This is a genomic window from Salinivibrio sharmensis, from assembly GCF_001995985.1.
GTDB lineage: Bacteria > Pseudomonadota > Gammaproteobacteria > Enterobacterales > Vibrionaceae > Salinivibrio > Salinivibrio sharmensis.
This window is the reverse complement of sequence record NZ_MUFC01000004.1, coordinates 57,672-173,014: the sequence shown is the minus strand read 5'-3', so window position 1 is coordinate 173,014 and position 115,343 is coordinate 57,672. Positions and strand designations below refer to the sequence as shown.

Genomic DNA, 115,343 nt, shown 5'->3' with positions numbered 1-115,343 from the left:
GCGCGATCGACAATGTCTGCCCGAGCCATCAATTAGCGGTCGCTATTGGCGTCGCAAAGAGCCTCGATTTGGATGACAATGTCATCAGGAATCATCGTCAGTTTGCCAATCAACTGTTAAACAACGCGGATCTTGCGCTGATGAAAGCCAAACGAGCGCCTGTGACGCAAGACAGTGTTGATATATTTAAGGCGGAGTACGAGCAAGAAGCGAAGCAACGTCGTCAATTACGCGATGAGCTCAAGGCTCACCTTGACGATCCATACCAAGAGACACTCTATGTATTGTTCCAACCCATGGTATCACCAGCGTCAAAACGCCTTGGATGTGAGTGTCTGATTCGCTGGGACCATGCTGAGTTTGGTGCCATTGATCCAGCACTCATCGTCAGTATCGCCGAAGAATCAGGGCTGGGGCGAACATTAGGCGCTTGGCTTTTGCATCAAGTTTATCTGGCTTTAAACACCGAGTGGCAAACCGTTAATGAACGTATTGATATTGCGATTAACCTCTCTGATTCGTTTTTCAACGAGTCCTTGATTGCCGATGTAATCACTGTGTTTGCCGATCACCCAGAACAACGTAAACAACTGATTTTTGAGGTAACAGAGACGATGACCATCGACGATATTGGTCGCTTCAATCTGTTGATGAATCAACTGCGCGACGTCGGTATTCGGATAGCGCTAGATGATTTCGGTACCGGTTGGTCATCCATGTCGGTACTCAGCCACCTTAGTTTTGATAAAGTCAAAATTGATCGTTCATTTGTCACCGGCATGGCCAATACACCGCGCCAGCACGTGCTGGTAGATACCATTTGCCATATGGCACACCAGCTCGATATTCGCGTAGTTGCCGAAGGCGTCGAAACACAAGAACAACTCACCAGCCTAAAACAGATGGGCGTTGACGAATTCCAAGGCTACTTCTTCGCCAAACCGCTATCCGCACTGGACTTTTATGCTTTCTACATCGATCACTTAAATCATAAAGGCAAGTTATTGATGAATGATTAATCAAACACTTCTTCTATATCGACCACTTTTGAGCGGTTAACCGTAATTTTCCAGCGCTGATACACCATCGGCTGCCCTTTTAGCCGCTGACAACTAATAAGGTTAAATTGATGCCGCTTTTCAACCGAATCTTTGAGTACTTGGCCTTCATTAAGCCGATATAAGCGCTGACTACCGCGGTCCATAAGGCGAGAAAAAGAGCGGAAGTCAAATTTCCACACGTCACGAGTGGTGTCATAACCCGACAAAAAACGGGTTGTCTCTAGCTGTGTTTTCACTTTAAGGCGCACGACCGCTTCTTCCCGTTGACGAAGTTTGCCACGACGCAATTTCTTCACTTCATCGGGTAGGGCAGCAAAATCAATATAATCTAGCCACTCTAACTGCCGACCTATTTGTCGATTGGATGTGGGGTCAATAAAACGTTTTCGCCACTTGGGACGCCCTTTACGAATCCATCGCCACAACGCATCACGAAGATCATCTTTAAAGATCTCTCGCAATGCATACACACCCGCCATGGCCAACACGAACGATAAGGTGATTTCGCCTAAATATTGACGTGCACGGACAATAACAGTGGTGACAAACAACATCACAAACGCCGTCGCAGAAGCTTTAGCCAGTTTGTTAAGGTTTTTACCTAGCGCCTGCGGCACTTGGCGAATCGTCACGGGAAACTCAATCAAGCGGCGCGCAAGGCGCATTTTATTGACCATACGAGTGGGATCGCGCCGTGCTTTATCCGAGTTATAACGGTTGACGAGACGATGTGCCTCTTCAGCTTGGCACAATTCAATCAATTGCTGGCGTATCCTCTTGTAGACGTTTCCACGCGGCATATGAGCCAGTAACGACAGAAAGCGTTGCTCGGTCAACCAAGACAAATAGTTATCTATATTATGGTAATACTTGAGTAGCTTGGTGTTTTGCGGTTTATAGCGCCGGAGTCGCCGTAAAATCTCCACCGCCATCTCTATCGTATCTTCTAACTGCTCTAACGCTTGTTCATCCTCTAGCCCAGAAACGGATTCAAAAAAATCGTGCGTCGCTTTTTCGAGCGATAACGCATACTGGTACGCATAGAGACTCAAGCTCACTCGATATTGTTCGGTTGGCAGTTTTTCACGACTGGCCAGGCGAGCATGCACCAAGGGCAGATGATAACGAGACGTAAAATACGTCCGACTATTAGCGAGGACACGGTAGTAAAACTCATCTTCAGAGAGCACATGCTTACCAAACTTAAGCTCACCAGGGACGAAGAGATAAAACTCGACCTCTTGGGCACTGACTTCCTCGTTGAGCACAGCCACCCTGACTGATAAACCCTCATGTTTGTCTACTGTGATCACGACTGCTCTCCTGTGAACGCCAATAAATTTGCTACCAAGCCGATCCCCCATAATACGCGTACGACCAAGGTGTTACGAGTATCGCACATTTACCGCAACACGAGTGAAAAACCGCCATATAGCGCCAATCAAACTGGTCGTTTTTTGCGCAATCGATCGTCTTGGGGTTGCTCTCCACGACTCACGCGTACTGCCGCCATTACTTACAAAGAAATTAACGGGGTTATCCACAGGTACAGTAGATAACTTTACAATCAAAGCGCTAAATATAGTTCAGAGCGCACCATATTTAGTATGCATATGACAGCACCCTGTTCCATAGATTACACTAACCTCGAAGTCGCTTAGGCCAATCAAGAAAGCAAAGCTGTGCATGTGTATTCGCGATCTCTGTCCAGTGCTCGACGGGATACTGCACCACCGCCACACCTGAGGTCGGCAAGTTATCCTTGGTCATTCCCACGCCATACAAGTAATTGTTTAGTGCAGGGTTGTGGCCGATAATCATCGCCACATCTTGTTCTAACTCGAGTGCTTGGATGGTATGAATGATTGCCGATGCATGCTCACTGTATAACTTTTCTTCTAACACAATGGGCGGCTTATCGGTCAGCGTTTGTGCCACGAGTACCGCTGTATCTTTTGCGCGTTGCGCTGTACTGGTCACAATCGTTTGAGGCTGATGCAACCAAGCGTTCAAGCGCTCCGCCATTTGTGGCGCTTGTCGAAACCCTCTCGGGTTGAGCGGACGATCGTGATCATCGAGGCTCGGATCATCCCAACTCGATTTTGCATGGCGCATGAGAAATACCGTTTTCATCGTCCCCTCCTCATTGTTCAATAAAAAAAGCGAGCCACGGCCCGCTTTCGCTTTTTGCTCTCACCAGTGCCTAGGCTGTTTAACTCGCCACTACTTGGCGCAAACGCTCCTGCACCACATTGACCAAAAGATCGGGCTGGAATTTAGAGATAAACTGATTACAGCCTACTTTTTCAACCATTGCCTCGTTGAAGCTACCGCTTAGTGAGGTGTTCAGTGCAATGTACAAATCACTCATCCGGCTATCAGAGCGCACTTCGTGCGTCAATTTATAACCGTCCATTTCCGGCATTTCCGCATCAGTGATCATAAGCAAAATTTCGTCACTCACGTTTTTGCCTTCATCGCACCAACTCTTGAGCAAATTCAGTGCTTCCGCACCATTTTTCTTGATGATGCACTCAACGCCAAACTGCGACAAGGTTTCACTGACCTGCGCGCGCGCCGTGGATGAGTCATCGACAACCAGTACTCGCTGCCCCGTCATATAAGGGGTCAGTTGCGGGTCGAGGACATCTTCAGAAACACCCACTTCATACGCAACGATCTCAGCCAGCACTTTTTCCACATCGACAATTTCCACTAGACGCGTTTGCCCGTCAAAGTCTTGGCGAGTAATGGCCGTTAAGTAATTATTGCGCCCAGAGCTGGAAGGCGGCTCCATGATCTCATCCCAGCCCATGTTTTTGATATTGATCACCTGCCCAACGAGGAACGCTTGGATAGTGCGGTTATATTCAGTCACGATAACGTTACATTCATCCGACATGCCTATCGAGCCCATGCCAATGGACTGACGTAGGTCAATCACCGGAATAGATTTGCCACGAATCATGGCAACGCCACGGATGTTCGGATGGGAGCCAGGCATTTGGTTGAGCTTGGGCACTTTAATGACTTCACGTACTTTAAACACGTTGATGGCAAAAGGTTGGGTAGAGCCAAGGTAAAACATTAAAAGCTCGAGGCGGTTTTCACCCACCAATCGTGTCCGCGAATCTACCGAATCTAAAATATTGGTCATAGTCTACTCAACCGTCGTGTTACTGCTCATTCGCATTTATCCGGACACGTAAATCCTTGCTAACGTGCCTCAATGTTGGGGGCTTTTGTGTCGCGTTGCACTGAGACTTTCAAGTACCGAGACAAAAAGCGTGTTCTTTCTTATTTTAGGTAAGATACAGTCACAGGCAACCTCTTTGCATAAGGTGGTGCCTAAATGACTGGCTCACTTAGCCTATATCTTTCGCTATCTTAGCAAAAACTATGTCCTAAAAGCGTGGTATACACCACGTTTAAATGAGACTATCAATAAGTTTCAAATATGAGACAATAGCAGGCAAAAGTTTTATCTTTACGCCTATTAGCCCTATCCTTGGGTTAAGAATAGGTGATCAAAGACAACACTGTTACCATACTCAAAAGACTGACGATAACACGCAGAGTGATGCTATGAAGAGCAAAGCGAATCAAGCACAAGGCATGTTGATGTTCCGCCTCACCGCCACCCAATCCTTCGCGATTGGAACGCTGAAGGTACGAGAAATCATCCCCTTTCAGCCGCTCACGGATTTGCCGGGATCTCACCCAACCGTGATCGGAACCACTAGCTTCCGTGGCATCGCGACCCCTGTCATTGATATGGCAAAAGCGATTGGTTACAAACCGGTGGCCAAGTCAGAATGGGAGTCTTGCTACATTATCGTGACCGATTGTCAGCGCCGGGTAATGGGTTTTTTGGTCCGTGGAATCGACAAGATCAGCGAGTGCGATTGGCGTTCGATTTCAGAACCTCCGGAAACCTTGGGCACACGCGCGTTTCTTACTGGGGTGATGAACATTGACGACAAATTGGTGCAACTGCTTGATGTTGAGTACATTATGGAGCACATTTTCCCCTCCGATCCAGACAAGCTGCACCCCATCTTAGCCGACGTCGATCGTGAGAAACTCAAACCCATGAATATACTCTTGGTCGATGACTCATTAACGGCGAGGCGGCAATTATCAGAGGCGCTAGACAGCATAAACATCCCCTATTTTGTCACCAACAATGGCCTAGAAGCGCTGCAAATGATGAAGAATGCCGCCTCAGCTGGCAAGCCATTTGATATTATTGTCAGCGATATCGAAATGCCTGGGATTGATGGCTATGAGCTCGCCTTTGAGATCCGCAGCGACGATAAACTGGCGGAAGCTTACTTGATATTGCACACCTCGCTATCAAGTGACATCAGTGTCGACCGTGCCAAACAAGTCGGGGCGCACGAAGCGCTGACGAAATTCGATGCCACTGAGCTAGTGCAAGCTATGTTGCGTGGCGCGATGATGAAAACATCCGGTTCATCGGTCAAGTTAGAAGGCAGTCCAACCGATTACTGAGCGTGTTTACCACGTTATGGGTGAGCCTTGATATGTGTCATGACACTGTCAATGCTCACCTGTTATCGTTGCCACCATCAATAAGCGAAGAAGGTAGGGTGACGGTTTAGCCAGCTAAATGAGGTTGTTGATAGACTGGCCTCACAATGTCTTTTCTTCACCCGCCTGTTTAACTCAAGTGTTTAAAAACTCCCCACTTCAAGCGCGAAAAGACTGGGTTTGCGGCAGCGCTTGTGGTTTAATTTTTTCATACTTCAAAAGATAGAAGGCGACTACTATGACCAGCGTATACGAGATCGTTAAGCACTCACGACAAAAGAACAAACTGAAGCGCGAAATCCAGGACAACGACAAGAAGATCCGCGACAACCAAAAGCGGGTGGTGCTGTTAGAAAACTTGCTCGATTACATCCAGCCAGAGATGTCCTATGAAGAGATCGTGGAGATCATCAAAAACATGAAAGGCGATTATGAAGATCGCGTTGATGACCACATCATCAAAAATGCGGAAATTTCTAAGCAGCGCCGTGAAATCAGCCGCACTATCAAAGAGCTAACGAAACAAAGCAAGGGCGGCAAATAACCCCTTTACTTGATCGACCTAAAAGCCCGCCAAAAAGGCGGGTTTTTTATATGGCAAGAGGGTTGGCGATAGGTTCACCAAACATCGGCAACGGCCGCTCGTTACTATCGTCGTAGCCAATATTAAATCTAACCCGGTTGATACACACCTTCTCTTTCGTCTGACTCAACACATCAAATAACCTAAATCGCTCACTAAGTTCTGGATGTGCCTGTTGGTAGCGACGAAGGGTGTCACCCAACTGACGATAAAACTCAGCCTCGCTCACCCCAAGAGACACAAACCACGACGAAATAAAACGCAGTGTGGTAACAAAGTGTCCCGTATATAAATCATGCACCAAATAGTGTGGCGGTAAGTGTTTGATCGCCGCTCGCACGCTTTTATCTAAGCTATCCAACTCTGGAAACGGTTGATCAACAAAGCGTAAGTCACCATGAAAATCTTTGATCATGCAACCCACGGGAATATCGCCTTCCAGCACCACGGTAATGTTTTGCCCATGCGCAACTAACCCAATCCCGTATTGGCACAGCAAGTGATAAAGGGGGATAACAACGTGATCAAACAAACGCTGCAACCATTCGCTGGGCGTTAGCACGGTCCGCGCAATCAGCGCTTCGACACAGCTGACCCCATCACCACCGGCTTGCATCAATGTCGCCATACTCATAGGTCGCAGATGAGACGGTAACAGGCTTTCAGCACGTTCACGCCAGACACACCCCAACATTTCGTGATATTTGTAACAGCTGTCTACTTGCGCCTGATAAGGCTGCGGACAGTACACGCCGGCGACTTCCTGCTGCACATGCATACCAAGACGCGACAATAACGCATCCTGGCGCACACAGGTTGACAGCCATTTTGACAGCTCTGGGCCATGCGCAATAAAGCTTCCCGGTACGCCGCGATAGCAGGAGGTATTGAGAATCGTTAACGCTGTTTTTACGTCGTATGCGCCTTGCCCATCCGCTCGGCTCAAGGTACGAATCGACTGCTGTGGACGCCACTGTTCTGTACTCGCACCCAGGTCAATGATGTCACCTGAAGCGAATAAAGACGCATATTGGCTGTAGATATAACGCTGCATCTGCCACGGATGTACCGCCATTATCAGGTAATCATCCCGTTCATCGACCGCCAAGCGTGTCATGAGCCCGTCATAAGCGGCCGGTGATAGGGTCGCAGTGAGTAAAGAGGCCTGATCTAGTCCATCACTAAAACCATAGCGAGCACACTCTCGATGCACAGCGAGATAGTGCAACGCAAACGTATTGCCATACTCAGGCGCATACTGATGACTATCTTGCTGGCCCCAGCCTAATCGCCCTTTATTGGCAAGTGCCTTTGGGTGAGCATCCAAGTATGGCTGACGATCGGTTTCTGATAGTGTCACGAGTTTATCTGCTGATAGGGTGCTGAGCATCGCAAGATGCTGTTGTTCTGCAATGAGTGTTTCTTGATACTCCTCGATAAATCCGCCGAGGTGCAAAGGCGCCATCTCGAGAACAGGCTGCAAGTCCATCACCAATGCAATCAGCTCCGGATGGTGGTTATCGCCCCGTGACACGCTGCCACTGTCTATTATCACCATTCCCCAAATGCTCATGGTGCCCGTAAACCGCCACTCTGCATCGGGCAGCGCTAACCTAAATCGATGCTCTTCAAGGTGGTCAACGGTAATCGCATTTTCAAAATGAAGCTCACTGATCGCTTTTGCGAGCAGTTTCTGATTGGCCGCTYGCCAATAATTCCCCTGCATTTTTTACGTCCTTTATGCGTTATTTTTCACCAATTTAGGTGAAATGTGGCAATTCGGTTATCAATGTATTGACATTAGGATTAAATATCAATAATCATAATGATATCCATTATCATTTTGATTTTGGGATTAAGGTAGTGACGAAGATGTACTGCAGGGACGCAGCCTCACCATGCCCTGCAGCGTTGTGAAGTATAAGGATAATTATGAACACCATAAAAGCAGTCGGCTTTTCGCTCTCGCCGCTGGCGTTAGTGATCAGTGCCCATCTCGCCCATGCCGCCCCTTCTGCGGCCAATACCGAAACTATCATTGTGACCGGTAGTAAGATTCAAACCACGATCGCCGATTCCGCCAGCACCAACTGGGTGATCACCAATGAAGAATTAACCCGTGAAATTCAAGGCGGTGAGTCATTAAAAGGCGCGCTCGGGAAGCTGATCCCAAGCTTTGACTTTGGCAGCACCAACGCACGTACCAATGCGAAACAGAATTTACGTGGTCGCAGCGCGCAAATCATGATTGATGGCGTGGCATTGAATGCTGCTCGAACCATCAGCCGCCAACTGGATAGTATCGACCCCTTTAATGTCGCGCGTGTTGAGGTACTGTCAGGCGCAACCTCCATTTATGGCGCAGGCGCAACCGGCGGTATTATCAATATCATCACCAAACGCGGTGAAGCGGGTGATGCGCAACTTGAGGTTCACACCGGCGTCACCACTGGGTTTAACAACAGCGACGACCTGACCAAGAAAGCCGCGGTCGCAGTATCCGGCGGCAGTGATACCTTGCAAGGGCGCTTATCCGTGGCGTATGAAGGCAAAGGCGCGGCCTACGACGGCAATGGCGATCCTATCCTGCCCGATGTGACCCAAACCGATACCCAATTCAATGACAGCATTGATGTAATGGGTAGCCTCGATTACCGCCCAGATGACGAACAGCACCTTTCCCTAACCGCGCAATACTATGACAGTCAGCAGGATACGGATTATGGGATCTGGTTTGAAGATACGACCGATCTAAAAAGTGACGTTGAGCGTCGTAAAGGGCTCAAACTTGATGAGCAACCCTTCACTGAACGTTTGATGCTCAACACCCAATATAGCCATACCAATGTGCTAAATCATGCCTTGCTCGCGCAAGCCTATTATCGAGAAGAAACCTTCGGCTATTTCCCGTTTCCGCGTAACGGTCTATTTAGCGGCTCAGAGCAAAGCAACGATGTTTACGGCCTAAAAGTCTTACTGGAGAAAAACTGGGATAACGTCACGCTGAACTATGGGTTGGATTACAGTAAGGAAGAGTTTCGCGCCAAGCAATACGTCTATGATTCAACAACCAGTGCAACAAGTCATGGTTTAGAGTTTGAGAAAAAGGGCACCATCGGTCGTTATCCTGACTTTGATACCCAAAATGCCGGTGTGTTTGCTCAAGCAGACTGGGCCGTTAACGATAAGTTAAATGCCTTTGCCGGATTGCGCTACCAGTACACCAAATACAAAGGCAGTGATTTTGTGGGCTTACTCGAGCAAGCCTACGTACTGCTCGGATATCTATCCGATGCTGACGCTATCCCGGGCGGGACCACAGACAAGGACATTTGGCTTGCGAATGCGGGGCTTAAGTATGACCTGACCGACAACCAACAAGTGTGGGCCAACTTTAGTCAGGGCTTTAATATGCCTGACCCTAGTAAATTTTATGGTAAAGGTAAGTATGACAAAGCAGGCTCGATGAGCACTGGCGAGCTCTCGAGCAGTGTAAATGTCAATAACACACCTCTTGACGGTGCAAAAACCAACTCCTTTGAGCTCGGTTGGCGTACCCAGCAACAAGACTACAATGCGCAGCTTGCAGCGTATTACTCCCTATCTGATAAAACCTATAAATATAAAGGCGCTGATTTGGAATTAAATAGCAATAAACAGCGTATTTATGGTTTGGAAGGGCAGATTAAATACTTTCTTACTGATGCCTGGTATAGCCGCGCGCAGGGTCACTTAGTGCAAAGCGAAACCAAGAACAATGGTAGCTGGGATGAGCTGAGTATCTACAATGCCAGCCCTTCTACTGCGATGGCGGCAGTGGGTTACGATAACTTCGATTGGGGCACCGAGCTCAACCTCCAACACGTTGGTGATTTGTCGGACGAGACAGGATATAGACTAGAAGGTTACGAGCTAGTCGGCCTTAATGGTTACTATACCTTACCAGTAGGCCAGATTAATTTTGGTATCCAAAACCTACTTGATAAGCAATATCAAACCATTTGGAGCCGCAAAGCACAAAATGCTTACAGTGAGACCCCACCAGCCTCTAAGCGTGCTGCTCCAGCATTGTTTGACTACGCCGGCGTTGGCCGCACCTTTAGCTTGAGCTACAGCGCCACGTTCTAATGGTATTCCTTTTCGCGCCCAGCCCTCGCTGGGCGCGTTTTCTCCTAATGTGTTTAACCCGTCTTTGCACAAGAACATTGCCCCAGTAAGCCCGTGTCTGTAAGGAGTTGTCATGACACACCCTCTGAGTTTGAATGCGTTTTTCAATGCGTTGTTTGTCGAGCACCCACACACGCGTGTGATAAAAGCTCAGCCTGACCAAGTCAGTTTCCCGTGTGAACAGGGCGAATTATTATTACCGCTCACCTACACCTCAGCAGCCGGCCGTCATCGTTATCAAGGTGACATAATGTGGCGCGGTAGCGACGGTGAAACTGTCCCTACTACCTTTGCCGATGCGGTTTGCCGAATCGCGCAATCGGTGCCTGAGGTCAGTGGCGAGCGTCTCGACCGCTTTGCATCACGTGTTAGCCAGTCTGACGCCTATGTGCAGCGGGCAGAGGCACATTGGCAACACAGGTTCGCTGACCGCTGGCCACAGCGTTTTATCGAATCGGAGCAGTCTCTGACCGGCGGTCATAGCATGCACCCAGCCCCCAAGAGCAATGAACCACTGGCGCCCGAACAGCAAGAGGCGTATTTACCCGAATTTGCCCAGTCATTTGCGATTGAATGGTTTGCGGTTACGCCGGGGCAGTGGACAGGTGAAGGGGTTAACCATGATGTGCTCGACACCTTGCAATCCTTGTTTGTCGATAGCGTAGGCTTAACCCATGCGGCCAATTTGCCGCAAGGCTGGCTTCCCATACCCATGCACCCGTTACAAGCGCAAGCATGGCGTGACAGTGATGACGCACGTGCACTCAAAAACAGCGTGATTGATTTAGCCTTGACCAGTAGCGGCTGGCTGGCCACCTCATCGTCACGCGCCATCTATCATCCCGACCATCCGTGGATGTTAAAAGTCTCTCTGCCTGTCAAGCTTACTAACTCGGTGCGGCTATTAACCGCCACCGAAGCCAAGCGTGGTACCTTACTGAGTAAAATGCTCAACGCAGCCCCCGGACAAACGCTGCAGCAGCGAACCCCCACGACGACCTTTATCGAAGAGCCGGTCTGGTGCACTATTTTGTCCGTGCAAGGTGAGCCTTTATCACTGCCTTTGGTGAGCTTGCGCGACAATATTTTCGCTCATCAAGCCGATCAAGATGTCCACCTGCTCGCCAGTATCAACCAGCCGCATGGGCAAGGCAGTCAAATTAGCGCACTGATCGCGCAAGCCGCACAACACCATCAATGGACACAGCACGACGCGGCACATCATTGGTTAGCCGCCTTCTTAGACCATATTCTGTACCCCCTTTGTTTGGCGCGCAGCGATTATGGCATCTTGTTACTGGCCCACCAGCAAAATATCTTGCTGCGTACCGCGCATGGTTTGCCTAACGCCATGATGTACAGAGACTGCCAAGGTATTTGGGTCACCGACCCTGCCCCTGCGCTGTTCCCTGATGCATTCAGTGAAGGGTTACCAAGCTGTTACGTCCCAGCCGATAAGGTTGACCCGTATCTGAGTTACTATCTGATTGGTAATACGCTAATCAATACACTTTCGGCGATCAGCGAAGCCACCGGTGTCACCGAGCAGCGTTTGTGGCAGGTCTGCCGTCAAGCTTTCGCAACTTGGCGAGAGAGTCATCCTGTGGATAGCCGCCTGTATGACTATCTTCTCGACTCGCCGACCCTACACTGGAAACGGAACTTTAACACCTTCCTCGCCGATCACAATGAAGCGACACTGGCCGATCCCAGTCAAATTTACACCGATATCGATAACCCATTTTATGGTGATAACTCACTGGGCTCATGGGTATTTAAACCGGTCAATCTTGATCGCACCGTGGGACTTCGCAGCCACTCGCTCGACACGTCTTATCACCTCATCGACGTGATGGAGCATGGTCAAGCCAAAGCGACCTTCGTGCTGCACCAGCCGGACAAGGACACCGCGACGCTAACCACGCGCTATTGCAATGATGAATCACTCTGGTGGTCGGCCATTGAGCACGCCTTTTATCAGCATCAGTGCCAAGCACTGCATGCTAGTGATTACCCTCACGCACTGCAATCCGTCATCGCCCCCGGCACACCACTGACACTGTCGCAGTTTAAACAGCACTGTCCGATTTGGCACCAAGCTCAGGCCCCCGCCAATGAGGGATACCAAACAGCAGACAATGGCTTAACCCACCCAACGCGGCCTGAAAAACCACGCGGTGTGTTCTATCGTCGCTACTTTTATCATCTCAAACGCACCCTGACGCTACGTCCGGTGGCAATAGAACGCGATCTCGCATGCTTTCACGCCTGGCATAACCATCCGGATATAGCCCCGATTTGGGAATTAGAGGGCTCGCTCGCCTTTCACCGCCAATACCTGCAAAAGGCGCACCATGACGCACACCTTATCCCCGTGATTGGCGAGTTTGATGGCCAGCCTTTCGGCTATTTTGAAATTTATTGGGTCGCCGAAGACCGGCTTGGACCTTACTACGATGTCGATGCCTTTGATCGTGGGGTTCACATGCTAGTGGGTAACCCTAACTTTATGGGCCGCCAATACTTTAAAGCGTGGGCACAATCGATCATCCACTACTGCTTTGTAACCGAATCTCGCACCTTAAATGTGATGGGAGAGCCGAACGCGGCAAATTGGCGTGTGGTACGTATTAGCCGTGGCGTAGGCATGAAGAAACAAAAAGAATTCGATTTCCCGCATAAGCGCGCCGCACTGTTGCAATGTGAGCGTAACGACTTTTTCGCACATTATGCGCAATAAGGATGTAGTGATGACAAGGCATTACTCTGTTTTAGGTGTCGGGCTTGGCCCCTTTAATCTCAGTGCGGCGGCACTGCTGGCTCCCCACACTCAAACGATTTCAAGTTTGTTTGTTGAGCAAAAGCCACGCTTTGCGTGGCATCCTGGTTTATTGCTCGATGATGCAAAAATGCAAACCTCGTACCTGAAAGACATGGTGACGGCGGTTGATCCAACAAGCCCTTATACGTTTATTAATTATCTAGTTAAAACCAAGAAATTCTATCCTTTTACGGCGCGGGGCGAACAAACGGTTTCGCGGTTAGAGTTTTCAGATTATATGGCTTGGGTGGCTCACCAGCTTCCCAATACCCAATTCGACACACCCGTCGTTGACATTACGCCACACGGCTCAGGCTTCGCGGTGAATACGCCACACGGACAATTGACCTGTGATCATTTGATCATTGGTACCGGTACTCAGCCGTTTATGCCTGACTGTGCTGAACCATTTGTGGGTGAGCAGGTCTTTCACGCCAGCGAATTGGCACTTCGACAACCGGACCTAAGGGGCAAAAAAGTCGCCATTGTTGGTGGTGGCCAAACCGGTGCCGATGTCTTCCAGCACCTCTTTGATGATGAATTAGGCAAAGTCGCGCATATTGATTGGATATCTCGCCGCCCTAACCTACAAGGGCTGGATGAGAACCCATTTACTGATCAGTACTTTATGCCTGACTATGCAGAGCAGTTTCACGGTCTCGACCCCAAAGTCAAACACACTCAACTTGCACAACAAAAGCTGGCCAGTGATGGGATCACCGAGAATTGCTTACAAGGGCTATACCAACGCCTCTATCATGATAAATATGTACGCCGGTCACCGTCATGGTGGCGACTGCTTCCGGGACAAACACTCACGGGTATGCAATCGCACCCATCCGGTTACCAGTTAACCACAACAGCAACGTTGACCGGTGACTCAGCGACAGTCGATGCAGACGTGGTTATCTTGTGTACCGGATTTTCTCGTGCCCTGCCTCAGTGTCTCGATACCCTGCGCGATTGTCTCGAACTTGATGACAAAGGTCGGCCAAGTGTGAATGCGCACTACCGAGTAAAGATGCGTGAAGGCTACTCACAGGCGTTATATATGATGAATGTCGGCACGCATTGTCACGGCATTATTGAGCCGCAACTGAGCCTTGCGGCATGGCGAGCCGCCACCATTATCAATGCGATTAACGGTACACCATTGTACGATATTGCCCATCACCACGGTCTGCTTGATTGGGCACTGACGGCATCCTCCCCTGCCACGCCTAAAATGCAAAAAGTAGCAGGTTGGTAATGGCCCACGCACACACACAAGCGGCGAGACAAACCGCCAGATGGCAACCGCTCACCTTGACCTTGATTGCTGCCTTGATGGGCATCGGTCAGAATGGACTCTTGGTCTCGCTCCCCCTGCTGGTAGCACAAGGTGGCTTTTCACTGTCGACATGGGCAGTGATTATTGCCGTGGGGAGCGTGTTATTTCTCCCCGCCGCGCCATTTTGGGGACGAATGAGCGACCAACAGGGTCCCAAGTTTGTGGTCCTGCAAGCGCTAATCGGCATGGCGATTAGCTTTGCGTTATTGCTCGCTGCAACATTGGGTGCGCAAAGCAGCGCTATCCAATGGCCTTGGTTAGCGCTCGCAGTACTGGCACGGGTGATCTACGGCTTAACGGTTGCAGGGATGGTGCCTGCCAATCAGCATTGGGCCGTGTTACTCGCCGGTGAGGCGCGTCGTATGCAAGCAATTACCTCCATCAGTATTGGCTTAAGCCTCGGCCGATTAGCTGGCCCGTTGATTGCCTCGGCAGTACTAGTGATCAGCCCCTACGCGTCACTGACGTTGATGCTATTACTACCACTATTAGGCGCAATCGCTGTCAGTATGATGCCTCACTGCGCCGGTAAAAAGGACGAACCTCATTCATCCGCCCGTCTATGGCTAGCACCCAAAGCGATTTGGCCCTACATGGGTTACGGCCTTGCCGTATGTGCAGCGATTGCCCTGTTACAATACAATCTCACCCCCATGCTCAATCAGCTCACCGAATGGTCCGCCGATCATGTCAGCCAAGCCATCGGCTATTTGCTGACGTTAAGCGGTATCGCCACCTTAACCGTACAAGTGTTAGTGGTAAAAAGACAGCGTCTTAGCACCGAGCGTATGCTAAGCCTCGGCGCAATCAGTATGGTGACCGGCTACGCCCTGCTATTAGTGCCACATTTTGCTGTGTTAGTGATGGCAATGCTGGTGATATCAGCTGCCTGTGCACTTCTTATCCCCGCCTATACCAGCCAAGCGATGCAACGGCTCGACCATGAACCGGGGAAAGTCAGTGGTTATATCGCGATGGCCCATACGCTGGGTTATGGATTCGCGTCCCTGTTAGCAACGCTCACGTTAAATTATCCGCCCCTGCCTACGTTAACCTGCCTGCTGCTTTCCTGCGCCGTTGTCATTGGGGTACTGGTAATCAAACCTGCGGCTTCGCCTCGTTAACTCACTCATAGAGCAGAGACACTGCCACTGCGCACACCTCCTGCCACTTTTCTCGCCCTCGGACGTGAACATCAGCTTATCACCGAGGGCGAACAATGCTCTGAGATTAGAAAGAAGACAATAGTTCTCAGGTTACAACCTGATTTCATTGAGTTAATCACACGGGATGGCGTGGCAAGGATAGATGCAGCTAACTATACTGTCTAATAGATCGTCAGCTACTGGGTGAGAGATGCGCAAATGAAAGGAATCTTGTTGTCACTGATACTGGGCATTGCCTTTACCAGCCATGCACACGCGAAAGACATTACCTTTGGTATCGTGCCACAGCAATCTGCGATTACATTGGCTAATAACTGGGGTCCGATTTTAGAATACGTCTCTCAACAATCGGGGTACAACCTTGTCTTTCGTACTGCCAAAGACATTCCCGAATTCGAAGGACGTGTGCTCACCGGTGAATACGATGTCGCTTACATGAATCCTTATCACTACACCGTTTTCCACCAAAAGCCTGGCTACCAAGCATTTGCGAAACAAAAAGATAAACGGATTCACGGTATTTTAGTCGTCAAAAAAGAGGCGTCCATTTCCTCCCTTGACGAGCTTGATGGCAAGCGCTTAGCGTTTCCCTCCCCCGCCGCGTTTGCCGCCAGTGTGGTGCCACGTGCCGCGCTGAAGAATCAAGGTATCAGCATTACGCCACAATATGTCTCGTCCCATGACTCGGTGTATTTGAACGTTGCACGAGATTTCTTTATTGCCGGCGGCGGCATTGAGCGCACCTTTAACAATACCAGTGCTGAAGTGAGCGAGCAGTTACGCGTGTTATGGAAAACGCCCGGCTATACGCCTCATGCATTCGCGTTTCATCCCGACCTTGACCCTCAAGTCGCCGACGCGATTAAAGCGGCCTTTCTCTCCCTCAATGACAGTGAAAAAGGCCGAACGCTGCTGGGTAACATCAGCTTCAAAGGGATAGAATCCGCGCAAGATGAGGATTGGGACGATGTGAGAGCGTTAAACATTACGCTGTTGCAACACTTGCTGAGTGAATAACCCATGTCCTTGCGATTAAAGACCATCTTAGGTGTCGCCCTGATTGAGGCGATCCTGTTGGCGATTCTGCTGACATTAACTCTCAATTATTTGGAAACCACCAACTATCAAGGGCTCAATCAACGCGCGAGTTCCACCACGCAGTTGTTCGCCTCCACGGTAAAAAATGCGGTGTTATCGTTCGATCTCGCCACCGTCGATTCTTTTACTCAAGAGCTACTCCATAACAGCGATATTATGTATGTCGCGGTTTTAGGCGATAACGGGAGAGTCTTATCATCGGCCGGTAACCTTCCTGAATCTTTCAATACAGCCATTCTTGAGATGAATGCCCAGTCCGTCACGGATGGGCTGTATGATGTACGCGCGACCATTTCTGAGTCTGGCATTGAGTTTGGGTCGGTCTGGATTGGCTTTGATCTGACTGGCCTGCTTGGCCAGATTAAAGACGCAAAAAATTGGAGCATGCTGATTGTACTGGGCGAGATGCTATTAGTAGCGTTGTTTTCTTACCTATTGGGAAGCTATCTGACCCAGCGCTTATCAGAACTTAAAAATGCTGCCGATACCATCGCCAGTGGCGAGCGAGACGTACACATTTCAACCCACGGGAAGGATGAACTGGCCAGCGTGGCCGCCGCGTTTAGCAATATGATTCAAGCATTACGTGACTCCGAGAACAAAACTGCGACCTACCAAAAACGACTAGAAGAAGCCAACCAGACACTGGAAAGTAAAGTGGCGCGACGCACGGCCGACTTAGTGCGGTCCAATGATCAACTCCGTGAGATAAATCATCAACTCAAGCAAACGCAGGAAAAGCTAGTCGAAAGCGAGAAAATGGCCTCTATTGGGACCATGGCGGCAGGGGTTGCCCATGAAATCAATAACCCCATCGGCGCAGTGAAAAGTAACCTAAAAATGTGTCAAGAATATCTCGACACCTACCAAAAGTGGACAGACATTGCCGAGCGCGTCATTCACCAATCAGAGCCGCTCGAAACCCTCACGCACTGGAAAAAGCGTCACTATGCCGATGACCTTTATGATGATTTTAGTGATAGCCTTGTCGATGCCAACGACTGTGTGCAACGCGTGATCAATATTGTTTCCGCCTTACAGCAGTACTCCAGCTACAGCCAACAAACACGACAACACTTTCAAAGCATTGAGATCTTTACGGTGATTGATGAGGCGCTGAATACTCTCTCACCACCGACGAGTCTCAAGATATCGATCGCCGCTAACGTATATCAACTTCCCCCAGTCAAGGGACGCTATGAGGAGCTGGTGATGCTGTTTAAAGAAGTGCTCAAAAATGCGTTGCAAGCCTGTGAGCGGGGCAATCCAGACGTTGCACACCGTATTGATGTGGAGGGGGAAAACAAGGGGGACTCGTGCACCATCACCGTGAAAGACTCTGGACCAGGATTACCGCGTGATCAGGGTCATCGTGTCTACGACCCCTTCTTTACCACCTTGCCGGTTGGACAAGGCATGGGGCTCGGGTTGACGTATGTTTATGATATTGTTCGTCATCACCAAGGAGAAATACAGCTTACCTCCTCAGCCCACGGCACTACAGCCGCTATCACCTTACTCTGTCAGATAGATGACGCCGCTGCGAATTATGCCTCATAACTGCCATCCGATTTAGGAAGGTGTGTCAGGTGTTTTAAAATTCGCTAAAAATTCGAAAATATTATCTAGACTCAACGGTGCGCCAATGCCAAAACCTTGAACTCGCGTACACCCTTTTTCTCTCAAAAAGTCGATTTGGTTTTGATTCTCGACCCACTCAGCCACCACCTCGACGTTCATCAGCCGCGCACTCTGACCCACTGAAGTCAGGATCACTTCATCCATCTCACTCTGACCAATATTACGAACAAAGCGGCCATCTATTTTTATCACATCAAAGGGGAGGTCGCACATGGACTCAAACCCCGCAAAACCAGTCCCAAAGTCATCTAGCGCACAGGAGATCCCGAGGGATTTCAAACGTTCCATTTGCTGGCGCGTTAATGAAAAGTCATCGATCCGGTCAGTTTCTACCAACTCGACTTCAAGGTGTGCAATCTCATCGGGGTAGTGCGGCGAAAGGTGCTGGATAACATCAACCACAAACCCAGTCTCTAATTGTTTTGCAGTGACATTAACACTCACCGTTTTAGCGTAACCCGCCTGACGTAGTCGCCCAATCGCTTCCAGTGCTTGCTCAAACATCGAGGTGGTTAGTACATTTTCAAGTCGATATTGACTCAATAATGGCAAAAACTCCGCAGGGCTTTGGTAGTGTCCCGATGCGAGTCGACGCCTCACTAGCGCTTCAAAACCATCAATTTCATTGGTTACAATATTTAGCTGAGGCTGGAAGAAAGCCTCAAAGTGTTTGGCCTCAATATCATGAATCAAGGCGCGTAACGATGCATCGTCTTGATGATCCTCAGGGCAAGGTAGCCAATAGAGCGCATCGTAAAGCGGTATTTTTTCTGCTTTACGCGCCTGAATGGCCTCGAAAGACAATTCTTGCCAAGAGCGGAGCGCACTAATCATGAATTGCATTGAAAGATCTTTTTCCTCTTTTGCAGCATGCAAATGTTCAATCAGTTCGCTTAACAACCGGTGGCCTTCTGATGAATACTCAAACAGAGCAATAAATTTGTCGGCGATCCGATACCATTCGAATACCTCCAACTCATGCAAGTGTTCACTCACCCTTTGCAGACGTTGATTCCCCAGCATCACCGACTCGGTTTCATTAAGATTGATCGTGCCTTGGTTATCAATGATCGCCACAAGCCACGGTGTTTTTGCATTCACCGCCATACCTTGAATCTTCTGGTTAAGCGCCTCTTTTGAAAAGCAAGCGGTCAGTGTGTCGTGCGGCAAAGACGCGTGTTTATGGGTCAAAATGGTTTTCACCGTATCGCACAACACATCGCGGTCCCATGGTTTGCTCACATACTGGCTCAACGCACCAGCATTAATCGCTCGAGACACACCCGGTAGATCGGCTTGGCCGGACAACATAATGGTGGCGATATCGGGATAACGCTGATGGATGTTAATCAGTAACTCTGCACCGTCCATATTCGGCATACGGTAATCGGAAATCACAAGGCCAATGTGATGTTTGGATAAAATATCTAGCGCCTGCTGGCCCGACTCTGCGGTATGAATATAGGCTACAAAACGACGTAACTCTCGCTTTAACGCACGCAAAATATGTGGCTCATCATCAACCAATAGAATTTCCGTGTACGCCATCATGCGTTTTGGCCTCCTCTTATCGCTTGTTCATCAAACGAGGCAATCTCGTCGGCGTAGTTATCTGAACAATGCAACACAATGGTAAACGTGGTCCCTTTTCCCAGCTCACTTTTAACCGTAATCTGGCCACCATGAGCAGCGATAATATCGCGTGAGACAGACAACCCAAGCCCCGTTCCCTGCCCCACAGGCTTGGTGGTATAAAACGGTTCGAAAATCGTCGTCAGCGCCTCATCAGGGATCCCCTGCCCGTTATCTTTAATTTTTATCATTAAGTGCTCATCATCAAGAGGCGCAACAAGGATGTTAATTTTTCCCTCGCCCTCGATCGCTTGGGCTGCATTAATCAACAGATTGAGAAAAACCTGATTGAGTTGCATGGGCTGACAAATAATGTCGGGCGTCTGTGGCGAATAGTTTCTCTCGATCTCAATGGCATACTTAATTTCGTTGTGGATAATCTTCAGTGTCGAGTCGATACCGCAACGAACATCGGTTGACACCCATTCGCCATTATCAGCACGGGAAAACTCTTTGAGATCTTTGACAATCATCATCACTCTCGAGATACCCTCTAACGACTCTTCAATGAGATCGCTGGCATCTTCGAGTAAATAATCTAACTGAATCTTATCTTTTAGCGCCTGCCTATCAGCGCTCAACACCTTGTTCGCCGTAGCATCAATCTTTTCATCCAACTGATGGACATAAGCGGAATATTTCTCTAAGTAGTCATACAAGGTGCGGATGTTAGACGAGATAAAAGCGATAGGGTTATTGATTTCATGGGCAATCCCCGCCGATATTTGCCCAATCGACGCCATTTTCTCAGACTGAAGCAATTGGCTTTGCAGCTGCTTAAGCTCTGAAACCACTTCTTGATAGGCATCCGAGCTTCGTTTGAGTCGCTGACTATCCGACATTGTGGTGACTGAGTCTTGCTTCGGGGCCGCCAACATTGTGGGTCGGTAAAAACAAATCGCAACCTGTGTTACCACACCACACGCTGACGGGATGGGAAGAAACTCAATGTCTTGCCACTTATGTGCGGCGTCGCTCCCCACTTCCAAAGATGTATCAACGATGACAGAGCCGGAGGACAGTAATGACGTTTGCGTCGAGAAAACCGAATCGATGTTTTGCTGTAAAAATTGACGATGGACTGGAAAGCATGCCAATAGTGAGCGTCCAACCACTGTACTTTGGTTTGCTGCTAAGCGGTTTAAAAAACACCCATTTGTACGCGTAATCGTGTACGCATTATCTACGATGCATATCGCTATTGATAGTTGATTGAACAATGCTACTGACATGTCGCTATTCTTCACGTTTTCCCTCCCTACTCACCGGACAGGAAAAGCAGACAACGACGTCGTATATTATCCGCCAACACACTCAGATCGTCTCCTGGTACGATTGAGTAAAAAAAGCGCCAATATTCGCCGACCAAGACTGTAAAAGTTTGGCTTTCTCGATATCGTTCGCCCGAATCCACTGACGGCAGTAATGTAGGAGTGCACCATCACTGCCCTTCTCACTGTCAGACAGCAAAGACGCCTCACCGCTGGCTAAAACAATTTTTGCCAATTCAAAATCATAGCCCCACAAAATAATGATATAGCTCGAGACCACGAGCGCGGTATCAAAGCGAGAGGGTAAATCGCAAATGGGGTTGTTGCCAGTTTTACGACAGCCAAGCTCTCGCACCATCAGTTCCCCTAACGAGGACAACACTGATGCGAGATACAAACGCTCAGCATGTGCTTTGTCATGCCCTAAAAAGACACCCAGTGATTTGCTTAAATTAGCCAGTTCGATATGTTCATCGACCACCGCATAGTGCTCTTTGGTCGACAGGTGCTGAAACGCATTGTGCCCAACCATAGTGGCCGCAATGGATTCCACTGATTGAATACCCAATCGATTGATCGCCGTTTCTATGGACCAAGTTCGGTTGCGAAAGCCCAAATAGGCGGAATTAGCCAGCTGTAAAAGTCGGGCAACTAAGGGAGGCTCTTCACTGACCACTCGTGCAATTTGCTCCATGTCTGAATGAGGATCATTAATCGTGGCACGTAAACGGCGCACGCAGTCAGGCAGGACGGGGAAGTCCTCAATACCGACTAACCGATTACGCGTTTCATCATCAATCGGCAACTTATAGAGGCGCTCAACACTATTAAGCACATTATTAAAGTCGTCTTCAGAAAACGGCTTGGGCAAGACAAAATGCACGCTAGGGGTTGCCAGTTCAGTGATCTTTTGCCGTGTATCTCCGGTGATCAGCGCTCGCACCGTCCCCGGATAGTGCTGACGAACCTGTTCTAGAAGCGCATCCCCCTTCAGTTTTGGCATCAGTAAGTCACTGATAACTAACGATAGCGATTGATTATTTAATACCCCTTTCTCCCACTGGGTAGGATTTTTTACCAGACTAATCGTCCAGTCAGGTTTCAAGCGACGAATAACCCGACCAATTGCCTTCAATGTGAGTTCGTCATCATCAACATAAATGATGTGGAAACGCGGCTTATCCATTTTCCCTCGCACTTATCCTCAAACTGCTTATTGTGACAGTCAGGCGGCAAATGGAAGCATCACCAACGCCGCAATTCTGCTCCTCGGAAGACTATCCAAGGCCAGGAGCAATATCGAATCCTCTATTAAGCGTAGCGCATAACGCCAAATTTTCTTGGCACACAAAGAGAAAGCAATTGTGTAAAGGAGAACAAGTGGCAAGGTGACGTGGGCTCAATATGATTGAGCCCTATATGGCGGTGAATTACCGAGAGTCTATTTATTCAAATTCAAACTGTGCCATTACCGGGTAATGGTCAGAGAGCTCGTTGTAATAACCATCATGGTAGGTTTGTCCGGCTTCTTCTGGCCATTCACCTTCAAGATAGTCCCAATACCAGTTTTCATTGGCGGTTAATTGCACCACCTTCATCTCAGGTTGATTGGCAGGCACGGCATGATCACGGCTCCACAAAATATAATCTAACGTGGTGTTGTAGTTAAGATCATAGTCAAAGTGATACGCGTTCGCTTTCGTAAACCAATTGTGTTTGGCAGAAAAAGACGTTACTTCCGGCTCGGTGAAGCGTAATGCGCCATTTAAGGCCGCTTTCATGTCTTTAATTTCATCTTGGCGGCTCCACTCCACATTCATGTCCCCACCAATGATCACAGGCTCGTCAGCTGGGATCGCCGCCTTGTCGATAAAGTGTTTGATTTCACCAAGCTGGCCCAGACGAACTTGATGCTCTTCATCGGACATCCCATCATGCGTTGCCTGTAAATGAGTACCAATTAGATGATAAATCTCACCATTTTTGTCAATTTTGGCATATGCAAAACCTTTGTTGGCTTGATAGTCCCAGCTACCTTTCAAGCTATGATGATAAACATGTGCTTTTTGAGCCAAAATAGGATGTTTGGAGAGGATAGTCACGCCGCCACGCACGACAAATAACGAATTGGAACAGTCCCCTGTAAGACCATCCCATCCTTCACCGCTGCAGTCTTGCCCGACGTTTGGTGTTTGGTAAGGGTACAAGCTAGCAAGTTGGTTCATTGCTTGCTCGGCTTCAGCGTTAAAGGCCTCACTGATCAAAATCACATCAGGCTGCGTGTCCATATCGGCAATCGCTTGCGGTAGGCGGGCGGCACGCTCAGCTTGATCCCAGTCTTGTAGGTTACTGAGTTGCATAATGTTATACGCCATGACGTTAAGCTGGCCCGCTTGCGCGCCAAGGCTTAGCAGCAACGCCGCTGCTGTTGAGAGCAGTTTATTGATTTTCATGTTTCCTCTTTTCGTTTTGCTTTCTAATAGTTATCGGTGTTTCGCCCACCAAAAGATTAGAAGCCTAACGAAAATGACGTAAACCGCCCCAGGATTTGTTTACTTTTTCTGATTTTTTTGTAACTAAGCTCACGTTCCTTGTATTACGTCATTGATGCGTCACCAAGTAAGTTTGCGAGGTAAAGGTATGTTTTCTCAACATGGTCGCAAGCTCATGCTGCCTGACCGGTTTGGCAATATAATCATCCATACCCGCAGCTAAACACGCTTCCTTGTCTTCCGTTGTCGCATTCGCCGTCAGTGCAATAATGGGGGTTCGATTAAAGCGCGATTCTTGTGCCCGAATGTGTTCAGCAGCTTGGTAACCGTCCATCACAGGCATCTGACAATCCATGAAAATCGCATCAAAGGGTTGGCTTTTCCACAACGCCAACGCCTGCTCACCATCGGCAGCCGAACGAACATGGATTCCTAGTTGGGTCAACATCGCCTCAGTCACTCGTTGATTGACTTTGGAATCTTCCACGACCAAAACATGCAACCCAGCCAGCGATGTGCATTTTCCGGTAGATCGTACGACCCCCAGAGTCGGTTGGCGCTGTTGTAAAATGCGCACCAAATGCGCTTTTAAGTCATTAAATTGGTAGGGGCGACCTAAATAACCCTCTATGCCTGAGCGTTCAATCCGTGGCTTATCCAATGCATCGGGCGCTGCGGTTAACATCATGATCGCAGGGCTTTTATCTCCAAACGTGGTAATGATCTGTTCAGCCAAGCGAAAACCGTCCATTTTGGGCATCACTTTATCCAGTAAAATCACTTTAAATGGATAGTGGCTATCAAGATGTTCGCGAATTAAAGGAATCACGTCATCCGGATGCATGCAGCATGTGACTTGGCAGCCAAGATTGCTCAACTGTGCCGTGGTGATGCGCATGTTTAAACGACTATCGTCTACCAATAACATCGGGGCGCCCGCGAAAAGATAAGCCTCTACTGGCGTGGCTAAAGGAATATCGGCGCAATCAAAACGCGCGGTGAAGGTAAATACACTGCCCACATTCACTTCGCTATTGAGGGTAATTCGCCCCCCCATTAAATTGACAATTTGCTGTGAGATGGCGAGCCCAAGCCCAGTCCCACGGGCGGTTGCTGTTAAGGAGTCACCTTGTTCAAACTTACCAAAAATACGGCTTTGTTCTTCAACGGGAATGCCAGGCCCGGTATCACTCACTTCAAAACGAAGCACACTGGCCGTATCCTCGTCACTCACCTGCTTGATAGAGACAACCACTTCCCCACGCTCAGTAAACTTGATTGCATTCCCCACCAAATTAATCATCACTTGGCGTAAACGTGGTGCATCACCTATCAACAAAGGAGAAATATCAGCATCTATCTCGCAGCGAAAAGCGAGCTGCTTTTCCTTCGCTCGAAGAATGAACAGATTCTCAAGATCTTTTCCCAACTCAAATACATTGATCTCTAATGGTTCTAACTCTAACTTACCAGCTTCGATTTTAGAGAAGTCGAGGATGTCGTTAATGATATCTAATAACGACATCGACGATGTTTCCAACATCTCGACAAACTCTTGTTGCTCGTTGTTTAAGCGAGTGCTTTTTAACAGCGAGGCCATCCCAATAATGCCGTTCATTGGAGTACGGATCTCATGGCTCATGTTAGCCAAAAACTCACTTTTCTTTTGGCTAGCCTTTTCTGCGTCGTGCTTAGCGTCCTCCAACTGCACTAGTTGTTGCCCTAACGCCGTAATCATGGCGTTATAACGCGTTTCAAAACCTCGCCAATGATGGAATTGGGGGGGAACCTGAATCGGTGTCGGCATGCCATTATCCCACTGGTTGACCTGCTGGTGTAGCGCCACTAGCGGCCTTTCTAAGTGGCGACGTACAATCCATATAGAGCTTATGATCCCCAATCCTGAAACAGCCAACCACCCAAGAAAAACCCACTGGGCACTATCACCAAAATAGGCATTTAACGCCGTATAATTTGACGCCACCTCAAGTTGCCCAAGGGTATACTCGTTCCCCTCGTCTCTTGCAATTAACGACCAACGCTTTTGCAACGATTGTGCAGCAGGCTCCACGCCACGTTCAATTAACGAGCCATCGGCATCATACACATGGATATAGTCAATCTCAGGTTGGGCGATGAGCCGCTCTATCCGTTGCTCAAAAGCTTGCGTTTCCACACGCCATAAATGTCCTGTAATCGCACTGAGATCTCTGTTGCCCACCTCTTGCAAGGCGCGCTCAACATCAGCTTTATGCGTTTGGTAATCGCTCAGCAGAAGAAGCGCCGCAAATAACGCAGTCAGTACAGTCCAGCTTAATGCTAGCTTGGTAATGATTCCCGCAGAAAGAGAGGGGCGAGTCAGGGGGCTGCCTACCTTCATAATCACCTTTTTATTGAAAAAGCTTCTCTGCTAATCATAGAGTCTAATCTTATTTTGGGCGAGAAATGTCCTAATTAGTAGGCGAAAAGGAACAAAAAAGGCGCTCCTAAGGGAACGCCTGCAACATAGTGTGTCTACAACTATTGACACCTTATCGACTTGAGTCAGTTTATCCGGATAGCCCGCATCGCTGTCCTAAGCGAGTTTGTTATGTGCCGTTTAGGTTAGTCCAATACACCACGACGCATTTGATCCAACTCGATAGACTCAAACAACGCTTTAAAGTTACCTTCGCCAAAGCCTTGGTTACCCTTACGTTGGATGATTTCAAAGAAAACCGGTCCAATAACTGTATTGGTAAAGATTTGCAGTAAGATACCGTTGTCGACGTCACCATCAATCAATACACGGGTATCACGCAACTCATCGATGCTTTCTTCATGGCCATTGACACGCTCGTTGATTTTCTCATAGTAGGTGTCCGGTGTATCCATAAATGCCATGCCTCGTTGACGTAACGTCCGCACGGTTTGGTAGATGTTGTCGGTGGTCATGGCGATATGCTGGATCCCCTCACCGTTATACTCTTTCAAGTATTCTGCAATTTGTGACTTGTCATCACTTGATTCATTGATAGGAATACGGATTTTTCCGCAAGGTGCGGTCAGCGCTCGTGACTTTAGCCCGGTCTTTTTGCCTTCAATGTCAAAAAATCGGATCTCTTTGAAGTTGGCAATACGTTCGTAAAAATCAGCCCATACATCCATGTTGCCAATGTCGACATTGTGGGTAAGATGATCGATAACCTTCAATCCAGCATCCGCTTCTTTCAGGCGCGATTGCCAGTCTGGATAAAAGTCAAAATCGACTTCATAAATGCTTTGGTCGCCATAGCGATCGACAAAGTAAAGCAATGAATCACCAATGCCGTATACCGCAGGAATACTAAGCTCCATCGGACCAATGTTTGGCTCAACCACTTTGGCACCTTGTTTGGCCGCATAGGCAATCGCGTGTACCGCATCTTTCACTCGAAACGCCATGGCGTTGACACTCGCGCCGTGCTGCTTGGCAAAGCCTTGCGCTTGTGATTCAGGCTCACCGTTTACGATAAAGTTGGTGTCTCCCTGACGATACAGCCAAACATCTTTGTGCTTGTGTTTGGCAATTTCCGCAAAACCCATCAACGAGAACAAATTTTTAAGCGCATCGATACCCGCTTGATCGGGCGCTGTGTATTCGACGAACTCAAACCCATCTGTGCCCAATGGATTAATCGTTTTGACAGGTGCTTGCATGGTTGACGTCATAATCGCTTCCTCCTTGTGTGTAATATTAGAGATAGCATTAGACAGTGACTGGGACTAGAGAGGACAAGCGAACAACTGGTTAACCAAATGTTAACCAATAGTGTCAGTTGTGTTGAACAGTGAGAGAAAAGCGTTGCTAACTGCGTTTTATTAAGGGGTTAAGCCAATCAAAAGTGTAAAGAATAGCGACCAAAACGTCATTTTATTTTACATTTTTGCAACGCGAGATAAGAACCATACAGCAAAAACACAAACGCCGCCCAAAGGCGGCGACCAAAAAGCAGGCAAACAAGCGTGTTAAACCTTGAGGCTGTAACTGTTTTGCTGGCCGTTAGGTGTAATGGTTTTTTGCACCTGATCCATCAGTGCTTGTTGCTGTTGGTTGTAGGCATCAGCTCGCGTTTTCTGCGCTTCTTGTTCCGCCACACGATCAATGAGGGCTTGATAATCACGCTTATCCTCACGCTGCTCGCCCGATGCTGCGGCTTCTTTTTGCTCTTCTCGCTCTTTACGGATCAGCTCGGCACGCTCTTGCACGCTCATCGAGTTATTGAGACCGCCATTGACCTGGTCATCTTGACGATCGCGCTGACGCTGCATGTATTGCTGCGCTAAAGGTTGCGAATTGATTGACGTCGGCATAGGTCCTCTCTCGAACAAGGTGACAACTTGATTAAATTTTAGCCCATACGCCCACAAATTGATATCTCAATTTACTATAGAGAATGTCACCACTGGCCTATTTGTTGCACGTTATCTGATGTTGGCCGCGAGATACCAACGTAGAAGCAAGGGCTTAGGTGACCCAACGCCCAAGAAAAGCACGATGAATATAATGAGGAGAAACACCATGCTGACCGGTAAACACTGTGTCATTACAGGTGCCGCACAAGGGATCGGCCGCGCCATCGTTGAAACCTTTGTCGAACAAGGCGCCACCAAGGTTTATGCATTAGATAGGAATATTGACAACATGCAAGACTGGCAGGCACATAGGGTTATCGTTCCCGTTGCGCTGGATGTCTGCGATCAAGACGCTGTCGCGAATTGGGTGCAGACCTTGCACCAACAACACGCAGTTATCGATGTCCTAGTGAACAATGCTGGCATCACTCGTGACAACCTACTAACCAAAATGAGCGAAAGTGACTGGGACGCGGTCATTGACGTCAACCTAAAGGGCGTTTTCACCATGACACAAGCCATCGCGCCACTGATGATTGCGCAAGAGCAAGGCGCAATTGTCAGCCTGTCTTCGGTCGTCGGTACCGACGGCAATATTGGTCAAACCAACTATGCCGCCTCAAAAGGTGGCGTGATTGCAATGACGAAGACCTGGTCAAAAGAACTCGCTCGTCACGGTGCACAAATACGCGCCAACTGTGTCGCTCCCGGTTTTATTGAAACCCCGATGACGGCAAACTTACCCGATAAAGTCATTGATATGATGAAAGGGAAAACACCCTTGGGCCGCATGGGTACCGCGCAGGATATTGCCAACGCGATTAGTTTTCTTGCCAGTGATAACGCGAGCTTTATCACAGGTCAAACGCTTAAAGTCGATGGAGGGTTAGTCATATAATGGAAGGACACTTCCGGCCATTATGAGGCAACAATGACTCCAACACTTCTTATCACAGGCGCGAACCGTGGGATTGGCCTGGCGCTCACAGAACTGTATCTCGAACATGGTTGGCAGGTGATTGCTTGCTGCCGCTTCCCCGGCTCTGCGCCTCACTTGATGACACTAAAAAACCGTTACTCAACACTGACCACCTACGGATTAGAGGTGACGGATCATTCGGCAATACAGCAACTTGCATCACAGCTTATCGACACGCCTATCCATTTACTGATCAACAATGCAGGTCTATATGGCCCTAAAGGGTATCAATTCGGTGAAGTGGATACAGCGGCATGGCGCGAGGTGCTGGAAGTCAATACCATCGCCCCCCTGGTTATCGCTGAACATTTCACCTCACACTTAGAAAAGGCAAGCCAAAGTGGCCATACACCCATTTTTGCTTTCCTATCCTCGAAAGTCGGGAGCATGAGTGATAACCAATCAGGCGGCGGTTATATTTATCGAAGTTCAAAAGCCGCGCTAAACGCTGTGATCAAAAGTCTATCGATTGACCTGCTTAAAAAAGGGATCCGCTCCGTGGCGCTGCATCCGGGCTGGGTGCAAACGCAAATGGGTGGACCCAATGCCCTGATCAATACTGCCACATCGGCGCAAGGATTAAAGCATGTGCTCGATACCCTGACGGACAGTCAAAACGGCAACTTTATCGATTATCAAGGCCAAGAAATTGGCTGGTAAGGGATGAGGCGGTGATTCCACCGCCTCGTTAATTAGATAGGGAAGAACGTCATCGACGCCATACTGTGCACAACCTGATTGATATTGCGGTTGGTGCTGTCTGCCACCATCACCGCCATCATATCTTGAATAATGATCATCTGACTTAATAGGCGCTCGTAGCTGTAATTGGGTACCCCGTTTTTACCGATACCATTACTCAGTAACAACAGCTCGCCGTTGTCGTCTTTTTGGTTGTTTAGCAACCACGCAATTTTTTCTAGATTTCGGGCACTGTTATAGAGTTTTTGTTGGTCAATATCATCGAGCAAAAAAAACTCGAGCTGGTGATTATAGCTCGCGCTGATCATACCCGTTATACCCGCCATGAGCGCAAACACGCGGTCGCCCTTAAATTCGCTTGAAAAGGCTAACGGCAGCAGCGCGATGCCATCCATTCCACCAAGCTCTCGAAAGCCGTTTTCGGGTCGCTCTACTGTCATCAGCTGAGCAACCCGTTTGTCGATCGTCATACCCGGCGCTTTTTTGAGCTCTCGAGGATTGCGCTTATACAATTTCACAATAAGCTGTTCGGTCAGCGCGCGAACTTCGGCGATGTGAATATCGGTAATCAGATCCATGTCTGACTTGGCCAAATTTTTAATATCAAATGGCCGGCCAAGCTTCTGCGCACAACCTGTAAGGCTGAGCAATAAAACACTTACCCATACCCAGCGCATCATAAAAACATCCTGCGTCCCTAAGTCCGGCGCTAGAATAACGATTTAATCGTGTACGGTGCACTCAGAGAAAAAATCTTGTATGGGGTATCACACTTTTCGCGTCTTATTGGCGCGACAATAACCAGCAAACGTGCAACCGTGTAGGCAAACATGAAGATGCCACTCGCTTATCACATTGATAATGAGCTAAAAATTAAAGCAGCGCTAAACAATCAGCAGCAATCACGGCTTCTTCATCGGTCGGAATAACCCAGACACCAACATTGCTATCCGGCGCTGATATGCAGGTTTGATTGGCCTGATTCGCCGATGGATCCAACCGCATACCCAACCAGCTGCACTGCGCCACAACACGCTCTCGCACGGGGGCTGCATGCTCGCCGATCCCCGCTGTAAACACTAGATGGTCAACACCACCTAACGCTGCACTCAAACTACCGATCTCTCGAGTTATGCGATAGCAATAATGCGCGACCGCCTGTTCGGCTCTGGATTTATCACTGCGTAATAGCGTGCGCATATCACTACTAATCCCCGACAAGCCCAGCAGCCCAGACTCTTTATATAAGAGCGTGCTGACGTCGTCTGCTGTCATACCCTCTTGCGCAATCAAGTGAAGGACCAGTCCAGCGTCTATCGCCCCACTCCGTGTGCCCATCGGTAAACCTTCAAGCGCAGTGAACCCCATGGTGGAAGCCACACTTTGTCCAGCTTGGATGGCACACAGACTCGCACCATTACCCAGGTGTGCCACCAGCACCTTAGACTCAGGCTCAAAGTCAGGGATCACCGACGGTAAACAGCGACTAATAAAGTCATAGGACAAACCATGGAATCCATAACGTTGAAAGCCCCTATCATACATCGCGTAAGGAAGGGCAAATTGTCGTGCTTCCAACGGCTGATGCGTGTGAAAAGCAGTATCAAAACATGCAATCTGGCGCATAGCAGGTAGCCGCGCTTGTAATACTTTGATCGGAGCCAGGCTGTACGGCTGATGAAGGGGAGCCAGCGACGTTAATGCTTCTAACAATTTAACAGTGCGCTCATCAAGGTCAGTGGACTGCTTAAAATGCGTGCCACCGTGAACCACACGGTGGCCAACCGCAACGAGGTTATCAAGCAGGCTTTGTTGTTCAAGCCAGGTCAACAGTGAGATCATTGCCGCTTGGTGGTCATGCGCTTCTGCTGGAGGCGGTGTGTGAGCTTGCGCCATCCCCTCAATAAACACCGCACATCGCTCAGTACCCAGACCGGAGAACTGGCCACGAAGTTGCGGGCTAAGCGCTTGGGCTTGGCTAACAACCGGTTTCTCTGTGCACGCTGCCTTGACGCCGAAAAGCGCAAATTTCAGACTCGACGAGCCACTGTTAAGTACCAGAATATTCGCCATCATCCCCTACTTGTTGTACTTATTATCTAGCGCTTTGCGTTGGTGATCGGCAAGCAATAGTGCAAGCGCGCTTGAGGCGATACGGGTCAGTGCATCATCAGCACGACTCGTCAGCATAATGGGGACTCGCGCCCCAACCACTACACCCGCGCCACTGGCATCGGCGAGGTAGCTCAGCTGTTTCATTAACATATTGGCCGCCTCGAGATCCGGCGCCACTAGAATATCTGCGCACCCTGCCACGGGCGACTCAATACCTTTGGTTGAACGCGAATCTTCGGACACGGCGCTGTCAAATGCCAGTGGGCCATCAAGAATCCCCCCTGTAATTTGACCACGTTCGGCCATTTTACACAGTGCCGCCGCATCCAAGGTCGCGTTGAGTTTAGGGTTAATGGTTTCCACCGCCGACAATATCGCTACCCGTGGATTAGTATTGCCAATCGCGTGAGACAGTTCGATGGCATTTTGAATAATGTCGCGTTTTTGCGCTAACCCTGGATAAATATTGATAGCTGCATCCGTGATGAACAGCGGGCGTGGATAGGTGGGTACATCAAAGGCCATCACGTGACTTAAGCAACGCTCTGTACGCAATCCCCCTTCCCGTTTGACCACTTCATGTAGCAATTCGTCGGTATGCAGTGCGCCTTTCATCAGCGCTTCTATCTCCCCCGCCCGCGCCATGGCCACCGCTTTTTCTGCCGCAGCATGACTATGTGGTACGTCGATAATGTCAAATTCACTGATGTCCAGCTCGGCTTTATCCGCCGCCGCCATTATTTTGTCACGAGGCCCGACGAGGGTAGGAATAATGAGCTTTTGTTTTGCCGACTCCACCGCGCCGCGGATCGAGCTGTCGTCAACAGGGTGCACCACCGCGGTGTGCATAGGATCAGGGTGATCGGCCGCAGTTAAAATCGCATGCAATTGCCCGCGTTCAGATAAACGTATTTCTGGTAGTACCGTGCGTTGACGCCGGACTTTTTTGGTAGGCGCGAGTACGCGTGCTTCCCCTTCAATCACGGTATCACCGCGTTGGTTTTCACAGCGGCACGCAAACACAATGTGGTGACGCTTTTCGTCCATTTTATCGACACGAACGGTGACGCGCAGCACATCGCCTAGCATGACGGGGGCTTTGAACGCGAGTGTTTGTCCGAGGTAGACAGTGCCAGGACCGGGTAGCTTTGTACCCAATACGGTAGAAATCAATGCCCCACCCCACATGCCATGGGCAATCACTTCTTGAAAACGACTGCTCTTAGCAAAATCATCATCCACGTGGGCGGGGTTGACGTCGCCCGACATGATCGCAAATAGCTTAATGTCTTCCATGGTAAGGCGCTTTTCTAAAAAGGCCTCATCCCCTAATGAAATCTCATCGTACGTCTTATTCTCGATGACTTCCTCGTTATTCGTCCCTGACATAGTGGGCTCCTCAATAATCGATCAAGTCAAAAAAGTGTGTGTTAGCCTCGTTACGCTTAAAACCTAAGATGATGACCAGCATCAACGTAGTGGGTTAGCCCCGTCAACACTTGGCCAGCATCGGCGCTAAGGTAAACCACGGCATTTCCCACATCTTGCACCGTGGCTAAACGCCTAAGTGGCGAGCGGGTTTCTCCATCCACGGCCAAGGCTTCAAATTCTTTTAACCCTGACGCAGCACGGGTTCTGATAGGTCCAGGCGAAATTGCATGCACCCGTATCCCTTTTGGTCCTAATTCTGCTGCCAAGTAACGGGTGGTCGACTCAAGCGCCGCTTTAACAGGCCCCATAAGGTTATAATTATCGACGGCTTTTTCCGCCCCATAGTAGGACATGTTAAACAGCGTGCCGCCATCAGACATCAGTGGCTCCGCGCGTTTCGCCATGCGGATAAACGAGTGACAAGAGATATCCATCGCCAGCGAGAACCCCTCTCGCGAGCAATCAACCACGCGACCGTGTAAATCCTCCAAAGGCGCGAAGGCAATTGAATGCACAACAAAATCAACCCGTCCCCATTTCTCCTTGGCGCGAGCGAATAGTGCGTCGAGTTGTTGATCGTCCTGTACATCACAAAGCATGAGTTCTGGATCGCCCATGGCCGCTTTAAGCGGGGTCACAAACCGCTCTGCCTTAGGTGTGCCATAGGTGACCAGCACATCGGCGCCCGCTTGGCTTAGCGCTTGAGCACACCCAAACGCAATGCTGTTTTCATTGGCCAATCCGGCGACAATACCGACTTTACCAGCAAGTGAAAAAGGATGTTCCACAATACTCTCCCTTACATTGGATAGCGAAAGTGTTAATCGCTCATAATGCTGAGTGATTACACTAAAAAAGACATCATCCACTTTAGAGCAACCGCAAACCCTTAACGTAGACTTAAATCAGCGTTAAGTGCAAAAGTATAGAAGAAAAAAGGCCTAGTGATGTGCTAGATCAAAAGACAATTGTGACAATTTTTTATGACAGTCTCGCCTTGAGCCTCGGCGGTAAGAGCTTTCACTCTAATTAGTATTCCTTCTCACGAACCAAAAACGCCACCGCTGATCACGGTGGCGTTTTGCGCAAGAGGCGTGGGACTACGCCAACTCGGCCATCACACACTTGGCAAGGTCCGCAGGACGGTAGTAAACCGATTTCATCACCTTGCCTTCACGGATAAGCTTGCCGTCGACACTGACATCGGCGGCACATTTGGCAATGATGCCATCCTCTTTGGGACTGGCGACAACATCAATCCCTTTTTGAGCGTAAAACGCTTGGGTGTCGGCAAACTCTTGTTGATTGCGACAGACTTTACTCATATTGCTGCTATGCACCTCGTCCCAACAGGTCACAAAATCAACACTCAGGCGCGTGGCGATTTGAAGCAAAATATCAATCATATAGCTCACTTCGAGTTGTTCACGATATCCACGCGATCCCATTTGAACAGCGCGCCCCATCAGCACATAGACACTATCAACAATAGCGTCCACTTGCTCAACCAGCGAGTCGGCTTCCGCAAGCTCCGTCATTTCCTCAACCGCCAACGCTGTGTGCAGATCATCGGCCTTGTCATCGAGAGAGTCAGGATCATTACAGGGCAAATCAAAGGTGGTGCGAAAGGCTTCAATGTCACGGTAAAGGTGGTCGTAGATCGCTTGATCGAGAACAGCAAATTTCATTTATAGGGCCCTTTGAGAAACAAACACGCATGCGTTCATGCTTAAATACAAGGGGCATTACAATAGCACCGCTCACTCAGACTTAAAATCGATCATGATGATTCTTTGTCACCAGACAGCATTGAAGCACAAATATCGCTCAAGCTTGGTGTACGATCGCCGCTAACTTCTTATACTGAATCTATGACGTCATTTGCACGCTCGGCCAAAAGGATAGTTACTATGACCAAACGTTTATCGCTCGCCACTCTGTGTGCTGGCATGTTGCTGGCCACAACCGCACAGGCTCAAACCTCTCCGCTCAGTATCGGTGCCAGCGCAAGTGTCACCGACGTGAAGTACGGCTCTCAAACGGAGACAGGCCACACTTGGGAAGTCAATGGCACCTTACGAGTGACAGATTATACGAGCCTATACACTGGATATGGCGAAACCAGCGCTGACTTCGACAATGAGAATGGCACTGAAACCAAGCTCACTTCATCCTATATTCCGGTTGGATTACAAGTGAACTTCCCCATGACCATGGGGAGTGTCTACCTCCGCGGCGGTGGCAATTACTATCAGACTGAGTTCGGCACAGATAAAGACATAGGCTGGGGTGCCACAGGGACGGTGGGTTTTGAACTGCAGCCTACCGTCGGCCCTAAAATGGCGTTTGAATTAACCTATGCCGATAGAGGCGACGCAGAAACCAGCTCAGTAAGTGTCGGAACCAGTATTGGCTTTTAATGGCACAGCATGATCACCTTCGAGGGGTAAGTGGGCCACTAATGGCCTGCTGACCCGACACGGTGCGCCATCGTAGTAATACATACTGGTGGTATCCGCGTTAACGCAGATATGTGTCAAGCTCACTGTACTGGCGTCTTCACGGTGCATACACACTGACAAACTCCCCAATAATGGCTCGTGGCTGCGATGATAATTGAGTAACGCGTGCGTGGAGGAAGGTGTATCACGCAATTTTTCGGCGAGGAGCGTAGAGCGCGTGCGACGGACGTCATCTGGTACCACTGCAGACGACACGACAGGCGGCACACACTCAACAGCCTGTATGGCTTGCCCGTCCCAGTGCCACGCTTTCGGGGACGGGGGCGTTGCTTGTCCCCTCATTGGCGTAACGGGGCTGAACACAAGCAAGGTAAACGGAGAGAAATCCGTCATCGTTTCCTCAGAAACGATGCATCCAGCTTGAGTTAGATCACGTGCTCTGGCCACCGATTTAACCAGCTGACCCCGACTGCGCTTGGGCACAACAGGCGGTTGACCTTGATAATCATTTAACAGACAGACCAATAGTCCATGTTCATTCGCCGCTATCCAGGTTCCCATCCCATCAGGATCAATCGGCATGAGTACGCTTGTCCCCGCTATTTGATAGACGTTCGGCGGTATTGCACGGCTTCTACCTCGTGCCTCATCACGGTTAAAACACAGCTCAAACCCTTGCTCTGAGGTCAACCATGTCAGCGTGCACATGGGTGCTGCTCTCGCTGATAACTTGCCGTCGCGGCGGCGATGCCGATCTCTTTATCCAACACTTCCCCCAGATCGTATGCGGCTGTGCGCATCATAGCAAAGTGATGAGTGGCATGACTGGACACGGCAATCAATTCTCGCATTATGGTTGAGGGAGTGGTCACTGTATTGGAGGCATACAAGGTGACCTGTGTCGATACTTGTATCGACTGCTTGAGTTGTTGACTAGATAGCGTGTGTAACCAGCTGGCTATGGCCTGCCACTCAGCTTGGGCAAGAGACTTGTCGGTTTCTACACGATGGCCTCGCCGGCGTCCATCTGCATTCATCACGCCACTTCCCTCTCCTTGGTGTAAGGCCCAATACATATCAAGCGCATGGCGCATATGTTGGCCAATGGTGCTGGTAAATCGATCGGCCCGCATACGACCATAAGCCGCGCCCGTGACACTCGTCAGTAGCTGCTGTGCCTGATAAGCCACATCCAGGTTACCACTAATAATCGCGCTATCTGCTTTGGTTAGACTCGAATGCATACCCTCACCTTAGTACATGTTGCGGCAATTTGGCGCCATCGTCTTCATTCAAGCAGATGTCATGCCGCTTTAGTCCGTTTCTGGGTATTGCTTCATCCAGCGCTTTTCTTGGTACCACGCGCGGAGTAAAGCAAACACAGAGGGCGGTTTGTGTCCCTGCAATCGCAAGCGCGCACCAATATGGTACAAATGCCGATATTGATGCAAAAGTGCTCTGATGGCTTGTAAATAACCCCCCTCACTGTCCCAAATATGCGCCGGCTCACTACTCGCACCGTTGATCTCAACAATACAAAGCGCCTCTCCTTTCTTTAACGACGCCATATCGCGAAACTTGATGTCAAAGCGACCGAAGTAAAAACCATTAATGTCTTTCGCGATCGTATCCATTTTTGCCGTCAACGCTGGCGTTATCCAAGCCGCCCCATCTTTAAAGATGGCACCGCGGCAGTGGCTACCCGAGAAGGCTAACGGAATACGTACGCCCGCTGGTATCACCTCATCAAGCTGATGATGGTGGCGCTGATGATAAAGGTGTCCGCGCACAGAGGCGGCATCATGGTGCTGGATAAGCGCGGCTAAGGTATGCTTGCCATCACCGATCACGGCGGGCAGATATTTCAACCCGAGGGAAAATATGTGCCCACTTTCCTCGCCGGGATAGCGAATATAGAAAACCCCCGCTTCCGCGTCGTAAGGTGCCAATGCTTGAAAAATAATGTCTCTGTCGGGAGGAAATGTGCTGATATAAGCAAAGAGCTTTTTTTCCGTATCGATGCGCTGAACGCCAGCCCCTCGACAGCCTTTGTCCGGCTTAGCCACCAGCGGCATAGCAATACCTGCCCTCGCAAGCTCGGCAAGTAGCGTTTTTTTAATGCTGGGGGTGATTGCGTTGGGCCGTGTCCAGCGCCAATAGGCAGCGATGTATCGTTGCGCCGTGTCGCCCGCTTGGGCAAACACCTCTGATTTCGCCTCACCGACCATCCCTGAGAGACGGATCCCCGGGTTAGCAATCAACGGCAACGTCAAACTGCGATAGTAGAGGCCAAGCCCTATTGATTGAACCACGACGGGCGTGTAGAAACACCACGTAGGCAGAAACTCAAACCAGCCCAATTGCCGTGACACAGGGTAGTGGGGCATGCCTGCTTGGCCAACGAGCGTCACCGAGGGCTTTATCATACCGATCCTTTTGGTGGCGTTGGCAAGGCGCGGCGACGGAGAAAACGATTGATCAGCACCAGCAAAATAATCGAGAACGCAAACGCCCACCCCGTCAGTTGTTTCTCTGCCAGCCAATCGCTGTGCTCAATGGTAAATGCACCCCAAAAAATCAGTCCTGTCCAACAGGCAGTGGCAATTCCAACGGAGAATAAAAAGGTGCTGAGTGGAATCGCAAGAAAACCGCTGAGGCTGTAAGTGATTGTTCTTAAACCAGGGATAAAACGGATAAGGAACAGATTAAAAAAAGCGTGACGTCGTAAAAGGTGGCGTGCGTCTCGCACCCCTTTCATCAACAGTAAACGGGCACGTAAACGTCGATAACGACGCGCATAACGGCCCAGTAAAAACAGGGCAATATCACCGCTTGCGATACCCAGGAAAATCGCCAGCAAAGCCGTGTGCCACGCCAGTACCGACTCAACCGCTACAAAAGCGGCCAGCGCAATCGCACCATCCTCAAAAACATACGAGGCAAATATGATGACAAAAAATAAACCCAGTGACGGTAATGTCGCCAAACTGGGTATCATGCTCTCAACCATTGGCTTTCTCCTCCTTATTAATCATAGACAGGAGAAAGCCCAAGTTACTTACAAATTGATGAAAAAATAAGGCTACATGCCGCCCGCCACATCAAATAAGCTTCCTGTCGAGTACGAGGCATTATCAGATAATAACCAGGCAATCATTTCTGCCACCTCTAGGGTAGAGCCGCCACGACCCAGTGGAATGTTATCCGCTACGCGGGCGACGCGATCAGGCTCTCCGCCTGCGGCATGCATATCCGTATCGATTGGTCCTGGCCGCACCGCATTCACACGAATGCCTTCGCGCCCGACTTCTTTAGCCAACCCCATGGTAAGCGTATCAAGCGCTGCTTTGGTGGCTGCATAGTCAACATATTCATTGGGCGACCCGGTTTTTACCGCTGCGGAAGACACGTTGACAATCGCGCCACCGTTGCCACCGCGGGACTGCGCCATGCGGTGTACGGCTTCGCGGCAGCACAAAAAGGCACTGGTGACATTCGCTTGGAACATCGCGTTGATCCGCTCTGCATCCATACTGCTCACCGTCGACTGTGGCAACATGATGCCTGCGTTGTTAACCAGTGCAGTGATATTTCCCAGACGGTTGTCTGCTTCGCTAAATAAGCGCTTCACGCCCTCTTCGCTCGATACATCCGCCTGAACTGCAATTGCATTGACACCAATTGCTTGAAGCTCATCAACAAGCGCAAAAGCAGATTCACTGTTGCTAAGATAATTGATGCAAATGGCATAGCCACGCTGTGCCAATAGTTTTGCCGTCTCACGGCCAATGCCGCCACTTGCCCCGGTTACAATCGCAACTGGATTCATTGCTACTCCTTTTCGCTTAATCCGCCGATACCGGTGGATAGTACCCCATTCTCACTGCGCCCCAATGTTGACCTGCAACAAAAAGAGGGACAGAGAGATCATGCATTACCTCACCCGTATCGCGCTTGTAGGTCTGCAACAACATGGTATCAGTATGTTGACCGCAACGCCTACCTGTTCGGTCATCAAATAAGCGTTTAGTCCGGTTTCCGGTGATATCTTGCGCATAATCGCCGGTGAGAGGCTGGCAAAAGCGCTGATTATGCGTGGGGACGTAACCATGGTTGTCATTGGCAATCACATAAACAATGTTCTCATCAGTCTCAAGAATGGGCTCTTGAATAGGCGGTAAGATCCGATCACACAAGCTATCAAACCGGGTAGTATATTTTTTAGGATCGGTATTCGCGATCGGCTGGTAGTGGCGATCAAACAAATCGCTTTTACTGATCTCACCCTTTTCAATGGCTTGTGCAAACGCGGCCTCTATGCGATCACGACATAAGCTGGCTGCTTTAAAAAAGCGTTGATGTGGGCTCGCCTCAGACAGCTCGGCAAAAACGGCATTGGTTTTTTCGGTGGTTTCCATCAAGCCTTCCGCTTCTTGGCTCAGCGCAATCACCTGATTATCACTGTCTTCCAATCCGGCACGCACTTGGGTCAATGCTGAAGCAATTTGCTCGAGGCTAGCACTGTTTTGTGACGATCCATCCGCCATTTGTCTCACGGCGGCTTGAACCTGATCGGCTCTGGACGAGAGGTCGGTTAAAATCTCTCCCACCCGCTCAACATTCCAAGTCCCCGACTCAACATCCGATGACAGGGTTTGAATATGGGTCATCACATTACTCGACTCTGTCATGATTTGTTTTATGATCCCCGCGACTTCACTGGTGCTTTGTGACGTACGCTGCGCAAGCTGACGCACCTCATCAGCAACCACCGCAAAGCCACGCCCTTGCTCTCCCGCTCGTGCTGCTTCAATGGCGGCATTCAACGCCAATAGGTTCGTTTGCTCTGCAATCGCATCAATGACCTGTGCGACATCACTCACTTTATTGACGTTAGCGTCTAGCGCTTCAATACGTGCTACGGTTTCAGCCGTCTTTTGGTTAATATCACGCATTTCCACGATTGACGCCGTGAGCTTATCAGCCCCCTCCAAACTAAGGTCTCGCATACGCGTCACTTGCTCAACGGACGCCGCCTGCGCTTGGCAGGTGTCAGACAACGTCTGCTCGATATGCTGTGCAGTCTCGGTGACCTCGACCACAGAAGAAAACTGTTCGGTTAATCGCGTTTTTAGTATATCCGAGCGATGCGAGACTTCCGCCGCATTCATGGCATTCATGGTGGCGCGTGTTGCCAGCCGTCTGACTGTCTCCATCGGCAGCGTTTGGGTGTCTTCCTCGGTATCTTGCTCCGGTACCACCTTGGGTGGTGACGAGAGCACCTTCATCGCCAACACGGTCACGAGCGCTTGGCAGGTGAGGAGTCCCGCTACCGTATAAAACTGCTCAGAAAAAAATCGCCAACTCACCAACACTAAAAGTGTCAACGTGGTGCCTATTACAACCCAAATCCATGATTGTTTGTTCGCTGCGTTCCCTTTCATCGAGCCACCTTTGTTCCTCACTGAACCCATTTTATCCAATGTCATGACATGCGATCGTATCACGACACACAGGACTGCCACGTTTTGATTACTAATGCCATGCTTCACACTCAATAGCGGTGAAAGTGATCAAATTTCGACTAAAGCACTAGATCTGTAGGGCTTGTCACCAAACCATTTGTAGGGCCCAGACCCTACTGTCTCTCCATACAGCGGTAGGTAAATCGGCATCGTTAAAGATAGCGGAAAGGCAATAAAGGTCGTTAATTCTAAGACAAAATGCGCTAAGCTACAGCTAGGTCATTGTAATTAATGAGAGAGCCATGCCCACCCATCAACGAGTGCGTCAGGCGATTCACGCCTTTTTGGTATTGATGACAATTAGTTTCTCGCTGGTGTGCTTTTCGTTGGCCGTCATTCCCGAGAGTGAAGAATTTGCCGTCATTTGGTATGCCTCCGCCGTGGGCGCTTTTTCACTGGCCAACCTTCCTCACCGCGCACGTGCCCTAGCCACCCTCGGTTTTTTTATCGGCGTATTTGCAGCAGACAGTGTCATGGGGCTCTCATCCCTACTGAGTCTTAAGCTGGCGGCCATCAATACATTAACCGCGTTCACGGGCTGTACGTTATACCTTATGATGCGCCGGCGTTATGGCAATCCTTTGCAAAGTGTGTGGCCATTTATCCGCGGATTGATGCCAACAACCGTTGTTAGCCCGCTTGTCGGTGCCCTCCTCGGGGGCTATGTTTTATCTGCCTTCAATGATCATGGGTTCAACTACTATTTAATACGCTGGTTTTTTAGTGAGTTTATCGGATTTGTCGCTCTGTTCCCGCTGTTATTGACACTTAAGGAGCGGTTATACGCCGACACCCACGATAGACTGTACCGCCCCATGCCGGCTCCCGCGACCATGATAATCGGCAGTCTCGTGCTTTTTGGCCTGATCAGCTTGCTTTTTTATGCCTTCCCCTATCCGTTCATCGCGCTGACAGGCTTGTTTTTCATTGCTGCCACACTGCAAAGCAGAATATTAGGTCTTGCCACTATCGCCTTGTCAGTGGTCAGCTTTGATCTCCTTTCTGCGATGGGTGTCTTTGCTTTCCATATCGACAGCGAACACCAAGTATCCCTATCGCGCCTAGTCACGGCGGCCGCGACATTAGTGATCGGGGTCGGGATGACACAGCTAGCGTATAGTTATCGACGTCATCAACGACATCACATTGAGCAGCACTCGCTACTTACGCAAGCCATGCATAACTCATTGATTGGGATGGCGATACTTGATCCGCGGGGGATTGTTCAAGATGCAAACGCCAGTTTGGCGCAATTTTTTGGCTGTGAGCGCCGCGTGCTTATCGGATCGCATGTCTCTTTGTTCACACGAGCACAAGACCAATCTTCGCTGAGGGATTATTTTAACGATCTGATCATTGGTCATTCTGATAATAAACGATTGGAAAAGCGCTTTATACGCGCCGATGGCGAGACAGTATGGGGACGGCTCTCGCTCACCGCTGTCCGGGATAAACACGCTGGTCATGTCACTCACTTAATCAGCCAAATCGAGGATATCAACGCACTCAAAGCGGCACAACGTGAACAAAAACGCTGGCTTGAACGTTGGCGTTTTGCCCTCGATATCAACAAACTTGCCGTCTTTGAACTCAATATTCATACGGGGGCGTTGCTGTTTTCTGGGTGGTCCGCGCCTTTGCTCGGCATCAATGCCAAACAGATACGCACCTACCAAGACTGGGTCAGTCGCATACATCCAGACGATCGCGCCGCATGGGAACAATCTATGCGCCTGCTCGTCGACAAACACACCGATCGGATGGTGGAGGTATTCCGGTTTAATAATGACGCAAACGCCTATCGCTATCTACGCCAGTCATCGGCCCGGCAAACGGGGGAAGAAACCGAAACCGTCTTGAGTACCGTGATTGACATCACTGAGCAGTATCTAACTAACCGGCAAACAGACACCTTACGCCGCCGCCTAGAAGCGGCGACAAAAGCGGCCAATATTGGTATTTGGGAGTATCACGTTAACGAAGACAGGCTAGAGTGGGACGCACAAATGTACCGCCTCTACGATGTCCCCGAGGCCGAAGGCAGTGAAAAACTCGCCACCTGGCAGCAACGTCTTCATCCAGATGATGCAGAGACGATCAACCAAACACTCCAGGACGCGCTTACGCATCATCAACGACTCGATACCCAGTTTCGGATCATTGATAGTCAAGGGCGTATTCGCTACATCCGTGCTCTCGCCAGCTTACAAATAGACGATAATGGCAACACGGTACGGATGATCGGTGCCAATTGGGACAATACCGAAATCAACGAGCTTAACCACGCACTGGCCCAGGAGCGTGAACAGCTTGATGTGGTGATGAATTCCATCAACGATGCGGTGATCACCATCGACGATCAGGGCAATTTGGCCTACCTCAACAACACCGCGCAGTGGCTTGTTGCCAATGATAGCGTGCTGCCACTCGGCCAACCTGTGGACGCGGTTTTCGAGCTTTACAACAACCAGCAACGGGTGTTGCTTTCCAGTTTTAGCAGTCAACAAACAGAGACCTTTTTTGAAACCCAAATACAAGACGCCTACCAACTGGTTATCGCGGGCGGCAAACGCCTGTATGTATCGGTGGCTATGTCTCCACTGACTAGTAACCAATACGGTCAACACGGGTATGTGTTTGTGTTGCGAGACGTGTCGGATGAGCATGCGCTGATGGCACAGTTAGACTATAACGCCAATCATGATTCGCTCACACAGCTACCCAATCGCCGCGCCTTTGAAGCCCTCATGGAAAATCACCTGTCCAGCGAGAACCAGTCGCCCTCCGTGTTAGCCTTTATCGATTTAGACCTTTTCAAAATCATCAATGACTCGGTCGGCCATCACGCCGGTGACGAAGTTCTATGCCAAGTATCACAAGCCTTATCTGATAACATACGCAGTGATGATGTGGTGGCGCGTTTAGGCGGCGATGAATTTGCGTTGCTGCTCACGCACTGCAATATGCGCGATGCGAAGCATACGATCGCCGACTTAATCAAACAGCTTGAACACTTGTCTTTCTCCTATGGCGAGCGCATTTTTGCCATCAGTGCCAGTGTGGGGTTAGTGGATGTGAACGATGCAACGTTAACCCTCTCGGATTTGATGAGCCGCGCCGATATGGCCATGTATGAGGCCAAGTCGGCAGGACGCGGGCAGATCGTGGATTACAACGATATCTCAGGAACCGCGCAGGGACGCCACAGTGACATGCAAATGGTGGGAAAAATCACACGGGCACTGACTGAAAACCGCTTTGCGCTCTATGGTCAACAGGTGGCACCCGCACAAGGGTCAGCGGTTGAACACTGGTATGAGCTGTTAATACGCATGATAGATACCGACGGTAATATTATGAGCCCGGGGGAATTTATTCCCGCTGCCGAGGCCTTTGGTTACATTCGCGATATCGATGGCTGGGTAGTGAACTATGTGCTCAATACGCGCGCGACTGAGTTGGCAGAGTCAGGGCTCAGGTTCAACATCAACCTTTCAGCAAACTCAATCAGTGACCCTAAATTTCAGGCACAACTCAAACAGCTATTAAGCGCGTCCGTACTCCCGGCCGAACGACTGTGTTTTGAGATCACTGAATCAGCACTTATTAGTCATTTAAACACAGCCGTCTCTTTTATCGACGAACTACGCCACTATGGCGCGCATGTCGCGCTGGATGATTTTGGTGCCGGCCTCTGCTCGTTTCATTACTTAAAGCTGTTCAATGTGGATGTGGTCAAAGTTGATGGTCAATTTGTGGCTAACCTCACCGACCGAGAAAACAAAATCGATCGCGTCATACTGGAATCCATTGTCAGCATTTGTGACACCATGGGTTACAAAACGGTCGCGGAATGGGTCTCCGACGAAGAAAAACTTGCCTGCGTACAAGAAATTGGCATCAATTACGTGCAAGGGTTTCTTATCGACTACCCAACACCGCTTGATACACTGCTTGCCACGCATACCCTCACACCGCCGAGTCACTGACGGTGCCCGACGACTACTGTTTTACTCACGCACCTAATACGCAGTGGCGATGGTGGTTGCACACGCCCAATAAAAAAGGCAATTTAAAGGTTTTGCTTGGACGGCTACCTCATGAACCGATATACGCTGGCCGGATGCGGCGCCATCATGCTTTGGAGCAGCAATGTCGCTTTTATTCGTCATGTCACCGAATTGCTGGGGCCACTCGGTGGCGCAGCGGCGATTTATACGCTTGCCTCTCTTTGTTTGATTGTCGTCGTCGGCCTCCCCAAACTCAACACTTTCCCGCGCCAATATTTGCTGATTGGTGGCGTTTTATTCGTGGTGTATGAACTGTGCTTGGCCTTATCACTGGCTTGGGCGAATACCCGCACTCAAGCAATCGAAATGGGGGTGATCAACTACCTCTGGCCGTGCTTAACCGTCTTGTTTTCGGTTATTTTGACCCGTCAGAAAGTGAGCCTTTGGCTCTATCCTGCGTTAGCGGTCGCCTTTATGGGTGTGGTGTGGACAGTAGGAGGGAAACAAGGCGTCTCTTGGTCTCACCTCGTGGCAAATATTCAATCAAATCCGGTTAGTTATATATTGGCGTTTAGCGGTGCGATTATTTGGGCGATATACTGCAATCTCACCAAGATGCGCGCACAGGGTAAGAACGGGATAACCTGGTTTTTCTGTGCCACCGCGGTGACGTTATGGGTGGGCTACCTCGTCTCTGACGCACCCGCCATCAGTCTATCATGGCAAACCAGCGGCTATGTGCTGCTCGCTGGACTCGCCATGGGAGGCGGTTACGGGCTTTGGAATATTGGCATTCTCAAGGGCAATTTGATGGTCTTGGCCACCTTGTCCTATTTCATTCCTATCTTATCGACCTTATTGTCGGCCGTGTTACTTTCGACTTCGTTGACGCTCACCTTTTGGCAAGGCGTGGCCATGGTCACATTTGGCTCACTGGCCAGCTGGTGGCTAACGCGTGAGCCCGTAAAAGCCGCCAGTAGACGTCAACAAGTGAGCGCTCAATGACGCCTGAACGCCCTCATTATATGAGGCGTGGCGTCGAGATGACACAGGCGACTAGCCTCGAGTGGCGGCTAGTCGCCGAGAAAGTTAGGACTCGATGGCGGCCATCGACGGGGACGGTGTCGCGACGCCATAATACAGACAAATGCGCTGCCCGTTTATCTCCTCCACTTCAAAATCAATCTCGTAAATCTGCTCCATGATGGGTTTAGTCACCACATCTTTTACTCGACCACTGGCAACAACCTCACCCGCTTTCATCGCAATCATGTTATCGGCATAACACGCACTAAAATTAATATCGTGCATCACGACCACGACCGCCTTATTGTATCGGTGTGCCAACTCTCGTACCGTTTTCATGATCGCCACAGAATGACGAATATCGAGATTGTTGAGTGGCTCGTCGAGGAAAACATAGTCAGTGTTTTGCGCCACTACCATGGCAATGAATGCCATTTGCCGTTGGCCACCACTGAGCTGATCAATAAAGCGCTCTTGCAACTCTGTGAGCCCAAGTTGCGCTAACGCGTCATCAATCACCGCGTTGTCTTGTTCGGTTAGCCGCCCTTTGGAATGCGGAAAGCGCCCAAATGCAACCAACTCACGCACCCGAAAACGCATATTGACATTGTTCGCTTGACGCAACACGGCCAAGCGCTGCGCCAACGCTTGGTTACTCCACTCATTCAGTGGTTTATCACCAAGCAACACCTCACCGGCATCACTGTCTGTCAGTCGGCTCGCCATCGATAGCAGCGTACTTTTCCCGGCCCCGTTGGGGCCGATGATAGCGGTCACTTTACCGAGTGGGAACAGTGCGCTGGCCTGATTGACCACCTGTGTTTGGCCGTAAGCTTTCGATAATCCAATTAATTCAATCATAATGTTAAAATTTATTTTTCGTCAGTAGATATAAAAAGTAACCGCCACCGACAARGTTAATGATCACACTCACCGTGGTCTCAAACCCAAACCATTGCTCGACAACATATTGGCCACTTAACAGCAAAAAGGCGGCCAACACGCTGGTGGCCACAATCAAAAAACGATGCTGATAACTGACAAACATTTGTCGTGCGAGGCTCACCACAATCAAACCAAAAAAGAGCACCGGTCCAACCAAAGCAGTTGATAAGGCAATCATCACCGCAATCACCATCATCACTTTCAGTGTGAGTCGGCGCGTATCGATGCCAAGGCTGGTTGCGTTATCCTCACCCAACAAGCACACATCAAGCTGATTGCTAAATCGATATAGCACCAGCAAACAGGCCGCTAATACCGGTACACTGACATAGACCAGCTCACGATTCGCATTATTGAAGCTGGCAAACATCGCATCTTGCAGGATGGCGAACTCACTCGGATCGACCAACAAGGTAAAAAACTGACTGATACTGCCAAACACGCTACCTAACACAATACCAATTAACAGCAGCGTATAGATGTTGGCGCGATGTCGACGAAAGTAAAGCGTGAACAACACAGTCGCACTGACCGTCATTAACACCACACTGGCGGTAAAGTTCGCGTAAGCATTGATCAGCAATACGCTACTTGAGCCGAAGACCACCAATAAAACGGTTTGCAAAAGGACGTATAAACTATCGAAGCCCAGAATCGAAGGCGTCAAAATCCGATTGTTGGTGATGGTTTGAAACACCAGCGAAGAAGCCGAGATCGCCACGGCAGCGAGCGTAATAGCTAAGACCTTAGGGGTTCGTCGTGAAAGAAAATACGCGTAATTATCCGCCGTTAATCCATGCCCTAAAAAGTACCCTGCTACGAGCACCACACCCATTGCGACAAGAGAGAGCTTGATACCATCACGCATTGGCTTTGTCCCTCATCACCAGATAGATAAACACCGCACCGCCTAAGATAGAAATAATCATCGCGATAGGGACTTCATAGGGGAAGATAATGACGCGGCCCAGAATGTCGCAGCTCAGCACCAACACCACGCCCCAAAAGGCTGTCCAAGGTAGGTTGCGTTTAATGTTATCGCCCATAAAAAGCGAGACAACATTGGGCACAATTAAGCCAAGAAAGGGGATAACACCAACAATCATCACCACAGTGGACGACAGCAACGCGACCACCATGACACCAAAGAGCACCACCTTTTGATAATCAAGGCCAATGTTTTTGGCAAAGCTTTCGCCAATACTGGCGGCGCTGAATTGGCTGGCATACGCATAGGCGATACCACATACCGGAATAGCCACAAAGAGTACTTCATAATTTCCCGCAAGCACCGACGAAAAGTTGGCGACCGTCCACGCTTGCAAGGTTTGAATCAGATCGTACTTATAAGCTAAAAACTGGGTCAGCGAAGACACCACATTGCCGTACATAATGCCAATCAAGGGAACCAGTACAGTATTTTTAAACTTCAATCGTTGGAGAAAATGGACGAAGAGCCAAGTGCCTGCCATCGCCATCCCCACAATAACAGACAGGTCCAGCCATTGGCTGGCGCCCCCGAACGCAACCAGAGTCAGTACATAACCCAGCAGCGCACAATCAATGGTGCCGGTGGTGTCGGGCGCGGCAAAGCGGTTTTGACAGATCTGCTGCATGATGAGTCCAGCCACACTTAAGCCCGCACCAGCCAAACAGATAGCCAATAACCGAGGAATACGACTGGTGGTAAAAATTGTCCACGCTTCTGGATCGCCTGCCCACAAGCTTGCGAGGGACACGTGCGCCACACCAATGGATATCGACAAGATCGCCAACACCACAAGGACAGGAATAGAAAGATACTTCACAGAATCACTACCGTTGAGGTCTAGAACCACAAAGACCCAGGGCCAGCCTGGGTCTATTTGTTTCTCGTATGATGATTAAAGCACGCGGTTTACATCATCGATCATCTTATCCATCGCCGTCATGCCAGCCATGGTAATGTACCAAGCGGTCGGGTCGAGATAGCTGATACGTTGCTGTTGGTGAGCCTGCGTTTTGTTGACCAAAGGATTATCAAAACGCGCTTTCGCCTTGCCTTCACCTTCCCCAATCGCCTGCTCACGATCCAGCACGAGTAAGACATCAGGATTAGCGTCGGCAATGTATTCGAACGAAATCAAGTTACCGTGTGAACCGGCCACTTCCACATCGTCGCTTTTCGCAGGTTTCAAGCCTAGCTCATCAAACACCATGCCAAAGCGGCTATTCTCGCCGAACATCGCCACTTTACTGCCGTTGCTCATAACCATCAGCGCATTGAAGTTGTCCGCCACCGCTTTCTCATGCGTCTGGGCAATCTTGCTACTCATTTGTTCAATGATCGTGTCGACTTTATCTTGCTTGTTGAACACCTCGCCAAGCATGCGCCAATTGGCTTGCACACTTTGCCAATAGTTCTCATAGTCGGCTTTGAACATGATAGTCGGCGCGATTTCCTCTAACTCGCTCATGAGCGATGCCATACGCGCTTCCGCAATGATCAAATCAGGCTTAGCGGTGAAAATGGCCTCATAATCAGGTTCTTTCACCGTCCCGACCGCGACATATTTATCGTCTTGATAGGTTTTGGCGAGATAATCCGGCATTAAAGACTTGACCACGCCAACAGGCTCAACACCGAGACGATCCAGCACATCTAAACTGCCCTGTCCCAACACAACCACGCGTTGTGGTACGCCGTCGATTTCAACGGTGCCCATCGCATGGGTGATCGTTTTTGCCGCCGCGTGACTGCTCAACAACAAAGAAACAGTGAGAAAAATAAATGGAAAAAATGAACGAAAAGCTTGCATAGCCCTTTCCTCGCAAAAATCAGTGGGGCAATGCTAACGCAGTTGAATAAGCAAGTCACGAATAGAAGTGAGAATTATTCATATTTATAATATTGTTGATCAGGCGCATGGCGTTAAAACGATGCGTTTTGCACTCCGCAGCGAGCATGAGGTCTTTTATTCAGGCATGCCAATCACGCTTACCAAAACTGTTTTGATCTTGCGCAAAAAAACCGCAATTGCATCGGCTATCTGCTGTTGCTTCGTCACCATCAAGCATTTGAGAGACGAAAAACCGCGTCATTTGACTAAAACGCAAGCGATTGCATAGACACTATCAACACATTTAGTAATCATTATGGCCATTACGCGCTAATATGGGGATAGTTGTGATCAAGATCGCGCGTAAATGCGCACGGGTTACATACACTAGACTCATCTCATGCGGCACCACTTAAAAGACAATAAAGACAGCTATGACTGTCGCAAATTGGGTACCGATTTGAGCTGGACTGCACCTAACTAGATGTTTGAGGGTTATAATGAACGAAATTTTACTTGCGGTCGTCGCTGGCGCCATCGTTGGCTTTTTCTTCAGCGCGATCAAGTTACCACTGCCTGCTCCCCCGGTGATTTCTGGGATCATGGGCATTGTTGGTATCTACCTTGGCGGCATGGCTTACCAAGCTGTGATCGAACGCTTTTTCTCTTAACTAAAGATAATTGGAGCACACTATGGCTACCCCACATATCAATGCTGTAGACGGCGCATTTGCTGAAACTGTCCTCATGCCTGGTGATCCGCTGCGTGCGCAGTACATTGCCGAAAACTTTCTCGAGAACGCGGAGCGCGTGACCGACGTGCGTAACATGTTCGGCTACACCGGCACCTACAAAGGCAAAAAAGTGTCTGTCATGGGCCACGGCATGGGGATCCCATCTTGCTCAATCTATGTGCATGAGCTAATCAAAGATTACGGTGTTAAGAACGTGATCCGCGTCGGCAGCTGCGGTGCGGTTAAAGACGATGTCAAACTGATGGATGTCATTATCGCACAAGGCGCATCCACGGATGCGAAAGTCAACCGTACACGCTTTGCTGGCCACGACTTTGCGGCTATTTCAGACTATCACCTGCTTGAAACGGCCGTGGGCGAAGCACGTAAGCAGAATGTGTCTGTGCGTGTCGGTAATGTCTTCTCTGCCGACCTGTTCTACAGCCCAGAGGCTGATTTGTTCAACAAAATGGATAACCTAGGTATCCTGGCTGTGGATATGGAAGCGGCAGGTATCTACGGTGTTGCGGCTGAACTGGGTGCGCGTGCACTCACCATCTTGACCGTGTCTGACCATATCATCCGTGGCGAAGCTCTAAGCTCTGACGAGCGTCAAAAGTCATTTAACGAGATGATGACGGTCTCGCTCGAAACCGCGATCAACCTGTAAGTGTTGGTCGGAGGGAACGTGTCTAGCGGTAAACTGCCTCTCGCGGCCGGTGATTTACAGCTGAATTTTTGTAAGACCCTCACCTGCCCTAATTTTGGGTCAAAGGATGAGCACGATTACTTAGTTCAGCACACCAATCCAGCACGACCAACCCTGGTGTGTCGCGAGTGTGGCGCGTTTCCTCCTCTGCTAAATAACCATGAAGTGCAAGCTGAGCGCATTGCGCAACGCCAACTTCATGCCGATGGCCTATGTGCCTGCACCAACCCGGACTGTGAGCATTTAGGCAAACCAGTTCTCACGCATCGGCATTGTTATCATGCCTTTGGCTATAGTGGCGATCGGCAACGTTATCGTTGCAAAGGTTGCCAAAGCACCTTTGTCGACCGTTGGTCTGGCGTCAACAAAAAAAGTGAATTACAGCAAAAGCTGTTGGCCTTTCTTTTTACTGGCCACACAGTGCGTGACATCTGCCGGCGGCTGTCGCTGAATCCGAAAACCTTTTACGACCACCTTAACCAAATTGCGGCAAGATGCCGACAGAAGCTCGCGGCTTACGATAGTCGGTTTTTAGCTGATACCTCAACGGGCCACCTAGCCAGTGTCCACACCGCCTTGCAGCCCAAGAGCGACAATGGCGTGCAATGGCTAGCAACGGGTGAGGCGCATAGCGGCTACGTGCTGCAGCAAGATGTGAATTATCATGCTGATGACCATCACCACTTGCCCACACATCATGACCCTTACCAACCTGACTGTCGCTTTATGTCGACGCACAGTGCGGGTCAACAGCAAGACTCAGTGGCACGCCCAGAAGGATTACTCGGTCGGGTTGATGCCAAGTACCGAGAAGTTTTTTCTCGCTCAAATGTCGAAGATCCCTATACGCAGCCGCTACACTTTATTTATCCTAATCGCGGCACGCTGATCCGCCCTCAATACACCACGTACGCGCATTACCTCAACCTCAAGCCGTTAATCGAGCATTGGCAGCAAATTGTGGTGTTTTCGCCGCAAGAGCCCTTGTTGCGCTCCGCTTGTCTGTCCGTTTTTGAAGCTGATATTCGAGATAAACGCGTCAGCCATGTATACGTCGAGCAGGATGCCGGTTGGCAGCCCGGATCAGAGCCAGAAAAAATTGATATCGTTTTGCTAAGCTGGTGGCGTGACCGTTGGGCCTTTACTCGCAGTGGCGACGGCGCTAAAGCAATCTGCGATCATGGCCAAAACAAAGGTCAAGAGGCCTATTGGTTAACCCATGCAAGCTGTGATGCGTTGAAAAAATATCAACAGCACTTCCACCAGCAGTTTTCACTATTGGTCAATGAGCCGAGACGCCGACTGCGCCCTGGTGGGCTACTGCCCCTGCTGGATATCTATCGCGCATGGCATAACTTGTGTTGGCAAGACCGCGCGCATCTCACCCCAGCCCAACGGCTTGGCTTGACCGAACGCCCTTTGACCCTGGCAGATCTGATGCTCTGATCCACACCGTGCGCATTCACTTGACGTACATCGACGTTTTTTGCCTAAATGCCCGGTATCGCCGAGAAGGAAAACGCCATTGGACATTCAACTACTGCGCACGTTTATTGAAGTTAGCAAGACGCGTCACTTCGGCCGTGCGGCGGAGAACCTTTACCTGACCCAATCCGCTGTGAGCTTTCGCATTCGACAACTCGAAACGCAGTTGGATACATCGCTGTTTGTGCGTCAGCGCAATAATGTTCGTCTGACCGATGCGGGTGAGCGCTTACTTCCTTATGCCGAAACCATGCTGCAAACATGGCAGCGTGCCCAACAGGACGTGAGTGCAATGCAGCACGCGAGCGCACAACTCACGCTTGCCGCCTCCCCGATGCTGTGGGAACTCGATGGCGTCAGCGCATGGGTCAACCGCGTGTGTGCGGCGCACCCAGACTGGTTGATCCGTGCCGAGTCGACGCCCGCCCAGTTGCTAGCACGCCATTTGATTGAAAAACGTATTGATGCCGGATTGACCTCAGAGCTGCCTAAGCTTGAAGGGTTACAATCGCACCACCTAGGCGATTATCAACTTCAGTTAGTCAGCCATTTACCGGCGCTCACACTGGACACGAGCGACACGCTACCACTGGTTTATCTTGATTGGGGGACTCGCTTTTCGCTTGAGCAGAGCCAAATTGCGCCACTACAACGCTCACCCGTGTTACATACCCAGTCATGCCAACTGGCATTAAACTATTTACTCGTGCACGGCGGCGTCGCGTTTCTACCGTCACTGGCGGTTCACCCTTATCTGAACAACGGACAACTCCATCTTATTGATCACGGCCATATTCTTACCCACCCCCTTTACCTTACCTGGCTAACTAACAGCGATAAAAAACCGCTAATCAATGAGTTAGTATCATCTGCCGGTCAGTTATAAGTGCTCAGAAAAAATCGGTAAATTCACGCCTATTTCACTAGTCGACGTTCAATTTTTAGGCTATCTTAGAATCGTTAGGCAAACATTATGTGTCTAACACTCCGGCTACACATAGCACTGATAATCAACAAGCGTTAGGAAAACACCACCATGGCACAGTGGGATCAATGGTTAAAACACGGCTCGCAACATAAAGAGAAGTTTAAATCTCGCCACCACGACGATTTTGATGACGATATGCCACGCGGCAAAAAAGACAAGAAGCGCAACAATAAGCGCGCTTCCCGATCGCAACACGACGACAGTTATTTCGGAGAAGGCCGCTAATCGCGAGGCAAGACTCGCGGTAAAAAGCGCTCGTCATTAATAGGACAAAGGCAACGTGATGACGTTGCCTTTTTTGTTGTGGCTTTTCGACACTGGTGCACTCGCTCAGGCTTGTTGCGCCTGCCACTCTTCTGCATGTCGTTTAATCTCACGCTGTGCCGACTGCCAACGCAGATCTTGCTGTAAGCGTTGCCACTCCACGGGTTGGCGCACCCGCAATGTATCCGCAGCAGGGACCGACTGAATGGGCAAAGCGTCGAGCACCGACATCGCACTGTGGCGGTCATTGCATATCAAGGCCATGTCACACCCAGCGTCCAGCGCCGCTTTGGCACGCGCGGGGGCATCGCCGAACAAATGTGCACCGCCCATATTTAAATCATCAGAAAAAATAATCCCTTTAAACCCAAGTTGTTGGCGCAAAATCTGGGTAAGCCAGTACGGCGAACCACTGGCTGGCAAGGCATCATGTTGCGGGTAGATCACATGGGCAGGCATCATCGCATCCACGAGCCCTCGCGCAATAAACGATTGGAAAATCGCAAAGTCGTCCGAGTGTAAAATATCGCGCGTGTCCTCAGGTGTTACTAAGTGCGAGTCTTCTGTCACCCCACCGTGCCCCGGAAAATGTTTGCCCGTGGTGGCCATTCCGGCCACGCGCATACCCTTAGCAAACGCGCCAGCATAGTCGTTGATAGTCTGATGTGTCGCACCAAAGGCACGGTCTTTGATTGCCACACACCCAAACCCTAAATCCAGCACAGGCGCAAAACTGAGGTCAATCCCATGAGCTATCAGCTCCATTGCCATCACCCAACCCGCTTGCTCCGCGAGCGCTGGACTTGCACTCAACGCACCATAAGACTGCGCAGCGGGTATAGGGGTAAACGCGTCGCGAAACCGTTGAACACGGCCCCCCTCTTGGTCAACGCCAATGAGGATGTCACGCCCAGCCGCTGTGCGTATTGACTGGGTTAATGCGCGCAGCTGCGCGGAGTCAAAATAATTGCGAGCAAATAGAATGACGCCTCCCACAGAGGGATGTGCCAAGATTTCTTTCTCTTCGTTATCAAGTTGCTCGGTGCGCACATCTAGCCAAACCGGTCCCATCGTTTCTCCTTCATACTCTTGTCAACCCACTGACAACCGCTTTGATTATATTCGTCCAATCAAACTATTCACTATTGCAAGGCGCCAGTACCCCAAAGAGATCATCAAGCACTTTGCCACTTATCGCAATCTGTTTATACTCAGTACCTTGGTTATTGTCGTCATTTTATCGCTGGACTACTGTAAGGAAGCACCCGATGCCACAACCCGCCGCCGATATCTACATAGGTGTTATGTCAGGGACGAGCTTAGACAACATTGATGTCGTCGCTGTCCGGTTCACTCAGGCCGGCCACGTGGAGTCAATTGCTCGCCATAGTGACCCGCTACCGCAAGATATTAAAGCCACTGTGATCACCTTGAGCCGAGGTCATCCGATGTCGGTCAAAGCCTTGGGCGAACTCGATCGTCGTTTAGGGGAGTGTTACGCCAATGCTATCAATACCCTACTTGAACAAGCGGCGCTACTGCCTAAGCATGTCGCGGCGGTCGGTTGTCATGGTCAAACCGTCTATCACCAACCTAGCGGCGATTATCCATTCACCATGCAGCTTGGCGACGCCAATGTGATTGCGGCGCGAACCGGCATTACCACTATCGCTGATTTTAGGCGCAAAGACATGGCGTATGGTGGTCAAGGCGCCCCTTTGGTGCCCGCCTTTCACAATGATTACTTTGCCGATAGCGAACAAGCCACCGCGGTGGTGAATATCGGCGGTATTGCCAACGTATCAATGATTTGCCCCGACCGCCCTTTGTATGGCTATGATACGGGGCCAGGGAATATGTTAATGGATGCCTGGACGCAGCGTCACCGCCACCAAGCCTATGACAAAGATGGCGAGTGGGCAGCCACCAGCTGCGCGTATCGACCCTTACTCAACCGCCTGCTATCCGACGCGTACTTCTCACGCCCTGCACCTAAAAGTACCGGGCGGGAATACTTTAATCTCGATTGGCTCGATCGTCACCTGCTCGCGTTTTCACTCTCTCCAGACCAAGTGCAAGCCACCTTGCTGGCATTAACCGCCGAAAGTATTGCGTTAGCTATCCGTCCATTAGAGCGTGGCCGAGTGTTCGTGTGTGGCGGTGGCGCGCACAACCAGGCATTGATGCATGCGTTACAACAGGCACTTCCGCAATGGTCGATTGCACAAACTGACGATGCCGGGATCAGTTGCGACGATATGGAAGCCATTGCCTTTGCTTGGCTGGCCAGACAAACCCTTAATCACCAACCGGGCAATGTGCCCGCCGTGACAGGCGCGACGCAAGCCTGTTGCCTTGGTGCCATTTATCTACCCTACTGAGGAACGATTATGTCAGCCCCCAGCGTCGACCAGCTAAAAGGCTTACTCTCAGAAACACGCAACCCGCATACACTGACACTCGACCAACAAGACACACTTGGCTTAGTGGCAATGATTAACGAAGAGGACAAGGGGGTAGCCTCCGCCGTGCAGACGCAACTCCCCGCGATTGCAAAAGCGGTCGATGCGATTGCGGCAAGTTTTAACCAAGGCGGTCGTCTTATCTACATCGGTGCGGGTACCAGTGGTCGACTTGGTGTGCTTGACGCGGTCGAATGCCCGCCCACCTTTGGGGTGGATAACCAACAAGTCATCGGATTGATTGCCGGTGGCGAGCCTGCTATGTTCGTCGCTCAAGAAGGCGCTGAAGACAACCCAGATGCCGGTAAAGCGGATTTGGTCGCACAACACCTCACCGCGCAGGATGTGGTGGTCGGCATCGCCGCCAGTGGTCGCACCCCTTATGTTATCGGTGCACTCGAATACGCCAAGCAAGCCGGCGCTGTGACGGTCGCGTTGTCATGCAACCCCAATGCGGCCATTAGCGCCCACGCTCAGATTACCATTACGCCCGAAGTTGGCCCTGAAGCGCTCACCGGTTCAACCCGAATGAAGTCAGGTACCGCGCAAAAACTGGTATTAAATATGCTGAGTACCGCAGCGATGATAAAGACAGGCAAGTGCTATCAAAACCTGATGGTCGATGTAAAAGCCAGCAACGATAAATTGCTTACCCGCTCAAAGCTTATCGTGATGGAGGCCACCGGTTGTGATGAGCCTGCTGCTACAAACGCTTTATCGCAAGCCAATGGGGAGGTCAAGGTGGCCATTTTTATGATTTTAGCGGAGCAAGACCCAACGGCTGCACGGCAGCGGCTCCAGCAGGCCAATGGGCACCTACGTGATGCATTGCAACTAGGTTAATGCAATGCACCCGCTCTCATCCACTTGAGGATGAGCGTATATTGTGTTCTCTTAGCACCGTGGTCGGTTGCACGCTGTCCATGCGCTCAACGTACGCTTGGTATTGTTGGAAAGGAAGCGGGCGCGAGTAGAAGTAACCTTGTGACACATCGACCCCATACCGCCTTAATAGGGCCTCCGCTTCCTCCGATTCGACCCCCTCAGCGACCACCATTACCCCCAGTGACCGTGCCATATCTGTGGTGGCACGAACAATGCTTTGGTGACGGCCACTCTTGTGCAGATCTCGCACAAAACTGCGATCAATTTTAAGCTCCGTGAAGGGAAGCTGAGAAAGAAAATAGAGCGACGAATAACCCGTACCATAATCATCAATGGAGACTTCAATGCCACTGGCTGACAATTCTGAAATCAATTGTTTCAGCCAATTGTAGTCCTCAACCATCACCGACTCAGTCAGCTCTAGCGAGATCAAGTTTGTTGGTATGTCATATTGGCGCGCCAGCTCAACCACACGATTGGCTAAGTCGGGGATATAAATATCAGACGCACTGATGTTGATGGAAAGGCGGCGACAATGGCCGTTACTAATAAGCTGCGCTTGTTGCTGGAAGGCACGACGAATCACCCATAACGTGAGGTTATTAATGATCCCAACATCTTCGGCCATTCGCACAAAGACTTCAGGCGATATTTGCCCGTACTCAGGGTGCGTCCAACGCGCTAAGACTTCCGAGCCATGGACAGAGCCAGTACGTAAATCAATTTGCGGTTGGTGATACAGCTCTAATTGATCATTCTCGATAGCATCCCTCAGGTCGGTCACGAGAGAAACATGCAATTGATGGTGTCGTTGCTCGTAAGAATTAAAATGTGCATAGCGGCTGGCAAGCGATCGATGTTGATCAATGGCGCTGAGGGCGCGGCTGATTAAGAGGCTTGGGTGGTCACCGTCAGTGGGATAGTGGCAAACACCAATGCGCGCATTCACTTGCGTCACAAATGAGCCAACACATAAGTCACCATTTAATCCTTTAATGACCGAATCGAGAATCGTATCGCACGCCGAACGGTCAACATCATCAATCAAAAACGCAAAAACACCCTCTTTTAAACACCCCAAACGATAATCCGGCATATCACTGTCGGTTTTCACCCCCAACACAGGTTGCATCATCAACACATCATTAATACGGCCAGCAATCGCGTTAATGTATTCCTCTCGGGCGCGCTCATCTAAGTAGGGAAGCAGGCTGTTGTAATTATCCACTGATAAACAGCACAAATTGAACCGCGCATTTCGGCTGATCAAATCATTGATCACCATATGTAACACATTGTTATTCGGTAGATAACTTAGCGTGTCATGCGTCAGCGCCTGCATTTCCTGTAATCGCTGGTACCGGAAGCGTTCAGCGAGGGCCAATGAAAAGAAAATCATGGTCATTCCCAGCGACATCATCAGTGCGTAACGTGCTAGCAGACTGTAATCAATAACGTTGAGCATCAGAGCGTAGAAAATCACCCCGCCCACCATGGCCGGGATCCAACAGAGGGTAAAGAGCGAGAGCCAAAATTTATTTGGTTGCCATTGGTGCCATACATAATAGGCCACCAAGCCATAGACCGGTAATTGCGCGATAAACACAAATGAAAGCGACACATACGTGGGGGTGATAAAGCTTAACAAGGCCAAGCCAAACAGCCCCCCGGTGGCCATAAGAAAGAGTGAACGCGCGCGCTGATAAAGCCGACTTCGCTCAAAGTCTAGAAAATAGTAGGTGAACCATAATCCCGCCATAAGTAGGCAAACGGCCAAAGCCACCAAGTGATTACTGATAAATATCTGCACCGGGTCCGGCAAAAAGTAGCGACTGAAACCATGATTAACACTCACAAGCAAGGTACTCATTAGGGCGACAAGCACAAAAATGAGATAGACGCGCTGACGACTGTAGACATACACCCCTGCGCTATACAGCGCGACCAAAAAGGTAAAGGTGATGAAGCCGCCCCAAACCAAATGCAAAGACTGAGATAACTGATCAAACGCTTGGTGCGACATCACGCTTAACGGCATGATCGGCACATCATTCGATGTCACCTTAAGCAGTAATTGGTTACCGCGCTCCGGCAGTAAGTTGACCGGAATGGAATCGGGCATTGGTAAGCGGTTCAGACGCGCAGATGTTTTATCCCCTGCTTTTATCTGTGAGCGCACCTGCTCGCCATCCAAAATATGGTACGCGTCAAGATAGTCAATCAGTGGGTTATCGGTGAGCACATGAATGTCGCGCTCAGTCAGGCCTCGGTAATTGAAATCAAGCTTGATCCAATAGGTTTGATAAGCCAGCTTCCAGGGGATCTCACGGGCGTTCTCGGCTGCCGTAAAGGGGGCATGATCCAACACATAGTTAAGAGAGAGCTCGTTGGTCTCGTCAATGAAATAGCTATATTCAGTATCCACCAGTGATAGTGCGGGCGGCGTGGTGCGACTCAAACTCGTCATCCAAAATCCGACAGCGAACATAACCACCACTATGAATAAGGTCGTCACCCAAATCAGGGGCTGCCGAGACTGCAATGCGTGCATAAAAATACACTCCTTAGCCAAAAACGAGTCTGCCGCCCGAGGTTTACTCCCCTTACTTTGTACATCTTTCGAGTTAATCTATTCGGAAACCTGAGTGGGACATAATAAAACTAGATAGTAATGGCTATTTTTTCAAACAAGGCGTCTTTAAAAGTCCTGTCCGATCCATCAATCCGATACTCCCGCGGCTTGTAGCTGAGCCTATAGCAATGAACAACCGTTTTTAATCATAACATTTGTTCAGCTATCACAAGCTCGATATACTGATCACCGTTGCAGTGAGCCGTACTGTGTGCGGTGAGTTTGATTCGATCAATGAGCGAGACCAACATACATGAGTACGCAGACGCCCCCAGATAACATTCACGAAGACACTGATTTGCTGACCGAAATCGCCATTCTGTATTACCAACAAAGCGCAACCCAAGAAGAGATCGCGCGAAAATACAAAATAAGTCGCCCCAAAGTCAGCCGTCTGCTCCGAAAAGCACGTGAGGAAGGAATTGTCGAAATAACGGTGAAATTTCACCCTGTGCACAGTGCGCAGTTGGAGCAAAGGCTCATGGCGCGATTTAATCTTAAACGTGCATTGATTTCTCTCGACCAACCCAGCCCCGCAGAGCAACGTACTCAAGTCGCGACCCTGGTTTCCACTTACTTGGATGGTAACCTCAATGACGGCATGGTGGTCGCGGTGGGACAAGGCCAAAACGTCGCGGCGGTTGCTGATCACCCCGGCGTCGTCTCTCATCGCCAAGCACGATTTGTCTGTGCTATCGGCGGCACTCACCGCAGTGGCGATGCCTTTAATGCGGATCATATCTGCCGGCGTCTCGCCAAAAAATTTGGCGGTAGCAGTGAAACTCTATATGCCCCAGCCTACGTCGATAACGAATCAATCCAACAAGTGTTTGTCTCTCACCCCAATATCAGCGAAACCTTGAACCAGGCAAGAAAGGCAGAGTTTGCACTGGTAGGGATTGGCGACATGGACGAAAATAGCCATATGGTGAAATTAGGCTGCTTTACCGCGCGCGAATTTGTTGAAGCACGTGTCAACCATGGTATTGTCGGAGACATCGGTGGCTTTGATTTTTTCCGTCTCGACGGGCAACCCACCGATAATTTGATGCGAGGGCGAGTCGTTGGGCTAGCCATGCCTGATTTGGCGCGTATACCCAGTGTGATAGCTATGGCCAGTGAGAGTCGTAAAGCTTTGTCCATTCTTGGCGCTTTGCGTACGGGCGTGATTGATGTGCTGGCCACCAGCGCAAGTTGTGCGATGGCACTACTCAACATGTCTGAGCCCGCACCTGATGAAACCGCGTTCATGTTTCAACAGGATGAGTAAATTCGAGACGAAAGAGTGAGACTTAACTCTCTTTATGTCGCAATACAATTGACAAGTGACGTAAAAAACTCAAAGATCGTCACATCATTTGCTCAGGCGCGTTGCATCTGTTCATACTTCAGAGCAAGCGTTAGCACGTAACTCGGCGTCTGGGCCTACCACGTAAAGAAGGTGAGTGAAGATGAGCAACAAACTGGACCAACTCCGTGCCCTAACCACAGTGGTCGCTGACACAGGCGACATCGAAGCGATTAAAAAATACCAACCGCAAGATGCCACAACCAACCCTTCTCTGATCCTCAAAGCCGCGCAAATCAAAGAATATGCGCCGCTGATCGATGAAGCGATTGCCTATGCAAAATCACACAGCAGCGACGCAGACCAGCAAGTTGCTGACACCTGTGACCGTCTGGCCGTCAACATTGGTAAAGAAATCCTTAATGTGATCCCTGGCCGTATCTCTACCGAGGTAGACGCACGTTTGTCTTACGACACAGAAGCCAGTGTTGCCAAAGCGCGCAAGCTTATCAGCATGTATAACGAAGCTGGGATCAGCAACGAGCGTATTCTGATCAAACTGGCGTCAACTTGGGAAGGCATTCGTGCGGCAGAAATCCTGGAAAAAGAAGGGATCAACTGTAACCTGACACTCTTGTTCTCATTCGCACAAGCACGTGCTTGTGCCGAAGCGGGCGCTTACCTGATTTCACCGTTTGTGGGTCGTATCATGGATTGGTACAAAGCCAAAGAAGGCCGTGATTTCGAGGCCGCAGAAGACCCAGGTGTTAAATCTGTCACCACCATCTACAACTACTACAAAGCTCACGGCTACGACACCGTTGTGATGGGCGCAAGCTTCCGTAATACAGGCGAAATTCTTGAGCTTGCTGGCTGCGACCGTCTCACCATCAGCCCACAGCTTCTACAAGAGCTGAGCGATGCCGACGGTGACGTGCCGGTTAAGCTAAAAGACGCGGGGGCCACCGAGCAGCGCCCAACCCGTATGACCCACGCTGAATTCTTATGGGAACACAACCAAGACGCGATGGCGGTTGAGAAGCTTGCGGAAGGCATTCGCAATTTTGCGGTTGACCAAGGCAAGCTTGAAGACATGATTCGCGAACAATTGTGATCCAACACAAAGCGTGATTTAACACAATAAAAGCGGCTCAGCCCGCTTTTATGATACTGTTTGACTCTATTTCACCTGTTCAACCTGTAGGTAAACACATGGAACGCAAAATGCTAGCTAACGCCATCCGCGCCCTTGCGATGGACGGTGTTCAAAAAGCCAAATCTGGTCACCCAGGCGCCCCAATGGGTATGGCTGATATTGCCGAAGTCTTGTGGCGCGACCACATGAATCACAACCCACAAAACCCAGATTGGGCCAACCGTGACCGTTTCGTACTGTCAAACGGCCACGGCTCTATGCTGATTTATTCGCTACTACACCTGACCGGTTATGGCGTTTCTATTGACGATCTTAAACAGTTCCGTCAGTTGCACTCGAATACCCCAGGCCACCCTGAATATGGCTACGCACCGGGCATTGAAACCACGACAGGTCCCCTCGGCCAGGGCATTACCAACGCCGTGGGTATGGCGGTAGCAGAGAAGTCACTTGCGGCGCAATTTAACCGCGACGGCCACGACATCGTCGACCACCACACCTACGCATTCTTGGGTGATGGCTGCTTGATGGAAGGTATCTCGCACGAAGCATGCTCACTCGCCGGCACCCTAGGCCTGGGCAAGCTGATCGCCTTCTGGGATGACAACGGCATTTCTATCGACGGTCATGTAGAAGGTTGGTTCTCTGACGATACCGCGAAACGCTTCGAGTCATATGGCTGGCACGTGATCCCTGCCGTCGACGGCCATGATTCGGCGGCGATTCAAGCGGCCATTGAAGCGGCAAAGGCAGAAACCGGCAAGCCGACACTGATTTGTACCAAGACCACCATCGGTTATGGCTCACCCAACAAAGCAGGCAGCCACGACTGTCACGGTGCGCCACTGGGTGATGACGAAGTACAAGCTGCACGTGAATTCCTCGGTTGGGAGCACGCCCCATTTGAGATCCCACAAGATATTTACGCACAGTGGGACGCCAAAGAAGCCGGTGCGGCCAAAGAAGCCGCTTGGAACGAGAAATTCGCTGCGTATCAAGCACAATATCCTGAGCTAGCCGCTGAATTTACTCGTCGCATGAAGGGTGAACTGCCTAGCAACTGGGACAGCGAAACACAAAAGCTGATTGCCGATCTGCAAGCTAACCCAGCCAAAATTGCATCACGTAAAGCATCACAAAACGTGCTAGAAGCGTTCGGTAAGCTACTACCAGAACTGCTGGGTGGCTCTGCTGACTTAGCCCCATCTAACTTGACCATGTGGTCAGGCTCGAAAGCGATCAGCGCAGACGATGCCAGCGGCAACTACCTGCACTACGGTGTGCGCGAATTTGGTATGACCGCCATTATCAACGGTATTGCCCTGCACGGCGGTTTTGTACCTTACGGGGCAACCTTCCTGATCTTTATGGAGTACGCCCGTAACGCGATGCGTATGGCCGCGTTGATGAAGGTGCAGAATATTCAAGTGTATACCCACGACTCGATTGGTCTGGGTGAAGACGGGCCAACTCACCAACCGGTTGAGCAACTGGCTACTTTGCGTCAAACACCCAACATGAGCATGTGGCGCCCGTGTGACCAAGTTGAATCCGCGGTCGCGTGGAAAGCAGCGGTTGAGCGTAAAGACGGCCCAAGCGCCCTGGTGTTCTCTCGCCAAGGCCTGGCTCAGCAAGAGCGTGATGACGCACAGTTGGCTAACATTGCCAAAGGTGGCTACATCCTAAAAGATTCAGCGGGTAAGCCTGATCTGATCTTGATTGCGACCGGCTCTGAAGTCGAGTTAGCGATGGAGTCAGCCGCGAAACTGAGCGAAGCCGGCAAGCAAGTGCGTGTGGTCTCTATGCCAAGCACTGACTTGTTCGATAAACAAGATGCCACTTACCGCGAATCCGTACTGCCATCAGACGTGACAGCACGTATTGCTATTGAAGCGGGTATCGCCGACTACTGGTACAAGTATGTAGGTCTAGACGGCCGCGTTGTCGGTATGACCACCTTCGGTGAGTCAGCACCGGCTGACGAGCTGTTCAAAATGTTCGGCTTCACCGTTGAAAACGTGGTTAACACCGCCGAAGAACTGCTCGCTTAATTGCACCTCACGGCACGTTAATTCTGCTAAGGCCAGTCTGCGATGACTGGCCTTTTTTCTATCTTACCCTCTAGCATCCTGCAACCCATGCTGTAACAGCAACAGATGCAGCGCGCTTATAGAAAGCGATGTGCCGAAGGGTGCGTATTCGCATCCAGAGTATCCACCCCTAAGTCATGTTGAAGTCGGGCTGGCATCGATGCGATTGACACTGCTTTCGGTTTACGGCTCATACCAACTCGCCATTGAACACCTTGGATAATCGCCAATAACATTGAAGTAACGCCCTCTTTCATTTCTTTCATCGTGATTCCCCTCTCATTGTGTTGTTAAGATGCTAGTCAGGATAAAACCTCAAGTTATATTGAGGTAAACAAGGAGTGGCAGAAAAAGGCGAAAAAAGATGGAAATGAGCGTTGGGCAAGTGGCAAAACGGGCGGGTGTAAAGGTGTCTACCCTGCATTTTTACGAGCAAAAAGGCTTGATCACCAGTTGGCGTAATGCGGGCAATCAACGCCGTTACGACCGCGCTGTTCTACGTCGTCTTGCGGTGATTAAAGCTGCACAACATGTGGGGCTCTCACTTGAAGAGATAGGTAGAGCATTAAGTAAACTGCCCTCTCACCGCGCTCCCACCAAAGAGCAGTGGCGTAATATGGCAGAGCGCTGGGATGCCACCCTCAATGAGCAAATCGCACGCTTACAGCAATTACAGGCCAATTTAAGTGGCTGCATTGGCTGTGGCTGCCTATCAATGAAAACCTGCTCGCTCTATAACCCCAATGATGTGGTCGGTGAAGTCACCCAAGATGACAACGTGTTGAATCATCCGGAATTGGGAGTAACCCAACTTTTGAAAGAGTGGGGAAGGAGGCGATGAGTAGCCCAATCGCAACGCTCCACCAAAGGATTAAATAAAAATACTCACAACGCTTTACAAGTGAGTGAATTGCTGTATGGTAAACACAGCTCTGGAACATGGAGCATCAATGATACATCAAGTAAAAGTCAACATAAGCTACGCTATTATCAATATTATAGAGTTTCTAACGTTACCCGCTTTCGCTTTTAGACATTTCATCGACTCCGTTCAAAGCTATCCTATTTTTTGTAATTTAAGAGAGAATGATTATGTCTAATCAAGCAACTGGTATCGTAAAGTGGTTTAACGAAGAGAAAGGTTTCGGTTTCATCACTCGTGACAACGGCGAAAAAGACGTGTTTGTACACTTCCGCGCGATCGTTGGCGAAGGTTTCAAAACCCTAACTGAAGGCCAGCGTGTGAACTTCACCGTTGAGCAAGGCCAAAAAGGCCCACAGGCATCTGACGTTTCTGTAGCATAAGAAACCAGACCTGATTGATAGAGGGCGCTCAGGCGCCCTTTTTTTGTGCCTATCATTTGGTGAACGTGGTCAACACGGCGGATAGCAAGCGATAGACACAAAACATTTAAACAAAAAAGCCCCAGCTATCTGGTGTCTCATCAGGCTGGGGCTTTTTTATATCAGAGCAACGACCAAGGTCACTCGCTACCTATGGCTTAATCAGCCTCGCTGCTGCATTTGCTGACGCTTTTTCAAAAACGTTAACCAGCTTTCTACCGCCTCATCAGGGGCAATCTTTTTAGCAATGCGTGCTTGCTTGAGCGCCTGGTCAAACTGCTTTAGTTTGTAGTAGGCGCGCACTTTTGTCAGCGCGATCTCTTTGGCAGACGCCCCTTTATCCGCCTTATCAAGCGATGTAAGTGCTTGCTGATAATCGCCTTGCTGAATTTGCATTAACGCCAATTGCCAATGGTACTGACTGTCTTTTTGTGCCGCCAATTGCCAAGCTGAAACCGCTTGAGGCCATTCTCGCGCTTGCTGCCATAAACTTGCTTGCTGCGCGAGCGTTTGCGCATCTTGTTCGTTCTCAGGCAAGCGTTTGAGCCACGTCGCCGCCCGCTCGGGGACGCCCACATTGGCATACAACTGCGCCACCGTACGCTGCTCACTCGGTTCAAGCGCTATCCCTTTGCGCTTGGCGAGTAAATACGTGCTGATCGCCTCTTTCGGCTGCTCCAAGCGCACATAGTTGGCCGCCAATTGGCGCCACCATTGCTTATTGTCAGGCTCGCGCTTCAACAATGCTTTAAGCGTCGGTGTCGCACCGCGCCATTGCTCGAGTTGTAGCTGCGCCCCCAACTTCAACGATAGCGCCGACACGCTGGCCCTATTTTTTACCACGCCCTGATACGCCGGATAGGCGCTTAATACCTTACTCCACTGCTCACGCTGGTAGTGCGCCTGCATAATCCGCAGCCACACGTCTTCGGCTTGATCCGTCTTTTTTTTGGGGACCGAGCGTGCAAGCGGATAGTAGTATTGAAGCGCAGCGGTATATTGCCCATCAATCAACAATAAATCAGCGAGCATACGCTTGGTTTGCCAGGCTTGCGCATCTTGCAACTGTTCACTATCGACCGCGCGTTGAATATGGACGATCGCCTTATCATTATTGCCATATTGCCAATAGAACACTCCCAGCGCCCGGTTTACAAAGGCTTTGTCGTAGGCGCGTTCAGCAGACAGCGCTTCAAGCACGGCAATCGCCTCCCCCAGTTTTGCGTCTTGCTCTAACGTTTGTGCTTTTTCAATCGAGCGTGCCACCGATGGCGAAAGCTGGGCAGCGACTGGCAGCGCAGTGAATAATACCAAGGTAACAATGAGTCGTTTAAACATTAGCGTAAGTTAAACTCCAGTTTCACCTGTTGACCGGGTTGGGCCACGGCTTCTCCGTTAACCACTTTCGGCTCATATTTCCATTTTCGAAGCGCGCGTAACGCCTCTCGCTCAAAAACACGTGGCGGGTTCGCATCGACCACAGTCAAATCTTGTGGACGTCCCGAGGGGCTAATGGTAAAGCTCACTACCACAAACCCCTCTAGGCCGCGTCGCATGGCGCGTGGCGGATAATTCGGCTCGACCCGAAATAGCGGCATCGCCTGCTGATTGTTCGGCCCAGTGCTGACATTTAAATCGCCTAGCGACGGCGCTTGCACCATCACGCCTTGAATATTGCTTTGTACATTCAAGTTAGGCATATCCGGCTGTGGTGCAGCACTGGATTGTGTCTGCGTTTGCGTGACCGGCGTCGGTGGTTTAGGCACCTCTGGCGGTGTCGGGCGCTCCGGGACACTGCGTTGGCGACGTTGTACCTCGGTATCCGGCTCTTGCATGAAAATATCAATGCTTACCGACTCAGCCGTGTCCTGAGGCCGCTGAGACGATTGTCCGACCATCAACGCCATCAACATAAACAGGCCAAGCGTAACCATCAACGCCGCCGGCAATGAGATTAGCCATCGCTTCATTACGGCGACTCCGTGGCCAACGCAATGCTGCCAATGCCGGCCCCTTTCGCCGCATCCATAACTTCAACTACCGTTCCGTTGTAGGCCAACTCATCGGCTTGAATCACCAGCGAGGCGTCCGGCTTATCGAGCAATAGGTGTTCAAGCGTCGCTTCGACACGTTCCACATCGACAAGACGCTTATCAATGTACACCTCATTCGAGGCGGTGACCGCGACAAAAATACCCGCCTCTTTCTGACTGGTTGAGTGGCTGGCTTCCGGGCGGTTTACTTCCACGCCAGACTCGCGCACAAACGAGCTGGTAACAATAAAAAAGATCAGCATGATGAACACAATGTCCAACATGGAGGTTAAATCAACCTGCGCTTCTTCGCGCTGTTTTTGGGCTCGAATCAATCGCATTACTGACTCCGAAGCGCCTGCTGCAGCGCGACTTCTCGGCGCTGACAGGCTTTAACTAAACGGGCATGGGCAAACATACCGGCTAAAGCAGCCACCATACCTGCCATGGTGGGTAAGGTGGCCATTGAAATACCTGAGGCCATTAAACGGGGCTCACTGGTGCCTTGACTGGCCATCACATCAAACACAGAGATCATCCCCGTGACTGTGCCTAACAGCCCCAACATCGGACAAATTGCCACCAAGGCTTTAATAAAGCCAAGATAACGACCGAGATCCTGTTGGGCTTGAAACAACCAGCCTTCGCGAATGGCGCGTGCATGCCAAGAATGGTGATCGGTACGCGCCTGCCACGCTGCAACCCACGCGCGACGTTGTGCGGGGAACCGTGAATAAAGATATAGCAGGCGTTCAATCACCAACACCCAGCACACCATTACTACCACACCTAACCACCAAAGCACGGGCCCACCTTGCGCCATAAAATGACGCAAGGTGCTCCAAATGTCTTGCTGGCCAAGCTGTGAGAATAACTCGACGTCTATCATGCCGCTTGTCCGGTTTCCGCTCGCTGATCACAGTTTTCAGCTTGTTCCGCCACCAGGCTAATGCTTTGTTTTTCCAGCATGCCACGAATGTGATCGGCTTGCCCACTGAGGATGTTATGCGCCAGCAGCAACGGAATAGCCGCAATCAAGCCGAGCACTGTGGTTACCAACGCCATCGAGATACCATCTGCCATCACTTTGGGGTCGCCATTGCCAAACTGGGTGATCACCTGGAAGGTTTCTATCATCCCGGTTACCGTCCCCAGCAAGCCGAGCATCGGCGCTAACGCAGCAAGCAATTTCAACATCGAGAGGCCTTTTTCACAGCCTTGCTGTTCATCCACCACCGCTTCTAATAAACGCAGCTCCAGTGATTCAACATCACGCTTTGGCGCATCATGATAGACCTTCAGCACACGGCCAAGCGGGTTATCTTCTGGTGATTCTGGGTGTTTAAGCTGGCGATGCATTTTGGCGTGAATCGAGAGCAAGACTGCCCCACGGTAGAGCGCAATTAACAAACCGACAGCCAGTAAGGTCGCGATCACTTTGGCAACAAAGCCACCTTGCGCAAAGCGTTCGCTTAAGCTTGGCGCGTTTTCTAGCTGCCCAAGTAACGCGCCACGTGACGGATCGACAAGCACGGTCTCACCCACGTTAGCGACGGCTTGCTCAAGCTTTGCGGATGTTAACGTGTCATCAGGCTGCGCGCGGTAAGGGACAGCCACTTGTCGTTCAGCTTGCCAGTTTAAATACCCTTGCTCATTCACCAACCCAAGGTTACCCAATCGCACCACCGACTGTTCTGCTGACACGCCTTGCGCATTCACCACAGGTAAAGAAAGGGTTTGCAGCTGACCGCTGGTTTGCATTTGCGTGAGCATGCCCTGCCACAGGCTATTAAGCTGCTTGAGCGAGGGTAAGGTATCGGCAGCCACAATATCTGCCACCGTTTGATTAAACGCAGGCTGAGTGATTGCCACATAACTCGACGCGCCGTCAGTCTGGATGGTTTTACTTGCTTGGCGCACCACACCAAACAGCTCACCCAAACTGCCCGACTCCAAACGTAGCTTATCTTCTAACGACGCCAGTTTTTGCTCGTTATCGCTGAAGGTGTCACTCAGTTTCTCTGTTTCCGCCTCTAACGCGTTGCGCGTGGCTTTGAGCTGATTGAGCTTCTCACGTAGCTCACGCTCGGTCAGCGCGAATTGTGCTTCTCGCGCTTGGTTATGCTCACTCGCCTGTTGATGCGCCTGTTGGGTTTGCCCAACAAGATCATCGGCGTGGGTAAAAGGCGCAATCGCGATAAAACAGGTTGCGGTAATCAGGGTTTTCCAGCTCATGATTTCACCCCTTGGTTGGCACTTAATGGCAGAGATAACAATGACGGTGCCATTTGCTTTTGCGCCACCGCAAAAGCCTTATCCACCGCGTCTGCGACACTCGCATCCAACTCAACCCACTGATCATCGCGGGCACTCCAAAGCCAATACTGCTTACCATCTAAGCTACGCGCCACCAGCGACATACGGCCAAGATGGAGGACATCGACCTGGTGATCTCGACCATTGAGTACAACGGTATCTTGGTAGGCATCAAGCTTGCTGCCATAGTCTCGCTCTATCTGGTACGCCTCGAGAATACGACGGAATTTCTCCGAGTCCGCCACATCGGCACGCCCCATCATCGCCTGCAGTTTTTGCAAACGAGCTTGGCGTTGATCGGCTTTAAGAGGAATATCCTGCGCAAGCCACTGCTCGAGCCCACCCAACATGCGATACATCAACGGCACAATACCTTGGCGAGTGTCTTTAATCTCGTCGATTTGATTCCGCAGGCTGGTCGCCTCTTTATCCTGATTGACCACCAAGTTTTGCAAGTGATCGCGATAGATTTCCAGGTTACTGATCTGCGCTTGTAGCTGCTCAATTTCTTGGCGCATGACCAAGCTGCTATCAGAATGCCGATTAATGCGTGACTGTGACTGCGCGGCCTCTTGGGTGGTGTTTCCCTCGATGGCTTGCGCTTTTTCGAGTTGATCCGCACTCACTGTTGGGGCCAGCGCCAAACAGGACGCAACGCCTAGCGCGAGTCGAAATGAAGACAATTTTATCATGGTGATATCTGCAAACATGCTTTGATGGTGTGGCTTTGCCACAAATAAAAGTGAGAATAGTTTCTATTTGCGTGCAATGTACCGAGTTTAGCGGTAAAAATCTAGCCTAGCAGGTCCAGAGATGCGGGAATATTATTCATATCAAGTCACGATAAGATGACAATACTATAAAGCGGGATAGGGCATTTCATTACTCGTTCCCACGCTCCTGCGTGGGAATGCCTACCTCGCTACCACTCACGACAAACCTCCAGTAACCCCGACATGCCCATGTAATCTCTGGCATTCGAATAACGCCAGTGATCTGCTTCATCGACATAGCCCCGCTTCACCGGATTTTGATGAATGTACTCGATCTTCTGCCGCATCATGGCATCGCTTTGTATCAATTCAGGATGCACCCCCTCCTGCCAAAACTGATAAGCGCGGTCACCTTTGTGGGCTTTTTTATAAAACGCCAATTGATCCAGAATTTGCTTAACGTTGCGTTCAGCAAGGTATTGAATCAGATTTCTCGCCGTCCATGATTTAAGTCGAGCAATATCATGATCCAATGCCTTACCTTGCAGCACCAAATGACAGTGGTTTTCTAGTACTACCCAAGCGTAAACCTTTAGGCCATCTTTGTTTAAAAAACGCAAAGCATCAAGCAAGATATTGACGGTGTCCGGGCGCGTGAATACCGGGATCCAGTGTAGGACAGTCAACGTAACGAAGTGCGGTAAGTGAGGCTCGGTGATTTTGTAGCGGCTTCTCCCCATAGTTAAAACTCCATATGCATTCCCACGCAGGAGCGTGGGAACGAGGTATTGGCTATACAGGCTGCTTTAACACTGTTTGAGTGTCTCATTTCTAGACTATGGATATGTAGCGGCATTCCCGATAAAAGCCCACACAATTTGCGCATACTCAGCATAGGCTTGGTGGGCGTATTGAGAACATTGCAACCATGCCATCTCACGACGTCAATGCAGTATAGTGGCAAGTTTCTATGTATTACTGTACTTGAATCTATCTTTACACTCCGCCAAATACTTGAAAGGAAAAGGTTTTACTGTCGCTAACTTATTACGGATGAAATAGCTTTGAGTCAGTGTTAAACAAACTTGTTTTAAGTCTTCTGGGCCTTCTAGATATCTCAAGTGGTTGAACTGACCTCGATGAAATTTGAACCCTCCTTTTTCAATGCCCACAAAATAAGCAGAATGGTCAGCGTCATAGAAGTGTCCGGTTAAAGCTTCTAGGTATTCGTTGTGTTCACCTTTTATCGAATAATTGAGCATGATGCCTGTTTGCTCAAAGTAACCGTCAACCAATGCTTTCTCTGCGGTTGATCGGTATCCAATCTTGGCAATTTTAAGCTCTTGTTTGTCAAACTCTTCATGCAAAGGGTGCGTGTTTAGCATTGATACTAGCTTGTCGTAAACGGGATCTTGCTTATAGGCACCATCAGCAAGAAAATGTTCGATAAACACACGACTTATGCCCTGTTGGTTGCTTCTCTTTAGATGTTCCAATACTTCAAAAAGCCGTGCCGCATCGGGAATCGCCGCAATTTCCTCATGCACGATGGTGCAGATGCGAGGGGATTGCTGTCCCATGTCGATCACATAACTGAGCGTTTCAAAATAACGTTTTTTCTCAGGCAGTTCGATACCAAGGTCATCAAAGTAAAACGCATCTTGTTGTTCATACTGAAAACATCCGTTGCGACATTTTAAGATATGAAAGATTGGATCCTTATTGCCGTATGGGGGATCTTCTCTCTCTACAAACCAATAGACCCCTTGCAACTCTTGAATGAAGAACTGCTGCGCTAAGCACTCTTGCTTAATAGCCATTTCTTTGACTAGCGCATCAATGATCGGGCTCAGTGCATTACCTTTCGTTTTGTTTCGTACCGAAGTAATTGTGACGTTGTAGATACTTTGCGTCACTCTATGTTCGGAATAGAAACTTGCTTTGGGATCAGATCGCCCTGCTTTGTCGTAGTCTTCGGGACTGTCTAAAACCACGAGTAAAGGTTTGCTCGCATCAATGCTCGCTTCAGAATCCAAGAATTCAATCTTTACCGGCCATCGCTGCTGTTTCAGTCTCTCAAACCCTTCCTCTTTCAATGATGCATTTACCACTTGTAAACCACCATGATTATCAATCACTTGATAAATGCGTTGATACACGTTTTCCACATCACACTTTTTATAGTGCTTGCGCCAAGTTGCCTTAATAGACTTTAGCTGCATCGACAAGCAGCCAGAGAAATGATGATTCATCAGGTCAACAAAGTGATAAAGAGCCCCCGTTTTTGTTTTTTTCAGTGATATCAGCTCTTTACCAGATATATCGATGGCATTGGTGGTAAATTTGCCTTTTCCTGGGCTGTGAACAATCAGATTTCCTTTCGGATTGCGTCGCAAAAGCCCAGTTTCCATGTCAAATTCAAACTTAGGTAGTTTTTCAATGGTGTTTGCGCGCTTGTGCGCCGTTTCTATTGGCGAGAATGTGGTTCCATCCATGGAGATGAATAACGCGTTAAAACGCACACTTTCTTTAAGATCAAACTTGATACATTTGTACACGGTATGCTCAAAGAACTTCTCCGGCTCTACAAAGAGAAACGTTTCCCCAAGCCCTGAAAAAAACTCACTCGACGCCACTTTCCCAAGGGCTCGCACAAACAGGCGCCCTAACAATAGAGGCGAACAGTCTTCAAACGCCACACGCTCAAAGCCAATATCGGCCGACTCCGGCTTGGTTTTATCGTGTTGATCGCGAAGTATCCAGTAGTAACCTGAGTGTTTAATGAGCGCTTTGGGCTTAGCCACTCGTTCAACAAGACTCAGTTGATGTGCATAACCAGTACTTCCAACCCTCTTATCCAATGAGGCTTTGTAGATTACGTACTTTTGATTCAACGCATCAAAATCAAAGGTTAGGTTAATCAGTGTGGTTAAACTTCGACTCATCGGCTTCACTCCGCAAACTGGTTTAATAATTCGAGTAGTTGATTCATGGGAGGAACATTGTTCGTACCCGACTCTCGGTCAATGATCCCAGGAATTTCAATCACGTCCGCGATATTTGGAATAACATGCTCAACAAATGGTTTATCCTCACTCTCGTATTGGCGCGAATTGATCCCGCCTGCACCACTCCATATAGTATTGATATACAAAGCTTGCAGATGCTTATTTACAAACTCGTCGGGTGGGTTTTTCCTAATTTGCTGCAGCTTGACCTGGCATTTATCTAAAGTGTTGTCGTGAACCAAACATCCGAGCTCTAAGTCCCAATGCTTAACATCAACCAACAAAATTCGATTGCCGAGTGCAATGTAGCTATCGAACCACTCTACGCATCCACTTGGCATGGCATGCAATGGATAACCAAATGCCATCAGGATCGCACTTACCGCTTCTTCGCCAAGTGCTCCCATGTAGAGATCAAACATTGCTGGCGCTAATACAAACTGAGCCTTACCAAAGGTGGTGGCAAAACCATTGGCGTCGAAATGCGCCGACACCAATGAGTTCTTCATCAGCAAAGGAAGCCGAGCTGCCGCCTCCGATACTTCGCGTAACCCAGATTCATCCGCTGGATTAATAAAAATTTCAGTGATGCCTTTCTCTTCAGAATAATCAATTTGATAGTGATACTGGCCGAGTGGGTGCTGAACATCGATGTAGTAACGAACTTCCTCTCCCATTGGCGAAGATGGCAGAGTCGGTTTTGTCAGCATCCATTGACGCAACCTTTCGTACTGGCCAATCGAATTTTCATTCTGGTGTTCATAAACGCTGGTCACAAGCCTTTGTATATGGGCATAGTTTCTTGAGGCCCGGGGGTGATAGGACATTTGCTGCTTTTGGTGCTCTTTGGCTTGATAGTGCAGCTTAATCTCCGTCACCAATGCTTGGTATTCGTGAGAAAGGAAAGAAAGATTGCGATTGTCTTTTGCCAGGGTTTCCACAAAATCAGCAACTGCGTCATACATAATGGTGATTTGATTTTGCTTCCACTCGGTACGACACATACGGCCCAGCGCTTGTTCGATAAAACGATAAACAGCATATCGATAATCTTCGCTCTTTTTATAACTTGAGATCAGAGATCTAATGGCGGAATTATTCACGCGCGCAGAAATGAGAGGTTTGAGCTTCGATTTAGCTTCGTTGGCGGCCATAATGCCCTTTTCATGCAGCATAAAGGTATCGTGAATACTCTTTTTGATGGCTAGATCGCGCTCATCCACCGCCAAGTCGTCGCTAATTAAACGACCAATCAATGTCGTCGGTTGCTCAAGATAAATAGAGTCAATATCGGTTTTATGCTGGAATGGTTTAATGCCCTCAGGGCCTACGTAAGTTAATGTATGATTATCTCTCATCGTGTATGAGGGCGATAATCCCGCCCCCGTCGCCTGGTAGTTAGTGATCACGACGACTTTTTGAGTTGTGGTCTCCAATCGTTTTAAGATCGCTTGGAATTGGTCATTTCTAAATGAAGCGGCATTAATATTTTCAAAAATAGTCACATTGTACTTCTCACCCACCCGCTTCATGAAATCCATGAACTCATGATTCCTATAGCTTTTGTTGATCATGCAAAAATGGTATCGGTTGCTTGGATGCAAAGAGAACTGACGGATTGACTCGACTAGCTTATTGGCTCTCTTAATAGAGTACGGTAAGCCTTGAGTGTCCGTGCTTAAAAGCTTACACAGTTCATTCTCAAGTAGCACTGAATGCAACTTTGTTCTTTTGAATTCTTGATAAAGCGCTTCTACACCGCCCCAATCCACACGCTCGGAAATGCCCTTAACACTAATCAGAATCTGGTTTTCTGCATATCTACGTTTTGCATAGTACTCTGCTTGTATCGCCGCTTTCTGAGCGGAATTGAGACGTACTAAACGGTCAGAAAGCACTTCACTGAGATAGTCGAGATCAAAATTATGAATTGCCGTGCGGCTGGTAGCCGTTGCACTAACACCGAGGACTTTTGCCCCAGCTAGCACCCAATGAGCGAGTAAGCCTGTCGATGTTAATGCCAAATCAAATGTAGACGCCTTGGCGGTATTGTCGGTGTCGCTGTATTTAGCAATATTAGCAATTTCGTAGCCGCTGTCGTGAAAGCTATATGCACGATGCTCATTTTGTACTTTAAAGCTCAATCTGGCCGCAATTAACGACATAATATTTGGCGTCAGATCCACCAGCCCAAGGTGGTTGAGGATTTTCTCTACCAGATTTTCTGTGGTGTAAGTTCTTGAGTCTTCAAATTTCGCCAAGTTCTTTTTCAGCTGAAGAATGGCACTGAGCATGCCATTGCAAAAGCTCCGAACAAGCCGGGCACTATTGTTAACGAATTGTATTGCACTTTCGCTACCTTCCGAACCAATCTCATGACTGCCTAACTCATGATTAATCTTTGACTTTAACGCTTCGTGCTCAAAGTTAATGGTATGAATAGACATACGGTCGGAAAGGAGTGTGAATACTCGGTTTTGGTTTTCGCTGCCCTGTTGAATCGTTGCAGTGGTGATAAACGGTCGGTAGTTGATATGCCATTTATCTTTATGATCAGCGAGCGCATGCCGGAAACGATTAAAACACTGATCGACATTCCTAAATTCTGGCGAGCCGTGAATTTTGAAGCTGTCAAAACTCGCGTAAATTTTTCGGGTTAAGTCGATAATGTCGTAATCAGTGACGGTATTGATTAAGTGGTTTAGAAATTCACTTTGCTGACGGTCAAACTCATCTAGGATCAATAGTGAGTTATCAAGAAAATCGCTAACTCTGTAGCTTTTATTAAGGCTATGCCAAGGGTAGAGCAACTTGGATGTGGTTAAAAAGAGTACCTGTGTTTTTTCCTGGTCAACCCTTCGTGCCGGGAATATTCGGTCAAGAACATCATTCAATTCGACATCTTTGGTCGCTTTACCTTGCAAATATGTCTTGAGCATAGAGAAGATTTTGCTGTGTTGAGCACGCAGCTCCTCATCAAATACCAACGTGTTACTGCTGCTTTTTGCCTGTTCTAATAGAGTGACCTTATCGCGTATCTTTTGGATCGCTTTTCGTTGTTGTACGTCGAGCTGCCCGAATATCGTTGCCCAATCCTGCTCTGATAACGCGGCAATGGCTGTATCTTGAGATGGGATCCAAATGATGTTGCGTTTCAGCTCTAGTTTTTGTTTATCACTTAATTCCGCCTTATCGTCAACACGCTCAAGTAACGCGTCATACGCTTCTTTCACGTTAACTCTTAAGTTGGTCGCATAAATGAGTGTTAGCTTCGAATCCGCAATAAGGTGCGCTAGCTGAAGCTCGGTGGCTTGATAGGTCTTCCCTAGGCCGGTCTGGGCATCGATAATTGCCAAAAAGCCGTCTTTTGACTGACAGGTTTCGGGTCCTGCCATTTCGAGGTAAGTTTCAAACAATGCACTCATTATCTTAGCTCCGATATTATTTCAACCCTGCCAGCAGCCTGCTCAGTTGACGAAAAAACGCCCAAAAAATACTATGTCGTCAGTAAAGACAGGTAAATACTGAATACATAAACATGTCGAGTAACTGGACAGGAGTTAAGTAATGAAGAAATGGCCAATCCGGTGGGATTTACTCTTGCGATACCGGATGATTGAGATCGTTGCACTCTGGGAGGGAAGGTTAACCACCAATCACTTGATACAAAGTTTTGGTATCGGGCGACAACAAGCGTCCAAAGATATTAATTCCTATCTAGCCGATATCGCACCGGGTAACCTTGTTTACGATAAGCATTTAAAGGGTTATAAACCCAATGAGAGCTTTACTCCCAAGTTGACTTCCGGTCATGCCGACGAGTATCTTCACATCCTTTCCCGCCGCGACGACATCACCGTGACATTTGATGACCTTGACATGGGGTTTGAACATACAGCAATGATCCGTCCGGTAACACGTAATATTGCTCCTGAAGTATTGCGGCCTCTCGTTCAAGCCATTAGGGATAAAAAACGTGTCGATATTTGCTACACATCCTTAAAAGATGGTGAATTCGTCGAAAGGATTATTTCGCCTCATACGCTGGTTTGTACCCCGTTACGCTGGCATGTTCGCGCCTATTGTGAGTATGCAAGAGACTATCGTGATTTTGTATTGAGTCGCATCCATGGCATCCCAGACATCAATGATAATGCTGCCCAGGGCAAACAAGAGGATACGCTTTGGAATACGAACGCAGTTATCGAACTGACCCCGGACACGCGTCTTAGCGATAAGCAAAAAGCGGTGATAGAAAAAGATTACGGCATGGTCAACGGCACCCTGAGAATCCCCACTAATGCCTCTCTCGTTCATTACCTTTTAATTGCGTATAACATCGATATACACATGCAAAAATACAACCCCCAAGGGCAGCAGATTGTGGTGGGCAATATGGATGAATTGATGCCGTATCTGGCTTATTAAACAAGCCAGATATCGCGCTAATAAGAATGACTGAGATAACTCATAGTTGGGTCGGTCAATCCAGTAAGTCAAAAACTCAATAGTCTATTACCCAGTCCACGCTTCCGCGTGGGAACGAGTGGTGCATCGGCTACAGTATGCATTCCCACGCAGGAGCGTGGGAACGAGTTAAAACCCCTAATCCTCTAACTGCGAAAACTTGATGATCTCGTGAGATTGCTCAAGCGTTTGTGCCAGGTGTCGGATATGGGCGGGGGTGATTTCGCAGCAGCCGCCGACCACCAGGGCACCGTCGGCAATCCATTGTTGTACGCGTTCGGTATGGACTAACGGTGAGAGATCTTCCCGCGCTTGCAGGGCATCGGCTTTGCTGCCTTTGGCCATGTCTTCCACCGATTTAAACGCGTTGGCATAGCCACCGACAATGTCGGCCTGGGTCGCCATTTTTGGCATCGCCGTGGTAAGCACTTCTGGGTCGCAGCAATTAAGCATCACTGCTGTCGGTGCATATTCAGTGACCGCGTGCATAGCTTGCTCTAGCGACTCGCCAGAGCGGAGTGCGCCATTAGGCTCTAACCGAAACGCCACCCCAAACGGTTTGCCTTGTTCACGGGCGGCGGCGCACGCTGCACGCGCTTCAAGGGTGTTGGTCATGGTTTCAATTAAAAACACATCCACGTGAGGCTGTAGGCGGGCGATATGAGAAAACTCGGCTTTCATATCGTCAAAGCTGCGTTGCGGCTGGCCGAGGTAACTGCCCACCAGCGGCGGTAAACAGCCGGCAATATCGACATCGGCACCTGTCTCATCCACGGCTTGCTGCAGCGCCTCAAACGCTTTTTGGTAAATAATGTCTATTTTGTCGCTCAATCCCGCTTTGGCCAGACGCGTGGGGGTCGCTGGGTAGGTATTCAGGGTATGCGTTTTCGCACCGGCCCGAATAAAGTCTTTGTGCACGTCTTTAACAATATTGGCATGTTTTAACATCACCGCGACCGACCAAAGCTTCGAGCTCACATCCGGCCCACGTTGATAAATTTCTTGCCCTAGGCCGCCATCGAGTAACGCTATCGATGTCATGGTAACTTCAGCCTCCTTCGGCCATTTATCCTTAGTTTAGCTTGAGGTTACCATGTGCTTATCGATTTAACACCCCGTTGTTACGCTACCTCTTCACTGCCTTCAATCGCGAGATGTTCAAGCTTATCAATCACCGTCATGCTGGCGCTTTCCATCTCTTTTAATGCAGTGACCATTTGCTCGGGTTGCTGAGCATGAAACGCTGCCACCGCTGCTTTCGCGTGGGTATGCACTTGCTCGTGAGGCGCGGCAATGGCTTTAAAGTTTTGTAACTGGGCGAAGTACTGTCGTCCCTCGCCGCGGTCGTACCACTGACCTAAACGGCACTGGGTATGGTCGGTCACTTCGTTGGCGCTCATGTTATCTTCGCCGAGCACCACGCGATAAATCGCAAATTTAAAGCTAATATGGTCAAGTTTCGCCAGTTCACAAAAAGCACGCAGCGCAGAGGCTTTAATAGTGGTACGGCTATGCTGTGCTTGCTCACTCTGCGTGGCCATCGCATCGGCCACCTGTTGGCCTTGCTCGCTATATTCGATCGCGTCACTGGCAAGCTGATCGGTGAGTGTGCAAGCATGCCCACTCCCAGCACGAATTTTCTCCACCAGCTGGGTAATATCTTGGGTGGCACTGGCTGTGCGTTCCGCCAAGCTACGCACTTCATCGGCGACCACCGCAAACCCTCGACCCTGCTCACCGGCACGTGCCGCTTCAATCGCTGCGTTTAACGCTAAAAGATTGGTTTGATCGGCGACATCGCGAATTAAATTCACAATGCCACTCACCTCTTGGGCATGTTGATCGAGCGAACGAATCGCTTCTGACGATTGCTGACATTGCGCGGATAAGGACTGCACGTGACGCGCAAGATCATTGACTTGCTCGGCACACGACGCCGCCTGATGGCTCACGTCCGTTACCCGTTCTTTTTCACCGTTGATGGTGTCTGCCAAGGTGGCCAGAGAAGATTGTGTCGCATTGATTGAGTCACCGAAGTGGCATAAGTTGGCATCAATCGCTTTCCCCGTTTGGCGTTTTTTCTCTACGGTGGCTAACTCTTCCTGCAATGCCTCTTTCTCTGCATTCAGCGCGTCGATGGTATGGTTAATCTGCTCAATTTTTTGCTGCAGAGCGACTTGTTTTTGCTGCTCTTGTTCAAGTTGACGACGAGATGTAAACACGCTGACTCCCAATCAAGTCATTAAGCTTTTGATAATATTTTAGCGCTTAATATTGGCTTTGTATGACGAGCGGAACGAAATGTGATCCATTTTGCGCCAGTCGTTTGATTTACACTGTAAACCGATAATAATTCCCGCCATACTGGCGTCTCTACAGAAAATGAGCGAAACACTATGACCTTTTGGTTGCTTTTTAAACGTTGGATTATCAGTCACTTTGCCCATTTAAACGGGCGTATTTTGGGATTGGTGGTTCTCGGTTACGGCGTGATTGGCTGGCTGATGTTGCATTGGGCGGGTGAAACCGAGATGACCCAGTCACTCGGTCGCTATATCTATTACTTAATGGTCACAGCGTCCACCGTCGGCTATGGCGATTATTCGCCAGCGACAGAAGCAGGACAGTGGATTACCGCCTTTTGGATTATTCCTGGCGGGCTAGGGCTATTTGCCATTGTGATTGGGCATGTAACCAGTGCGTTGGTCGATTATTGGCGACGTGGATTACAAGGAAAACGGAGTCTTACAGTGAAAAATCATATTCTGGTGTTGGGGTGGAATGGTCAACGCACTATCCAGCTCATTCGCCTACTACAAAGCGGTGTGCATGGCGATCGCCCGATTGTGCTTTGCGTGCGTCCCGAAATGGAAAACCCGCTCCCCGGCGAGGTGGAATTTGTGCGTGTTACCAGCTTTACCGATGCCGAGGGCATTGCCCGTGCAGGTATTGATAGTGCCGCGAGTATTATTATCGATAACCCAGAAGACGATATTACCCTGTCAGCGGCCCTGTTCTGCGCGCACAAAAACCCGTCCGCGCATCTGCTCGCGTATTTTCAAGATGATGCACTCAGCCAAATATTAAAACAGCACTATCCACACGCCGAGTGTGTGCCATCTGTATCGGTGGAAATGCTGGCGAAAGCCGCTGTTGATCCGGGCTCCAGCCAGCTGCATCACGAGCTATTAAGCACCGCACAAGGGATGACACAGTATTGCGCGCGTTACCCCACCGATGCGAGCGCCACGGACGTCGGCACCTTGTTTAATCAATTAAAGCATGAATACGATGCGACCTTAATTGGTCTCGACAAAGGTGAAGGTATTACCCTTAACCCCAACCTTAAAACAGACGTCGCCCCCGGCGATCGCGTGTTCTACATTGCTGCCGAGCGTTTACCGCATTGGTCTGCGGCGTGATTCGGACACCATTTATCACACGCGACACTGGCTGTTAGCCTTTCCCGAGCAGTCCGCCGCTTCACTTTAGCAGCGGCGGACTCGCTTTACGTGCCCTATTCGTGAAAAAACGGCCTATTCGACCGAGGCTTCTTGTGCAATGTGATGACGCGCTTCGACTGGGTAGGCGTAAAAATGATGCACAGGCCCCGCGCCTCTTCCCACCTTTAACTGCTGACTATGCGCCAAGGCCTCGGTGAGATAATGCTTCGCCGCGCGCCCCGCTTCAATGGGCGTCATTCCCTGCGCGTAGTAAGAGGCCATCGCCGCAGACAGTGTACAGCCTGTGCCGTGCGTATTAACCGTTTCAACCCGACGGGCGCTCAAGGTTTGGCAAGTATCTCGGCTAATCCACACATCCACACTTTCAGGAACGTGGTGTAAATGGCCACCTTTTAGCATCACATAAGGACAGCCGAGCCGACGTAGGGCGGGGACTAACGCATGCATTTGCTCAATGGAGGTAGGGACAGGCTGACCGGTTAATCGCGCCGCCTCCGGCAAGTTGGGGGTGAGCACGGTTGCGCGTGGGATCAGCGCTTCAATCAACGCCGTCATGGCCTGCTCGTCGAGCAAAGAATCGCCGCTGGTGGCCACCATCACGGGATCTAAAATCACCGGTAAGTGTGGCGATCGCGCTAACACGGCGGCTACTTCGCGAATAATCGCTTGGTTGGCGAGCATGCCGATTTTAATCGCACGCACCGGCATATCGTACAACACCGCATCTAATTGGGCGCGGACAAAATCGGGCTCAACCGCCGAAACGGCCTCAACGCCACAGGTGTTTTGCGCGGTCAGCGCGGTGATCACCGAGCACGCATAGCCGCCGGTCGCTGAAATCGCTTTAATATCGGCTTGAATGCCCGCGCCGCCACCGCTGTCTGAGCCGGCGATGGTGAGAATAACAGGTGGAGATAGGTTCATATTGGCCCCTTAATCATCAGGGGCGGAAGGAGACAAAGCGAGCTAGAATGCGCCACTTCGTGTGCTGAACGTGTCAGTTCCCTCCGCCAGTGCTAACTGGATCAGGTTCTACGGGTCCTGCTTTCGCAGTCTCAGCAATCACTTGCTCCCCGACTAACTGTGTTCAGGATATTAACCCCACAAGCAAAGCGCAAGCGCATTATTCGCCGCTGGAGCCTTTTTCGAGGTTCGAGTAGGATAAGTAATGCGTAAAATACGCGCGACAAAAAATGTGCAAACAGGAGTCCCTATGAAGCTATCGTTATTGCTTGTGATCACCACCTTATTTGCTGCCGGCTGCTCAAACACCTGGGAAGGAGTAAAAGAAGACTCATCAAAAGTGTGGGAGGACACCAAAGAAACCGTCCATGAAGCCACTGAATGATTCAGAGTGACCTCGGTGCGGGCCAAATCTAGCGCACCGAGGCGTCATTTAATGCGCGGTAGGCGAGATCTCGGCGTTCATCGCGTGTCTACCTTGCGATAAAATGTGCTCAAAGTCGGTTATAGCAAGCGGCTTTGCATATAAAAAGCCCTGTACTTGGTCGCAGCCAATCGTCTGCAGCACCTGCTGCTGGCTGACTTTTTCCACCCCTTCGGCGACCACGCCATGACCAAACCCATGCGCCAAATCAATCACGCTACCCACCAAGTGTTTGTCACTGGCGTTAGTGGCTAGGTCTTGAATAAAACTGCGGTCGAGTTTAACCCAATCAACGGGTAACTGTTTAAGGTAACTCAATGAGCTGTAACCAGTGCCAAAGTCATCCAACGCGATATGCATACCAGCCTCCCGCAATTGTTGTAGCTCTCGCAATGCCACCGAGATTTGCTGGATCAGTGCCGATTCCGTGACTTCCAATTGAATAATGGCCGGCGGGATATTTGTCGCATGGCAGCGAGCCAGCACACTCTCGGCAAAACCATGACGGAGCTGCTGGGCAGACACATTTACCGACAAATGAAAGCACTCGTCAACCAGGGCGCGAGCCCGCCATTGCGCCACCGCCTCCAGTGCCATCATTAACACTTTATCGCCAAGTTGCATCATATCGGCACTGCGCTCAGCGATGGGAATAAATTCGGCGGGGCTTATCGCCCCGAGCGTTGGGTGTTGCCAGCGCAGTAATGCTTCGGCCCCCACCAGCAGCCCCCCATCAAGTCGCCACTTAGGTTGATAGACTAAGGATAGATGGTTACTTTGCAAGGCAGCGCCAAGCTCAGTACGGATCAAATGCTCACGCTGGGCTTTATTATCGAGTTCAGGTTGATACTCAGCCACAGGCTGCTCATTGGTTGGAATGGCTAAAATCGCTTGGCGAAAAAGCTGGGCGACATCCTCGTTTTCAGAATGGGCGCGGCTGATCCCAATATGGCAATGTAAGAACATTAACCGCCCTTCTAACGTGTGGTGCCCATTGATCAATCGGTGAATCCTCGCCGCTTTTTGCGCCGCATCGTCACCCTCGCCTTCAATCAGCATCACTAGTCTCGAGCTATCCCATACTCCCACTCGATGCGAGCGCGCTACCGTACTGTTCGCCAGCAGCTCCGCAATGTGTTTATACAGGGCCTCTGTCATTAAGTGCCCTTGGTGCTGGGTCACCGCCTCCATCCCATCAAGCGCAATCATGAGCACAGTGACGGAGCCTCGCATTAATTGTCGTTCCGCTGCATCTAACAAGGCTCGACGATTGGGGAGCCCTGTCAATGGGTGGGTAAGAGAAAGGGCGCGTAACGTGGAGGTTTGTTTGTTCACCAACATTTGCAAACGCGCAGCTTGGTCACGTTCTTTCAATGTTTTAAGCTGTAGCTGCAGTAGGTTGTGAATACGCTGAAGCACTTCGTCATAATCAAACGGCTTGCTGATGTAATCAATCGCTCCGCGGCACAAGGCTTGGTTACGCAAATTCAGATCGTTATCTGCAGTCAGCACCATAACCGGCGGGCAATGCTCACCGAGGGCATGGTTAAGATCGTCCAATACCATAAGTCCTGAGCGCTGCGGCATACGCATATCAAGCAAGATAAGATCGGGCACCGGCGACAAGTGATCGTGCACCGCACAGGGGTCCGTTAACCCAATCAGGTGCATGTACCCCGCTTGGTCAAGCATCGCGGTAAGTAAGTCAATGTTTTCCCGCCGATCGTCAATGATCAAAATAGTCGCTTGTGATGGTGACTTTATCATTCCTTGTCCTCCAGTAACGATTGAATAGCCGCGGCAAGATCGGATGACGATACGGGCTGATGTAGTCGTATGTGTTGTGTGGCGGCGCTGCTATGCGCTTGCCCTTCCACCTCAAGGATGATCAGCGGTTTATTCTCCACCAAGCACGTCCAGTGTGCGGGCATTCGCGCTAAATCATTGCCATTAATGATAAAAAGTGATGGGGAGAGCGTATGTGTCATCGCCTCAGCCAACGAAAAATCGTGCGCATGGTGCAAGGTCAACAGCGGCCAGTCCTCAAAGCAATCAGAGACTAGCCGTTGCTGGTGACTACCTTGGTCAATATAAAGCACTCGGTGTGGCTGGGTGAGGCGTATATTCGCATCAGACGCTTCTGCAATCTCGGTCTTAGAGGGCTGTGGCTTCGCGCGATAAGGGAAGGTCACCGAGAAAGCACTACCCTTGCCCTGTTGACTCGCGACCCTGATCTCACCTTGCATTTGAGACACCAGTTGATACGTGACGGCCAACCCAACCCCCGCACCTTCTATCAATGAGTCTTCTGCCACTAAACGGTTAAAGGGCTCGAACAGGCCGTCGAGCTGGTCGTCGGCAATGCCAATGCCGGTATCATTCACCGTCATGGTCAGATTGCCGTGATGCGCGTGCGCATCCACCCAAACCCTGCCGTGTGGATGGTTATATTTCACTGCATTGCTGAGTAAGTTAATCAAGATTTGCTTAAACCGCGTTGGATCCACATAAAGGTCACCCTCTTGCTCCGCGGGCAAGCAATTTTTCAAGCTAACGTTCTGTCGCTCCGCCAGCGGAGATAAGGTTTGAATGGCATCATTGATCAATGCGCTAACGGGGTACCAGGTGAGATGAAGTACTGTTTGTCCGGCCTCAATTTTGGCCAGATCGAGCACGTCATTGATCAGTGCCAGCAAATGACGACCACTTTGGTGGATTTGTTCAACATACTGGTGCTGACTGTCTGAAAGGGTTGGATCGGGCGATTTAAGCAATAACTGCGCGTAACCCAACACACTGTTTAAAGGCGTACGTAACTCGTGACTCATGGCTGATAGGAAGTCACTTTTTGCTTGGTTGGCACGCTCGGCCTCTTGCATCGCTCGTAAGAGTGTGGTGGCGTCATAAGCCACAGTGACAATGGCGTAAGGCTCACCGGCGAGGTGGTGGATCAGGGTTTTCGCCAGCTTAAAGGTGCGACCATCGCGCAGTGTCACATCTATGTGGACGGGCTCACCGTCGACCGTTAATTGGTGATCGAGGGCGTTGAGGGTATCACGCATGCCGTCAGGGAGTGCTCGACCAAATGCGTCGGCCAGTTGGCTTACATGATCAACGCCCACCGCTTGTAAACAGGCGCGGTTTGCCAAGGCATACTGACCACCTAATTCTCTGACAAACACCGGATTACCGATGGCATCGATGATCGTTTTTAGCCGATTTCGCTCGTGCTGAACAGTGGCTTGGGCATGAGTGAGTGCGCTTAAATCCGACATAATGCCGATAAACTCTCGTCGTTCATCGATCCACACTTCGCTCACCGCCAAATGGATTGGGATCAGGCGCCCATCACGGTGCCGCGCGCTCACACGCCGCCCTGTGCCAATCACATTGGGTTCGCCGGTGACCAGGTACTTCTTTAAGTACTGGCCATGTTTGCCCTGATGTTCAGGGGGCATTAAACACTCAACATCCTGACCAACTAACTGGTTTTGCGCGTAGCCAAGTAGCGTGTGCGTGAAAGGGTTAGCATCAAGGATGATGCCTTGGTCATCAATGACTAAAATGGCGGCGGCCGCACTGTCAACCAGCGCTTTGTAGTGAGCCTGCGAGCCGCGTGCACACCTACCATCCATGGTTGATTGCTCGTTCATTTTTCCCGCCTCAAACAAAAAACGCCCCATCGATTGGGGCGCTCTACCACGTACCTTGTTCGGTGTTATCGTGGTTACTTTTTGTAATTTTTGACCAAAGCATCCACCTTCTTCAGGAACTGCTCTTTCAGGTTTTCATGCTCATAGTCGAGATCATAGGTATTGTGGAACCCCACACGCAACTGTACCCCATTACCCGCTAAATAAATGGTATAGCCGTCATAATCTGAGAAAGCGTCAATGCCATCTAGGCGGTGTCCATCTTCAATTTCTTCACCATACTCTGTCACTATCTCAAAGGCGCGAAGTAGGTGGGTCGGATTGAGTTCGTTTTTCACGCTTCCCTCCTGGCAGTGTTAGCGAAACTGTGCCCCACCTCCCGGTCGTGATCCACGACCATAAAGTGGGCCGGCCAATACCGGTGGCGTGGTCAACACATGCCCTGACACCTCAATCCGGCTTGGCTTAGAAATAATATTGGGCAAGGTTGCCAATGTATCAAGGGTGGTGTCTGGTCCCGTTTTTTGGATCGCTGTGCCATAATTATAGCCATAATCGACACACACGACAGGAGAGCCCGCCGCCCTTGCCGCATGGACATCATTCACCGCATCGCCAACCACCAGCAATTCTGATGGCGGAACCGCTAAAATCGCCGCCGACTCAAAAATACTATCAGGATCCGGCTTTCCGGCCGCGATTGCATCCGTTCCTAAGATACGGGTAAAAAAGTGGCTGACTCCAAGCGCTCTAAGAAGGCTGTTCGCATGCGCCGTTTGCATGTCCGTGGTACATATCATGGGGAACTGGCGCTGAGAGAGTCCTTCAAGACAAGCAAGCACCCCCGGATAGAGTCGAGTTTTTGGCGGTTTCTTGCCTAGGTATGAGGATAGGAACAACGCACGGGCTTGATTCAACACTGTGGTGGAAACCCGTCCATCGATGTGTCGCGTGAGCACCCGATGGATCAATAAATCCGCACCATCACCAATCCAGTCTCGAATCGCACTGGGCTCTTCCTCCGGCAAATTCAATCCTCGCAACATGCCGAGGACAGCGTCATAAAGATCATCAAAAGGGTCTACGATCGTGCCGTCTAAGTCAAAGCATATCGCAGAGATATTCTCCAATTTTTTCATGGAACGCCTCCACAATCAGTGTGTTATCGCCAGAAAGGAAAGGGAACAGTGGATCGGACTTGCTATCCAACGAGTCTTTGAAAGTTAGCAGAGAACCAGAACGTGTCCTACCAAAACAACAGGCAGAATGTATCGAATCACAGAGACAAAATTGCATAACTGACCGATTGCCCCCAAAGTTCAGAGGCGAATCAAGCCCCTAACCATACCGTGATCAATTTCACATTTATATATCTTCGCACTCACCGATACCGACCTTAACCCTGTATAAAAAACCGTCACATTTTTGACGGGATGACAGAGCCCTGCGATCGAAAACATCGATTTGTAACAAAAATGAAACCTGAATAGGCACAGATTGTCATCGATGCACTCTACCCTGTCTCTCTCGATAGTGAGACTCGATGTATTCTTTATATGCGGTATTTTTCCTCACAGCCTCTATGGCGTTACCTAACGGTTATTATGATTGCGCTGATCGCAGGTTGGTCAGTCTATACCTTGGAAAACCAGCGTCAGCAAAGCCGATTTTCTATCGATGTTGAAAAGCAGCGTCACGCACTCAGTAGAGCGTTTTCTCAGCTCTATGAGCTACAACTATCGGCGCAGCTCTATCTGCAACAAGAAGGCGGCCCGACACGTGATAAATTCCATGCCTTTATTGATAACCATACCCAAAAGCGCTCAGGGCTTGATAGCGTCATGTGGCTACCTCGGGTCAATCGCGCTGAGTTAAAACAGTTTGCCGTGCAACACGGGCCCTATCACCCCTTTCCGCCACTCAACAACCACGCCTGCCAGTGGGTAATGCGGGGTGATACGTTTCCCGCGCTTTATCTATCCCCGAAAGCGGCCGAAGAAGGGTATTTAGGCTGGCGCGCGGATGCGCAGTGCGAGAACACAGTGACCATGGAGCGCGCCTATTTTAAGCGTCAGCCCGTCGCGCGATTAATTCACGACGAGCAAGGCCATGGTGTGCGATGGTTTGCCGCAATCACAGGACGACAAGGGCAGTTAGCAGGCTTTCTCGCCACCACACTTTATTTTGATACCTTTCTACCATCGCTATGGCAAGGTGACACTCCCGCGCCTGATATAGGGCTAATCGCCCGTGAAGCCTTTGGCCATCAGCAAATGTTTGCCACCCACTCTTTATCGGCGTTGAATAGATGGCGAAATACTCATTCGCCCGATATCACTGTTCCGATTGCCGGCAGCGAAGAAGGGTTAGTGGTTAGATTCACCCATCTGCGCGGCTTACACACGGGGCTACTCTATGGAGTGCTGGTTGGACTATTGGTGCTGTCACTCGGCTTATCGGTTCTTGCCAGTTTTTGGTCTTACGCCAATCGACTGTCATTGGCACAACACTTAGTCAACAAGCAGACCCGCCAGCTCACCCACCAAGCACAGCACGACAGTTTAACGGGGCTGGCAAACCGAGCGGCGCTCGACAATGCCTTAGAGGGGGCACTCCAGCAAGTGAGCGCCCAGTACAGCGAGCATTTTACCTTGCTGTTTATCGATCTCGATCGGTTTAAAGTGGTTAACGACTCTCTCGGTCATGTGACGGGAGACAAGCTTCTCAAGCAGGTAGCCAAACGCCTGATCCAATCCGTCAGTGGCGAGCGCGTGTTTCGCTTTGGTGGCGACGAATTCATCGTTTTGCTTAAAGCCGACAGTTCACTGGCATTGGCACAAACCAAAGCCAAGCACCTGCTTCAAGCGCTTAGCACACCTTACAAGGTGGACGAGCATATGATTAACTTGTCCGCCAGCATTGGCATTGCATCGGTTAATAAGGCCAATGCATCGGTGACGGATATTATTCAGCAGGCGGATATTGCCATGTATCACGCCAAGCAAACCCGTGATCGACTCGCGATTTTCCAACCGGCCATGCTTGCCAAAGTTCAGCAGCGCTTTATCGTTGAACAAGACTTAAAGAAAGGGCTGGCTAATCAGCAGTTCCATCTCGTGTTTCAACCTATTTTCGATGGTGAACAAGAAACACTCAGCCACGCAGAAGCACTGCTCCGGTGGCAACACCCGACATTAGGGTGGATCTCTCCCGCAGAGTTCATCCCAATCGCAGAAGAAACAGGCTATATCATTGAGCTGGGCGACTGGGTGCTTGAACAAGTTGCCGACGTACTGGATAGCTGGCATACCCGATTCCCTGCCAATCAATGCCCTTCTATCACCGTGAATGTGTCTGCCAAGCAGTGTCAGTCAGCCACCTTCGCTGATGACGTTGCCTCGCTGATCGCCAGACACCAGTTTGCGCCTCAGTGTTTAGGGTTAGAGATGACGGAGACAGCCTTACTTGAACACTCACAAACAGTGGGAAAGAACTTACGTCAGCTTCACGCACTGGGAATAAAACTGTATCTCGATGACTTTGGCACCGGATATTCATCCCTCTCTCTGCTGCGCCAATACCCCTTTAGCGTGATTAAGATGGATCGCAGTTTTATTATGGATATTGATCAGCCTAACGGTAAAGCGGCGCCCCTTTGTCGAGGAATGATTGCCATGGCACATGCTGTCGGTCTAACCGTGGTAGCAGAAGGCGTCGAGACCAAGCAGCAGCTGTGCTGGCTGCGCCAACACCAATGTGACTACTTGCAAGGATATGTGCTCTCTCGCCCGATTGAGCGGACAGCACTGGAAGATTGGTTGCTGCCGAAATCACACCAGCGAATGGTCTTGGTGCATGGTTGAGGCGACAGCGGCCAGGGTGTCGGCGGACGAGGGACCGTTTTGACGCACTGGCGCCGCTTGCTGCAACCACTCATCACGCAATATCCCATAGCGGAGTGAGTCATAATACTCACCTTGATAGTAGCGGACGGCGCGTAAGCGCCCTTCCTCGCGCATCCCTAGTGCTTTGGCACAGCGCATCATCCCTGGATTACCTGACCAGGTCGTTAAGCCAATTCGGTTTACCTGATGACGAACAAAGAGTTGATCTATCCAATGTGTCAGTGCTTGTCGACCAACCCCTTTCCCCCAATAGCTGGGCTCAAAAATGGTGATCCCCACTTCTAACCACCGAGTGCGCTTGTCTTCCCAATACAAGGTGACATAGCCGACAGGCACATTGTCCACACAAATCACTTGCGCCGTATCACCTGCTATAAACCGCCGGAACAGGCCGAAGCGAAAGGACCAAAACGAAACAGGCTCAATGGGTGTGTAAGGCGCATCATACTGTTTCCAGGCACGAGAGTAGTAAATATTGCGCCAAAAATAGCGGGCTTCGTTTCGTCTAGCTGCTCTCAGACTAACGACTAAGCGTTTAGTTACATCCACGTCCATGTCGGGTTACTGTTCTCTCTTTACCAGATGATGGGTGACGACTCTGTCCCTTCACAGCGACCTCTTGTCGGTGTCACCCACAAAGGCACCCAGTCTAACTCAATTAACCACCACATTAGCGACCTCCGTCAAAGAACCCGTTTTATTGAGTGTAGACGGTTACGCCAAAGACCGACGTCTTGATTGTTGTGAGATGACCACACCGAGCATCACAAATCCACCGCCCAATAAGTGGTACTGAGTGAGTGTTTCCCCCAGTACAATAACGGCGATAACAGCCGTCATCACTGGCAGGAGGTTCATGTACATCGCCGTTCGACTCGCCCCATTGAGCGCGATAGCATGTAGCCAAATCGCAGGCGCCAGCACTGACGCACCTAAGGCGGCAAACCCCACCAACGGATATGCATCATTGGGGATCGTTGGACTGGGCGCCATCCACAGAACGGGCAACAACATCATCACGGCAAATACAGCTTGTACATACACAGAGACCCAATTGGACAGCGTCATCGACCAACGTTTAAGTAAAACGCAATACAGTGCATACGAGGACGCACATACGAGCATTAGCCCGTCTCCTACCGACGCGCCAGCGTGAAAAAGAGAAAGCGGTTTGCCCAGCGTTAGCATATACACCAAGCCAGCGAAGGATAACACGGCCCCTATTACAGCCCGCGTCGTTAGTGGTTGCCCGAGTGTGGGTACACTGATCAACAAACTTAACATCGGCACCAATGACATAATCAGTGCCATATTGGTTGCCGTGGTGGTTTGTGCCGCGAAGTAAGCAACGGATTGATTGGTTACCATCCCTAATAGTGCTAGCACCGCCAAACGCGGCGCTAATCGGCCAACGGCACGTCGTTGACGCCACACGGTGGGTAGACAAAAGGGCGTTAACACTAAAATGGCAAAAAACCAACGATAGAATGCCATTGCACCAGGTGCAATCACAGTCACCGACATCTTGTTGACAATGGTATTGATCGCCCAAATGAACACTGCCGCTAACGGCAATAAAAATGGCATGGCTGCCTCACAAACTCATATAAAGTATCGAAAAAACAACCAGTTTACACTGTAAACCAGCAATTAAAATCTAAGCGAAGCGCCAACCATAACAAACAGAGGGTTAACACGTTAGCGAATGAGGAAAGAAAGAGAGAAAAAAGCGGGCAAAGCCCGCTCGGCAAGAAATTAGCCAAATGATGCCATCAAGGCATCCAATAGGACAAAGGTATCGAGAGACAGTCTACATCGCTGATGCGTGGCGATGTCATTGCCAGGTCAACAACCTGCAAAAACCGATGACTAGCTACCAATGGCAATATCGTCTAGTGCTTTGAGAACTTGTCCATCGAGATGGCCCTCAAACACGCGCTGACAGACTTTACGTCGTACGGCTAGGCCAGATATCAGCTTTTCGATAGAAAGGTGTCTGTCATGCTGTTGTTGATTATAAAACTCGATAGTGCGGCTAAGTGTTTCGTAAGAGACCACTTGCTCACCCACGCGCAACCAATCAAGCTTTTCTAAATATCCCTGACATTCTTCGGTAATCACGGATGAAGGATGGCCTGTCATCGCCGACAGCGCGGTAATGCTGCGTTGCAACGCCTCCTCAGACGTATACTTTGAGAGCACAATGGTCAGTTCATCGGCATTAATCTCAACCAAGTGCTTGCGTTGTTTCACACGACGCCCTAAGCGGCCACTGCTCTTCTCTTTGCGCTGAATCGGTTCAAATTCACCATCAATGATCCCGGAAAGCTGATCAAGGTCTTGACTCGGTAAGATCTCGTTTCGCAATGGGTTGGGCATGGTGGGGGCCAACGAGCGTTTGCCCTCGTTATACATTTTGGCACGAGAGTAGCGGATCACTTCGTCGACGTTACATTTGATATCCATGCGATAGTCAGGATACTTTTTCTCTTCATCTTCGCGCGTTAACGTTAAGTGATACCCCCACAAGTTTACCGCAAAGACAGACTCTGTCACCTTCCCTTCCGCCAGCTTTCTGAGCTCCCGGGTCAAATCACTGGAAAAACGGCGCCATTCGATGTTACGGGCCATTTTCTGGTTGAGCTCGCTAAGCAGCATGGTATCTTCGAGTCGACGCGACATACGGCTTCTGAAGAGCGAGTAGAGTTGAAATACCAAGGTATGCTGACGCAATATTTCTGGTGGAAATAAAAAGAAGTAATCACGCGTCATCAACTCTTCAAAGAACGAAGGCTCCCATACCAAGATGTAAAGGTTGGGCTTGATCCTGACCTCACCGTCTTCACCCTCTTTGGGCGCTTCCTCTGAAGCGGTAATGGTTCTGGCTAAGAACCGGAATCGGTCGCTTTTGAACCCTTCTGGCATGTTTTCACTCAGCCAACGACCTGTCAGTTCATGAAGCTGAAAGTCAGTAAACTCGATTCTATCAATGCTCTCGCGGATGGCATCACGCGCAGGACCACTGTCTTTTTTACCCCGTAACTGCAGGATATCAGTGATATAGATCGGTGTTTTGTTGCCTATAGATTGGGTCTGTAACTCGTAATTGGGTAAATGATGATCATGATACTGCACCGTGAGGGTGAACAGGGCGAACAGTGTCATCAGATCATCAACCGTCATGATCGACTTGGCCGAGCGCGTTTCAATGATCGCCTTAGTGCCACTGATCGCCACCATCGACTTCTGATAACCCTTTTTGGTTCGCGGTGGAGCAAGCGCTTGATCAATGATCCCAGCCCAACTGGTCGGTGAGACCAAAATCTGATCTTTTTCACCAGGCATCATCGGAGGGGTGCCTAGTCCATGCTCACTGAGCAATTGTCGATTAACTTGCGTTTGCGCTAACGCTTTCGACCGTTTTTGCTTTACGGCATCGCGACTTTTTTCTGTCATCAAGCCTGCGCTGCCGAGTGATGAAATCAATCGGCTGGGATTAACAAACTGATGCAGCATGGTTTTGCCTGCGAGTCCTTCTTCAAACCGCACGGGTTGTTGAATGAACAGTCCTAACTGGACAGCGGCACGGAGTCGTTGTTGGATGGCTGCGCGTGTGAGTTGGCCGTCTGTTGCGTCAACCAATTCTGTGGTGGAGACATACCCGTCTTGAGAGGCAAATCCGCGTACTGAAATTAAGTTCAGTAGCTCTAGAATACTTTTGGTGACCCCTTTAAAGTGCTCATACTGTGCAAGCCAATCAATCAACTGATCGTGTACGGCAAACAAATGCCCGTCTTTGTGGGATCGAGGGGCTTTTATCAAGATTTTTTCGGGTTTACTGGCACTCATGTCAGCTTAAATCCTTTGTCACGGGCATACTCAACGCGCATTTTTTCAAAATTGAGGTGACGGAAACCGTAAATCGATCACTCTTCCAGGGAAAGACTAATAAAAAAAGACCCAAAAAGAAAGATCTTTTTTATTGCGCTTTTTAACTGATCTTTATGATTATTCTGATCTAATTTGATGATCTGATCTTATGATCCAAGCGGCTAGATTGTTATAACGCCATGATTTTTATGAAGTATAATTTCAGTCCTCTCGAAAGCATGATCACCAATGTCTTGGAGACATGATCAACATCATGCACCAACGATGATCAAGTGAGGCCTGCATCAATGATCAACACCTTACCGCATTAATGATCAGATAATAACTGAAACGATGATCAAGCGTGATGCACATCTTATCCACAGTTATAGGATGTCGCTGGTGATGACGTTATTGGATTTGGTGTTTAATCGGGCTCATGAGGGTTAGGAACAATGATCAAGACAGTGCTTTTTTTGCCGATCTGATGAAAAAGCGTACACGTTGCCGATAAGGCTAGCGGCTATTTCACTCTCATCCTCCAAATCGAGATGACATTGACAGTATAACTGCCATAGGGTTGTATGTGTCCGGTTATTGGAACAATGATCATGAACGAGATCGTGCTGTTCGATCATCTTAATGTAAACCGTTGTTTAATCCACGTGACACGGATGGAATACTAGGATCCTTCTCGATCCCTTGTTACACCTGACGTTATCCGTAATTTGGCGGTTTAACTATATCGTTCCGAACAACGGCACAGGGTGGCGCCCTTTACAGCCAATCTTGATCATTGTTCCGTAATATACAGAGACACATTGCGCTGATTTGCCGATGATTTAACCCATAATTCCGCTTGATCATGCTTCCTCAACGGCGCTTTTACTCTCGAAAGCATGATCAAGTATTAGTGTCCATTAAGGTCGAACACCTTGATCATCGTTACAGGAAAAATGATCAAAACCGCGGTAAGCCATCGCGTGAGTGGCAAATGGATGAGATTGTTAACCGCTCTCCCCTCTTAAGGGGTAAGGGGCAATAAGTTCGGTTCAACGATCGGATACCGTAAATTAGCCATTCAAAGATAGGCTTCCGACTTTCTCAACTGTTTACATTGTAAATAAGTGACGCTGTGACATTTTAAATGTGAGGAATTTGTCGCATGTTTTGTCGAGGTGAATTTAAACAACTATTGGTCGGTCTTTTCATCAATCATCCATAATAACAATTGTGAGCAGGATCTTTATTTGATTGGCTTTTGTTCACCTTTTTATTGTTTTGAATGGAATGTGCTGTACAATCGGCAATTATTTCTCGTGAAGGCGAAAAAGAATATGGATAGGGAAAAGACGATTGAAAACCTTCGCAATATCGCCGCGCAGACGAAACAGGTTCAGTCTGATCGTGTAGAGATTGTGATGGAAGAACGCCACGACCAGCTCTTTCCACCGATGTCAAAAGCATTAATGGAAACGCGTTCGGGATTAACGCGGCGAAAGCTCGATGAAGCGATCTCTCGCATGGAGCAAGAGGGGCACCAGTTTACTAAAAACAATGCTAACCATTATTCGATTACACTCGATGAGGCGCACCAAATCATGGATGCGGCGAACGTGCCGACTTTCCATGAGCGTAAAGGAAAAACCCATAAGCCTTGGGTGGTAAATATCCAGAACCAGAAGGGCGGTACGGGTAAGTCCATGAGTGCAGTGCACTTAGCGGCCTGTATGGCCCTCAATTTGGAAAAGCGTTATCGCATTTGCTTAATCGACTTGGATCCACAAGGCTCATTGCGACTGTTCCTCAACCCACAAATTAGTTTGACCGAACAAGAGGGGATATACTCCGCTGTTGACGTCATGCTGGATAATACGCCCCAGCCAGCAGACAAAGATTTCATGATGCGTAATGTCCTACTGCCGACACAGTATCCAAACTTAAAAACCATGGCGGCCTTCCCAGAAGATGCGATGTTTAATGCTGAGGCGTGGCAAGCATTAGCGACTAGCCAGTCTCTGAATGTGGTTGAGTTGCTGCAAGAAAAAGTCATCGACCCAATCAGTGATGAGTTTGACATTATCATGATAGATACAGGCCCACATATCGATCCGCTGGTGTGGAATGCGATGTACGCCTCGAACTCGTTAGTGATCCCTTGTGCGGCAAAACGCTTGGACTGGGCCTCGACGGTGAATTTTTTCCAACATCTGCCACAAGTCTATGAGATGTTCCCAGAAGACTGGCATGGCCTTGAATTTGTGCGTTTAATGCCGACTATGTTTGAAGATGACAATAAAAAACAGATTTCGGTCTTGACGGAAATGAATTATCTTTTGGGTGAACAAGTCATGATGGCGACCATTCCAAGAAGTCGCGCGTTTGAGACCTGTGCCGATACCTACAGCACAGTGTTTGATCTTACCTCACAAGATTTTGAAGGCGGTAAGAAGACCTTGTCGACAGCCCAAGAAGCCGTCCATCGTGTCGGTTTAGAACTAGAGCGTGTGCTGCACAGCCACTGGTCCCAGCTCAATCAGGAGTAATCACAAGAAATGGCCATTAAGACCTCTGATTTAAATGCGCGTTTGTTTGCCAAAGCAGACAAGCGACGAGCAACGACAACGCAAGAAGCTCAGAGTGCAGCGAGTGAAAAAGCGGCAGTCATTGAACTTGCGGTCGCCGGTGAACACACGGTTGAATTTGAGCTGGTAAAAGTCCCTGCCAGTGAGATCCGTGATAAAACGACTGTTTTTGATAAGAATGCGCGAGAGCAGTCATTTCTGAATGAACTCGCGTTATCCGATATTTTGGTAACGTTAAAAGCACACGGCCAGCAGTACCCTGCTGTGGGTCGTTGGCTTGACGATGGTCGTATTGAAGTCCTCGACGGCAGCCGACGACGCATGTCGTGTCTGATTGCAGAACAAGATTTCTTAGTATACGTGGCGAAAGGCATTAGTACTCGTCATGCTAAATTCTTGTCCGATGTCGCCAATGCCCACAAACCATTATCCCTTTATGAACGCGGTAAAGAGATGCAGGCAATGTTAGATAGTGGCGAAGTGAGTGATCAAAAAGCATTGGCGAGTGCGTGTCAGTGCAGTGAAGCTTTGGTCAGTGGCGCCTTAAAAGCCGCGGCCCTGCCCTTACCGCTATTGCAGGCCTACCCGAGTGTGTCTGAGTTGGGACGGCCGACCATTGTGAAGTTGCATCGCTTGTATTTTGGCCTTGATGCGTCCCAGCAACAAAAGCTGGTTGCCAAGCTTGGTGACACGCCTTTATGGCAACAGGTAGAGGCGCAAGGGGTGACGCGTATTACGCGAGAAGTCACCCAGTTGATTGAGCAGTTTAAAGATGAACTTGTCGAGCCGACATCCAGTGAAAAAGAGCAAGCGCAAACACTGCTTGAAGGGCGCGCGTCATACCGACGTAAAGGCAACAGTTTGAATATTAACCTTAAGAAAGTCAGTGACGAAGACGCGGAGCGTATTTTAGCGCTGATTAAACAAACACTCGATAGCTAACTTCTTTGCCGAAATCGAGACAGTAAAAACGACATGCCTAGCGTGTCGTTTTTTTTTGCGTGTTATCATCTCCTATCCGCTTGGTAAAAGCCTTATGGAAACATGATGACATTACCCACATTGGAAGACTTTTTTGAGCCGCTGATCTTACGTGCAGTGCATTACTCCCACCGTCAACTGGTTTGTGTCGATCAGGAATTGGCGACTGTATTGGCCGGCTTTGATGAGACTCAGCCCCCGCTGATTGTGGGAAACACTGAATATGGTTTGAGTTGGCGCCAAGCACGTCAAAAGTTGGGACAAGAATGTGGTCATATCGTGGTGGAGGTGAATGCGCAGTTTAATGCGGAAGCCTTTTGCGCCATAGTGGGTTGTTGCCGCGCGGGTGCGCTCATTGTGCTCCGAATTGCCACCCACGATAACGAAATGCCTCCGTCCGTACAACGCCTTCTTCGCTGTTTGAGTGAAGATGATAGCGTCGCATTTAATTGTCATTGGCTGCATCGTTTACCTCAACAACGTCCAGCGAAACATCAAACGCATTCAGTGACTCAGGCAGATGCGATTGCTGCCGTGGAAAAAGTCGTGACTGGACATCGGCGCCGTCCCCTGCTGCTAACCGCTGACCGCGGTCGGGGGAAATCAGCCGCATTAGGGATGGCCGCGGCTAACTTGATGATGAAAAAGCCAAGACGCATCATTGTGTCATCGCCTTCTCCTGCCCATGCATCAACGCTTTTTCATCATCTGAAAGCCACCCTTCAGGTCGATGATGCTGGCCAAAATATCGACTATCAAGGAAGCCAGATACGCTTTATTGCCCCTGATGCGCTGCTGCAAGACACGCCAGCAGCAGACTTGTTATTGGTTGATGAAGCGGCGGCGATCCCACTTCCGATAATCAGCCAATGGCTGAATCAATACAGTCGCGTTGCGATTGCAACAACCGAGCATGGCTATGAAGGGACAGGACGTGCTTTTACGCTCCGACTCAAGCAAATGTTGGATGTTGAGCAGCCGCAATGGCGCACATTAAAGCTCACGGCGCCTATGCGATGGGCTGATGATGATCCGGTTGAGCGCACCTTGAACGCCCTCTTTTTACTGAATAGCGACGACTTGGCCAACGATCAGGCCGATATGCTCGAAGCCGGAAGGGTGAACGATATGGTGATTGAGCCGCTTAGCCGTCAACAGTTGTATCGAGATGAGGCGTGTTTACGGCAGCTATTCACATTACTGATCGCGGCCCATTATCAAACATCGCCTAACGATTTAGGCCGTCTTCTAGACGATGACACCGTCTTAATCTTTGCCGGCTGGCTCAATAATGAATTGGTTGCCGCGTGTGTGGTGAGCCAAGAAGGAGGAATAGATTGGCAAACTTGCCACGCGGTGGTCGCAGGGCAACGCCGGATAAAAGGGCATCTGTTTAGTCAATCGGTTGCCGCACATTTAGGGCTCGCGGAGGTTCTGAACGACAGGATCTGGCGAGTCCAACGCATTGCTGTGTCTGAGCCTTATCGACAACAAGGTGTCGGTCAACGGTTGCTCGCGACCGTGAATAAACACGCGGCTGAAGCGTCAGTGGTCGGGGTCGGGGTTAGCTTCGGTGCAACCGCAGTGCTGACGCCGTTTTGGTTTAAGCAAGGATTTAAGCCGGTTAAATTGGGATTAAAACGCGATCAAGCCAGCGGGTGCTATTCGCTACAAATGCTTAAGCCTATCCAGCCTTTAAGATGGTGTGATCAGGCGTTACGCTTATTTAGGCAAAACCTTCCCATTCAGATGCTCACTAGCCATCAAAGGATGGAAACTGACATCGCTGCCTCTATTATTGCAGGGTTACCAACTGCACCGCTATCGGAGGAAGTAAGACAACAAATTGATGGTTTTGTCGCCGGTGGTGTAGGGGTCGATGCTGCCCTCTCAAGCTTACAGGCTTGGTTATATCATCATATCGGTCACTATGGGGAACAGGGTGAAAATGCCACATTACCCATTTTGGTTAGCCGCATTTTATTAGGATTACCTTGGTCTATTGTTTGCACTAGGTATCGACTGGCAGGAAAGAGAGACGCGGAATCTCGGATAAGAGATTATGTTCAAACGCACATGACGACATGATCTGTTTACACTGTAAACTGAACACGTGCCAGTGGCTTGGTTTACAGTGTAAACCCTGTCGCTTGTTACGCTTATTTACACTGTAAATTGTTCTACTAGCCTCACTATGGTGGTCGTGCAGAGGGCCAATGATTTAATCCTATCCTGGTCACGTTTTTATCAGTGATCCTGCTCCCATGCGAGATAAACCTGTATAATTTATTATAAATGAGACAATTGCGCGCACTTGCATAGGATCTGGGCTAATCTAAGCTAAGCAGTGACGACAGTCGAGTGCAAGGTTCCACAAGATGATGGAATAAGCGCATTACCAAGTGGTTTACCTGGCTAATAAAGCCGCCACAAGGAACAGATAGGCAGGAAGCGAGATGCTAGACGATATCCTCCGCGTCTCTCAGGATGGTCAGCGTGTATATTTATCGGCAGGGAAAGCCGAGCATACAAATGGCCAACCGATAGAGAAAAAACAAATTAAGGACTGGTTGGTGAGCAACCAAGTCGAAGGCTTTTTTTGTTTTGATGATACGATAGAGTCAGCATTAACCAAGTTAAATTCCTCACCGGATGACACTGAGCCGGAAGACTTCATTATTGCTGAACGCCGCGATGCAACCATCGAATCGCGTATCGCTGATGATAAAATGACGGCCTATTTGGTCGTTAACGGCGCGTGTGGTGGACGTGGGTTGAAAGCCGATGACATTCTCTCTACGTTGCGTGAGGCCAATATTGTTCGAGGGATAAAAAAGCCGACCCTACAAAAACTTCTCTCCGCATCAGGAAAGCTCAAACCTGGTGAATACCTTGATGTCCCCGTCGCATTCGGTCGACAGCCTATCGCGGGCGAAGATGCCCACCTTGTCTATCTTATTGAAGATCCTGCCGAGCGTGTTCGCCGTCCCAAACAGCGTGAGGATGGAACCGTTGACATGCGTGATTTGGGTGAAATGGTGATGGTTAAGCAAGGACAGCCTTTAGCTAAACTGATCCCTGAAACATCGGGCTATGAGGGCTTTACTGTGACTGGGTCGGTGTTATCGACATCTCCCGGTAAGCCAATGACATTGACCGCGCACCCAGGCAGTGAGTTAAGTAATAAAGACCCTAATATTCTAGTGGCGACCATGGCTGGGATCCCACGGTTACAAAAAGACGGCGTGGCGGTCGATGATGCATTGAGCTTAGATGCGGTTGATGTCGGCACCGGGCATGTCAACTTTGAAGGCAGTGTGGTGATTAAAGGTGATGTTGAAGTGGGTATGAAGGTCACAGCATCGGGAACGGTCACGGTCGGCGGTGTGGTGGAATCGGCGACCATCACCGCCGGCGCAGACATTATTGTCCAAAATGGGATCATTGGTCGACAAGTCGCAGCAGACTCTGACATCAATTGCACCTTGGTTGCGGAGGGCAATATCGTTGCTAAGTTCGCGCAATATGCCACGCTCTGTGCCAATCAAAACCTAGAACTTACCTTGCATGCGATGCATTGCAAAACCCATGTGGGACAGTCAATCGTCATCAGTGATGCCACCAAGCGCAAAGGCACATTGGCGGGCGGTAAGCATGAAGTGGGCGAAAAAGTACAGGCGGTGATTATCGGTGCTAGCGCAGGAGCGCATACGTATATACATTGTTTTCCGCGTCTGCCGATACTTAAACGGGAACTCGTCAATTTAAACAAGAGCTGGGAAGAGAAAAGTGCCCAATTGGATAAGATCCAGGCGGCAGAGAAAAAACTTGAATCGGTTCCAGAAGAGAAGCGCGACGCGGCCATGGTGGAGAGAATAAGCTCGACACGCGACCACCTTTCTACCGCGCTAAGTGAAATAGAAGCCTTGGTGGAAGAAACAGGTGCAGCAATAGAAAGCGGATACCAGACGGCCAGCATCATTGCGACTAAGTCGCTACTGAGTCGAGTCCATTGCACTATTGGCGAAGAAAAGCACCTGGTTCACTCAGAGCACGGTCCATCACATTTGTTTTATGATAATGCCGCGATTGAATTGAAGCCGTATCAAGCCAATAGTTAATGTTGGTTTACAGTGTAAACTGTTAGCCAACCTTACGGATTTTCCCTCTTTTAGAGCTTGGAGCTCTGCCCTTCGGTCCATCTGCGACCACACATCCTTCCGGTAGATATGACGTGATTGCCAAAGTGTGCCCCAAAACCAGTGGCCCTCATCCTTCACTTGTGCTTTTGGCGCGCGTTCATCAAAGCGATGTAATCAAGGTGCTCATCTCGGGGCAAGCTCGCGCGAGATTTATCACGTATCGCCATCTGACCCCCATCGGGTGTTTCATTTCCTTCAAGCTTACTCTATGGTGCTGATTTTTTGCAGACTTTCTCACTCTCTGAGTGGGCCAGCGCGAAGAGAATATAGACCGCTCACGTTGCCAAGCCGGAGAAATGAAAAGCGTTGAGGTCATTGATCCCAGTTTCTGTCGCCACGGTAATAAATTGCACTTGTGTATCGATAGGTACCTGCGCAAAATAGCTGAAAATAAACGAATTGGAGAAAGCAATGGAGTTGTCAGATATTCGAAGAGAATACACCCAGGGGGGATTACGTCGTGACGATTTACCCGACGCGCCCATGGATCTATTTGGCCAGTGGTTGCAACAAGCTATCGACACACAAGTGCCCGACCCAACCGCGATGACGGTGGCCACGGTCGATGAGCATGGACAACCTTTCCAGCGTATCGTTTTATTAAAAGACTTTAACCAAGACGGGTTTGTTTTTTACACCAATTTGGGAAGTCGCAAAGCGCTACATTTGAAAAAAAACAGCAAGATTAGTTTGCACTTTCCTTGGCATTTTATCGAGCGGCAAGTTCATATTACGGGTGAGGCGGAGCCTCTGAGTAAAAAAGAGGTATTTAAGTATTTCACTTCTCGCCCTAAAGAAAGCCAGATCGCGGCATGGGCGAGCAAACAAAGCGAACGCTTATCAGCCCGCTCGGCGTTAGAAGGTAAATTTTTAGAGCTGAAAAAGCAGTTCGAGAAAGGAGAAGTGCCTGTCCCTACATTCTGGGGGGGTTATCGAATCAAGCCCCAAAGCATTGAGTTTTGGCAAGGCGGCGAGCACCGCCTACACGATCGTTTCTTATATCAGCGCCAAGAAGGTGACCACTGGGCGATTGAGCGCCTAGCGCCGTAATCAGACGCCATCTTGATGATAACGACGAGGGCCGTCTCTGAGCCCTCATCAAGCAGAATTGACAGCGAGTGGCGAACGGTTGAGTTTGGGGGCTGTTTGGTTAATCTCGCAGCACCACAGACAATTGTTGGGTTAATAAGCTTTCGGGTATCGCGGAGCCAAACCCTTGCGCGAGCGCATGCTCTAACAAACCAGCTTTGGAGTCGACATCGAACTTTTCGCGTAAATGCGCAAAGTGGTTCTCGATGGTTTTGACGGATACTGACAATGTCTGCGCGATCAATTGCGGTTTCTTGCCATGCAGATGAAGAAAAAGTACCTCCCGCTCTCGTGACGTCAGGTGCACCTGAGCTTCACCATGATGATGATCGGAGAACGCCTGTTCAGGGTGTGTGACGGCACGGCACACCCAATGCCCCACCTCTAAAATGGCGGTATCACTGAGCTCCTGACCACAGAACATGACCCCACAAATATACCCCTTTTCATTGAACCAAGGCGTTTTGGTAAACAGGTGCGCATGCCAACGGCCATTGGCATAAGGATGAATATCGAGCACGCGGAGTCGCTTGCCTGTTTTCATCACATATTGGTCTTGCGCTTGAAATTGATCAGCGCAACGCGTGGTGGGGCAGGGCATATCATGATCGGTTTTGCCTATGCAGTCTTGCGGTTGTGTGAGGCCCATGAGACGGCAGTATTCACTATTGGCGTAGACAAACACCGATTGTGTATCTTTGCAGCCCCAGCAGCCAGGTAATTGCTCTAACATAGACAGAGCAGGGGGAACGTGACTCATATTGCTTACCCATTCATTGTTATTATTATTGGACGCAAGCGCCCATCAAGATATAGAAAAACGGACAAGCTATTGGAGCATAAAAAAAAGCCGGCATAAAGCCGGCAAAGACAAGATTTCCCTTTCAGGACATATCCTGTACGACGTGTAGAAGAGGTTGTCGAGATACCGAGCGGATGTCTGAGGGTAAGTGACGACGCTGGTATCTGACTGCACCTAACAGCGTTAGGAACTGCTATAAACGCATTCATCGGGACAAATCGCGTTTACAGGATTTACTATATCTAGAAGACTAGACGTTGGGTAGGGGGGATTTGACCTATTGACATTGAATAAAGCAACTTAATATAAAGATTGTTGGTTTTCGCTCGCTCAAGCAGGCTTGATCTTATCTAGGTTGTGTCGATGTCTAGGGTCAACAGCATCAAGACAAAATGGCTTGCTCCTCAAACAAAAAACGCCGCTACGAATAGCGGCGTTTGTTTCTACCATGGTGACGAAGTGTGACGAGATTAAGGGGTTTTGATATCTCGCACCACGCGGAACCCAAGGTAGTTAGCGCTGGTGTTCTCTCCTAACTCCAAACGCTCGGAAACGCGCGAGCGTTGAGGTGAAAAGTTCCACGCACCGCCACGAGCGACAGGTGTATCATTGCTCACCCACTCCCAAACATTCCCCGCGGTATCATAAACACCGAATGGGTTAGGCGGAAAGCTTTTAACTGGCGAGGTGCGGTCGTTTGACCATACCGTGCCGCTCCAGCCTGTATTGGCGTTGCCGACACCGATTTCATTGCCCCACCAGTAATCGCTTTCCGTGCCACCACGGGCGGCAACTTCCCATTCAACATCGTTTGGAAGCGCGTAGCGCTGCCCCGTTTGTTGGCTTAGCCACTTGGTATAAGCCTCGGCATCATCTTTATTCACACAAACGACCGGAGAATCGGCCGCTTGATCAAAGCCGGGTTGACGCCAATCTGTCTCTAGGCTTTGGTTGATCTCGCCATTCACCAGCATATTGCAGCCATTGCCTTGTTCGGCCGCGGTGACATAACCGGAGGCTGTCACAAAGGCGTCAAACTGCTCCACCGTGACGGGGGTTGCACCCATCGCAAATGATTGCTGAATAGCCACATTTTCACGTGCATCTGGCCCTACTTTGTATTCGCCAGCGCCGATCACCACCATTTGCGGTGCTTCGAGATTATTGGCAACAGGGTCAGTGAACTTTTTACCTGGGCTTGGCGGCTGATTAGGCTGCTCTTTCAGTTTGGCCCACACCACTTGATCTTTACCGAGATAGACCTCGCGATCATAAGGCACAAAACCAGGTTTAGTGACCGTTAAGTCATGGTTACCCACGGGTAGCATGAGCTCTACAGGCGTACTGCCGTATGACACATCATTAATGGTCACACTGTCATCGTAACGGTTAGACCGTATCGTCACGTTAACCCAGCGTTTCGCCTGCTGTTTACGATTGGCTTGCTGCTGCGCTTGGGTGGTTTCAACACAGTATCTGTCTTCAAGATCGAGCAGTCGACATGCCGCCGTTTTATCAGGACGGCTTACCAGCTCGGCTTTAATACGTGTTGTGTAGTCCATGCCACCGGTAAAGCCTGCGTCAACGACTTCACTGTTAGTGACGTGGATATTAAACGCGACTTTATCGATGTTTTGCTTCACTGCATTGGATTCGGTGACAAAGTCCGTTACCTGGCCTCGGAAGTCACGAATCGCTTTTTGCATAGTCAGCGTCTCACCTTGGTTCGCGCACGCCGACAAGGTCATGTTGGGCGAACAGGTCAAGCTATGGACAACTTCAATAGTGTCTTTTTGGGTGAGCTCTTTACGTAGACGTTCCGCGCGTGCTTCGCGCATGGCCTCATGTAAATTCTCAAGGGTTGTTGCCAATAGCGCTTGTTCTCGTTCAAGTTTCGCCAGTCGTTTCTTCTGCTCGATAATGGCGGACTCGTTGGCAGCTTGTTTTTGCTGGTGGCTATTCACCTGCTGCCATGCTTGTTGGTAGGCCTGCTGATACGGGCTGATATCTGTGCTCGGATCGGCAATTAAATCCTGAAATTTCGCATCCAGCTCTGCTTTAGCATTACTGCGTTTGCGTTTCAGGTTACTCAGTTCATCTTCTAACGTCGCGCGCTTGACCAAAAGGTCATCCAATTTCGCCTGCTGCAGAGCCAGTTCATCGTTTCGAGCCTCCAACGTATCTTCTTTATCGCGGAGTTTCTCAACCAACTCACTGACCGGATCGAGATTATCAGCGGAAGACGCGTTTTCAGCGAACGCCAACTCGGTTAGCAGTAGGGGAGGGAGCGCTAAGCATAACGCTTTTATATATTTCGTTGTCATAGTTCCCTTGCTTACGCATGTCGCAATAATAATACCTATGTCCAAAAAGTAGACTATCACGGAAACCCGCGTTGCCACGCAAACCGTGCTAATTATTTGACGGCAGTCAGCATTCTGCGACGTGATCGGTGCAACTGTGCTAATGGTTTTTATGTTTATGCGAGATTACCTTAAGCGGTGGCTTGCTTCAAATAAGATTGCGTGAAGACACGATAAAACGGAAGAATGATCAAGGTGTTGATCCCCTTTGATCGCCTCGAAACAATGATCAAGTCAGTGAGGCTTTCATCGAATAAGGTTTAAATGTTTGAATTTTATATTTTTTATCTATTTTTGTGGTGGTTTTTTTATCGCGTTACATCCGACTTTCATCCGATCAACAAGAAATACATGAGGGATCCTTYGCATTTTTAGCGTCAAAATGACAGAGGCCGTAAAAAATGCACTACTTGATCATTGTTCCGTAAAGTTGAGAATAAGCACATAGAATCCAGTCGCACATGGGTGATAGGCGTGCCAGAATGATGAAAAAGGCACTTGAATGTTTGGCGGCAAACCCGTAATCCGCACCAAGAGGGATAGCCATGGTGGTGAAAACACCCAAAGTCTCTGAAGTGATCGCCTTGCCTCGGCAACAGCTTCACCATAGCCATGAGTACAAGCAGGTTGTGATTGGTCTGCAAGGGCAAACGGAATTCGATGTTGATGGGCGTGGCAGTCTGGTTGGCCCAGGCCAAGGCTGTTTGGTGGAGGAATCACACGAGCATGCATTTACCGGGGTTGGACGTAATGAAATTCTGGTGATTAATCTTCCATACCAAGAGTGGGTGGGGCATGCGTCCATGCATGACAACATTGCGCGTTTGTTTAGTCGCGAGCCTTACTTCCAACTCGACACTCACGCGCAAATGCTGATCAAGGCGCTGACTGCAGAGATGATCGCCAACCCGTCTGATTTGCTGCTTAGCCGCGCCTGTGCGGATACCCTGATGTGCGTGTTACATCGTCATTTTCGCGATCATGTGTCACCACGACGTGATGGCCACCGATTAAACATGGATATTATTGACCGTTATATTCATCAGCATATTAGCCGCAAGATCACGGTGGCGCAGTTAGCGGGCAGTGTTTTTCTGGCTGAAAGCCAATTCCACCAGCTGTTTAAGGAGCAGGTGGGCACCACGCCGCATCAATATGTGCTTGAAAAACGCTTTGCCTTAGCCAAACAATTGATTAAAGAAAGTGAATTGACCATGGCACAAATTGCCGATAGCTGCGGTTTCTCTAGCCAAAGCGGTTTCACCAACGCATTTTCTCGCTATTTTGGCCTCTCTCCTGCCAAATTTAAGGGCTCCGTTTAGGTCACATCAGGTGCGGTTTTACCGCGTTTTGCATCAATAATATGCACTTTATTTGTTATATCGTTATAGCGATCGACAGCTTTATTTGTTAATCATCGGAGGATTTTGCAATAATGCCGGTGTATTTTGTAAGACCCTACTGATAGACCACGCATAGAATCGATCGCAAAGTAACAATGACGTAACATTTTCCTGCCCGAGTTTGGGAGGACGTGAGTGAGGATACCACTATGTTTAAAGCCATCGATGCTATGCAGCCCTCGTTTATCGAGCGCCCATTAGCGCAGATCTGGTCTGAAATCTCGCCGCTGTATTGCGTTGACGAAAGCCTATGGCTTCAACAGTTGATTCCCTTAGCGGAAGCTTCTGACAGCGAGCGCGAGCAAACACGTCGTCAAGCCACGCAGTTAATTGAGCAGGTGCGGGCCGATAAAAAAGCCGTTCAAATGATTGATGCGCTTTTGCTGGAATACAGTCTGGATACCCGCGAAGGGATTTTGTTGATGTGTCTGGCTGAAGCGCTGATGCGCATCCCTGATTCGCACACCGCCGATGCACTTATCCGCGATAAACTGAGTGTTGCAGACTGGAAAGCTCATTTGCGCCATTCCGATTCCCTGTTTGTTAATGCCTCAACGTGGGGGCTGATGCTCACTGGAAAAGTGGTGACATTGGATGAGAGTACCGAAGGGAAACCGGCCTCTGTCATTAACCATCTTGTTAACAAAATGTCCGAGCCAGTGATTCGCCAAGCCATGCACCAGGCGATGAAAATCATGGGCCACCAGTTCGTACTGGGTCGTGATATTGATGAGGCGCAAAAAAACGGTGAGGGCCCACGTAATAACGGCTTTACCTACTCATTCGATATGTTAGGGGAAGCGGCACTCACTCAAGAAGATGCTAAGGCCTACTTAGCGGACTACTTACAAGCGATTGAATCTGTAGGAGACGCTAAATCGAGTTATCAAGGCCCATCGCCATCGGTCTCTATCAAGCTGTCGGCTTTGCATCCGCGCTATGAAGCGGCTAACTACGATCGCATGATGGATGAAATGTTCGATACTGTGCTGGTGCTGCTTAAGCGCGCCCGCGAAAAAGATGTCGCGATCACCATCGATGCCGAAGAGGCTGATCGTCTTGAGCTGTCACTGGCACTGTTTGAGAAGCTTTATCGCGATCCTGTGGTTAAAGGTTGGGGGAAATTCGGGCTGGTGGTGCAAGCCTATTCAAAACGCGCGCTCCCTGTGATTACTTGGTTAGCGGCGTTAGCGAAAGAGCAAGGCGATGTGATCCCAATGCGCTTGGTAAAAGGGGCGTACTGGGATAGCGAGATTAAACTGTGCCAGCAAGGTGGGCACCATGGTTATCCGGTATTCACCCGTAAAGAGGCTACTGATGTCTCGTATCTCGCCTGCGCGCGTTTTCTGTTGAGCGAGCATGTCCGCGGCCTCATCTATCCGCAATTTGCCAGTCATAACGCCCATACCATCGCCGCGATAGCCTCGATGGCAACTCACCAAGATTTTGAATTCCAGCGCCTTCATGGCATGGGTGATGCGCTTTATAACCATGCAAAAGCCTTGTTTAACACCGAGGTGCGCATTTATGCCCCAGTGGGCAGCCATAAAGACTTGCTCCCTTATTTGGTTCGTCGCTTACTGGAAAATGGCGCAAACAGCTCTTTTGTTCACCGCTTGGTCGACGCGCGTTGCCCGATTGATGATCTTATCGCCGACCCTGTCGATACATTGCGCGCTAACCCAACACTGCATAACGATCGTATCCCCCTGCCGTTAGATATCTTTGGCCCCTCACGTAAGAACTCTCAAGGTGTGGCTACTGATATCGATTCTGAATGGCAGCCATTCACTGCAAGCGTTGCGCCTTTTATGGGCGCGCACCAATGGCAGGCCGGCCCCATTGTCAATGGCCAACGTCTGGCTGGTGACACGCATCCTATCGCTGCGCCTTATGATCGTGAGGAGCCTGTCGGCCAAGTTGACTGGGCGACGTCTGATCAGGTGAATAATGCACTCGATATTGCCGCGAATGCCTACCCAGAGTGGTCGAAAACCGCAGTCAGTGAGCGTGGTAAGTACTTACTTGACCTTGCTGATAAACTTGAAGCGAATTTAGGTGAGTTGGTAGCGATTTGTCATCGCGAAGCCGGAAAAACGATTCATGACAGCATTGATGAAGTGCGTGAAGCGGTCGACTTTTTGCGTTACTACCCCGAGCAGGCCAAAGCGTTGCAGGGCGAGCCGCTTTCATACACAGGCTTTGATGGCCAGATGCAGTCCGTGAGCTATCAAGGTCGTGGCGTATTTACCTGTATTAGCCCGTGGAACTTCCCATTGGCTATCTTCTTGGGGCAAGTCAGCGCGGCGCTGGTGGCCGGTAATACCGTGGTGGCAAAACCGGCAGAGCAAACTTCCATTATCGCTTATCGCGCGATTGAGTTGCTACTTGAAACCGGGATCCCGTCAGGGGTTATCCAACTGCTTCCAGGCAGCGGGCCTGTGGTGGGGGCGCCATTAACCGAAGACAGCCGCATTGCCGGTGTGGCGTTTACGGGGTCTACCCCGACCGCACAACGTATTACACGTACGTTAGCCGAGCGCGACGCTGATCCTGTGCCTGTGGTGGCAGAAACCGGCGGACAAAACGCCATGCTAGTAGACAGTACCGCGTTACCCGAGCAGGTAGTGCGTGATGTATTGCGCTCAGCGTTTGCGTCCGCGGGTCAGCGTTGTTCAGCCCTGCGTGTTCTATACATTCAAGAGGATATTGCAGACCGTGTAATTAGCTTGATTAAAGGCGCGATGGCGGAGCTGTCGGTGGGGCGACCAGAGCGGCTGTCCACCGATGTGGGACCGGTGATTGATCAAACCGCCAAAGACAAATTGCTCGCTCACATCGAACAAATGAAGCGCAGTGGCAAGCTGGTGACCCAGGTACCGCTCTCGTCTGAGTGTGATAAAGGCACCTTTGTCCCGCCAACGGCCTTTGAAATTCGCAGCATTGACCAGTTGAGCGAAGAGCACTTTGGCCCGATTTTGCACATTGTTCGTTATCACGCCAACGAGCTCGACAAAGTGATTGACGATATCAACCGCATCGGCTTTGGCTTGACCATGGGTGTGCATAGCCGTAATGAAACCACATGTGCACACATTGAGCACCGAGCGCGCGTGGGTAACTGCTATGTAAACCGCGATCAGGTAGGTGCCGTGGTAGGGGTTCAGCCGTTTGGTGGCCGTGGCCTATCAGGCACCGGCCCGAAAGCGGGCGGACCACATTATCTCTACCGCTTTACACAAGCGTCAGTAAACGTTCAATAAGCCGGTTGGTATCAAGATCAGGAGAAGCGTGATGGAGCAATTAAATAACGTTTTAGAGCAGTGTGACGCGGTATGGGAAGACTGGAACGATCAAACCGTTGCTGGCCGCATCACTTTATTACAGCGGTGGTCGGAGACTGTTGCGGCACGGGGTGATAACTTTGCCAAAGCGGCGAACATGATCCGTTTTCAGTGCGATAGCGCAGACCGACTGCTCAACAAAGTACATGAATTACCAGGACCAACAGGGGAGACTAACGAGCTCTATACGGCAGGACGTGGCACCGTCGCAGTGACGGGAGATGCATTGCTCACGCCTATTGCTTTATGTGGCCAGTTAGCCGCTGCGTTGGTAGCCGGTAATTGTGTGGTAGTGAGTGTTGAGGGCACTCACGCTGATATGGTCGACGCTGTACTGGCCGACCTCGTGAAAGCTGGATGCCCAGATCGTGTGGCCGTGCGCGTGAGTATTGATGCGCTCAACGATCTCTTGGTTCATCCACACATCGTCGGGTTGGCAACGACAGGGGAAGACGCACACGTGCGACACGTCAACCGCCAACTCGCGCAACGTAAGGGTGTGATTGCCACACTGGTTGCGGAAACTGACACGGCTCATTATCCCGTGATTGGTTCGCCCGACTATGTGTTGCGTTTTGTGACCGAATGCACCCGAACCATAAATATCACTGCTGTAGGTGGTAATGCCACGCTTCTGGAACTCGGCAGTGGTGAACATTAACTTTCCAGAAATGGCCCCGATTGGGGCCATGTAATTGAGGGACAGATATGATAGACAATAGCTATGCCATCAGTGCAACCTTTCTGGCATATCTCATCATGATGCTTGCCATTGGTGTATATGCCTACAAACGCACATCCAACTCCGAAGACTACTTCCTCGGGGGGCGTTCGTTAGGCCCATGGCCTGCTGCCTTGTCAGCGGGTGCATCAGATATGAGTGGTTGGTTGCTGCTTGGCCTTCCTGGCTATGCCTACGCTGCGGGAATGGAATCACTTTGGTTAGCAGGCGGTTTGCTGTTAGGCACTTACCTGAACTGGTTAATTTGTGCCAAACGCCTGCGTACATACAGTATTGAAGCAGATAACGCATTGACGTTACCGGAGTTTTTTGCCCGCCGTTTTGAAGATAAATCAAAACTGCTGCAAACCATCTCTGCTTTCTTCATTTTGCTTTTCTTCCTTTTCTACACCAGCTCCGGCTTGGTTGCAGGCGGTAAACTCTTCACCACGGTGTTTGGGTTTGATTACACCACCGCGGTGGTCATTGGCACCATCTGTGTCGTGTCTTATACCTTGTTCGGTGGCTTCTTGGCGGTATCTTGGACTGACTTGGTACAAGGCTTGTTGATGGCAGCAGCCCTGTTGATTGTGCCTTTCGTGATCATGGACGGAAGCATCTTTAAACTCGGCAGCGATGTTGCAGCGATTAACCCCGAGCTGATGACGCTTTGGCGTGATGTTGAGGGCGAGCCACTATCTTGGATCGGCATTGTCTCGCTGGCAGCATGGGGGCTAGGTTACTTTGGCCAGCCACATATCTTGGCGCGTTTCCAAGCGACCCGTTCAAACAAAGACATTACCACCGCGCGCCGTATTGCCGTTGGTTGGTCTGCGCTATCAATGTTTGGTGCGGTGCTTATCGGGCTGGTGGGTATTTTGTACGTACAAAATGACATGACCGGTGACCTGAAGGATGGCGAGAAAATCTTCATGCTTCTCGTAAACGCGGCATTCCACCCTGTCATCGCGGGTATCCTGCTTGCCGCCATTTTGGCCGCGATCATGAGTACTGCGGATTCACAGCTACTGGTATCCTCGTCTGCGCTGGCGGAAGATTTTTACAAACAAGTGTTCCGTCCTGATGCCTCTACGCAAGAAGTGGTAATGGTTGGTCGCGGTGCGGTAATTTTGCTCTCGGCGATCGCACTCGGCTTAGCGATGGATCCAGAAAGCTCAGTCCTTGGCCTGGTGTCTTATGCATGGGCGGGCTTTGGGGCTGCTTTTGGCCCAGCACTGCTGCTCAGTCTGTTCTGGCGTGACATGAACCGTAACGGTGCACTGACGGCGATTTTGGTCGGCGGCGTGACAGTTGTGGTATGGAAACAGCTTTCAGGCGGCATTTTCGATTTGTATGAAATTGTTCCTGGCTTTATCTTTGCGGGATTGGGCGCCATTTTGGTGAGTAAAGCAACCGGTGGCCCGAGCGAGTCGGTATCAAAGCAATATGAGTCTTATGAAAAGAGCTTAGAAACCATGGCCTAAGCCTTGGCCATAAAGCCTCTATTCAAAACATCGTATAAAGGAGCGCATTCGCGCTCCTTTTTTCTTTGATGGTTCACTCAGGATGACTAAGACTCGTATCCGCTACGTTGACGCACACAGTTCCGGCCGTCACGCTTGGCACGATACAAGGCTTGGTCAGCTTGTTTTAGCCCATCAACATAGTCGGTAGCCTGGTGGTTGCCAGCGATACCAATACTGACGGTGACTTGCAACGAAGGCGCGATATCGTCAAGAGTTAACGCGGCGATACGACGGCGTAATCCATCAAAGTAGCTATACCCATCGGCCGGTGTCCCCGCATACAGTAACGTAAACTCCTCGCCGCCCCAGCGGGCGATATGACTTAACTGCTCGCGTTCTTTATCTAAAAAGCTTCCGATACGTTGGATAATCTGATCGCCCACCAGGTGTGAATGCTGATCGTTAATACGCTTAAAATGATCAATATCTAAAATGGCTACTTGCAAGGGCTGGCCTGACTGATTGGCTTCATCAAAGGCTAGGTGCCAGTACTCATCAAAGGCGCGACGGTTAGCCAGACCGGTTAATGCATCCTCTTTCGACATACGTTCAAAGTCGTCAGCTTGTGCTTGCAGGGCTTGCGTCTTTTCTTTTACCAAGGCTTTTAACTGTGCTTCTTTTTGTTGCATACGGCGGATCCGCCACATAAAGGCGCCGTAGGCGAGGGTGACTAAAGCCAAGAACCCTAGCGCACGTATATCTGATCGTTGCCATAGTGAGGGTGTCACCGTAAAACGATAGGTGAGAATATCGTTGCTCCAATCGCTATATGGGTAGCGAGCACTCACTTTAAAGGTGTAATCACCGGGTGGTAAGTTGGTATATTCGGCAATATGGCTTTCGTGGCGATAGGCCCATTCAGACTCAAAACCCTCCAGCTGTGTGCGGTATTGAATTTGCTCTGGCATGGTATAGCCGAGGGCGGCGTAAGAGAATGACACGCGATTGGTACCTGCAGGTGCGGTGTTACTTGCTTCAGGGTTAATCGCTTTGCCATCAAATCGCACTTGTTGCATCACAATCGGTAACGGCTGACTAAGTAATTGCGATAGCCGGGTCGGCTTTACGCTAGTCACCCCTTTGGCGGTGGCGAAGATAATATCCCCCTGTGCGGTTTTGGTCGCGGCAGGGTTTGAGCCGCCGTTAGCTTGGCTGTTCATCATGCCATCGCTTTGGTCATAGTGCTCAAAATCAATACGCACGCGGGTGTTATCCGCCACTTGATGCGCATGTTCATAGTTAATGCGCCAGATCCCACGGTTACTGGACA

Annotated in this window: 91 protein-coding genes and 1 riboswitch (2 of these 92 cut by a window edge); of the genes, 40 read left to right on the top strand and 51 right to left on the bottom strand. The window is 49.8% G+C overall.

Going from position 1 to position 115,343, the window contains the following annotated elements; genetic code table 11:
• Window positions 1-1,019: the 3' portion of a putative bifunctional diguanylate cyclase/phosphodiesterase gene (locus tag BZG74_RS05675; RefSeq protein ID WP_077771726.1), read on the top strand. The gene continues 901 nt to the left of window position 1, outside the view; only the last 1,019 of its 1,920 coding nucleotides appear in the window; its start codon lies off the left edge, out of view; its stop codon occupies window positions 1,017-1,019.
• Here BZG74_RS05675 and BZG74_RS05670 read toward each other — a convergent pair.
• From BZG74_RS05670 to BZG74_RS05660, 3 genes are all read right to left on the bottom strand, one after another.
• Window positions 1,016-2,374 (bottom strand): hypothetical protein, encoded by a 1,359-nt coding sequence (locus tag BZG74_RS05670; RefSeq protein WP_077771725.1) that lies wholly within the window; start codon window positions 2,372-2,374, stop codon window positions 1,016-1,018. The genes BZG74_RS05675 and BZG74_RS05670 overlap by 4 nt on opposite strands.
• Window positions 2,375-2,702: 328 nt before the next feature.
• Window positions 2,703-3,194 carry a SixA phosphatase family protein gene (locus BZG74_RS05665; RefSeq protein WP_077771724.1) on the bottom strand — a complete coding sequence of 164 codons (492 nt, stop codon included), beginning with the start codon at window positions 3,192-3,194 and terminating at the stop codon, window positions 2,703-2,705.
• 79 nt (window positions 3,195-3,273) lie between these two features.
• Window positions 3,274-4,218, bottom strand: coding sequence for a chemotaxis protein CheV (locus BZG74_RS05660; RefSeq protein WP_046075655.1), 945 nt, complete (start codon window positions 4,216-4,218; stop codon window positions 3,274-3,276).
• Between the two features lie 428 nt (window positions 4,219-4,646).
• Here BZG74_RS05660 and BZG74_RS05655 point away from each other — a divergent pair, with 428 nt between their 5' ends.
• Together BZG74_RS05655 and BZG74_RS05650 are read left to right on the top strand one after the other, a co-directional pair.
• On the top strand, window positions 4,647-5,576 hold the full coding sequence (locus BZG74_RS05655) for a chemotaxis protein CheV (protein WP_046075654.1): 930 nt from the start codon (window positions 4,647-4,649) through the stop codon (window positions 5,574-5,576).
• Between the two features lie 277 nt (window positions 5,577-5,853).
• Complete coding sequence (locus BZG74_RS05650; RefSeq protein ID WP_046075653.1) at window positions 5,854-6,159, top strand: DUF496 family protein; 306 nt, start codon at window positions 5,854-5,856, stop codon at window positions 6,157-6,159.
• Between the two features lie 46 nt (window positions 6,160-6,205).
• Here the strand turns inward: BZG74_RS05650 and BZG74_RS05645 are convergent, their stop codons facing one another.
• Window positions 6,206-7,924 (bottom strand): IucA/IucC family protein, encoded by a 1,719-nt coding sequence (locus BZG74_RS05645; RefSeq protein ID WP_077771723.1) that lies wholly within the window; start codon window positions 7,922-7,924, stop codon window positions 6,206-6,208.
• Between the two features lie 206 nt (window positions 7,925-8,130).
• Between BZG74_RS05645 and BZG74_RS05640 the strand changes: the two genes are divergently transcribed.
• From BZG74_RS05640 to BZG74_RS05615, 6 genes are all read left to right on the top strand, one after another.
• Complete coding sequence (locus BZG74_RS05640) at window positions 8,131-10,326, top strand: TonB-dependent receptor (RefSeq protein ID WP_077771722.1); 2,196 nt, start codon at window positions 8,131-8,133, stop codon at window positions 10,324-10,326.
• A gap of 112 nt (window positions 10,327-10,438) precedes the next feature.
• Window positions 10,439-13,105, top strand: coding sequence for a GNAT family N-acetyltransferase (locus BZG74_RS05635; protein WP_077771721.1), 2,667 nt, complete (start codon window positions 10,439-10,441; stop codon window positions 13,103-13,105).
• A gap of 10 nt (window positions 13,106-13,115) precedes the next feature.
• Window positions 13,116-14,435 (top strand): lysine N(6)-hydroxylase/L-ornithine N(5)-oxygenase family protein, encoded by a 1,320-nt coding sequence (locus BZG74_RS05630; protein ID WP_235605709.1) that lies wholly within the window; start codon window positions 13,116-13,118, stop codon window positions 14,433-14,435.
• Window positions 14,435-15,640 (top strand): MFS transporter, encoded by a 1,206-nt coding sequence (locus BZG74_RS05625; RefSeq protein ID WP_077771719.1) that lies wholly within the window; start codon window positions 14,435-14,437, stop codon window positions 15,638-15,640. The genes BZG74_RS05630 and BZG74_RS05625 overlap by 1 nt, the downstream gene beginning before the upstream one ends.
• A gap of 240 nt (window positions 15,641-15,880) precedes the next feature.
• The gene (locus BZG74_RS05620) at window positions 15,881-16,699 is read left to right on the top strand and encodes a phosphate/phosphite/phosphonate ABC transporter substrate-binding protein (RefSeq protein ID WP_077771718.1); all 819 of its coding nucleotides are present in this window, start codon (window positions 15,881-15,883) and stop codon (window positions 16,697-16,699) included.
• Window positions 16,700-16,702: 3 nt separating this feature from the next.
• Entirely contained in the window at window positions 16,703-18,340 is a 1,638-nt protein-coding gene (locus tag BZG74_RS05615; RefSeq protein WP_077771717.1) for a HAMP domain-containing sensor histidine kinase, read from the top strand.
• Between the two features lie 12 nt (window positions 18,341-18,352).
• Here BZG74_RS05615 and BZG74_RS05610 read toward each other — a convergent pair whose 3' ends face one another.
• From BZG74_RS05610 to BZG74_RS05580, 7 genes are all read right to left on the bottom strand, one after another.
• A complete protein-coding gene (locus BZG74_RS05610) occupies window positions 18,353-19,972 on the bottom strand; it encodes an EAL domain-containing response regulator (protein ID WP_077771716.1) in 1,620 nt (539 codons plus the stop codon).
• On the bottom strand, window positions 19,969-21,150 hold the full coding sequence (locus tag BZG74_RS05605; protein WP_235605708.1) for a sensor histidine kinase: 1,182 nt from the start codon (window positions 21,148-21,150) through the stop codon (window positions 19,969-19,971). The genes BZG74_RS05610 and BZG74_RS05605 overlap by 4 nt, the downstream gene beginning before the upstream one ends.
• A gap of 217 nt (window positions 21,151-21,367) precedes the next feature.
• Window positions 21,368-22,510: an HDOD domain-containing protein gene (locus BZG74_RS05600; protein ID WP_077771714.1), complete on the bottom strand. Its 1,143-nt coding sequence runs from the start codon at window positions 22,508-22,510 to the stop codon at window positions 21,368-21,370.
• 259 nt (window positions 22,511-22,769) lie between these two features.
• Entirely contained in the window at window positions 22,770-23,777 is a 1,008-nt protein-coding gene (locus BZG74_RS05595) for a sphingomyelin phosphodiesterase (RefSeq protein WP_077771713.1), read from the bottom strand.
• Window positions 23,778-23,925: 148 nt separating this feature from the next.
• Window positions 23,926-26,196: a response regulator gene (locus BZG74_RS05590; RefSeq protein WP_077771712.1), complete on the bottom strand. Its 2,271-nt coding sequence runs from the start codon at window positions 26,194-26,196 to the stop codon at window positions 23,926-23,928.
• A 224-nt stretch (window positions 26,197-26,420) separates the two neighbouring features.
• The gene (hppD, locus tag BZG74_RS05585) at window positions 26,421-27,506 is read right to left on the bottom strand and encodes a 4-hydroxyphenylpyruvate dioxygenase (protein ID WP_077771711.1); all 1,086 of its coding nucleotides are present in this window, start codon (window positions 27,504-27,506) and stop codon (window positions 26,421-26,423) included.
• A 297-nt stretch (window positions 27,507-27,803) separates the two neighbouring features.
• Window positions 27,804-28,148: a hypothetical protein gene (locus BZG74_RS05580; protein WP_046075644.1), complete on the bottom strand. Its 345-nt coding sequence runs from the start codon at window positions 28,146-28,148 to the stop codon at window positions 27,804-27,806.
• Between the two features lie 208 nt (window positions 28,149-28,356).
• Between BZG74_RS05580 and fabG the strand changes: the two genes are divergently transcribed.
• Window positions 28,357-29,088 (top strand): 3-oxoacyl-ACP reductase FabG, encoded by a 732-nt coding sequence (gene fabG, locus BZG74_RS05575; RefSeq protein WP_077771710.1) that lies wholly within the window; start codon window positions 28,357-28,359, stop codon window positions 29,086-29,088.
• 33 nt (window positions 29,089-29,121) lie between these two features.
• Window positions 29,122-29,829 carry an SDR family oxidoreductase gene (locus BZG74_RS05570; RefSeq protein WP_077771709.1) on the top strand — a complete coding sequence of 236 codons (708 nt, stop codon included), beginning with the start codon at window positions 29,122-29,124 and terminating at the stop codon, window positions 29,827-29,829.
• A 32-nt stretch (window positions 29,830-29,861) separates the two neighbouring features.
• Here BZG74_RS05570 and BZG74_RS05565 read toward each other — a convergent pair whose 3' ends face one another.
• The 5 genes from BZG74_RS05565 to BZG74_RS05545 all read right to left on the bottom strand — a co-directional run bounded on the left by BZG74_RS05565 (window position 29,862) and on the right by BZG74_RS05545 (window position 35,105).
• On the bottom strand, window positions 29,862-30,551 hold the full coding sequence (locus BZG74_RS05565) for a hypothetical protein (protein WP_077771708.1): 690 nt from the start codon (window positions 30,549-30,551) through the stop codon (window positions 29,862-29,864).
• A 193-nt stretch (window positions 30,552-30,744) separates the two neighbouring features.
• Window positions 30,745-31,944, bottom strand: a complete 1,200-nt coding sequence (locus tag BZG74_RS05560; protein ID WP_077771794.1) for an acetate/propionate family kinase — start codon at window positions 31,942-31,944, stop codon at window positions 30,745-30,747.
• A 6-nt stretch (window positions 31,945-31,950) separates the two neighbouring features.
• Window positions 31,951-33,375: a bifunctional enoyl-CoA hydratase/phosphate acetyltransferase gene (locus BZG74_RS05555; protein WP_077771707.1), complete on the bottom strand. Its 1,425-nt coding sequence runs from the start codon at window positions 33,373-33,375 to the stop codon at window positions 31,951-31,953.
• Between the two features lie 56 nt (window positions 33,376-33,431).
• Window positions 33,432-34,205 (bottom strand): enoyl-ACP reductase FabI, encoded by a 774-nt coding sequence (fabI, locus tag BZG74_RS05550; protein WP_077771706.1) that lies wholly within the window; start codon window positions 34,203-34,205, stop codon window positions 33,432-33,434.
• Window positions 34,206-34,517: 312 nt separating this feature from the next.
• Window positions 34,518-35,105: a nucleoside triphosphate pyrophosphohydrolase family protein gene (locus BZG74_RS05545; protein ID WP_077771705.1), complete on the bottom strand. Its 588-nt coding sequence runs from the start codon at window positions 35,103-35,105 to the stop codon at window positions 34,518-34,520.
• 222 nt (window positions 35,106-35,327) lie between these two features.
• Here BZG74_RS05545 and BZG74_RS05540 point away from each other — a divergent pair, with 222 nt between their 5' ends.
• The gene (locus BZG74_RS05540; protein ID WP_077606695.1) at window positions 35,328-35,837 is read left to right on the top strand and encodes an outer membrane beta-barrel protein; all 510 of its coding nucleotides are present in this window, start codon (window positions 35,328-35,330) and stop codon (window positions 35,835-35,837) included.
• On the opposite strand, the gene BZG74_RS05535 is transcribed toward BZG74_RS05540, so the two are convergent.
• From BZG74_RS05535 to BZG74_RS05510, 6 genes are all read right to left on the bottom strand, one after another.
• The gene (locus BZG74_RS05535) at window positions 35,805-36,587 is read right to left on the bottom strand and encodes an NRDE family protein (protein WP_077771704.1); all 783 of its coding nucleotides are present in this window, start codon (window positions 36,585-36,587) and stop codon (window positions 35,805-35,807) included. The two genes, BZG74_RS05540 and BZG74_RS05535, sit on opposite strands and share 33 nt — an antisense overlap.
• Entirely contained in the window at window positions 36,575-37,123 is a 549-nt protein-coding gene (locus BZG74_RS05530) for a hypothetical protein (RefSeq protein WP_077771703.1), read from the bottom strand. Before BZG74_RS05530 ends, BZG74_RS05535 begins: the two co-directional genes overlap by 13 nt.
• A gap of 69 nt (window positions 37,124-37,192) precedes the next feature.
• Window positions 37,193-38,305, bottom strand: coding sequence for an ATP-grasp domain-containing protein (locus BZG74_RS05525; RefSeq protein WP_077771702.1), 1,113 nt, complete (start codon window positions 38,303-38,305; stop codon window positions 37,193-37,195).
• Window positions 38,302-38,889: a DedA family protein gene (locus tag BZG74_RS05520; RefSeq protein WP_077771701.1), complete on the bottom strand. Its 588-nt coding sequence runs from the start codon at window positions 38,887-38,889 to the stop codon at window positions 38,302-38,304. Before BZG74_RS05520 ends, BZG74_RS05525 begins: the two co-directional genes overlap by 4 nt.
• Window positions 38,890-38,961: 72 nt before the next feature.
• Window positions 38,962-39,708: an SDR family oxidoreductase gene (locus BZG74_RS05515; protein WP_077771700.1), complete on the bottom strand. Its 747-nt coding sequence runs from the start codon at window positions 39,706-39,708 to the stop codon at window positions 38,962-38,964.
• Window positions 39,709-39,724: 16 nt separating this feature from the next.
• On the bottom strand, window positions 39,725-40,834 hold the full coding sequence (locus BZG74_RS05510; protein WP_449329007.1) for a methyl-accepting chemotaxis protein: 1,110 nt from the start codon (window positions 40,832-40,834) through the stop codon (window positions 39,725-39,727).
• Window positions 40,835-41,646: 812 nt separating this feature from the next.
• Here BZG74_RS05510 and BZG74_RS05505 point away from each other — a divergent pair.
• Both BZG74_RS05505 and yddG read left to right on the top strand, forming a co-directional pair.
• Complete coding sequence (locus BZG74_RS05505) at window positions 41,647-45,393, top strand: EAL domain-containing protein (RefSeq protein ID WP_077771698.1); 3,747 nt, start codon at window positions 41,647-41,649, stop codon at window positions 45,391-45,393.
• A gap of 111 nt (window positions 45,394-45,504) precedes the next feature.
• On the top strand, window positions 45,505-46,419 hold the full coding sequence (gene yddG / locus BZG74_RS05500) for an aromatic amino acid DMT transporter YddG (protein ID WP_077771697.1): 915 nt from the start codon (window positions 45,505-45,507) through the stop codon (window positions 46,417-46,419).
• An 84-nt stretch (window positions 46,420-46,503) separates the two neighbouring features.
• Here yddG and BZG74_RS05495 read toward each other — a convergent pair whose 3' ends face one another.
• The 4 genes from BZG74_RS05495 to BZG74_RS05480 form a co-directional block, all read right to left on the bottom strand.
• On the bottom strand, window positions 46,504-47,301 hold the full coding sequence (locus BZG74_RS05495; protein WP_077771696.1) for an iron ABC transporter ATP-binding protein: 798 nt from the start codon (window positions 47,299-47,301) through the stop codon (window positions 46,504-46,506).
• Between the two features lie 4 nt (window positions 47,302-47,305).
• Window positions 47,306-48,253 carry an iron chelate uptake ABC transporter family permease subunit gene (locus BZG74_RS05490; protein WP_077771695.1) on the bottom strand — a complete coding sequence of 316 codons (948 nt, stop codon included), beginning with the start codon at window positions 48,251-48,253 and terminating at the stop codon, window positions 47,306-47,308.
• Window positions 48,246-49,193, bottom strand: coding sequence for an ABC transporter permease (locus BZG74_RS05485; protein WP_077771694.1), 948 nt, complete (start codon window positions 49,191-49,193; stop codon window positions 48,246-48,248). Before BZG74_RS05485 ends, BZG74_RS05490 begins: the two co-directional genes overlap by 8 nt.
• A gap of 75 nt (window positions 49,194-49,268) precedes the next feature.
• A complete protein-coding gene (locus tag BZG74_RS05480; protein ID WP_077771693.1) occupies window positions 49,269-50,183 on the bottom strand; it encodes a siderophore ABC transporter substrate-binding protein in 915 nt (304 codons plus the stop codon).
• A gap of 67 nt (window positions 50,184-50,250) precedes the next feature.
• On the opposite strand from BZG74_RS05480, the gene BZG74_RS05475 reads away from it, so the two are divergent.
• The 6 genes from BZG74_RS05475 (at window position 50,251) to BZG74_RS15685 (ending at window position 54,345) form a co-directional block, all read left to right on the top strand.
• A complete protein-coding gene (locus BZG74_RS05475) occupies window positions 50,251-50,493 on the top strand; it encodes a hypothetical protein (RefSeq protein ID WP_077771692.1) in 243 nt (80 codons plus the stop codon).
• Between the two features lie 211 nt (window positions 50,494-50,704).
• Window positions 50,705-50,875 (top strand): XapX domain-containing protein, encoded by a 171-nt coding sequence (locus BZG74_RS05470; protein WP_021023774.1) that lies wholly within the window; start codon window positions 50,705-50,707, stop codon window positions 50,873-50,875.
• Window positions 50,876-50,897: 22 nt separating this feature from the next.
• A complete protein-coding gene (gene deoD / locus BZG74_RS05465) occupies window positions 50,898-51,608 on the top strand; it encodes a purine-nucleoside phosphorylase (protein WP_069360912.1) in 711 nt (236 codons plus the stop codon).
• Window positions 51,609-51,626: 18 nt separating this feature from the next.
• Window positions 51,627-53,093 (top strand): lactate dehydrogenase, encoded by a 1,467-nt coding sequence (locus BZG74_RS05460; protein ID WP_077771691.1) that lies wholly within the window; start codon window positions 51,627-51,629, stop codon window positions 53,091-53,093.
• Window positions 53,094-53,172: 79 nt separating this feature from the next.
• Window positions 53,173-54,018: an HTH-type transcriptional regulator HdfR gene (hdfR, locus tag BZG74_RS05455; protein ID WP_077771690.1), complete on the top strand. Its 846-nt coding sequence runs from the start codon at window positions 53,173-53,175 to the stop codon at window positions 54,016-54,018.
• 150 nt (window positions 54,019-54,168) lie between these two features.
• Entirely contained in the window at window positions 54,169-54,345 is a 177-nt protein-coding gene (locus BZG74_RS15685) for a hypothetical protein (protein WP_167369482.1), read from the top strand.
• Window positions 54,346-54,450: 105 nt separating this feature from the next.
• Here BZG74_RS15685 and nagZ read toward each other — a convergent pair whose 3' ends face one another.
• Window positions 54,451-55,455: a beta-N-acetylhexosaminidase gene (gene nagZ, locus BZG74_RS05450; RefSeq protein WP_077771689.1), complete on the bottom strand. Its 1,005-nt coding sequence runs from the start codon at window positions 55,453-55,455 to the stop codon at window positions 54,451-54,453.
• 197 nt (window positions 55,456-55,652) lie between these two features.
• On the opposite strand from nagZ, the gene BZG74_RS05445 reads away from it, so the two are divergent.
• Both BZG74_RS05445 and murQ read left to right on the top strand, forming a co-directional pair.
• The gene (locus BZG74_RS05445; protein ID WP_077771688.1) at window positions 55,653-56,765 is read left to right on the top strand and encodes an anhydro-N-acetylmuramic acid kinase; all 1,113 of its coding nucleotides are present in this window, start codon (window positions 55,653-55,655) and stop codon (window positions 56,763-56,765) included.
• A gap of 9 nt (window positions 56,766-56,774) precedes the next feature.
• Entirely contained in the window at window positions 56,775-57,689 is a 915-nt protein-coding gene (murQ, locus tag BZG74_RS05440) for an N-acetylmuramic acid 6-phosphate etherase (protein ID WP_077771687.1), read from the top strand.
• Between the two features lie 16 nt (window positions 57,690-57,705).
• Here the strand turns inward: murQ and BZG74_RS05435 are convergent, their stop codons facing one another.
• A complete protein-coding gene (locus BZG74_RS05435; protein ID WP_162274004.1) occupies window positions 57,706-60,198 on the bottom strand; it encodes an EAL domain-containing protein in 2,493 nt (830 codons plus the stop codon).
• A gap of 418 nt (window positions 60,199-60,616) precedes the next feature.
• Between BZG74_RS05435 and BZG74_RS05430 the strand changes: the two genes are divergently transcribed.
• From BZG74_RS05430 to tkt, 3 genes are all read left to right on the top strand, one after another.
• On the top strand, window positions 60,617-61,633 hold the full coding sequence (locus BZG74_RS05430) for a sugar-binding transcriptional regulator (RefSeq protein ID WP_077771685.1): 1,017 nt from the start codon (window positions 60,617-60,619) through the stop codon (window positions 61,631-61,633).
• A gap of 181 nt (window positions 61,634-61,814) precedes the next feature.
• Window positions 61,815-62,765: a transaldolase gene (tal, locus tag BZG74_RS05425; RefSeq protein WP_077668039.1), complete on the top strand. Its 951-nt coding sequence runs from the start codon at window positions 61,815-61,817 to the stop codon at window positions 62,763-62,765.
• A 98-nt stretch (window positions 62,766-62,863) separates the two neighbouring features.
• Window positions 62,864-64,858: a transketolase gene (tkt, locus tag BZG74_RS05420; protein WP_077771684.1), complete on the top strand. Its 1,995-nt coding sequence runs from the start codon at window positions 62,864-62,866 to the stop codon at window positions 64,856-64,858.
• Between the two features lie 116 nt (window positions 64,859-64,974).
• Here the strand turns inward: tkt and BZG74_RS05415 are convergent, their stop codons facing one another.
• On the bottom strand, window positions 64,975-65,163 hold the full coding sequence (locus tag BZG74_RS05415) for a hypothetical protein (RefSeq protein ID WP_077771683.1): 189 nt from the start codon (window positions 65,161-65,163) through the stop codon (window positions 64,975-64,977).
• A 98-nt stretch (window positions 65,164-65,261) separates the two neighbouring features.
• On the opposite strand from BZG74_RS05415, the gene soxR reads away from it, so the two are divergent.
• Together soxR and cspE are read left to right on the top strand one after the other, a co-directional pair.
• Window positions 65,262-65,738 carry a redox-sensitive transcriptional activator SoxR gene (soxR, locus tag BZG74_RS05410; RefSeq protein WP_077771682.1) on the top strand — a complete coding sequence of 159 codons (477 nt, stop codon included), beginning with the start codon at window positions 65,262-65,264 and terminating at the stop codon, window positions 65,736-65,738.
• A gap of 251 nt (window positions 65,739-65,989) precedes the next feature.
• A complete protein-coding gene (cspE, locus tag BZG74_RS05405) occupies window positions 65,990-66,202 on the top strand; it encodes a transcription antiterminator/RNA stability regulator CspE (RefSeq protein WP_069360900.1) in 213 nt (70 codons plus the stop codon).
• A gap of 201 nt (window positions 66,203-66,403) precedes the next feature.
• Here cspE and BZG74_RS05400 read toward each other — a convergent pair whose 3' ends face one another.
• From BZG74_RS05400 to BZG74_RS05360, 9 genes are all read right to left on the bottom strand, one after another.
• The gene (locus tag BZG74_RS05400; protein ID WP_077771681.1) at window positions 66,404-67,579 is read right to left on the bottom strand and encodes a tetratricopeptide repeat protein; all 1,176 of its coding nucleotides are present in this window, start codon (window positions 67,577-67,579) and stop codon (window positions 66,404-66,406) included.
• Window positions 67,579-68,211, bottom strand: coding sequence for an energy transducer TonB (locus BZG74_RS05395; RefSeq protein ID WP_077771680.1), 633 nt, complete (start codon window positions 68,209-68,211; stop codon window positions 67,579-67,581). The genes BZG74_RS05400 and BZG74_RS05395 overlap by 1 nt, the downstream gene beginning before the upstream one ends.
• Complete coding sequence (locus BZG74_RS05390; protein ID WP_046075609.1) at window positions 68,211-68,615, bottom strand: ExbD/TolR family protein; 405 nt, start codon at window positions 68,613-68,615, stop codon at window positions 68,211-68,213. The genes BZG74_RS05395 and BZG74_RS05390 overlap by 1 nt, the downstream gene beginning before the upstream one ends.
• Window positions 68,615-69,163, bottom strand: a complete 549-nt coding sequence (locus BZG74_RS05385) for a MotA/TolQ/ExbB proton channel family protein (RefSeq protein WP_077771679.1) — start codon at window positions 69,161-69,163, stop codon at window positions 68,615-68,617. Before BZG74_RS05385 ends, BZG74_RS05390 begins: the two co-directional genes overlap by 1 nt.
• Window positions 69,160-70,509: a MotA/TolQ/ExbB proton channel family protein gene (locus BZG74_RS05380; protein WP_077771678.1), complete on the bottom strand. Its 1,350-nt coding sequence runs from the start codon at window positions 70,507-70,509 to the stop codon at window positions 69,160-69,162. Before BZG74_RS05380 ends, BZG74_RS05385 begins: the two co-directional genes overlap by 4 nt.
• Window positions 70,506-71,273, bottom strand: coding sequence for a DUF3450 domain-containing protein (locus tag BZG74_RS05375; protein ID WP_392397584.1), 768 nt, complete (start codon window positions 71,271-71,273; stop codon window positions 70,506-70,508). Before BZG74_RS05375 ends, BZG74_RS05380 begins: the two co-directional genes overlap by 4 nt.
• Window positions 71,274-71,512: 239 nt before the next feature.
• Window positions 71,513-72,043 (bottom strand): REP-associated tyrosine transposase, encoded by a 531-nt coding sequence (locus tag BZG74_RS05370; protein WP_077771677.1) that lies wholly within the window; start codon window positions 72,041-72,043, stop codon window positions 71,513-71,515.
• 228 nt (window positions 72,044-72,271) lie between these two features.
• Window positions 72,272-74,248 (bottom strand): hypothetical protein, encoded by a 1,977-nt coding sequence (locus tag BZG74_RS05365; protein ID WP_077771676.1) that lies wholly within the window; start codon window positions 74,246-74,248, stop codon window positions 72,272-72,274.
• 5 nt (window positions 74,249-74,253) lie between these two features.
• Window positions 74,254-77,736 (bottom strand): hypothetical protein, encoded by a 3,483-nt coding sequence (locus tag BZG74_RS05360; protein WP_077771675.1) that lies wholly within the window; start codon window positions 77,734-77,736, stop codon window positions 74,254-74,256.
• Between the two features lie 142 nt (window positions 77,737-77,878).
• On the opposite strand from BZG74_RS05360, the gene BZG74_RS05355 reads away from it, so the two are divergent.
• A complete protein-coding gene (locus tag BZG74_RS05355; protein WP_077771674.1) occupies window positions 77,879-78,739 on the top strand; it encodes a helix-turn-helix transcriptional regulator in 861 nt (286 codons plus the stop codon).
• A 177-nt stretch (window positions 78,740-78,916) separates the two neighbouring features.
• Here BZG74_RS05355 and BZG74_RS05350 read toward each other — a convergent pair whose 3' ends face one another.
• Complete coding sequence (locus BZG74_RS05350; protein ID WP_077771673.1) at window positions 78,917-79,819, bottom strand: homocysteine S-methyltransferase family protein; 903 nt, start codon at window positions 79,817-79,819, stop codon at window positions 78,917-78,919.
• Window positions 79,820-79,899: 80 nt separating this feature from the next.
• On the bottom strand, window positions 79,900-81,000 hold the full coding sequence (locus tag BZG74_RS15930) for a methyl-accepting chemotaxis protein (RefSeq protein ID WP_316243042.1): 1,101 nt from the start codon (window positions 80,998-81,000) through the stop codon (window positions 79,900-79,902).
• Between the two features lie 174 nt (window positions 81,001-81,174).
• Here BZG74_RS15930 and BZG74_RS05340 point away from each other — a divergent pair, with 174 nt between their 5' ends.
• On the top strand, window positions 81,175-82,200 hold the full coding sequence (locus BZG74_RS05340) for a potassium channel protein (protein WP_077771671.1): 1,026 nt from the start codon (window positions 81,175-81,177) through the stop codon (window positions 82,198-82,200).
• Window positions 82,201-82,314: 114 nt separating this feature from the next.
• On the opposite strand, the gene thiD is transcribed toward BZG74_RS05340, so the two are convergent.
• Window positions 82,315-83,166: a bifunctional hydroxymethylpyrimidine kinase/phosphomethylpyrimidine kinase gene (thiD, locus tag BZG74_RS05335; RefSeq protein ID WP_077771670.1), complete on the bottom strand. Its 852-nt coding sequence runs from the start codon at window positions 83,164-83,166 to the stop codon at window positions 82,315-82,317.
• Between the two features lie 61 nt (window positions 83,167-83,227).
• Window positions 83,228-83,328: riboswitch (TPP riboswitch) on the bottom strand.
• A gap of 127 nt (window positions 83,329-83,455) precedes the next feature.
• Between thiD and BZG74_RS05330 the strand changes: the two genes are divergently transcribed.
• The gene (locus tag BZG74_RS05330) at window positions 83,456-83,590 is read left to right on the top strand and encodes an entericidin EcnAB (protein WP_077771669.1); all 135 of its coding nucleotides are present in this window, start codon (window positions 83,456-83,458) and stop codon (window positions 83,588-83,590) included.
• Between the two features lie 48 nt (window positions 83,591-83,638).
• Here BZG74_RS05330 and BZG74_RS05325 read toward each other — a convergent pair whose 3' ends face one another.
• The 4 genes from BZG74_RS05325 to BZG74_RS05310 form a co-directional block, all read right to left on the bottom strand.
• A complete protein-coding gene (locus tag BZG74_RS05325) occupies window positions 83,639-85,396 on the bottom strand; it encodes a putative bifunctional diguanylate cyclase/phosphodiesterase (protein ID WP_077771668.1) in 1,758 nt (585 codons plus the stop codon).
• Window positions 85,393-87,282: a sensor histidine kinase gene (locus tag BZG74_RS05320; protein WP_162274003.1), complete on the bottom strand. Its 1,890-nt coding sequence runs from the start codon at window positions 87,280-87,282 to the stop codon at window positions 85,393-85,395. The genes BZG74_RS05325 and BZG74_RS05320 overlap by 4 nt, the downstream gene beginning before the upstream one ends.
• A 74-nt stretch (window positions 87,283-87,356) precedes the next feature.
• On the bottom strand, window positions 87,357-87,620 hold the full coding sequence (locus tag BZG74_RS05315) for a DUF3081 domain-containing protein (protein ID WP_074214461.1): 264 nt from the start codon (window positions 87,618-87,620) through the stop codon (window positions 87,357-87,359).
• Between the two features lie 18 nt (window positions 87,621-87,638).
• A complete protein-coding gene (locus BZG74_RS05310; RefSeq protein WP_077771666.1) occupies window positions 87,639-88,421 on the bottom strand; it encodes an HAD-IA family hydrolase in 783 nt (260 codons plus the stop codon).
• Window positions 88,422-88,886: 465 nt separating this feature from the next.
• Between BZG74_RS05310 and BZG74_RS05305 the strand changes: the two genes are divergently transcribed.
• Window positions 88,887-91,145 (top strand): bifunctional diguanylate cyclase/phosphodiesterase, encoded by a 2,259-nt coding sequence (locus tag BZG74_RS05305; protein WP_162274002.1) that lies wholly within the window; start codon window positions 88,887-88,889, stop codon window positions 91,143-91,145.
• On the opposite strand, the gene BZG74_RS05300 is transcribed toward BZG74_RS05305, so the two are convergent.
• From BZG74_RS05300 to BZG74_RS05290, 3 genes are all read right to left on the bottom strand, one after another.
• Window positions 91,113-91,742 carry a GNAT family N-acetyltransferase gene (locus BZG74_RS05300; protein ID WP_077771664.1) on the bottom strand — a complete coding sequence of 210 codons (630 nt, stop codon included), beginning with the start codon at window positions 91,740-91,742 and terminating at the stop codon, window positions 91,113-91,115. The genes BZG74_RS05305 and BZG74_RS05300 overlap by 33 nt on opposite strands.
• A 159-nt stretch (window positions 91,743-91,901) precedes the next feature.
• Window positions 91,902-92,774, bottom strand: a complete 873-nt coding sequence (locus BZG74_RS05295; protein ID WP_077771663.1) for a DMT family transporter — start codon at window positions 92,772-92,774, stop codon at window positions 91,902-91,904.
• Window positions 92,775-93,056: 282 nt separating this feature from the next.
• Window positions 93,057-95,036 (bottom strand): replication initiator protein RctB domain-containing protein, encoded by a 1,980-nt coding sequence (locus tag BZG74_RS05290; RefSeq protein ID WP_077771662.1) that lies wholly within the window; start codon window positions 95,034-95,036, stop codon window positions 93,057-93,059.
• A 1,358-nt stretch (window positions 95,037-96,394) separates the two neighbouring features.
• Here BZG74_RS05290 and BZG74_RS05285 point away from each other — a divergent pair.
• The 5 genes from BZG74_RS05285 to pdxH all read left to right on the top strand — a co-directional run bounded on the left by BZG74_RS05285 (window position 96,395) and on the right by pdxH (window position 103,875).
• On the top strand, window positions 96,395-97,603 hold the full coding sequence (locus BZG74_RS05285; RefSeq protein ID WP_077771661.1) for a ParA family protein: 1,209 nt from the start codon (window positions 96,395-96,397) through the stop codon (window positions 97,601-97,603).
• Between the two features lie 9 nt (window positions 97,604-97,612).
• On the top strand, window positions 97,613-98,584 hold the full coding sequence (locus BZG74_RS05280; protein ID WP_077771660.1) for a ParB/RepB/Spo0J family partition protein: 972 nt from the start codon (window positions 97,613-97,615) through the stop codon (window positions 98,582-98,584).
• 105 nt (window positions 98,585-98,689) lie between these two features.
• Window positions 98,690-100,711: a GNAT family N-acetyltransferase gene (locus BZG74_RS05275; protein WP_162274001.1), complete on the top strand. Its 2,022-nt coding sequence runs from the start codon at window positions 98,690-98,692 to the stop codon at window positions 100,709-100,711.
• 368 nt (window positions 100,712-101,079) lie between these two features.
• The gene (locus BZG74_RS05270) at window positions 101,080-102,744 is read left to right on the top strand and encodes a DUF342 domain-containing protein (RefSeq protein WP_077771658.1); all 1,665 of its coding nucleotides are present in this window, start codon (window positions 101,080-101,082) and stop codon (window positions 102,742-102,744) included.
• Window positions 102,745-103,236: 492 nt separating this feature from the next.
• Entirely contained in the window at window positions 103,237-103,875 is a 639-nt protein-coding gene (pdxH, locus tag BZG74_RS05265; protein ID WP_077771657.1) for a pyridoxamine 5'-phosphate oxidase, read from the top strand.
• A 100-nt stretch (window positions 103,876-103,975) separates the two neighbouring features.
• Here the strand turns inward: pdxH and BZG74_RS05260 are convergent, their stop codons facing one another.
• Complete coding sequence (locus BZG74_RS05260; protein WP_077771656.1) at window positions 103,976-104,674, bottom strand: helix-turn-helix transcriptional regulator; 699 nt, start codon at window positions 104,672-104,674, stop codon at window positions 103,976-103,978.
• A 512-nt stretch (window positions 104,675-105,186) separates the two neighbouring features.
• A complete protein-coding gene (locus tag BZG74_RS05255; RefSeq protein WP_077771655.1) occupies window positions 105,187-107,040 on the bottom strand; it encodes an SUMF1/EgtB/PvdO family nonheme iron enzyme in 1,854 nt (617 codons plus the stop codon).
• A 584-nt stretch (window positions 107,041-107,624) separates the two neighbouring features.
• Here BZG74_RS05255 and BZG74_RS05250 point away from each other — a divergent pair.
• The 4 genes from BZG74_RS05250 (at window position 107,625) to putP (ending at window position 114,031) form a co-directional block, all read left to right on the top strand.
• Window positions 107,625-108,401 carry a helix-turn-helix transcriptional regulator gene (locus BZG74_RS05250; RefSeq protein WP_077771654.1) on the top strand — a complete coding sequence of 259 codons (777 nt, stop codon included), beginning with the start codon at window positions 107,625-107,627 and terminating at the stop codon, window positions 108,399-108,401.
• A gap of 230 nt (window positions 108,402-108,631) precedes the next feature.
• The gene (putA, locus tag BZG74_RS05245; RefSeq protein WP_077771653.1) at window positions 108,632-111,745 is read left to right on the top strand and encodes a bifunctional proline dehydrogenase/L-glutamate gamma-semialdehyde dehydrogenase PutA; all 3,114 of its coding nucleotides are present in this window, start codon (window positions 108,632-108,634) and stop codon (window positions 111,743-111,745) included.
• A gap of 31 nt (window positions 111,746-111,776) precedes the next feature.
• Window positions 111,777-112,487 carry an aldehyde dehydrogenase family protein gene (locus BZG74_RS05240; protein ID WP_077771652.1) on the top strand — a complete coding sequence of 237 codons (711 nt, stop codon included), beginning with the start codon at window positions 111,777-111,779 and terminating at the stop codon, window positions 112,485-112,487.
• 47 nt (window positions 112,488-112,534) lie between these two features.
• Window positions 112,535-114,031: a sodium/proline symporter PutP gene (gene putP / locus BZG74_RS05235; protein WP_077771651.1), complete on the top strand. Its 1,497-nt coding sequence runs from the start codon at window positions 112,535-112,537 to the stop codon at window positions 114,029-114,031.
• An 86-nt stretch (window positions 114,032-114,117) separates the two neighbouring features.
• On the opposite strand, the gene BZG74_RS05230 is transcribed toward putP, so the two are convergent.
• Window positions 114,118-115,343 carry the 3' portion of a ligand-binding sensor domain-containing diguanylate cyclase gene (locus tag BZG74_RS05230; RefSeq protein ID WP_162274000.1) on the bottom strand. 1,612 nt of this gene lie beyond the right edge of the window, so 1,226 of the gene's 2,838 nt are visible here — the last part of the coding sequence; the start codon falls outside the window, past its right edge; it ends in the stop codon at window positions 114,118-114,120.

What these genes read in the sequence shown, in the direction of transcription:
- BZG74_RS05520 (WP_077771701.1), bottom strand. Translation starts at nt 38,889, where the DNA reads ATGGTTGAGAGCATGATACCCAGTTTGGCGACATTACCGTCACTGGGT.
- BZG74_RS05665 (WP_077771724.1), bottom strand. Translation starts at nt 3,194, where the DNA reads ATGAAAACGGTATTTCTCATGCGCCATGCAAAATCGAGTTGGGATGAT.
- BZG74_RS05540 (WP_077606695.1), top strand. Translation starts at nt 35,328, where the DNA reads ATGACCAAACGTTTATCGCTCGCCACTCTGTGTGCTGGCATGTTGCTG.
- BZG74_RS05435 (WP_162274004.1), bottom strand. Translation starts at nt 60,198, where the DNA reads ATGACGAGTTTGAGTCGCACCACGCCGCCCGCACTATCACTGGTGGAT.
- BZG74_RS05300 (WP_077771664.1), bottom strand. Translation starts at nt 91,742, where the DNA reads ATGGACGTGGATGTAACTAAACGCTTAGTCGTTAGTCTGAGAGCAGCT.
- BZG74_RS05595 (WP_077771713.1), bottom strand. Translation starts at nt 23,777, where the DNA reads ATGAAAATCAATAAACTGCTCTCAACAGCAGCGGCGTTGCTGCTAAGC.
- BZG74_RS05535 (WP_077771704.1), bottom strand. Translation starts at nt 36,587, where the DNA reads ATGTGCACGCTGACATGGTTGACCTCAGAGCAAGGGTTTGAGCTGTGT.
- thiD (WP_077771670.1), bottom strand. Translation starts at nt 83,166, where the DNA reads ATGAACCTATCTCCACCTGTTATTCTCACCATCGCCGGCTCAGACAGC.
- BZG74_RS05275 (WP_162274001.1), top strand. Translation starts at nt 98,690, where the DNA reads ATGACATTACCCACATTGGAAGACTTTTTTGAGCCGCTGATCTTACGT.
- BZG74_RS05250 (WP_077771654.1), top strand. Translation starts at nt 107,625, where the DNA reads ATGGTGGTGAAAACACCCAAAGTCTCTGAAGTGATCGCCTTGCCTCGG.
- BZG74_RS05355 (WP_077771674.1), top strand. Translation starts at nt 77,879, where the DNA reads ATGAAGAAATGGCCAATCCGGTGGGATTTACTCTTGCGATACCGGATG.
- BZG74_RS05270 (WP_077771658.1), top strand. Translation starts at nt 101,080, where the DNA reads ATGCTAGACGATATCCTCCGCGTCTCTCAGGATGGTCAGCGTGTATAT.
- fabG (WP_077771710.1), top strand. Translation starts at nt 28,357, where the DNA reads ATGCTGACCGGTAAACACTGTGTCATTACAGGTGCCGCACAAGGGATC.
- BZG74_RS05360 (WP_077771675.1), bottom strand. Translation starts at nt 77,736, where the DNA reads ATGAGTGCATTGTTTGAAACTTACCTCGAAATGGCAGGACCCGAAACC.
- BZG74_RS05380 (WP_077771678.1), bottom strand. Translation starts at nt 70,509, where the DNA reads ATGAGCTGGAAAACCCTGATTACCGCAACCTGTTTTATCGCGATTGCG.
- soxR (WP_077771682.1), top strand. Translation starts at nt 65,262, where the DNA reads ATGGAAATGAGCGTTGGGCAAGTGGCAAAACGGGCGGGTGTAAAGGTG.
- BZG74_RS05530 (WP_077771703.1), bottom strand. Translation starts at nt 37,123, where the DNA reads ATGCATTCGAGTCTAACCAAAGCAGATAGCGCGATTATTAGTGGTAAC.
- nagZ (WP_077771689.1), bottom strand. Translation starts at nt 55,455, where the DNA reads ATGGGACCGGTTTGGCTAGATGTGCGCACCGAGCAACTTGATAACGAA.
- BZG74_RS05470 (WP_021023774.1), top strand. Translation starts at nt 50,705, where the DNA reads ATGAACGAAATTTTACTTGCGGTCGTCGCTGGCGCCATCGTTGGCTTT.
- BZG74_RS05650 (WP_046075653.1), top strand. Translation starts at nt 5,854, where the DNA reads ATGACCAGCGTATACGAGATCGTTAAGCACTCACGACAAAAGAACAAA.
- BZG74_RS05600 (WP_077771714.1), bottom strand. Translation starts at nt 22,510, where the DNA reads ATGGATAAGCCGCGTTTCCACATCATTTATGTTGATGATGACGAACTC.
- BZG74_RS05365 (WP_077771676.1), bottom strand. Translation starts at nt 74,248, where the DNA reads ATGAGTCGAAGTTTAACCACACTGATTAACCTAACCTTTGATTTTGAT.
- BZG74_RS05330 (WP_077771669.1), top strand. Translation starts at nt 83,456, where the DNA reads ATGAAGCTATCGTTATTGCTTGTGATCACCACCTTATTTGCTGCCGGC.
- murQ (WP_077771687.1), top strand. Translation starts at nt 56,775, where the DNA reads ATGTCAGCCCCCAGCGTCGACCAGCTAAAAGGCTTACTCTCAGAAACA.
- tal (WP_077668039.1), top strand. Translation starts at nt 61,815, where the DNA reads ATGAGCAACAAACTGGACCAACTCCGTGCCCTAACCACAGTGGTCGCT.
- BZG74_RS05640 (WP_077771722.1), top strand. Translation starts at nt 8,131, where the DNA reads ATGAACACCATAAAAGCAGTCGGCTTTTCGCTCTCGCCGCTGGCGTTA.
- BZG74_RS05260 (WP_077771656.1), bottom strand. Translation starts at nt 104,674, where the DNA reads ATGAGTCACGTTCCCCCTGCTCTGTCTATGTTAGAGCAATTACCTGGC.
- putP (WP_077771651.1), top strand. Translation starts at nt 112,535, where the DNA reads ATGATAGACAATAGCTATGCCATCAGTGCAACCTTTCTGGCATATCTC.
- BZG74_RS05305 (WP_162274002.1), top strand. Translation starts at nt 88,887, where the DNA reads ATGATTGCGCTGATCGCAGGTTGGTCAGTCTATACCTTGGAAAACCAG.
- putA (WP_077771653.1), top strand. Translation starts at nt 108,632, where the DNA reads ATGTTTAAAGCCATCGATGCTATGCAGCCCTCGTTTATCGAGCGCCCA.
- BZG74_RS05525 (WP_077771702.1), bottom strand. Translation starts at nt 38,305, where the DNA reads ATGATAAAGCCCTCGGTGACGCTCGTTGGCCAAGCAGGCATGCCCCAC.
- BZG74_RS05660 (WP_046075655.1), bottom strand. Translation starts at nt 4,218, where the DNA reads ATGACCAATATTTTAGATTCGGTAGATTCGCGGACACGATTGGTGGGT.
- BZG74_RS05395 (WP_077771680.1), bottom strand. Translation starts at nt 68,211, where the DNA reads ATGAAGCGATGGCTAATCTCATTGCCGGCGGCGTTGATGGTTACGCTT.
- BZG74_RS05625 (WP_077771719.1), top strand. Translation starts at nt 14,435, where the DNA reads ATGGCCCACGCACACACACAAGCGGCGAGACAAACCGCCAGATGGCAA.
- BZG74_RS05590 (WP_077771712.1), bottom strand. Translation starts at nt 26,196, where the DNA reads ATGAAGGTAGGCAGCCCCCTGACTCGCCCCTCTCTTTCTGCGGGAATC.
- BZG74_RS05385 (WP_077771679.1), bottom strand. Translation starts at nt 69,163, where the DNA reads ATGATAGACGTCGAGTTATTCTCACAGCTTGGCCAGCAAGACATTTGG.
- pdxH (WP_077771657.1), top strand. Translation starts at nt 103,237, where the DNA reads ATGGAGTTGTCAGATATTCGAAGAGAATACACCCAGGGGGGATTACGT.
- BZG74_RS05515 (WP_077771700.1), bottom strand. Translation starts at nt 39,708, where the DNA reads ATGAATCCAGTTGCGATTGTAACCGGGGCAAGTGGCGGCATTGGCCGT.
- BZG74_RS05495 (WP_077771696.1), bottom strand. Translation starts at nt 47,301, where the DNA reads ATGATTGAATTAATTGGATTATCGAAAGCTTACGGCCAAACACAGGTG.
- BZG74_RS05570 (WP_077771709.1), top strand. Translation starts at nt 29,122, where the DNA reads ATGACTCCAACACTTCTTATCACAGGCGCGAACCGTGGGATTGGCCTG.
- BZG74_RS05620 (WP_077771718.1), top strand. Translation starts at nt 15,881, where the DNA reads ATGAAAGGAATCTTGTTGTCACTGATACTGGGCATTGCCTTTACCAGC.
- deoD (WP_069360912.1), top strand. Translation starts at nt 50,898, where the DNA reads ATGGCTACCCCACATATCAATGCTGTAGACGGCGCATTTGCTGAAACT.
- BZG74_RS05545 (WP_077771705.1), bottom strand. Translation starts at nt 35,105, where the DNA reads ATGAAATTTGCTGTTCTCGATCAAGCGATCTACGACCACCTTTACCGT.
- BZG74_RS05350 (WP_077771673.1), bottom strand. Translation starts at nt 79,819, where the DNA reads ATGACATCGATAGCGTTACTCGATGGCGGCCTAGGGCAAGAAATTTAT.
- BZG74_RS05430 (WP_077771685.1), top strand. Translation starts at nt 60,617, where the DNA reads ATGAGTACGCAGACGCCCCCAGATAACATTCACGAAGACACTGATTTG.
- BZG74_RS15685 (WP_167369482.1), top strand. Translation starts at nt 54,169, where the DNA reads ATGGCACAGTGGGATCAATGGTTAAAACACGGCTCGCAACATAAAGAG.
- BZG74_RS05655 (WP_046075654.1), top strand. Translation starts at nt 4,647, where the DNA reads ATGAAGAGCAAAGCGAATCAAGCACAAGGCATGTTGATGTTCCGCCTC.
- yddG (WP_077771697.1), top strand. Translation starts at nt 45,505, where the DNA reads ATGAACCGATATACGCTGGCCGGATGCGGCGCCATCATGCTTTGGAGC.
- BZG74_RS05370 (WP_077771677.1), bottom strand. Translation starts at nt 72,043, where the DNA reads ATGGGGAGAAGCCGCTACAAAATCACCGAGCCTCACTTACCGCACTTC.
- BZG74_RS05255 (WP_077771655.1), bottom strand. Translation starts at nt 107,040, where the DNA reads ATGACAACGAAATATATAAAAGCGTTATGCTTAGCGCTCCCTCCCCTA.
- BZG74_RS05510 (WP_449329007.1), bottom strand. Translation starts at nt 40,834, where the DNA reads ATGCGTGATATTAACCAAAAGACGGCTGAAACCGTAGCACGTATTGAA.
- BZG74_RS05400 (WP_077771681.1), bottom strand. Translation starts at nt 67,579, where the DNA reads ATGTTTAAACGACTCATTGTTACCTTGGTATTATTCACTGCGCTGCCA.
- BZG74_RS05630 (WP_235605709.1), top strand. Translation starts at nt 13,116, where the DNA reads ATGACAAGGCATTACTCTGTTTTAGGTGTCGGGCTTGGCCCCTTTAAT.
- BZG74_RS05555 (WP_077771707.1), bottom strand. Translation starts at nt 33,375, where the DNA reads ATGTCAGGGACGAATAACGAGGAAGTCATCGAGAATAAGACGTACGAT.
- BZG74_RS05310 (WP_077771666.1), bottom strand. Translation starts at nt 88,421, where the DNA reads ATGAAAAAATTGGAGAATATCTCTGCGATATGCTTTGACTTAGACGGC.
- BZG74_RS05340 (WP_077771671.1), top strand. Translation starts at nt 81,175, where the DNA reads ATGACCTTTTGGTTGCTTTTTAAACGTTGGATTATCAGTCACTTTGCC.
- BZG74_RS05480 (WP_077771693.1), bottom strand. Translation starts at nt 50,183, where the DNA reads ATGCAAGCTTTTCGTTCATTTTTTCCATTTATTTTTCTCACTGTTTCT.
- BZG74_RS05560 (WP_077771794.1), bottom strand. Translation starts at nt 31,944, where the DNA reads ATGGCGAATATTCTGGTACTTAACAGTGGCTCGTCGAGTCTGAAATTT.
- BZG74_RS05390 (WP_046075609.1), bottom strand. Translation starts at nt 68,615, where the DNA reads ATGCGATTGATTCGAGCCCAAAAACAGCGCGAAGAAGCGCAGGTTGAT.
- BZG74_RS05320 (WP_162274003.1), bottom strand. Translation starts at nt 87,282, where the DNA reads ATGAACGAGCAATCAACCATGGATGGTAGGTGTGCACGCGGCTCGCAG.
- BZG74_RS05290 (WP_077771662.1), bottom strand. Translation starts at nt 95,036, where the DNA reads ATGAGTGCCAGTAAACCCGAAAAAATCTTGATAAAAGCCCCTCGATCC.
- BZG74_RS05325 (WP_077771668.1), bottom strand. Translation starts at nt 85,396, where the DNA reads ATGATAAAGTCACCATCACAAGCGACTATTTTGATCATTGACGATCGG.
- hppD (WP_077771711.1), bottom strand. Translation starts at nt 27,506, where the DNA reads ATGACGTCAACCATGCAAGCACCTGTCAAAACGATTAATCCATTGGGC.
- BZG74_RS05615 (WP_077771717.1), top strand. Translation starts at nt 16,703, where the DNA reads ATGTCCTTGCGATTAAAGACCATCTTAGGTGTCGCCCTGATTGAGGCG.
- BZG74_RS05635 (WP_077771721.1), top strand. Translation starts at nt 10,439, where the DNA reads ATGACACACCCTCTGAGTTTGAATGCGTTTTTCAATGCGTTGTTTGTC.
- cspE (WP_069360900.1), top strand. Translation starts at nt 65,990, where the DNA reads ATGTCTAATCAAGCAACTGGTATCGTAAAGTGGTTTAACGAAGAGAAA.
- BZG74_RS05280 (WP_077771660.1), top strand. Translation starts at nt 97,613, where the DNA reads ATGGCCATTAAGACCTCTGATTTAAATGCGCGTTTGTTTGCCAAAGCA.
- BZG74_RS05445 (WP_077771688.1), top strand. Translation starts at nt 55,653, where the DNA reads ATGCCACAACCCGCCGCCGATATCTACATAGGTGTTATGTCAGGGACG.
- BZG74_RS05505 (WP_077771698.1), top strand. Translation starts at nt 41,647, where the DNA reads ATGCCCACCCATCAACGAGTGCGTCAGGCGATTCACGCCTTTTTGGTA.
- BZG74_RS05610 (WP_077771716.1), bottom strand. Translation starts at nt 19,972, where the DNA reads ATGATGGCGTACACGGAAATTCTATTGGTTGATGATGAGCCACATATT.
- BZG74_RS05415 (WP_077771683.1), bottom strand. Translation starts at nt 65,163, where the DNA reads ATGAAAGAAATGAAAGAGGGCGTTACTTCAATGTTATTGGCGATTATC.
- BZG74_RS05240 (WP_077771652.1), top strand. Translation starts at nt 111,777, where the DNA reads ATGGAGCAATTAAATAACGTTTTAGAGCAGTGTGACGCGGTATGGGAA.
- BZG74_RS05285 (WP_077771661.1), top strand. Translation starts at nt 96,395, where the DNA reads ATGGATAGGGAAAAGACGATTGAAAACCTTCGCAATATCGCCGCGCAG.
- tkt (WP_077771684.1), top strand. Translation starts at nt 62,864, where the DNA reads ATGGAACGCAAAATGCTAGCTAACGCCATCCGCGCCCTTGCGATGGAC.
- BZG74_RS05295 (WP_077771663.1), bottom strand. Translation starts at nt 92,774, where the DNA reads ATGCCATTTTTATTGCCGTTAGCGGCAGTGTTCATTTGGGCGATCAAT.
- BZG74_RS05580 (WP_046075644.1), bottom strand. Translation starts at nt 28,148, where the DNA reads ATGCCGACGTCAATCAATTCGCAACCTTTAGCGCAGCAATACATGCAG.
- BZG74_RS05565 (WP_077771708.1), bottom strand. Translation starts at nt 30,551, where the DNA reads ATGATGCGCTGGGTATGGGTAAGTGTTTTATTGCTCAGCCTTACAGGT.